The organism is Cupriavidus sp. UYPR2.512 (genome assembly GCF_000379565.1).
In the GTDB taxonomy this organism is placed as follows: Bacteria; Pseudomonadota; Gammaproteobacteria; order Burkholderiales; family Burkholderiaceae; genus Cupriavidus.
In genome coordinates, this window is sequence record NZ_KB902853.1 from 168,359 (window position 1) to 281,589 (window position 113,231).

At 66.8% G+C, this 113,231-nt stretch carries 97 protein-coding genes, 9 tRNA genes, 1 other RNA gene and 3 pseudogenes (2 of these 110 running past the window's edge); 33 read left to right on the forward strand and 77 right to left on the reverse strand.

Going from position 1 to position 113,231, the window contains the following annotated elements; all coding sequences use genetic code 11:
* Positions 1 to 20: the final stretch of an NADPH:quinone oxidoreductase family protein gene (locus tag A3A5_RS0103445; protein ID WP_010814246.1), read on the forward strand. The gene continues 955 nt to the left of window position 1, outside the view; the window shows 20 of its 975 coding nt (coding positions 956-975); its start codon lies off the left edge, out of view; the stop codon is at positions 18 to 20.
* A 157-nt stretch (positions 21 to 177) separates the two neighbouring features.
* A pseudogene (locus tag A3A5_RS0103450) lies at positions 178 to 464 on the forward strand (sensor histidine kinase); the annotation flags it as partial.
* Between the two features lie 77 nt (positions 465 to 541).
* On the opposite strand, the gene A3A5_RS0103455 reads toward A3A5_RS0103450, so the two are convergent.
* The 11 genes and pseudogenes from A3A5_RS0103455 to A3A5_RS0103505 all read right to left on the reverse strand — a co-directional run bounded on the left by A3A5_RS0103455 (position 542) and on the right by A3A5_RS0103505 (position 13,907).
* Positions 542 to 1,333 (reverse strand): ABC transporter permease, encoded by a 792-nt coding sequence (locus A3A5_RS0103455; protein WP_018309259.1) that lies wholly within the window; start codon positions 1,331 to 1,333, stop codon positions 542 to 544.
* A 30-nt stretch (positions 1,334 to 1,363) separates the two neighbouring features.
* Positions 1,364 to 2,176, reverse strand: a complete 813-nt coding sequence (locus A3A5_RS0103460; RefSeq protein ID WP_018309260.1) for an ABC transporter ATP-binding protein — start codon at positions 2,174 to 2,176, stop codon at positions 1,364 to 1,366.
* Between the two features lie 133 nt (positions 2,177 to 2,309).
* A pseudogene (locus A3A5_RS37575) lies at positions 2,310 to 3,352 on the reverse strand (ABC transporter substrate-binding protein).
* A 179-nt stretch (positions 3,353 to 3,531) separates the two neighbouring features.
* The gene (locus A3A5_RS0103470) at positions 3,532 to 4,557 is read right to left on the reverse strand and encodes a tripartite tricarboxylate transporter substrate binding protein (RefSeq protein ID WP_081623798.1); all 1,026 of its coding nucleotides are present in this window, start codon (positions 4,555 to 4,557) and stop codon (positions 3,532 to 3,534) included.
* Positions 4,558 to 4,606: 49 nt separating this feature from the next.
* A complete protein-coding gene (locus tag A3A5_RS0103475; protein ID WP_018309262.1) occupies positions 4,607 to 5,575 on the reverse strand; it encodes a hydroxymethylglutaryl-CoA lyase in 969 nt (322 codons plus the stop codon).
* Positions 5,572 to 6,768 (reverse strand): CaiB/BaiF CoA-transferase family protein, encoded by a 1,197-nt coding sequence (locus tag A3A5_RS0103480; protein WP_018309263.1) that lies wholly within the window; start codon positions 6,766 to 6,768, stop codon positions 5,572 to 5,574. Before A3A5_RS0103480 ends, A3A5_RS0103475 begins: the two co-directional genes overlap by 4 nt.
* 179 nt (positions 6,769 to 6,947) lie before the next feature.
* Positions 6,948 to 7,853: a LysR substrate-binding domain-containing protein gene (locus tag A3A5_RS0103485; protein WP_018309264.1), complete on the reverse strand. Its 906-nt coding sequence runs from the start codon at positions 7,851 to 7,853 to the stop codon at positions 6,948 to 6,950.
* Positions 7,854 to 7,929: 76 nt separating this feature from the next.
* Positions 7,930 to 8,544 carry a recombination mediator RecR gene (gene recR / locus A3A5_RS0103490; protein WP_010814257.1) on the reverse strand — a complete coding sequence of 205 codons (615 nt, stop codon included), beginning with the start codon at positions 8,542 to 8,544 and terminating at the stop codon, positions 7,930 to 7,932.
* A 7-nt stretch (positions 8,545 to 8,551) separates the two neighbouring features.
* Positions 8,552 to 8,884 (reverse strand): YbaB/EbfC family nucleoid-associated protein, encoded by a 333-nt coding sequence (locus A3A5_RS0103495; protein ID WP_013957243.1) that lies wholly within the window; start codon positions 8,882 to 8,884, stop codon positions 8,552 to 8,554.
* Between the two features lie 70 nt (positions 8,885 to 8,954).
* On the reverse strand, positions 8,955 to 11,303 hold the full coding sequence (locus A3A5_RS0103500; RefSeq protein WP_018309265.1) for a DNA polymerase III subunit gamma/tau: 2,349 nt from the start codon (positions 11,301 to 11,303) through the stop codon (positions 8,955 to 8,957).
* 120 nt (positions 11,304 to 11,423) lie between these two features.
* The gene (locus tag A3A5_RS0103505) at positions 11,424 to 13,907 is read right to left on the reverse strand and encodes an adenosylcobalamin-dependent ribonucleoside-diphosphate reductase (protein WP_026200414.1); all 2,484 of its coding nucleotides are present in this window, start codon (positions 13,905 to 13,907) and stop codon (positions 11,424 to 11,426) included.
* Positions 13,908 to 14,074: 167 nt separating this feature from the next.
* On the opposite strand from A3A5_RS0103505, the gene ffs reads away from it, so the two are divergent.
* An RNA gene (ffs, locus tag A3A5_RS40510) (signal recognition particle sRNA small type) lies at positions 14,075 to 14,173 on the forward strand.
* Between the two features lie 164 nt (positions 14,174 to 14,337).
* Here ffs and A3A5_RS0103510 read toward each other — a convergent pair.
* From A3A5_RS0103510 to A3A5_RS0103520, 3 genes are all read right to left on the reverse strand, one after another.
* Complete coding sequence (locus A3A5_RS0103510) at positions 14,338 to 17,976, reverse strand: exodeoxyribonuclease V subunit beta (protein WP_018309267.1); 3,639 nt, start codon at positions 17,974 to 17,976, stop codon at positions 14,338 to 14,340.
* Positions 17,973 to 20,840 carry a PD-(D/E)XK nuclease family protein gene (locus tag A3A5_RS0103515; RefSeq protein WP_018309268.1) on the reverse strand — a complete coding sequence of 956 codons (2,868 nt, stop codon included), beginning with the start codon at positions 20,838 to 20,840 and terminating at the stop codon, positions 17,973 to 17,975. The genes A3A5_RS0103510 and A3A5_RS0103515 overlap by 4 nt, the downstream gene beginning before the upstream one ends.
* Before the next feature lie 138 nt (positions 20,841 to 20,978).
* Positions 20,979 to 21,251 carry a hypothetical protein gene (locus tag A3A5_RS0103520; RefSeq protein WP_013957248.1) on the reverse strand — a complete coding sequence of 91 codons (273 nt, stop codon included), beginning with the start codon at positions 21,249 to 21,251 and terminating at the stop codon, positions 20,979 to 20,981.
* 442 nt (positions 21,252 to 21,693) lie between these two features.
* Here A3A5_RS0103520 and trxA point away from each other — a divergent pair, with 442 nt between their 5' ends.
* The 6 genes from trxA to A3A5_RS0103550 all read left to right on the forward strand — a co-directional run bounded on the left by trxA (position 21,694) and on the right by A3A5_RS0103550 (position 28,439).
* Positions 21,694 to 22,020 (forward strand): thioredoxin TrxA, encoded by a 327-nt coding sequence (trxA, locus tag A3A5_RS0103525; RefSeq protein ID WP_010814265.1) that lies wholly within the window; start codon positions 21,694 to 21,696, stop codon positions 22,018 to 22,020.
* 180 nt (positions 22,021 to 22,200) lie between these two features.
* On the forward strand, positions 22,201 to 23,463 hold the full coding sequence (gene rho / locus A3A5_RS0103530; protein WP_010814266.1) for a transcription termination factor Rho: 1,263 nt from the start codon (positions 22,201 to 22,203) through the stop codon (positions 23,461 to 23,463).
* A 164-nt stretch (positions 23,464 to 23,627) separates the two neighbouring features.
* Entirely contained in the window at positions 23,628 to 24,479 is an 852-nt protein-coding gene (locus A3A5_RS0103535) for a M90 family metallopeptidase (protein WP_018309269.1), read from the forward strand.
* Between the two features lie 201 nt (positions 24,480 to 24,680).
* Entirely contained in the window at positions 24,681 to 24,941 is a 261-nt protein-coding gene (locus A3A5_RS0103540) for a type B 50S ribosomal protein L31 (protein WP_010814268.1), read from the forward strand.
* A 245-nt stretch (positions 24,942 to 25,186) separates the two neighbouring features.
* Positions 25,187 to 26,974, forward strand: a complete 1,788-nt coding sequence (locus A3A5_RS0103545) for a glycosyltransferase family 39 protein (protein ID WP_026200415.1) — start codon at positions 25,187 to 25,189, stop codon at positions 26,972 to 26,974.
* A gap of 112 nt (positions 26,975 to 27,086) precedes the next feature.
* A complete protein-coding gene (locus tag A3A5_RS0103550) occupies positions 27,087 to 28,439 on the forward strand; it encodes an MATE family efflux transporter (RefSeq protein ID WP_018309271.1) in 1,353 nt (450 codons plus the stop codon).
* An 87-nt stretch (positions 28,440 to 28,526) separates the two neighbouring features.
* Here A3A5_RS0103550 and A3A5_RS0103555 read toward each other — a convergent pair.
* The 7 genes from A3A5_RS0103555 to gltX all read right to left on the reverse strand — a co-directional run bounded on the left by A3A5_RS0103555 (position 28,527) and on the right by gltX (position 31,166).
* Positions 28,527 to 28,603 (reverse strand) — tRNA-Asp (locus tag A3A5_RS0103555).
* A 68-nt stretch (positions 28,604 to 28,671) separates the two neighbouring features.
* Positions 28,672 to 28,747, reverse strand: a tRNA-Glu gene (locus A3A5_RS0103560).
* A gap of 105 nt (positions 28,748 to 28,852) precedes the next feature.
* Positions 28,853 to 28,928: transfer RNA gene (locus A3A5_RS0103565), tRNA-Ala, on the reverse strand.
* A 198-nt stretch (positions 28,929 to 29,126) separates the two neighbouring features.
* Positions 29,127 to 29,203, reverse strand: a tRNA-Asp gene (locus A3A5_RS0103570).
* Between the two features lie 69 nt (positions 29,204 to 29,272).
* Positions 29,273 to 29,348: transfer RNA gene (locus tag A3A5_RS0103575), tRNA-Glu, on the reverse strand.
* A 67-nt stretch (positions 29,349 to 29,415) separates the two neighbouring features.
* Positions 29,416 to 29,491, reverse strand: a tRNA-Ala gene (locus tag A3A5_RS0103580).
* Positions 29,492 to 29,765: 274 nt separating this feature from the next.
* Entirely contained in the window at positions 29,766 to 31,166 is a 1,401-nt protein-coding gene (gene gltX, locus A3A5_RS0103585) for a glutamate--tRNA ligase (RefSeq protein WP_026200416.1), read from the reverse strand.
* A gap of 246 nt (positions 31,167 to 31,412) precedes the next feature.
* Here gltX and A3A5_RS0103590 point away from each other — a divergent pair, with 246 nt between their 5' ends.
* On the forward strand, positions 31,413 to 32,333 hold the full coding sequence (locus A3A5_RS0103590) for a patatin-like phospholipase family protein (RefSeq protein ID WP_018309273.1): 921 nt from the start codon (positions 31,413 to 31,415) through the stop codon (positions 32,331 to 32,333).
* A gap of 74 nt (positions 32,334 to 32,407) precedes the next feature.
* Here the strand turns inward: A3A5_RS0103590 and A3A5_RS0103595 are convergent, their stop codons facing one another.
* The 5 genes from A3A5_RS0103595 to A3A5_RS0103615 form a co-directional block, all read right to left on the reverse strand.
* Positions 32,408 to 33,088 carry a C40 family peptidase gene (locus A3A5_RS0103595; RefSeq protein WP_026200417.1) on the reverse strand — a complete coding sequence of 227 codons (681 nt, stop codon included), beginning with the start codon at positions 33,086 to 33,088 and terminating at the stop codon, positions 32,408 to 32,410.
* Between the two features lie 388 nt (positions 33,089 to 33,476).
* Entirely contained in the window at positions 33,477 to 35,138 is a 1,662-nt protein-coding gene (locus A3A5_RS0103600) for an ABC transporter ATP-binding protein (protein ID WP_018309275.1), read from the reverse strand.
* Positions 35,135 to 36,271, reverse strand: a complete 1,137-nt coding sequence (locus A3A5_RS0103605) for an ABC transporter permease (RefSeq protein WP_018309276.1) — start codon at positions 36,269 to 36,271, stop codon at positions 35,135 to 35,137. Before A3A5_RS0103605 ends, A3A5_RS0103600 begins: the two co-directional genes overlap by 4 nt.
* Positions 36,268 to 37,317 (reverse strand): microcin C ABC transporter permease YejB, encoded by a 1,050-nt coding sequence (locus tag A3A5_RS0103610; RefSeq protein WP_018309277.1) that lies wholly within the window; start codon positions 37,315 to 37,317, stop codon positions 36,268 to 36,270. Before A3A5_RS0103610 ends, A3A5_RS0103605 begins: the two co-directional genes overlap by 4 nt.
* Before the next feature lie 40 nt (positions 37,318 to 37,357).
* Complete coding sequence (locus A3A5_RS0103615) at positions 37,358 to 39,259, reverse strand: extracellular solute-binding protein (protein ID WP_026200418.1); 1,902 nt, start codon at positions 39,257 to 39,259, stop codon at positions 37,358 to 37,360.
* A 212-nt stretch (positions 39,260 to 39,471) separates the two neighbouring features.
* Between A3A5_RS0103615 and fabI the strand changes: the two genes are divergently transcribed.
* Positions 39,472 to 40,260, forward strand: a complete 789-nt coding sequence (fabI, locus tag A3A5_RS0103620; protein ID WP_013957259.1) for an enoyl-ACP reductase FabI — start codon at positions 39,472 to 39,474, stop codon at positions 40,258 to 40,260.
* Positions 40,261 to 40,358: 98 nt separating this feature from the next.
* Here fabI and A3A5_RS44355 read toward each other — a convergent pair.
* Positions 40,359 to 40,622, reverse strand: a pseudogene (locus A3A5_RS44355) (MFS transporter); the annotation flags it as partial.
* 16 nt (positions 40,623 to 40,638) lie between these two features.
* Here A3A5_RS44355 and A3A5_RS45340 point away from each other — a divergent pair.
* The gene (locus A3A5_RS45340; protein WP_255343411.1) at positions 40,639 to 40,761 is read left to right on the forward strand and encodes a hypothetical protein; all 123 of its coding nucleotides are present in this window, start codon (positions 40,639 to 40,641) and stop codon (positions 40,759 to 40,761) included.
* A 229-nt stretch (positions 40,762 to 40,990) separates the two neighbouring features.
* On the opposite strand, the gene A3A5_RS43955 is transcribed toward A3A5_RS45340, so the two are convergent.
* On the reverse strand, positions 40,991 to 41,161 hold the full coding sequence (locus A3A5_RS43955; protein ID WP_018309281.1) for a hypothetical protein: 171 nt from the start codon (positions 41,159 to 41,161) through the stop codon (positions 40,991 to 40,993).
* Positions 41,158 to 41,292 carry a hypothetical protein gene (locus tag A3A5_RS45345; RefSeq protein WP_018309282.1) on the reverse strand — a complete coding sequence of 45 codons (135 nt, stop codon included), beginning with the start codon at positions 41,290 to 41,292 and terminating at the stop codon, positions 41,158 to 41,160. Before A3A5_RS45345 ends, A3A5_RS43955 begins: the two co-directional genes overlap by 4 nt.
* A gap of 226 nt (positions 41,293 to 41,518) precedes the next feature.
* Between A3A5_RS45345 and A3A5_RS0103645 the strand changes: the two genes are divergently transcribed.
* Entirely contained in the window at positions 41,519 to 41,770 is a 252-nt protein-coding gene (locus A3A5_RS0103645; RefSeq protein ID WP_018309283.1) for a DUF1488 domain-containing protein, read from the forward strand.
* Between the two features lie 93 nt (positions 41,771 to 41,863).
* Here A3A5_RS0103645 and A3A5_RS0103650 read toward each other — a convergent pair whose 3' ends face one another.
* From A3A5_RS0103650 to A3A5_RS0103675, 6 genes are all read right to left on the reverse strand, one after another.
* Positions 41,864 to 42,190, reverse strand: a complete 327-nt coding sequence (locus tag A3A5_RS0103650) for an EF-hand domain-containing protein (RefSeq protein ID WP_018309284.1) — start codon at positions 42,188 to 42,190, stop codon at positions 41,864 to 41,866.
* Positions 42,191 to 42,463: 273 nt separating this feature from the next.
* The gene (locus A3A5_RS0103655) at positions 42,464 to 42,913 is read right to left on the reverse strand and encodes a potassium channel family protein (RefSeq protein WP_018309285.1); all 450 of its coding nucleotides are present in this window, start codon (positions 42,911 to 42,913) and stop codon (positions 42,464 to 42,466) included.
* An 11-nt stretch (positions 42,914 to 42,924) separates the two neighbouring features.
* Positions 42,925 to 43,974: a DUF2955 domain-containing protein gene (locus A3A5_RS0103660; protein WP_026200419.1), complete on the reverse strand. Its 1,050-nt coding sequence runs from the start codon at positions 43,972 to 43,974 to the stop codon at positions 42,925 to 42,927.
* Entirely contained in the window at positions 43,964 to 45,100 is a 1,137-nt protein-coding gene (locus tag A3A5_RS0103665) for an HlyD family secretion protein (RefSeq protein ID WP_018309287.1), read from the reverse strand. The genes A3A5_RS0103660 and A3A5_RS0103665 overlap by 11 nt, the downstream gene beginning before the upstream one ends.
* A 20-nt stretch (positions 45,101 to 45,120) precedes the next feature.
* On the reverse strand, positions 45,121 to 46,665 hold the full coding sequence (locus tag A3A5_RS0103670) for an efflux transporter outer membrane subunit (RefSeq protein WP_018309288.1): 1,545 nt from the start codon (positions 46,663 to 46,665) through the stop codon (positions 45,121 to 45,123).
* Positions 46,666 to 46,682: 17 nt separating this feature from the next.
* Positions 46,683 to 47,786, reverse strand: a complete 1,104-nt coding sequence (locus tag A3A5_RS0103675; protein WP_026200420.1) for an AI-2E family transporter — start codon at positions 47,784 to 47,786, stop codon at positions 46,683 to 46,685.
* A gap of 245 nt (positions 47,787 to 48,031) precedes the next feature.
* Between A3A5_RS0103675 and A3A5_RS0103680 the strand changes: the two genes are divergently transcribed.
* Positions 48,032 to 49,498 (forward strand): patatin-like phospholipase family protein, encoded by a 1,467-nt coding sequence (locus tag A3A5_RS0103680; RefSeq protein WP_026200421.1) that lies wholly within the window; start codon positions 48,032 to 48,034, stop codon positions 49,496 to 49,498.
* Between the two features lie 29 nt (positions 49,499 to 49,527).
* On the opposite strand, the gene A3A5_RS0103685 is transcribed toward A3A5_RS0103680, so the two are convergent.
* A tRNA-Arg gene (locus A3A5_RS0103685) sits at positions 49,528 to 49,604 on the reverse strand.
* A gap of 51 nt (positions 49,605 to 49,655) precedes the next feature.
* A complete protein-coding gene (locus A3A5_RS0103690; RefSeq protein WP_026200422.1) occupies positions 49,656 to 50,915 on the reverse strand; it encodes a GGDEF domain-containing protein in 1,260 nt (419 codons plus the stop codon).
* A 408-nt stretch (positions 50,916 to 51,323) separates the two neighbouring features.
* Here A3A5_RS0103690 and A3A5_RS0103695 point away from each other — a divergent pair.
* Positions 51,324 to 51,400, forward strand: a tRNA-Pro gene (locus A3A5_RS0103695).
* 173 nt (positions 51,401 to 51,573) lie between these two features.
* On the opposite strand, the gene A3A5_RS0103700 is transcribed toward A3A5_RS0103695, so the two are convergent.
* Positions 51,574 to 51,840 carry a hypothetical protein gene (locus tag A3A5_RS0103700; RefSeq protein WP_018309292.1) on the reverse strand — a complete coding sequence of 89 codons (267 nt, stop codon included), beginning with the start codon at positions 51,838 to 51,840 and terminating at the stop codon, positions 51,574 to 51,576.
* Between the two features lie 123 nt (positions 51,841 to 51,963).
* Complete coding sequence (locus tag A3A5_RS0103705) at positions 51,964 to 52,482, reverse strand: hypothetical protein (protein WP_018309293.1); 519 nt, start codon at positions 52,480 to 52,482, stop codon at positions 51,964 to 51,966.
* A 613-nt stretch (positions 52,483 to 53,095) separates the two neighbouring features.
* Between A3A5_RS0103705 and infA the strand changes: the two genes are divergently transcribed.
* The 3 genes from infA to A3A5_RS0103725 all read left to right on the forward strand — a co-directional run bounded on the left by infA (position 53,096) and on the right by A3A5_RS0103725 (position 55,226).
* Positions 53,096 to 53,317 (forward strand): translation initiation factor IF-1, encoded by a 222-nt coding sequence (gene infA / locus A3A5_RS0103715; RefSeq protein ID WP_008641674.1) that lies wholly within the window; start codon positions 53,096 to 53,098, stop codon positions 53,315 to 53,317.
* 245 nt (positions 53,318 to 53,562) lie between these two features.
* Entirely contained in the window at positions 53,563 to 54,039 is a 477-nt protein-coding gene (locus A3A5_RS0103720; RefSeq protein ID WP_018309295.1) for a histidine phosphatase family protein, read from the forward strand.
* A 344-nt stretch (positions 54,040 to 54,383) separates the two neighbouring features.
* A complete protein-coding gene (locus tag A3A5_RS0103725) occupies positions 54,384 to 55,226 on the forward strand; it encodes a GNAT family N-acetyltransferase (RefSeq protein WP_026200423.1) in 843 nt (280 codons plus the stop codon).
* 57 nt (positions 55,227 to 55,283) lie between these two features.
* Here the strand turns inward: A3A5_RS0103725 and ppx are convergent, their stop codons facing one another.
* Complete coding sequence (gene ppx / locus A3A5_RS0103730; RefSeq protein WP_018309297.1) at positions 55,284 to 56,816, reverse strand: exopolyphosphatase; 1,533 nt, start codon at positions 56,814 to 56,816, stop codon at positions 55,284 to 55,286.
* Between the two features lie 154 nt (positions 56,817 to 56,970).
* Here ppx and ppk1 point away from each other — a divergent pair, with 154 nt between their 5' ends.
* Positions 56,971 to 59,097 carry a polyphosphate kinase 1 gene (gene ppk1, locus A3A5_RS0103735; protein WP_018309298.1) on the forward strand — a complete coding sequence of 709 codons (2,127 nt, stop codon included), beginning with the start codon at positions 56,971 to 56,973 and terminating at the stop codon, positions 59,095 to 59,097.
* Positions 59,098 to 59,151: 54 nt separating this feature from the next.
* Here ppk1 and phoR read toward each other — a convergent pair whose 3' ends face one another.
* From phoR to A3A5_RS0103790, 11 genes are all read right to left on the reverse strand, one after another.
* Positions 59,152 to 60,531: a phosphate regulon sensor histidine kinase PhoR gene (gene phoR / locus A3A5_RS0103740; RefSeq protein WP_018309299.1), complete on the reverse strand. Its 1,380-nt coding sequence runs from the start codon at positions 60,529 to 60,531 to the stop codon at positions 59,152 to 59,154.
* Positions 60,532 to 60,666: 135 nt separating this feature from the next.
* On the reverse strand, positions 60,667 to 61,374 hold the full coding sequence (gene phoB / locus A3A5_RS0103745; RefSeq protein ID WP_018309300.1) for a phosphate regulon transcriptional regulator PhoB: 708 nt from the start codon (positions 61,372 to 61,374) through the stop codon (positions 60,667 to 60,669).
* Between the two features lie 28 nt (positions 61,375 to 61,402).
* Positions 61,403 to 62,107 (reverse strand): phosphate signaling complex protein PhoU, encoded by a 705-nt coding sequence (gene phoU / locus A3A5_RS0103750; RefSeq protein ID WP_018309301.1) that lies wholly within the window; start codon positions 62,105 to 62,107, stop codon positions 61,403 to 61,405.
* Positions 62,108 to 62,162: 55 nt separating this feature from the next.
* The gene (gene pstB / locus A3A5_RS0103755; protein ID WP_013957282.1) at positions 62,163 to 62,951 is read right to left on the reverse strand and encodes a phosphate ABC transporter ATP-binding protein PstB; all 789 of its coding nucleotides are present in this window, start codon (positions 62,949 to 62,951) and stop codon (positions 62,163 to 62,165) included.
* A gap of 52 nt (positions 62,952 to 63,003) precedes the next feature.
* Entirely contained in the window at positions 63,004 to 63,903 is a 900-nt protein-coding gene (pstA, locus tag A3A5_RS0103760; RefSeq protein ID WP_018309302.1) for a phosphate ABC transporter permease PstA, read from the reverse strand.
* The gene (gene pstC, locus A3A5_RS0103765) at positions 63,900 to 64,868 is read right to left on the reverse strand and encodes a phosphate ABC transporter permease PstC (RefSeq protein WP_026200425.1); all 969 of its coding nucleotides are present in this window, start codon (positions 64,866 to 64,868) and stop codon (positions 63,900 to 63,902) included. The genes pstA and pstC overlap by 4 nt, the downstream gene beginning before the upstream one ends.
* 118 nt (positions 64,869 to 64,986) lie before the next feature.
* Positions 64,987 to 66,018, reverse strand: a complete 1,032-nt coding sequence (gene pstS, locus A3A5_RS0103770) for a phosphate ABC transporter substrate-binding protein PstS (RefSeq protein ID WP_018309304.1) — start codon at positions 66,016 to 66,018, stop codon at positions 64,987 to 64,989.
* A 232-nt stretch (positions 66,019 to 66,250) separates the two neighbouring features.
* Positions 66,251 to 67,594, reverse strand: coding sequence for a phosphoglucosamine mutase (gene glmM, locus A3A5_RS0103775; protein ID WP_018309305.1), 1,344 nt, complete (start codon positions 67,592 to 67,594; stop codon positions 66,251 to 66,253).
* A 58-nt stretch (positions 67,595 to 67,652) separates the two neighbouring features.
* Positions 67,653 to 68,519, reverse strand: a complete 867-nt coding sequence (folP, locus tag A3A5_RS0103780) for a dihydropteroate synthase (RefSeq protein WP_018309306.1) — start codon at positions 68,517 to 68,519, stop codon at positions 67,653 to 67,655.
* 131 nt (positions 68,520 to 68,650) lie between these two features.
* Entirely contained in the window at positions 68,651 to 70,534 is a 1,884-nt protein-coding gene (gene ftsH / locus A3A5_RS0103785; RefSeq protein ID WP_018309307.1) for an ATP-dependent zinc metalloprotease FtsH, read from the reverse strand.
* A gap of 153 nt (positions 70,535 to 70,687) precedes the next feature.
* The gene (locus A3A5_RS0103790; protein ID WP_010814316.1) at positions 70,688 to 71,353 is read right to left on the reverse strand and encodes an RlmE family RNA methyltransferase; all 666 of its coding nucleotides are present in this window, start codon (positions 71,351 to 71,353) and stop codon (positions 70,688 to 70,690) included.
* Positions 71,354 to 71,652: 299 nt separating this feature from the next.
* On the opposite strand from A3A5_RS0103790, the gene A3A5_RS0103795 reads away from it, so the two are divergent.
* A complete protein-coding gene (locus A3A5_RS0103795; protein WP_026200426.1) occupies positions 71,653 to 72,156 on the forward strand; it encodes a YhbY family RNA-binding protein in 504 nt (167 codons plus the stop codon).
* A gap of 85 nt (positions 72,157 to 72,241) precedes the next feature.
* Here A3A5_RS0103795 and A3A5_RS0103800 read toward each other — a convergent pair whose 3' ends face one another.
* The 15 genes from A3A5_RS0103800 to gloB form a co-directional block, all read right to left on the reverse strand.
* Complete coding sequence (locus A3A5_RS0103800; protein ID WP_018309309.1) at positions 72,242 to 72,745, reverse strand: DUF4149 domain-containing protein; 504 nt, start codon at positions 72,743 to 72,745, stop codon at positions 72,242 to 72,244.
* Between the two features lie 54 nt (positions 72,746 to 72,799).
* Complete coding sequence (greA, locus tag A3A5_RS0103805; RefSeq protein ID WP_018309310.1) at positions 72,800 to 73,276, reverse strand: transcription elongation factor GreA; 477 nt, start codon at positions 73,274 to 73,276, stop codon at positions 72,800 to 72,802.
* Between the two features lie 248 nt (positions 73,277 to 73,524).
* The gene (carB, locus tag A3A5_RS0103810; RefSeq protein WP_018309311.1) at positions 73,525 to 76,773 is read right to left on the reverse strand and encodes a carbamoyl-phosphate synthase large subunit; all 3,249 of its coding nucleotides are present in this window, start codon (positions 76,771 to 76,773) and stop codon (positions 73,525 to 73,527) included.
* Between the two features lie 89 nt (positions 76,774 to 76,862).
* A complete protein-coding gene (gene leuE / locus A3A5_RS0103815) occupies positions 76,863 to 77,537 on the reverse strand; it encodes a leucine efflux protein LeuE (RefSeq protein ID WP_018309312.1) in 675 nt (224 codons plus the stop codon).
* A 36-nt stretch (positions 77,538 to 77,573) separates the two neighbouring features.
* Positions 77,574 to 78,710 (reverse strand): glutamine-hydrolyzing carbamoyl-phosphate synthase small subunit, encoded by a 1,137-nt coding sequence (carA, locus tag A3A5_RS0103820; protein ID WP_026200427.1) that lies wholly within the window; start codon positions 78,708 to 78,710, stop codon positions 77,574 to 77,576.
* Between the two features lie 333 nt (positions 78,711 to 79,043).
* Positions 79,044 to 79,454 (reverse strand): RidA family protein, encoded by a 411-nt coding sequence (locus tag A3A5_RS0103825; protein WP_018309314.1) that lies wholly within the window; start codon positions 79,452 to 79,454, stop codon positions 79,044 to 79,046.
* A gap of 46 nt (positions 79,455 to 79,500) precedes the next feature.
* Entirely contained in the window at positions 79,501 to 79,926 is a 426-nt protein-coding gene (locus A3A5_RS0103830; RefSeq protein ID WP_018309315.1) for a thioesterase family protein, read from the reverse strand.
* Complete coding sequence (locus A3A5_RS0103835) at positions 79,923 to 81,611, reverse strand: AMP-binding protein (protein WP_018309316.1); 1,689 nt, start codon at positions 81,609 to 81,611, stop codon at positions 79,923 to 79,925. Before A3A5_RS0103835 ends, A3A5_RS0103830 begins: the two co-directional genes overlap by 4 nt.
* A gap of 59 nt (positions 81,612 to 81,670) precedes the next feature.
* Positions 81,671 to 82,840, reverse strand: coding sequence for an acyl-CoA dehydrogenase family protein (locus A3A5_RS0103840; RefSeq protein WP_018309317.1), 1,170 nt, complete (start codon positions 82,838 to 82,840; stop codon positions 81,671 to 81,673).
* Between the two features lie 6 nt (positions 82,841 to 82,846).
* A complete protein-coding gene (locus A3A5_RS0103845; RefSeq protein WP_018309318.1) occupies positions 82,847 to 83,698 on the reverse strand; it encodes an enoyl-CoA hydratase family protein in 852 nt (283 codons plus the stop codon).
* A 34-nt stretch (positions 83,699 to 83,732) separates the two neighbouring features.
* The gene (locus A3A5_RS0103850) at positions 83,733 to 84,536 is read right to left on the reverse strand and encodes an SDR family NAD(P)-dependent oxidoreductase (protein ID WP_018309319.1); all 804 of its coding nucleotides are present in this window, start codon (positions 84,534 to 84,536) and stop codon (positions 83,733 to 83,735) included.
* Positions 84,533 to 86,887, reverse strand: coding sequence for a bifunctional salicylyl-CoA 5-hydroxylase/oxidoreductase (locus A3A5_RS0103855; protein WP_018309320.1), 2,355 nt, complete (start codon positions 86,885 to 86,887; stop codon positions 84,533 to 84,535). Before A3A5_RS0103855 ends, A3A5_RS0103850 begins: the two co-directional genes overlap by 4 nt.
* Positions 86,888 to 87,059: 172 nt before the next feature.
* Positions 87,060 to 88,952 (reverse strand): propionate--CoA ligase, encoded by a 1,893-nt coding sequence (locus A3A5_RS0103860; RefSeq protein WP_018309321.1) that lies wholly within the window; start codon positions 88,950 to 88,952, stop codon positions 87,060 to 87,062.
* Positions 88,953 to 89,107: 155 nt separating this feature from the next.
* Positions 89,108 to 90,787 (reverse strand): transglycosylase SLT domain-containing protein, encoded by a 1,680-nt coding sequence (locus A3A5_RS0103865; protein WP_026200428.1) that lies wholly within the window; start codon positions 90,785 to 90,787, stop codon positions 89,108 to 89,110.
* Between the two features lie 142 nt (positions 90,788 to 90,929).
* On the reverse strand, positions 90,930 to 91,730 hold the full coding sequence (gloB, locus tag A3A5_RS0103870) for a hydroxyacylglutathione hydrolase (RefSeq protein WP_018309323.1): 801 nt from the start codon (positions 91,728 to 91,730) through the stop codon (positions 90,930 to 90,932).
* A gap of 12 nt (positions 91,731 to 91,742) precedes the next feature.
* On the opposite strand from gloB, the gene A3A5_RS0103875 reads away from it, so the two are divergent.
* From A3A5_RS0103875 to A3A5_RS0103905, 7 genes are all read left to right on the forward strand, one after another.
* Positions 91,743 to 92,543, forward strand: a complete 801-nt coding sequence (locus tag A3A5_RS0103875; RefSeq protein WP_018309324.1) for a methyltransferase domain-containing protein — start codon at positions 91,743 to 91,745, stop codon at positions 92,541 to 92,543.
* Between the two features lie 69 nt (positions 92,544 to 92,612).
* A complete protein-coding gene (gene rnhA / locus A3A5_RS0103880; protein ID WP_018309325.1) occupies positions 92,613 to 93,050 on the forward strand; it encodes a ribonuclease HI in 438 nt (145 codons plus the stop codon).
* Positions 93,051 to 93,099: 49 nt separating this feature from the next.
* Positions 93,100 to 93,840, forward strand: a complete 741-nt coding sequence (gene dnaQ / locus A3A5_RS0103885) for a DNA polymerase III subunit epsilon (RefSeq protein WP_018309326.1) — start codon at positions 93,100 to 93,102, stop codon at positions 93,838 to 93,840.
* An 88-nt stretch (positions 93,841 to 93,928) separates the two neighbouring features.
* Positions 93,929 to 94,003, forward strand: a tRNA-Val gene (locus tag A3A5_RS0103890).
* 275 nt (positions 94,004 to 94,278) lie between these two features.
* Complete coding sequence (locus A3A5_RS0103895; RefSeq protein ID WP_018309327.1) at positions 94,279 to 94,983, forward strand: hypothetical protein; 705 nt, start codon at positions 94,279 to 94,281, stop codon at positions 94,981 to 94,983.
* Between the two features lies 1 nt (position 94,984).
* Positions 94,985 to 95,629 carry a hypothetical protein gene (locus A3A5_RS0103900; RefSeq protein ID WP_026200430.1) on the forward strand — a complete coding sequence of 215 codons (645 nt, stop codon included), beginning with the start codon at positions 94,985 to 94,987 and terminating at the stop codon, positions 95,627 to 95,629.
* Positions 95,630 to 95,742: 113 nt separating this feature from the next.
* Positions 95,743 to 96,372, forward strand: a complete 630-nt coding sequence (locus tag A3A5_RS0103905) for a hypothetical protein (protein ID WP_018309329.1) — start codon at positions 95,743 to 95,745, stop codon at positions 96,370 to 96,372.
* Here the strand turns inward: A3A5_RS0103905 and A3A5_RS0103910 are convergent.
* The gene (locus A3A5_RS0103910; protein WP_018309330.1) at positions 96,369 to 96,974 is read right to left on the reverse strand and encodes a cysteine hydrolase family protein; all 606 of its coding nucleotides are present in this window, start codon (positions 96,972 to 96,974) and stop codon (positions 96,369 to 96,371) included. The genes A3A5_RS0103905 and A3A5_RS0103910 overlap by 4 nt on opposite strands.
* A gap of 319 nt (positions 96,975 to 97,293) precedes the next feature.
* Between A3A5_RS0103910 and A3A5_RS0103915 the strand changes: the two genes are divergently transcribed.
* Positions 97,294 to 99,306 carry a diguanylate cyclase domain-containing protein gene (locus A3A5_RS0103915; protein WP_232431256.1) on the forward strand — a complete coding sequence of 671 codons (2,013 nt, stop codon included), beginning with the start codon at positions 97,294 to 97,296 and terminating at the stop codon, positions 99,304 to 99,306.
* A gap of 196 nt (positions 99,307 to 99,502) precedes the next feature.
* Here A3A5_RS0103915 and A3A5_RS0103920 read toward each other — a convergent pair whose 3' ends face one another.
* From A3A5_RS0103920 to A3A5_RS0103945, 6 genes are all read right to left on the reverse strand, one after another.
* Positions 99,503 to 101,230 (reverse strand): ABC transporter substrate-binding protein, encoded by a 1,728-nt coding sequence (locus A3A5_RS0103920; protein WP_026200432.1) that lies wholly within the window; start codon positions 101,228 to 101,230, stop codon positions 99,503 to 99,505.
* A gap of 116 nt (positions 101,231 to 101,346) precedes the next feature.
* Positions 101,347 to 101,655 carry a DUF2160 domain-containing protein gene (locus tag A3A5_RS0103925; protein WP_018309333.1) on the reverse strand — a complete coding sequence of 103 codons (309 nt, stop codon included), beginning with the start codon at positions 101,653 to 101,655 and terminating at the stop codon, positions 101,347 to 101,349.
* Between the two features lie 32 nt (positions 101,656 to 101,687).
* Positions 101,688 to 102,530 (reverse strand): carbohydrate ABC transporter permease, encoded by an 843-nt coding sequence (locus tag A3A5_RS0103930; RefSeq protein WP_018309334.1) that lies wholly within the window; start codon positions 102,528 to 102,530, stop codon positions 101,688 to 101,690.
* Positions 102,523 to 103,407 carry a carbohydrate ABC transporter permease gene (locus tag A3A5_RS0103935; RefSeq protein WP_018309335.1) on the reverse strand — a complete coding sequence of 295 codons (885 nt, stop codon included), beginning with the start codon at positions 103,405 to 103,407 and terminating at the stop codon, positions 102,523 to 102,525. The genes A3A5_RS0103930 and A3A5_RS0103935 overlap by 8 nt, the downstream gene beginning before the upstream one ends.
* On the reverse strand, positions 103,404 to 104,510 hold the full coding sequence (locus A3A5_RS0103940) for an ABC transporter ATP-binding protein (RefSeq protein ID WP_018309336.1): 1,107 nt from the start codon (positions 104,508 to 104,510) through the stop codon (positions 103,404 to 103,406). Before A3A5_RS0103940 ends, A3A5_RS0103935 begins: the two co-directional genes overlap by 4 nt.
* A gap of 1 nt (position 104,511) precedes the next feature.
* Positions 104,512 to 105,642, reverse strand: coding sequence for an ABC transporter ATP-binding protein (locus A3A5_RS0103945; RefSeq protein WP_018309337.1), 1,131 nt, complete (start codon positions 105,640 to 105,642; stop codon positions 104,512 to 104,514).
* Positions 105,643 to 105,797: 155 nt separating this feature from the next.
* Here A3A5_RS0103945 and A3A5_RS0103950 point away from each other — a divergent pair, with 155 nt between their 5' ends.
* Complete coding sequence (locus A3A5_RS0103950) at positions 105,798 to 106,568, forward strand: DeoR/GlpR family DNA-binding transcription regulator (RefSeq protein WP_018309338.1); 771 nt, start codon at positions 105,798 to 105,800, stop codon at positions 106,566 to 106,568.
* Positions 106,569 to 106,659: 91 nt separating this feature from the next.
* Here A3A5_RS0103950 and purU read toward each other — a convergent pair whose 3' ends face one another.
* Positions 106,660 to 107,526 carry a formyltetrahydrofolate deformylase gene (gene purU / locus A3A5_RS0103955; protein WP_018309339.1) on the reverse strand — a complete coding sequence of 289 codons (867 nt, stop codon included), beginning with the start codon at positions 107,524 to 107,526 and terminating at the stop codon, positions 106,660 to 106,662.
* A 123-nt stretch (positions 107,527 to 107,649) separates the two neighbouring features.
* Positions 107,650 to 108,561, reverse strand: a complete 912-nt coding sequence (locus A3A5_RS0103960; protein WP_018309340.1) for an NUDIX hydrolase family protein — start codon at positions 108,559 to 108,561, stop codon at positions 107,650 to 107,652.
* Positions 108,562 to 108,617: 56 nt separating this feature from the next.
* Between A3A5_RS0103960 and glpK the strand changes: the two genes are divergently transcribed.
* The 4 genes from glpK (at position 108,618) to A3A5_RS0103980 (ending at position 112,657) form a co-directional block, all read left to right on the forward strand.
* Entirely contained in the window at positions 108,618 to 110,189 is a 1,572-nt protein-coding gene (gene glpK / locus A3A5_RS0103965) for a glycerol kinase GlpK (protein WP_018309341.1), read from the forward strand.
* A 38-nt stretch (positions 110,190 to 110,227) separates the two neighbouring features.
* Positions 110,228 to 111,832: a glycerol-3-phosphate dehydrogenase/oxidase gene (locus A3A5_RS0103970; protein WP_018309342.1), complete on the forward strand. Its 1,605-nt coding sequence runs from the start codon at positions 110,228 to 110,230 to the stop codon at positions 111,830 to 111,832.
* A gap of 179 nt (positions 111,833 to 112,011) precedes the next feature.
* The gene (locus A3A5_RS44360; protein WP_018309343.1) at positions 112,012 to 112,185 is read left to right on the forward strand and encodes an MliC family protein; all 174 of its coding nucleotides are present in this window, start codon (positions 112,012 to 112,014) and stop codon (positions 112,183 to 112,185) included.
* 91 nt (positions 112,186 to 112,276) lie between these two features.
* Positions 112,277 to 112,657 (forward strand): hypothetical protein, encoded by a 381-nt coding sequence (locus A3A5_RS0103980; protein WP_012353264.1) that lies wholly within the window; start codon positions 112,277 to 112,279, stop codon positions 112,655 to 112,657.
* 55 nt (positions 112,658 to 112,712) lie between these two features.
* Here the strand turns inward: A3A5_RS0103980 and A3A5_RS0103985 are convergent, their stop codons facing one another.
* Positions 112,713 to 113,051 (reverse strand): hypothetical protein, encoded by a 339-nt coding sequence (locus A3A5_RS0103985; RefSeq protein ID WP_018309344.1) that lies wholly within the window; start codon positions 113,049 to 113,051, stop codon positions 112,713 to 112,715.
* 23 nt (positions 113,052 to 113,074) lie between these two features.
* Positions 113,075 to 113,231, reverse strand: the 3' portion of a protein-coding gene (locus A3A5_RS0103990; RefSeq protein ID WP_018309345.1) for a hypothetical protein. It continues 68 nt past the right edge of the window; the window shows 157 of its 225 coding nt (coding positions 69-225); its start codon lies beyond the right edge, outside the window; the stop codon is at positions 113,075 to 113,077.

Below are 113,231 nucleotides of genomic sequence, written 5' to 3' on the forward strand. Positions count from 1 at the left end.
AGATCGTGATCGTGCCCTGAGCGGCACGCACGCCGGCGGCGCGCTCTGCCCGCCGGTAAAAGAAGCGCGCAAGGCGTGCGGCTACGCCCTGCGCCCGGCTGAGGCAACGCGCCTCAAGCTGCCAGCCGCCCTGGATGGTGCACACCCATGCGCCAGGCGGCGGGCAGTTCCCAACGACGCGTGGCCCTGGACGGCGGCGCGCCGCGGCTGCAGGTGATCGACAACGGCCCCGGCATAGCGCCGGCAGAGCGCGATGCGGTGTTCCGGCGCTGCTATCGCGGCGAGAGCGGACAGGCCGTGGAAGGCACCGGCCTGGGGCTGTCGTGCGCGAGATCGCGCGGCTGCATGGTGCCACCGTCGCGCTGTCCGATACCCCGGGCGGCGGGCTGACGGTGTCGGTGTGTTTTGGGACGTCGGAGGATAAGGACGCGCAGGCATCAGGCCAGCTGACGACGCCTTCATGACCGATTGCTTGCTCCCCTCTCCCGCTTGCGGGAGAGGGGAGCAAGCCAGCGAAACCTTGCCTTGAGGGACAAGGACGTCAAAGCTTCTCCGTCTCCCCGCTCTTCGGCTGCCACTTCATCAGCCGCTTCTCGCCCGTGCCGACCATCCAGTCCAGCAGCAGCGCAAACGCCGTCAGCACCACGATGCCGGCGAACACGGTGTTGATGTCGAAGGTGCCTTCGGCCTGCAGGATCAGGTAGCCCACGCCGCGCGCCGAGCCCAGGTACTCGCCCACCACCGCGCCCACGAAGGCCAGGCCCACCGAGGTATGCAGCGACGAGAACACCCAGCTGGTGGCGCTGGGCAGGTAGACATGGCGCAGCAGCTGCTTCTGGTTGGCACCCAGCATGCGCGCGTTGGCCAGCACCACCGGGCTCACTTCCTTGACGCCCTGGTAGACGTTGAAGAAGACGATGAAGAACACCAGCGTCACCGCCAGCGCCACCTTGGACCAGATGCCCAGGCCGAACCAGACCGCAAAAATCGGTGCCAGGATCACGCGCGGCATCGAGTTCATGGCCTTGACGTAGGGGTCGAGGATGGCCGAGGTCAGCGGACTCAGCGCCAGCCACAGGCCCACGCCCAGCCCCGCCACCGTGCCGATGCCGAAGGCCAGCACGGTTTCGACCAGCGTCACGCCCAGGTGCAGGTAGATATCGCGCTCGACGATAAACCAGCTCCAGATGCGCTGCGCCACCATCAGCGGCTCACCAAAGAAAAAGGCAACCTGCTGCGAGCGCGTGGCCATATGCCACACGCCGAGGATCACCACCAGGACGAGCAGTTGCCAGACGCGCAGCATGCCCTTGGAATCAGTACGAAATGCCATCGGGATTCAGGTCTCGTTAGGTTGGAGGGCTCAGGCCACCTTGCGCTGCTGGGCGTAGCCCTTGAGCACTTCCTCGCGCAGCACGTCCCAGATCGCGGCGTGCAGTTCGACAAAACGGGGATGGTTGCAGATCTCGGCCACGTCGCGCGGGCGCGGCAGGTCGATCTCGAACTCGCCGATCGGGTGCGTGCCGGGGCCGGCCGAGAGCACCACCACGCGGTCGCTCATGGCGATGGCCTCGTCCAGGTCGTGGGTGATGAAGAGCACGGCCTTGCGCTTGGCGGCCCACAGCTCCAGCACCTCGTTCTCCATCAGCTGGCGGGTCTGGATATCCAGCGCCGAGAATGGCTCGTCCATCAGGATGATGTCCGGGTCCAGCACCAGCGTCTGCGCCAGCGCGACACGCTTGCGCATGCCGCCCGAGAGCTGGTGCGGGTAGCGGTCGCCAAAGCCGCCCAGGCCCACGCGGCGCAGCCATTCTTCGCCCTGCCGCACGGCCTCGGCACGCGCCACGCCGCGGAACTCCAGGCCGGCAACGACGTTGTCCAGCGCGCTGCGCCAGGGCATCAGCGCCTCGGTCTGGAACATATAGCCGGCGCGGCGGTTGATGCCGCGCAGGGGCTCGCCAAACACGCGCACCTCGCCGCTGGAGGGTTCCAGCAGGCCGGCGCCGACGTTCAGCAGCGTGGACTTGCCGCAGCCGGTGGGGCCGACCACGGAGACGAATTCGCCGGGCTGGATCGACAGCGTGACGTCCTGGACCGCGGTATAGCGCTGGCTGCGGTCATCGCGCGAGACAAAGGTGCAGGTGACCTGGTCGAGGGAAAGTGCGGGAGTGCTCATGGTGAACCGTCTCGATCCCGCCGTGGCGCCGCCGGGGAGCATGGCGCGGGCGGGTGATGATGGATTGGCCGTCAAGGCTTCAAAGCAAAGGCCCGCTGTGGACAGCGGGCCGATGGCATCGACGGCAAGGGTCTTACTTGTACTTGGCGTTGGCCTTCTGCACGAAGGCGTTGGTGTAGGTCTCTTCCAGCTTGACCGGCTTGCCCTTGAGCTCGGCGTCGAACTGGCTCAGCGCGTTGAACGCGGTGCGCGGACCGTCGGCCGGCATGGTGCCGTCCGGCGAGATCGCTTCCTTGACCTTGTCCCACGCAGCCAGGTACAGCGCGCGGTCACCCAGCAGGTAGCTTTCCGGCACGGTCTTGACGATATCGGACGGCCCCGCCTTCTGCAGCCACTTGAGCGCGCGTACCATGGCATTGGTCAGCGCCTGCGTGGTGTTGGGGTTCTGCTGGATAAACGCCTGCGACGCATACAGGCAGCCCGACGGCATGTTGCCGCCGAACACCGCCTGCGTATCCTTGAGCGTGCGGGTGTCCGAGGCGATGCGCACTTCATTCTTCTGCGTCAGCATCGACACCACCGGGTCCAGGTTGGCCATGGCGTCGATCTGGCCCGAACGCATCGCCGCCACCGCGCCGGCGCTGGCGCCCACGCCGATGAACGACACGTCGGACGGCTTCAGGCCGGCCTTGGCCAGCACGAAGTTGGCCATCATGTTGGTCGACGAGCCCGGCGCGGTCACGCCGATCTTCTTGCCCTTCAGGTCGGCGATCGACTTGAAGTTGGGCATGGTCTTGTTCGACACCACCAGCACGATCTGCGGGGCGCGGCCCTGCAGCACGAATCCTGGTAGCGCTGGCCCTTGGCCTGCAGGTTGATGGTGTGCTCGTAGGCGCCCGAGACCACGTCGGCGCTGCCGCCCACCACGGCCTGCAGCGCCTTGGCGCCGCCGGCGAAGTCGACGATCTCGACGTCCAGCCCTTCTTCCTTGAAGTAGCCGAGGCGCTCGGCAATGGTCAGCGGCAGGTAATAGAACAGGTTCTTGCCGCCCACCGCGATGGTGACCTTGGTCTTCTCCGGCTTGCCCTGTGCCTGCGCCTGGCCGAAGGTGAACCAGCCGGCCAGGAACAGCGCCAGCGCGATCAGGAATTGCTTCCAGAATTTCTTGTTATACATCCGAGATCTCCTACCCGTGTGGACTGGCGCTGCGGCAACGTGCGCTCGAAGGGGGCGCGCCGCGGTGCGGCAAATTGCGATGCTACCGGACGGTGCGATGCACCGCATCGGTATCAACACCTAGCGAACCCGCGAGCTTAGCGCCCTTACCTTTCGATCACCTTGCCTCAGCCCTGCGGTCATTCCGCCTGGATGTTGGCGGACTTGATCACCTTGGCCCAGCGCGCCAGCTCCGCCTTCTGGTATTGCGCCAGCTGCTGCGGGCTCATGTACTTGGCCTCGGCGCCCAGTTCCTCGGCCTTCTTGCGGAAGGCTTCGGTGCGCATGATCTTCTCGATCTCGCCGGTGAGCTTGTCGATCACCGGCTTGGGGGTGCCTGCCGGCGCGTACATCGCGAACCACGACGACACGTCCAGGTCGGGGTAGCCGGCCTCGGGCGCCGACGGCACGTCCTTCAGGCTGGGCAGGCGGGTCTTGCTGGTCACCACCAGCGGGCGCAGCTTGCCGGCGGCGATATGGGCCATCAGCGGCGGCGGCGTGGTGATGGTCAGGTCCACCGAGCCGCCCAGCAGGTCGGTCATGGCCGGGCCCGTGCCCTTGTACGGCACGTGCGTGATATGCGTGCCGGCCATCTGGTTCAGCAGCTCGGTCGAGACATGTTGCAGCGAGCCGTTGCCCGACGAGGCGTAGTTCAGCTTGTCGGGATTGGCCTTGGCGTAGGCCACCAGCTCCTTCAGCGACTTGACCGGCAGGCTCGGGCGCACCACCAGCACCTGCGGCGCCGACAGGATGTTGGCCACCGGCGCAAAGTCCTTGACCGGGTCCCACGACAGGCTCTTCACCAGCAGCGGCGTGATCACGTGGAAGCCGGAGTACTGCAGCATCAGCGTGTAGCCGTCTGGCTTGGCCCGCGCCACCAGCTGCGCGGCGATGCTGCCGTTGCCGCCGGGACGGTTGTCCACCACCACCGGCTGGCCGAGCGCCTTGGACAGCGGTTCCGCAATCATGCGCGCCGCGATATCGGTGGTGCCACCGGCCGCGGCCGATACCACCAGCGTCACTGGACGGGTGGGATAGGTGCCGTCCTGCGCCAGTGCGGCGGGGGCGAACCACGCTGCGCCGAGTACCGCGAGCGCGGCGGCTACGGCCTTGCGCCGTGCGGGCATCGTGGACAAGACTGGCTTGGGTTGAAGGTCTCGCTTCATGAAGGTCTCCGTTATCTTGTGGAAGTGTTGTTCTTGTCTGGGTGCCGGGCTATGCCTGCCCGGCGAAATGCTCCGCCATCCAGGCCGGCGGCTGGTGCGTGCGCAGGCGCGGGCCGGCGCTCAGCAACTGGCTGTGGATGTCGCGGCCGACCAGCGCCGGCATGCCGGCCACCACGTCGAGCAGCGCGCCCAGGTCGACGCCGGTCTCGACGCCCATGCAGTCGAACATGTGGACCAGGTCTTCGGTGCTGACGTTGCCGCTGGCACCGGGGGCGTAGGGGCAGCCGCCCAGGCCGCCGGCGGCCGCGTCGAAGCGCGTCACGCCGGTCTGCCAGGCAGCCAGGGCATTGGCCAGGCCCATGCCGCGGGTGTTGTGCAGGTGGATGGTCAGGCCGGTAGCGGGCAGCGCCGCCTGGAAGGCTTCACACAGGGCCGCGACCTGGTTCGGGTAGGCCATGCCGGTGGTGTCGCACAGCGTGATGCCGGCCGCGCCGGCCTCGGCGAAGCGGGTGGCCAGTGCCATCACCGCGGCGCCATCGACCTCGCCCTCGAAGGGACAGCCGAACACGGTCGACAGCGAAATATTGACCGGCACCCCGGCGCCGCGCGCCGCCTCGATCATCGCCAGCAATTGCTCTTGCGACTGCTGGCGCGTCATGCGCAGGTTGGCGCGGTTGTGCGTCTCGCTGGCCGACATCACCAGGTTGACCTCATCCGGCTGGCACGACAGCGCGCGCTCCAGCCCCCGCAGGTTGGGCACCAGCGCGGTATAGCGCACGCCCGGGTGGCGCCGCATGCGGTGCATCAGTGCCTCGGCGTCGGCCAGCGCCGGGATGGCGCGGGCCGAGGTGAAAGAGGTGGCTTCGATGCGGGCGAAGCCGCAGGCCGACAGCGCGTCGAGGAAGGCGACCTTGGCGTCGGTCGGCACCACCGCCGGCTCGATCTGCAGGCCGTCGCGCGGCGCGACTTCGTTGATCTCGACGCGGGCTGGGCCGCGCAGGTTGGTGGCGGCGCTCATGCGATCACCTTGCGCGCGCGCAGGTCGGCAATGGCGGCGTCATCGAAGCCTGCCTGCCGGAGCACCGCATCGGTATGCTCGCCCAACGCCGGCGCGCGGTCATGGATGGCGCCGGGGCTCGCCGACAGCTTGGGCACCACGCCAGGCACTTCCACCGTCAGGCCGCCGGCCGAGGTCACCGACTCGATCACACCGCGCGCGCGGTAGTGCGGGTCTTCGGCGATGTCCTTGACGGTATAGATGCGGCCCGATGGCACCTGCGCGTCGCGCAGCACCGCCAGCACCGACTCCACGGTCTGCGTGCGGGTCCAGGCGGCGATGGCGGCATCGATCTCGTCGACCCGCTGCACGCGGCCGTCGTTCTGCGCCAGCGCCGGATCGTCAGCCAGGTCGGCGCGGCCGATGGCCAGCATCATGCGCTTGAAGATGGCATCGCCATTGGCCGCGACCAGCACGTACTCGCCACTGGCGCAGGGATAGGCGTTGGACGGCGCGATCCCCGGCAGCGCGCCGCCGGCGGGCTGGCGCACCGCGCCGAAGGCCGAGTATTCCGGCAGCAGGCTTTCGCTCAGGTTGAACAGCGACTCGTACAGCGCCACGTCGATGACCTGGCCTTCGCCGCCGCGCGCGTCGCGCTGGTACAGCGCCAGCAGCACGCCCATGGCGCCGTGCAGGCCGGCGATGGTGTCGCCCAGCGACAGCCCGGCGCGCACCGGCGCGCGGCCGGGCTCGCCGGTCAGGTGGCGCAGGCCCGCCATGGCCTCGGCCACCGCGGCAAAGCCCGGCTCGTCCTTCTTCGGGCCGGTCTGGCCGTAGCCCGACACGCGCAGCATGATCAGGCGCGGGTTGTCGGCATGCAGCACATCCCAGCCCAGGCCCCACTTCTCCATGGTGCCGGGGCGGAAGTTCTCGATCAGCACGTCGGCCTCGGCGGCCAGCTTGCGCACCAGTGCCTGGCCTTCCGGCTGGCGCAGGTCGATGCAGATCGATTCCTTGTTGCGCGACTGCGCTTCCCACCAGACCGAGGTGCCTTCATGCAGCATGCGCCATTTGCGCAGCGGGTCGCCCTGCCCCGGCGGCTCCACCTTGATGATGTGGGCGCCAAAGTCGGCCAGGGTCTTGGCGGCGAAGGGGCCGGCGATGAGTTGTCCGAGTTCGAGGACGCGAATGCCCTCGAGGATCTGTTGCGCCATGGGGTGTCTCCGTGCGATGCGGCTGTCTTGTTGCGGTGCGGCAAGACCAATGACTGGCGTGCCATACATTGCGTTCGGACGGAGTGTGCCCCAGCAGGGTGCCTGCCAGGAATCGGCAATCGGTGAAGCGGGCTTTCTCGGAACGCGAAAGGCCCTGGGAAACCCCTAGGAAGCGCGCGTCAGAACGGCGCCCGGTCCCCGCACAGGTGGGTGATCAGCAGACGGGCCGAGACCGTCAGCCCGGCCGGGTCGCGCAGCCCGATCAGCAGCGAGCGGCGCGCCCAGGCGTCCTGCAGCGACACCAGCGACAGCCCCATCGACTTGACGTGCGGCTCGGCCGCGATGCGCGGCAGCACGCCCACGCCCAGGCCGGCCATCACCATGCGGCACATGGCGTCGAAGCTGCGCACCTGGATGCGCAACCGGAACGGCCGGTCCAGCCGGCTGCTCTCCTCCAGCAGGCGCGCGGCCAGCGAGGTTTCCTGCGGCAGGCTGACAAAATCGAATTCCAGCGTATCGGCATAGCGCACCGGGCCGCGCGCGGCCAGCGGATGGTTGGGCGGCGTGATGATGACCAGCTCGTCCTGCCGGTACTCGATCGTCATCAGCCCGGCCGCGGGGGTGCGGTCGGCAAAGATGCCCACGTCGGCGCGGTTCTCGATCAGCGCGGCGACGATGTCGCGGCTGTTCTGCTCTTCCAGCTCGATGCGGATGGTGGGGTGGCGCTGCATGAACGACGCCAGGTCGTCGGGCAGGAACTGCGTGATCGCCGAGGTGTTGGCGCACACCCGCACCTGCCCGCGCACGCCCGAGGCGTAGTCCGACATCACGCCGGCCATGCGTTCAACGTCCTGCAGGATGGTCAGCGCGTGGTGGAAGCAGGCCTGGCCGGCCTCGGTCAGCTGCACGCCGGCGGCATGGCGGAAGAACAGCGGCGCGCCGACCGCGGTTTCCAGATCGGAGATGCGCTTGCTGGCGGCGGCCACGGCCAGGTGCGACTGGCGCGCGCCGGCCGAGATGCTGCCCTGCCGGGCCACGGCGACGAACAAGCCAAGCGTGACGAGATCGAAGCGGGCCAGGTTCATGGGGCAGGCAGGTAGGCGGGGGAATCCGGTGATCGGCGCGCGGGCACGTGGGCGTTCCAGCCCCGCGCGATCGGGCTCAGAGGTTGCGGCGGTCCATCACCGCGCGGGCGATGGTGCCGGCATCGACGTATTCCAGCTCGCCGCCCACCGGCACGCCGCGCGCCAGGCGCGACACCTTGAGGCCGCGCGCCTTGAGCATTTCGCCGATGTAGTGCGCGGTGGCCTCGCCTTCGCTGGTGAAGTTGGTGGCGACGATGACTTCGCCGACCGGGCCGCCCAGCTCAGGCTCGGTAGCGCGCGCGAGCAGCCGGTCAAGATGGATCTCGCGCGGGCCGATGCCGTCCAGCGGCGAGAGCCGGCCCATCAGCACGAAGTACTTGCCGCGGTAGGTCAGGGTCTGCTCGATCATGACCTGGTCGGCCGGGGTTTCCACCACGCACAGCACCGAGGCGTCGCGGCGGTCGTCCAGGCAGGTCTCGCAGATTTCCTGCTCGGTGAAGGTATTGCAACGCTGGCAGTGGCGGATATGGTCCGCCGCGCCGCGCAGCGCGTCGCCCAGCTTGCGCGCGCCCTCGCGATCGTGCTGCAGCAGGTGGTAGGCCATGCGCTGGGCGGACTTGGGCCCGACGCCGGGCAGCACCCGCAGCGCCTCGACCAGCGCCTGCAGCGAAGTCGGCGACGACGCTTTCACGATGGCCTTAGAACGGCAGCTTGAAGCCCGGGGGCAGCGGCAGGCCCGAGGTCATCGAGCCCATCTTTTCCTGCGAGGTGGCTTCGGCCTTGCGCACGGCGTCATTGAAGGCGGCGGCGACCAGGTCTTCCAGCAGGTCCTTGTCTTCGCCCTCGGCCAGCAGGCTGGGGTCGATGGTGACGCGCTTGACGTCGTTCTTGCAGGTCATGACCACCTTGACGAGACCGGCGCCGGACTGGCCCTCGACCTCGATCAGGGCCAGCTGCTCCTGCATCTTCTTCATGTTTTCCTGCATCTGCTGAGCTTGCTTCATCAGCCCGGCGAGTTGACCTTTCATCATGATGGAATGCTCCTGGATTCGGTAAGAAATTCGGTGAAGTAACTTCGGTAAAGCAAACGCAGGCCGCGGATCAGGCAGCGCGCGGCTGGATCGAACCCGGCACGATCTGGCCGCCAAAGTCGCGCAGCAGCCCCTGTACAAAGGGATCGGCCTCGATTACGGCCTCGGCCTGGCGCTGGCGCTCGGCGCGCGCCTCGGCATCGGCGGCCGCCGCGGTGACCGAAACCCCGCCCACTTCGCAGACCACGCGCACCGGCTCGCCGAAGTGGTCGCACAGCGCCTGCTGCAGCCGCTCGGACACGCCGTTCTCGCCCAGGGCCGCGACCGGGATGCGCAGGTGGAAGGTGCGCCCGACCACCTGGGTCAGTTCGCTCTGGTAGGCCAGCTGCTGTGCCAGGCCCTTCAAGGGCAGGCCGGCGGCCAGCACCGGCCATTCGCCGGTAAAGGCCGGCGGGGTGCCATCCTCGCCCGCTGCTGGCGCGCGCGGGGCGACGAATCTGGCGGACTCTGCCGGCGCCATGGCTGGCGGCACGGGAGCGGCCTCGCGAGCCGGCTCGGCCTCGCGCGCGGGCGCCCGGCCGGGCCGGGCCGGGCCGTTGCGCGGCCCGGCGGCACGCGCTGCCGGTTCGCTGAAACCGTTGTCGCCGTAGCCAGGATCGCTGTCATAGGGGCCGATGACCGGCAGGTCAGGCGGCAGCTCTTCCCATGGCGGCACGTCGCTGCCACCCGCCAACTCCCAGGGCGGCACGGATTCCGGCTCCGCCTGGCGCGCCGCGGGCTGCGCGGCGGGTCGTGCCGGCGCTGCCGGCGACTGGACTGGCGGCCGCATCGGCGGCTGCATGGGCGCCTTCGCAACCGGTGCCGGCGGGCGGCTCACGGCTGCCGCGCCGGGCGCGCGCAAGGGTTGGGCCGGCGGGCGCTGCGCGGCAGCCGGTGCTGGCGGCATGGCCGGCGGCGGCGCCTTGCGGCCGCCACCTCGGGCAGCGGAACCCTGGCGGGCAGCGGCCAGCGCTGCGGCAGCAGGTGACATGGCCCCGTTGCCGGCGCCAGCGGCCGGGCGTGCCGGCGGAGCGTCAGGGGATGCAGGGACTGCGGCAGGTGCCGCCGCGGGTTCGGCCACGAGCGCGGGCTGTACCGCCCGTGCGGGCATCGCGGCAGGGACCGGTGCCGCCGCAGTACTGGCCTTGGCCTGCCCGGCGGCATTGGCCACAGCCGTCGCAGGGCGGGTATCAACGGGTTGCGCGGCTTCAGGCGCGGCGGGACCGCGCTGGCGCGCAGGCGCGGCACCACCGCCCTGCCCTTGCGTCGCGGCCGGTTCAGACGACGGCCGGAACGCCAGCATGCGCAGCAGTGTCATGGTGAAGCCGGCGTACTCGTCCGGCGCGAGCGCCAGCTCGCTGCGGCCGAGGTTGGCGATCTGGTAGAACAGCTGCACTTCCTGCGCGTCGAACACGCCGGCCAGGCGCCGCACCTCACCGGCTTCGGGCCATTCGTCCTGCACCGAGGCCGGCACGGCCTGCGCCAGCGCCACCTTGTGCAGCAGCGAGCCCAGGTCCTGCAGCGCGCCGGCAAACGACAGGCTGCGGTCGCCCATGGCATCGGCAATCGCCAGCATGGCGGCGCCGTCCTCGGCGGCCAGCGCATCGAGCAGCTGCACCAGGTAGCCCTGGTCGATCGCGCCCAGCATGCCGCGCACCGCGTCTTCCGACACCTGGCCCGCGCTGTAGGCGATGGCCTGGTCGGTCAGCGACAGCGCGTCGCGCATCGAGCCGTGCGCAGCCTGGGCCAGCAGCCGCAGCGCATTGCCGTCATGGGCAATGCCTTCCTGCGCCAGGATATGGTCCAGGTGCGAGACGATATGTCCCGGCGGCATCTGCTTGAGGTTGAACTGCAGGCAGCGCGACAGCACCGTGACCGGGATCTTCTGCGGGTCGGTGGTGGCGAGGATGAACTTGACGTGCCCGGGCGGCTCTTCCAGCGTCTTCAGCATGGCGTTGAAGGCGTGGTTGGTCAGCATGTGCACTTCGTCGATCATGTAGACCTTGAAGCGCCCGGAGGTCGGGGCGTAGACCGCCTTGTCCAGCAGCTGCGCCATCTCGTCGACGCCGCGGTTGGAGGCGGCGTCCATCTCGATGTAGTCGACGAAGCGGCCGCTGTCGATCTCCTGGCAGGCCTTGCACTGCCCGCACGGCTGGGCGGTGATGCCGCCGTTGCCGTCAGGGCCGATGCAGTTCAGGGCCTTGGCCAGGATCCGCGACAGCGTGGTCTTGCCGACCCCGCGCGTGCCGGTGAACAGGTAGGCATGGTGCAGCCGCTGCTGTTCCAGCGCGTGCGTGAGCGCGCGGACCACGTGCTCCTGGCCGACCAGCGTGGTGAAATCCCTGGGGCGCCATTTGCGCGCTAGAACTTGATAACTCATGGCGGCGATTGTAGCAAAAGGCGGCCCGCCTCCGGCCGCCGCCGCCCCGGCCTTGCGGTCTTTATCTGCCCCGCGCGGTGCGGGCCGGCCCTGGCGGCCGCAACCCGCCCGCGGCGGGACTCAGCCGCATTCGCCTACGTAGCCGCAATTGGCGCATTTGGCGCAGCCGTCGACCTTGTGCAGGGCGTGCGCGCCACACTCCGGGCACGGCTTGCCGGTGCCGACACCGGGGGTGCCGGGGGCTCGGGCCTGGCTGGCAAGATCCGCCCCGGCGTCCAGCGCCTGCCCCCCGCCCTCGCGCTGGGCCAGCCTGGCGGCCAGCGCCGCTACCGGCACCTGGCCGCCCTCGGCATCCAGGAAGCCGCGCTTGATCAGGATGCACTGCAACGCGTAGCTGAGAGCAGCCACTTCGGAGTCATGGAAGCGCGGCACCTCGGTGCCGTCCTGGCGCACCAGCGTGCCGTAGCGCACCGTGCCCTTGTCCCACACCACGTTGCGCATGTCCGCCAGCGCCTTGGCGACCGAGCCGCCCGAGCGCGCCACCATCGACAACAGCCGCATGGTGGAGGTGATCCACTGCTGGCCCTCGCTGCGCTGCCCCGCGGGCATGAAGAACTCCACCGGACGCTCGATCTCAACCGGCTTGCCATCGGCCACACCAGCGACGCGCATGAAGTTGACGGTCAGGTAGACGGTCTTGTGGCCTTCGTAGGTCAGATATTCCACCTTGGACGTCACCCCCTCCAGGTCGCCCACCGGCCGGCTGCCGAAGGGGCGCACCAGCGGATTGTCGTCGGCCACGGCAGCGGGCGCCGCCGCCGGCGCCTCTACTGACAGCACGGCCCCCAGCACCGAATTGGGGCGATAGGTCGCCAACCCCTTCAGGCCGGCCTTCCACGCCTCCAGGTACAGGTTGCGGAAGGCTTCGTACGGATAATCCTCTGGCACGTTGACGGTCTTGCTGATACTGGTGTCGATATACGGCTGCACCGCTTCCAGCATTCGCATATGGTCCAGCGCCGACATCTGCAGCGCGGTGACGAAGGCATCCGGCAACTGGGCCATGTCGGCCCCCATGTGACGGTAAAGCCGCCAGGCGTGGTCCGCCACCTCGAAGCTGCGGTAGCCGTTGTCCGGCATCCGCTTCTTGCGGTTGTAGGTCCACGAGAAGGCCGGCTCGATGCCGTTGGAGGCATTGTCGGCAAAGGCCAGGGTGATGGTGCCGGTGGGTGCGATCGACAGCAGGTGCGAATTGCGCAGCCCATGGCGCGCAATCGCCTCGCGCAAGCGTTCGGGCAGCCGGCCGGCAAACCCGCTTTGCAGGTAGGCCTTGGCATCGAACAAGGGGAAGGCACCTTTCTCCACCGCCAGTTCGGTCGACGCCAGGTAGGCATCGTCGCGCATGCGTTCCGAGATCCGCGCCGCCAGTTGCCGCGCCGGCTCGGTGTCATAGCGCAGGCCCAGCATCACCAGCGCGCTGCCCAGCCCCAGGAAGCCCAGCCCGACGCGGCGCTTGGCGTGGGCCTCGGCCTGCTGTTCGGGCAACGGCCAGAAGGTCACGTCGAGCACGTTGTCGAGCATGCGCGTGGCCACGCGCACCACCTCGGCAAAGGCATCGAAATCGAACGCGGCCTGCGGCGAGAACGGCTGGCGCACGAAGCGCGTCAGGTTGACCGAGCCCAGGCAGCAGCAGCCATAGGGCGGCAGCGGCTGCTCGGCACAGGGGTTGGTGGCCTCGATGCGCTCGCAGTAATAAAGGTTGTTGTCGGCGTTGATCTGCGACAGGAACAGGATGCCCGGCTCGGCATGGTCGTAGGTGGCCTGCATGACCTGGTCCCACAGGTTGCGCGCCGGCACGCGCCGGTACACCCACTGGCCGTCGTCGCGGCGATAGGCGCCCGCGGCGATCATGTCGGCGCCCGGCTCGGCCTCATGCACCAGTTCGACCTCGCCGTCGGCCTGCACGGCCTGCATGAAGGCGTCGGTCACGCCGATGGAGATATTGAAGTTGCTGAGGTCGCCCTTGTCCTTGGCGTGGATAAAGCTCTCGATATCCGGATGGTCGCAGCGCAGCACGCCCATCTGCGCGCCGCGGCGCGCGCCGGCGGATTCCACCGTGGCGCACGACGCGTCGAACACCTTCATGAACGACACCGGCCCCGAGGCGCGCGAATGCGTGGCCCGCACCAGCGCGCCGGCGGGGCGGATCGCCGAGAAGTCATAGCCCACGCCGCCGCCGCGGCGCATGGTTTCGGCGGCCTGCGCCACCGCCGTGTAGATGCTGGGGCGGCCCTCGCGCGGCTCCGACACCGAATCGCCCACCGGCTGCGCGAAGCAGTTGATCAGCGTGGCCTGGATGCCGGTGCCCGCCGCCGAATTGATGCGCCCGGCCGGCACGAAGCCGTTCTCCTGCGCCCACAGGAAGCGCGCGCTCCAGGCCTCGCGCTGGTCCTCGGGTTCGGCCTGCGCCAGCGCACGCGCCACGCGTTGCCTGACATCGGCAATGCTGCGCTCTTCGCCCTTGGCGTATTTCTCGATCAGGACTTCGGTGGAGATTTCCTGCGGCGCCAGGGCGCCGCGAATGATCTGGTCGTTTGCGTTCATGTATTGGCTCACCACGGTCTGGGTCGGTGAATGGTCGGGCCGCCGCGGCCCGCGTTGCCTGCGCCAGATCAAGCCGACGCACTTGCCGCGGGCAATGACCCACCACTGCAAAGGGCATTCAACGCAATTTCTCCGCGGTATCGCGGTCTGGGGTACAATGCCGCTCGGACGGGCCTCCTCGCATGGTGGCGCGGTCAACCTGGTCAGGTCGGGAACGAAGCAGCCACAGCCGTTTTCCGCCAGTGCCGAGGGTCAGGCTCGTCCACCTCACACCCCCTCCTGCTGTACCCCTCCCGCCATATCCGCCCGCACGCACAAGTTGCTTGCAGCGCAGTCCCTGTCACTCTAGTACAGCCGGGCCGCGACCGCGCGCGCCGCACACCCCATTTTGCGCCGATTCTGGCACCCTGTCCGGGTGCCACGCCAGCCGTCAGAACAGCGAGCCCTGCTGTGGCATTGGCGGCATTGGCGGCACCGGCGGCGCCAGGCGCTCGGCGGGAATCCATTCGCCGTCGGCAGTGGCCACCCCGGCCTCGATACGCTTGCCCGGGAACATCGGTGCAATCGCGGCCGCATAGCGGCCCAGCTGCGCGCGGTAGGCGGCATGCTCCTGCGGCAAGAGCCGCAGCTTGTAGTCGACGATCACCACGCGCTCATCGAATTCCACCAGCCGGTCGATACGCAGCAGCCTGCCGCGCGCGTCATAGAGTTCGACTTCATTGCGCGCGCTGCGGGCATCACCTGCCCCCAGCAACGGCGCCAGCGCCGGCGCGCGCAGCATCGCAGCTACCGCCTCCAGCGCCTCTGCCACCTGTTGCCGCCACGCCTGCCGTGCCGGCTCGGTGTGCGCGCCCGTCAGCGGGAACCAGCGCAAGACAGCGTCGATCCCCGGCACGCCGGCAAAGGCTTCGGGATAGCGCGTCAGGCGTTCCAGCAAGGCATGCACCAGCTCGCCGTGGCGGGCGGCCGCGGCGTTGAAGACGATGCCGTCGGACGGGTCTTCAGCTTCCGCCTCTCCCTCATCTTCTTCAAACGCGATCCCCTGCCGCACATCCGCTGCATCGCGATAGCGCAGCCGGAAGTCGGTAAAGCGCACCGGCTCGCTCAGGCGCGCGAGCATCGGGGCCTGGCCCTGCGCATCGGCCGCATCGACCAGTGCGCCCGGATAGGCCGGCACCATCTCGCCGACGCCCGCGGCCTGCAGCCGCACATACCAGCTGCCGGCGATCTCGGCATTGCCCTCGCCCGAACCGCTGCGGCTGGCACGGCCCTTGACCCCGCTGACCAGCAGACCCTGCTGCGCGCGCGTCATGGCCACGTACAGCAGGTTCCAGTTCTCGCGCTCGCCCAGCGCCGCCTCCGCCTCGAACAACGGCGCACGCGCCAGCCCGCGTTCGCTGCGCTTGCCGTAGGCCGAGAAATGCCGGGGCACCGGCGACGACGGCGGCCAGTCGACCAGGATGCCGCCCCGGTCCGCGGCCGGCTCACTGTGGTTGGCATCGAGCAGCACCACGAACGGCGCCTCCAGGCCCTTGGCCGCATGCACGGTCAGGATATGGACCGCGTCGAGGCCGGCAAACGCCGGATCGTCCTCGGCCGGCTCCACGTCTTCGGCGCTCTCGCCCATGCCGCCTTCGTCGGGGCTTTCGCCTTCGTCCCCGCGGCGGATTTCCTGCAGCTCGTCGATAAACTTCGGCAGGCTCGGATAGCGCCCGCCGTCGAGGTCCAGCGACAGCTTCAGGAAAGCATCGAGGTTGGCCAGCACCTGTTCGCGGATATCCGGCGGCGCGGCTTCGGCATAGCGGCGCCGCACTTCGCCGCCGTGGAAGATCTGGTCGATCAGGTCATGCACCGGCTGATGCGGCGCGGCGCGCAGCCACTGGCGCAACCGTTGCACGCCTTCGCGCAGCGCATCGGATACGTGCCCGGGCAGGCCGGCTGACTCGATGCGTGCCCACCAGCTGCCCTCGCCTTCGATCCGGGCCAGCGCCAGCAGGTCGTCGTCAGTCGCCCCCACCAGCGGGCTCTTCAGCACGTGCGCGAGATCCAGGTCCGATTCCGGCGTCATCAGGAACGCCAGCAACGCCGACAGGTCGAGCGCCTCGAGCGTGGCCAGCAGGCCGCCGCGGCGCGGGCTCAGGCACGGGATGCCGGCCTCGCGCAGCGCGCGCTCATAGTCAGCCAGATGGGTCTTGCGGCGCACCAGCAGATGCATGTCGCTCCAGCGCGCGGGGCGCTGCTCGCCGCCTTCATGGACCGGCACGGTGTCGCGCACCAGGCGCAGCCACGCGGCCACGCGCCGGCCTTCTTCCAGGCGCAGCGAATCGCCGGCCTGCCGGCGCGGCTGCAGCAGCGTGTCGCGATGGGCGCAGGCGGCTTGCGCCGGTTGGTCCTCAGCGGCACCATCCACGGCTTCATCGGCCTTGTCCTCGGGTTCCACCAGCGGCAGCAGCCAGACCGGTCCGTTGCCTCCGGCCAGTGCCGTGGTCTGGGTCGCGTACAGCGGATAGCGGCCCTCGGCGCGCGCGCTGTCGAACACCGCGTTGACCCAGTCCAGCACTTCGGCACGGTTGCGCCGGGTGCGGTTGGTACGCAGCACGGTGGCGCCGAACGCCTCGCGCAGCATCTCGCCGGCCGCGCCGAACAGCCGTGCATCGGCGCGCCGGAAACGGTAGATCGACTGTTTGGGATCGCCCACCAGGAATACCGTCGGGCGCTCGCCCAGGCCCGCATAGCCGGCCAGCCAGCCCTGCAGGATGCGCCACTGCAGCGGGTTGGTGTCCTGGAACTCGTCAAGCAGTAGATGGCGGTAACGCGCGTCGAGCCGCACCTGCAGGTAGGTGGCGGTCTCTTCGTCCGACATCAGGCGCGCGGCCTGCCATTCCAGGTCGGCGAAGTCCATCGCGCGCTGCTCGTCCTTGTGCCGCTGGTAGCGCGTCAGCAAGGCATCGCCGATGCAGAACAGCGCGCGGTTGATCGCCAGCACCGCGGCTTCGCAACAACGCGCGCTGATGTCGTCAAGCATGGCGCAGATCGATGCATGCTCGCCCAGCAACGCATCGACCATGCCTTCGCCGCCGGCGGCCTTGACCAGCGCCGCGGTGCGCCGCAGCGAACGCGGGCCGCCGGTGGTGGTGAAGAACGCGGCGCGCAACTGCGCGAACACCCGTTCGGCGGGCTTGCCGGGCGCCGCGCCCGCTTCGCGCCACGCGGTGATCGCCATCAGCGCATCGGTGATGCGGGCGGCGTGGGTCTGCTCGGTCTTGCCGGCCGCGCCCAGGCGCAGCGCCAGCGACTCGCAGGCATCGCGCCAGCCTTCGTCGGCGAGCGCCTGCAGCAGCACGTCACCCTGGGCGTCTTCGCCCAGGCAGGCGGACAGGGCCTGCAGCGGGTCGCCGCCCTCCTGCATCGCCGACCATTCGCTGCGGGCATGGAACATCGCGTCGAGCAGCGCACGTGCCTGGAAGTCGCCCACGGTATCCACCAGCGTTTCCCACGCGGCACGCAGCTCGGTGTATGGCTCCGTGGCCAGTGCGCGCCAGACCGGAGCCCACGCTTCGCGCTTCATGCGCAGCGCGTCTTCGCGCAGCGCCGCGCCCGGCACGATGCCCGAGGCCAGCGGTGCGCCGCGCAGCAGCGTGCCGAACCAGCCGTGGAAGGTATCGATGGCCATGCGCCCGGGCGCGGCCAGCACCTGCGCATGCAGACGCCGCGCACGCGGCAGCGCCTCGCGCGCGGCGTCGGGCGTCAGGCCACGCTGCACCAGCGCGGCGATCACGTCGTCGTCACTGTCACGCGACAGCTGTGCCAGCACCTCCAGCAGGCGGTCGCGCATTTCTTCGGCGGCCTTGCGCGTGAAGGTGATGGCCAGGATCTCGTGCGGCGCGGCGCCGGCCAGCAGCAGGCGCACCAGCCGCGCCACCAGCAGCCAGGTCTTGCCACTCCCGGCGCAGGCTTCCACCACGACCGAGCGTGCCGGATCGCAGGCGGCGCGCGTGAACTCGGCCTCGGAAACGGGCTGGCCGTCGCGCTGATAAGGCTGGACGTGGTGCAAATCGTGGGGCGTCATGATGTCAGCGCCGGCACGGCGGTGGATTCCCAGAAGCCCTTGCGGCACAGGCCGCGGGCGGTGCAATACAGGCAGGCGGAGGCATCGCCGAAGGCCGGCAGCCGGGCACCGTGGCGCAGGCGCATGACGTCGTCACGCATCTGCCGTTCCAGCCAGATGACGGCGGCTTCAAAATCGGGCAGGCCGACTTCGCGCTGCGCCGCAGGCGCGCCCTCGCGCGCGCCTTCTAGCGATACCCAACTGCCGGCTGCCGCATCGGCGCGCAGCAGGCCGTAGAACGGCAACTGGCAGTCTTCCTCGACCTCGGCCAGCTTGAGCTTGAGGCGGGTGGCGCTCTGCGTCTTGTAGTCGAGCACGGCATGCGCCCCGCCCGGGCCCTGGTCAAGCCGGTCGATGCGCCCGGTCAGGCGCAGCGGCTGGCCGTCGGGCATCGGCAGGTCGATACCCGCGTCGAGCTCGCCGCCGCGCCAGAACCAGCCCTCGGCCTCGCGCGCGGATTGCCAGGCGACGTACGACGGCATCACCTCGCGCCAGCGCCGGTAGTAGGCAATGGCATTACCGTCCTCGGCCATCAGCGCGCCGAACACGTCGTCGGAAATCTCGGCCAGGCGGGCCAGGCGCTGGTCTTCCGCCAGCGCCTGGCCGCGCTCGCGCCGCGCCTGCAGGTCCTTGTGGTAGCGCAGCAGCACGTGGTGCAGGTGTTCGCCGATCTCGCGTTTTTCCAGTTCGTCGCTGACTGTCTCCAGCCCGGCCAGGCCCAGCATGCGGCCGGCGAAGAACTGGTAGGGGCAGCGGCGCAGCATGTTGTAGGCCTGCGCGCTCCAGCGCACCGGCACCAGCGCGGGCTCTGCCGCCGGCGCCGGCATGCCCTGCGGATCGGCAAAGGTCTCGTGCGCCTGCGGTGCGGCGGCGGCTTCGATGCTGACGCCCGCGCGCGCGCAGCACGCCGCCAGCCGCTCGATCCAGCCCGACACATGATGCGGCTCGCCGCGGCTGCCGTAGCGTTGCCAGGTCAGCACCACGTCGTCGTTGTTCAGCAGCACTTCGGCCAGGTCGCGCGCCTGTTGCGCAAAGCGGGCCTCCCGGTCTTCCAGGTCCAGCTCGCGCCGCATCTGGTTGGAGAAGAACATCAGCTCGGCGGCGCTGGACGGCAGTTGCGCGTCATCGCAGCCGACAATCACCACGCCCTCGAAGCGGCGCATGCGCGCGCCGTTCAGCGGCAGGATGGTGATGCGCGCCGGGCCGCTGGCCGAGGGCTCCTTGTAGGCGACCGATTCCAGCAGCGCCGACAGCATCGCGCGGAACTCGCCCTGCGACAGCGTGGCATGGCCGCCGGTCTCGTCCAGCGGCAACTCCTGCAGCCGCGCCAGCGCATCAAGCAGCTGGCTGCCGGCATCGTCCGCGGCCAGCGCCACGCGCATGCCGATGCCGTCGAGCATGCCGTCGAGCCGTTCCAGCCAGGTCGCCAGCGGATGCTGCGCCAGGCCGCGCGGCCAGCGCGCGGCTTCGTCGGCGAGCACGGCGATGAGCGCGTGCGCGGCACGGCGCGGTGCTTCGGCGGCATCCTCACCTTCCGCGGCAGCTTGCTGCGCGGCGCCCGGTGCGCTACCGAACAGCTGGCGCAGGCGCGCCCAGCCGCCGGTGATGCCCTCGCGCCGCACCTGGCGCTCCAGCAACGCGATGGCCGCGCCGCGCCCGGCAACCTCCGGCAGGCAGAACGGGCTCTTGAGCAGGTCCAGCAGCGCGGCGGTGTCGCCGTCGCGCACCAGCAGGTCGAACCAGCGCATCAGCGCGGCGGCGGCGCGCGTGGTGGACAGCTTCCAGCCGGTCTCGTCGCGCACTGGTGCGCCGGCCCGCGCCAGCAAGGCGCGGGCGCGCCGCGCCACCACGCGGTCGTGCGCGACCAGCGCCACCTGGCGGCGGCCTTCATTGAGCCACTGCACCAGCTGCGCGGCTGCCGCGGCGGCTTCATCCTCAAAGCGCGCGCTGCCGATCACGCGGATCACCGGACGCTGCGGCGGCAGCGCAGGCATGGCCAGTGGGGGGGCGACGGCTTCGGCATCGTCGGCGATCCTTGCTTCCGGCCACAGTGCCAGCAGGGTCTGGTACCAGCCTGCATCGGTCTCGCCCTGCCCGGTCCAGTCATAGCCGACCTGCAGCACCGGCACCAGCTCGGCGGCATCGCGCAGGAATGCGGCTTCAAGCGGCGTTGGCGGGGTCGGGGCAATCCAGATCACCGGGCCGCGCAGCTGCTGCGACAGCTCGCGCAAGGCGCGGCGCCGCGCCGGCTGCGGATCGTCCGGCCCGGACAGCGCTTGCCAGAAAGCCAGCACGATGCGCGCCTCTTCGCCGAGGAAGCGCTCAGACAGATGCGAATAGGTCCGCTCCAGCGCGCCCTGCAGCAGGCCCGCGCGATCGTCGCCGTCGATCTCGTCGTCGTCGCGGATGGCCGCGTCTTCGAGCCAGCGCGCGTTGAGCTCGTCGCAGATCGACAGCAGCGTCTGCGACAGGCCCCATGCGGCGGTCTCGTTCTGGGCGCCGAACGCACGGCGCAGCCAGTCCTGCCCGCGCACCGCCTGCTGCACGGCCAGCAGGCGCGCGGCCGGGCTGCGCACCGGGGCGCCCTCGGGCGGCAGGTCTAGCAGCCAGTGTCCCAGCGTCAGCACGCGCGGCAGCAGCCGCGGGCGGCCCGCCGCGCGGGCGGCGGCGTCCAGTGCCTGGCGCACGCCCGGGATCTGCGCGGCGGTGGGAACGACCACGTGCGCGCCCGCCTCCGGCGCGCCGCAGCGGTCGAGGAAATACCAGGCAGCGGTGGCCGCCTGGTCGAGGAAATCAGGGCCAGGGCGGAAACGGAGCGACGTCATGGGCGCGTGGGGCGCAGCCCGGAATGGCTGCGCGAACTGCGTCGGTTGGCGAAAGCGTCAGGGTGCAACGGAAGCAATGCGGGCGCCACCGGCCTGAGCGGCTGGTGGCAAGTTTGATGCGGGACAGTCGGCGCCGGCTCAGTCCGAACCGCTTTCCAGCCGGGCGCGGATCTCGCGCGCGGTCTCGAGCAGGCCCTCATAGCCGGAGCGCGCATGCTCGGGCAGGTCCGGGTCGCCCACCAGGGTACCGAGGGTCTCGATGATGCTGTAGACCAGGCCGCGTGCGGCGCCGCTGGCAATGCTGTTGGTCTCCACGGCGCTGCTGATATGGTCCAGCGCATCGCTCAGGTGGTCCACGTCCGGCGCCTGGCCGGGCTCGGGCTGCGAAGGCTTGCGGGGATCGGTGTTCATGTCGATGACCTAGTCAGTGGCGCAGGATGCAAGATTGGCCCGCTGGCGCCGCCCGCGAACCACTTTCTATTCTACGCGCACGCCACGCGCAACCGGCACCGCGCGACGTGCACAAGTGCATTCTATGACACACCCTCCCGCACGCCGCAAGCGATTGCCCGAATCTCTCGGCGCCATAGAAAATAAGCATTTCAATGAATCCCCCGATTGCAGCAGAATCATTTGCGTGCCGGCGCTCTTTCGAGTGTTTGCCAGGCCGGTCTTGAAAATCGGCAAACTGGTAACATATCGGCAGCACCGGGCGCGGCAGCGGCCCCACAGCCTGTTTGCGAGCTGCGGAGGCCGCCCGACGGGTCCGCGCAATCTCGTGTAAGGTAACGGTTCGGCCCTCCGAAGTCTCCAGCCTTCAACATAAACAGAGCGAAACCAGAGGTTTTCCGCCATGAGCGAACAAATCAAGTATGTGAGCGACGCCTCCTTCGACGCTGACGTCCTCCAGTCCGACAAACCCGTCCTGCTCGATTTCTGGGCGGAATGGTGCGGCCCCTGCAAGATGATCGCGCCGATCCTGGACGAAGTCGCCAAGGACTACGGCGACAAGCTGCAGATCGCCAAGATCAATGTCGATGAGAACCAGCAGGTGCCGGCCAAGTTCGGCATCCGCGGCATCCCGACGCTGATCCTGTTCAAGAACGGCGCAGTCGCGGCCCAGAAGGTCGGCGCGCTGTCCAAGTCGCAACTGACCGCCTTCCTCGACGGCAACCTGTAAGCTGCGCGCCGGGACCTGACCCACGGTCCCGGTTTTGTCACGATCCGACGTGCGCGCGCCACATCCTGGCGCGCCGGTCGGATTGTGCTAAGATGCCACCAACAACTCCCCGAGCGTTCGCTCATTTCCTCCCCCTTCCCTTTAGGTCTCGCCCGTCCGGGCCATCTGTACCCCTCGTCTATGCACCTGACAGAACTCAAATCGCTTCACGTGTCTGCGCTTCTCGAAATGGCGGCTACGCTCGAGATCGACAACGCACAACGGATGCGCAAACAAGAACTGATGTTTGCGATCCTGAAGAAGCGCGCCAAGATGGGCGAAACCATCTTTGGAGACGGCACGCTGGAGGTGCTGCCCGACGGCTTCGGCTTCCTGCGCTCGCCCGAAACCTCGTATCTGGCCAGCACGGATGACATCTACATCAGCCCGTCCCAGATCCGCCGCTTCAACCTGCACACCGGCGATTCGATCGAGGGTGAAGTGCGTACGCCCAAGGACGGCGAACGCTACTTTGCACTGGTCAAGGTGGACAAGGTCAACGGGCAGCCGCCCGAAGCGGTCAAGAACCGCATCATGTTCGAGAACCTGACGCCGCTGCACCCGAACCGGCCGCTCACGCTCGAACGCGATATCAAGGCTGAAGAAAACATCACCGGCCGCATCATCGACATGATCGCGCCGATCGGCCGCGGCCAGCGTGCGCTGCTGGTGGCATCGCCCAAGTCCGGCAAGACCGTGATGCTGCAGCACATCGCCCACGCGATTGCCAACAACCATCCGGAAGCGGACCTGTTCGTGCTGCTGATCGACGAGCGCCCGGAAGAAGTGACCGAGATGATGCGCTCGGTGCGCGGCGAAGTGGTTGCGTCGACCTTCGACGAACCGGCCATCCGTCACGTCCAGGTTGCCGAAATGGTGATCGAGAAAGCCAAGCGCCTGGTCGAACTGAAGCGCGACGTGGTGATCCTGCTGGACTCCATCACCCGCCTGGCGCGTGCCTACAACACCGTGGTGCCGGCCTCGGGCAAGGTGCTGACCGGTGGTGTGGACGCCAACGCGCTGCAGCGCCCGAAGCGCTTCTTCGGTGCCGCGCGCAACCTGGAAGAAGGCGGTTCGCTGACCATCATCGCCACCGCGCTGATCGAAACCGGCAGCCGCATGGACGACGTGATCTATGAAGAGTTCAAGGGCACCGGCAATATGGAAGTGCACCTGGAACGCCGCCTGGCCGAGAAGCGCGTCTACCCGTCGATCAACCTGAACAAGTCGGGCACGCGCCGCGAAGAGCTGCTGATCAAGCCGGAAATCCTGCAGAAGATCTGGATCCTGCGCAAGTTCATCTCCGACATGGATGAAGTGCAGGCGATGGAATTCATTATGGACAAGATGAAGGCCACGAAGAACAACGCCGAGTTTTTCGATATGATGCGCAGAGGTGGCTGAGCCTGGTGACCTCCCCTAAATGGCTTGGCGACAAGCTGTTTGCGGGGCAGGCCACTTACTGCAGCATCGCCGCAAGGCGGACAGGAAGGCGTGCCATGGCACGCCTTTTTTTGTTGCCCGACCTTTTGTTGCCGGACCATTTCACAGCGCACGGCGCTACGCCCATGCTCGGCAAACTGACCTCATTCCTTCGCACCCGCTCGCGGGCCCGCAAGCTGGAGCACTACGCCATCCCCGACGCGCTGTGGACGCGCACGGTCGCCACGCTGCCGTTCGTGCAGCGCTACGGCAGCGAAGACCTGGCGGCGCTGCGCGAGCTGGCCACCCTGTTCATCGCCGAGAAGGAATACTCCACCGCGCACGACCTGCCGCTGGCCGACGACATGGTGGCGAGCGTTGCCGTGCAGGCCTGCGTGCCGATCCTGAAGCTGGGGCTGCCGTGGTACCGGGGCTGGCATGGCATCGTGCTCTACCCGGGCGAGTTCATCATCCGCCGGACCGTGCAGGACGAGATCGGCCTGGTGCACGGCGTGGTCGAGGAAGCCAGCGGCGAGGCCTGGGAGCACGGGCCGGTGATCCTGTCCTGGCCCGACGTGCACACCCCCGGGGCCGGCATCGACAGCGGCCACGAACTGCCGGCCGATACCTACAACGTGGTCATCCACGAGTTTGCCCACAAGCTGGACATGCTCGACGGCGAGCCCGACGGCGTGCCGCCCTTCTCGCGCGTGCTGCACCCGGACATCGACGCGGAAGCCTGGGCCGAGACCTTCCTGACCGAGTACGACCGCTTTGCCGAGGCCTGGGAGGCGCGCGACGAGGCCGACTGGGAGCACCCGGAGCGGCTGCCTCCGGCGCTACGCATCATCGACCCATACGGGACCGAGGCGCCGAGCGAGTTCTTTGCCGTGACGTCAGAGGCATTTTTTGTCGAACCGACCGGGCTTGCGCGGCATTGGCCGGTTGTATACCAGTCGCTGGCCGCCTTCTATCGCCAGGACCCGGCCTCAATGTGATGTTTTTGCCGCATTTTTACCCAACACTTTCTGTGCCGCGCGTGGCGCAGTCTCTTCCCCAAGTCTTTGTTTTTCTGCCATAATCCCGGTTTGCCCGTTACCGGCAAGTGGTTCGTTCGTCGCCGCGCTATGCACGCTCTCGCCCTTGGCAGAGAACAGCGGATTGCAACGGACTGGCTACCCAACCAGAAAGGACTCATCATGAAAGAAGGCATTCACCCGAATTACCGCGAAGTCGTGTTCCAGGACATGTCCAGCGACTTCAGCTTCATCACCCGCTCGACCATCCAGACCAAGGACAAGATCGTGAAGGACGGCAAGGAATACCCGCTGGCCAAGATCGAAGTCTCGTCGGAATCGCACCCGTTCTACACCGGCACCCAGAAGATCATGGACACGGCCGGCCGCGTGGAAAAATTCCGCCAGAAGTTCGGCAACAAGCTGGGCAAGGCTGCGAAGTAATCGCTTTCAGCGAACCCCGCTTCGCAAGGCCTGCGGACAGATGCTCCGGGGCCTGTGCGAAACAGCAAAGAGGCAGCATCGGCTGCCTCTTTGCTTTTGTGCCGGACCATGACCGGCACCGCTGCATTCATTGGATTTACCCCACACCCCGTGAGGCTTGCACGCCATGCCGCGGCCCGCGTGGCCGCCGCATGCGCGATACTGTGGCCTTCGCGCCATTGCGCCACGGCCCGACCTGAGCATCGATGCGTCAAGCCAATACATCACCCGTCCAGTTGACCGCTGCCGCGACCGGCGCCCTGCCGCGCGCGCTGTTGCTGGCGATCTGCATCATCTATGGCCTGGTCGGCCTGTTCGGCCGCGACCCGTGGAAGAACGAGGACGCAGCCGGCTTTGGCGTGATGTGGCAGCTGGCCACCGGCAACCTGCACGACTGGCTGATGCCGAATATCGTCGGCCGCCCGTACAACGAGGACGGCCCGCTGGTGTTCTGGATCGGCGCGCTGATGATTCGCGGCTTTGGCAGCTGGCTGGGCGCGGCCGACGCCGCGCGGCTGGCCACGGCGCTGTTCTTCTTCGCGACCTGCGCCTGCATCTGGTACACCACCTACCTGCTGGGCCGGCGCGACGAGGTCCAGCCATTTGCCTATGCCTTCGGCGGCCAGCCCAACGCGCGCGATTACGGCCGCACGCTGGCCGACGGCGCGCTGCTGATCTTCCTGGCCTGCGTGGGCCTGGCCATGCGCGGGCACGAGACCACGCCGCAGGTCGGCCAGGTCGCCTTTATCGCACTGGCCCTGTACGGCATGGTGCGCAGCCTCGACAAGCCGATCCAGGGCAGCCTGGTCTATGGGGCCGCGCTGGGCGGACTGGCGCTGGCCAGCGGGCCCATGCTGCCGCTGGCGCTGCTGGGCGGCAGCGCGGTCTGCGCGCTGGCGTGCAAGCCGCTGCCGTGGCGGCGCCTGGCCGCCATCGGCATTCCGCTGGCGCTGCTGATGGTGTCCGCGTGGCTGGCGGCCGCCTACTTCGGCGCAGCCGACCGCGACGAGGCGGTGGCCTTCATCCGCGAATGGTCGCGCTATGACCGCCGCAGCTACGGCTCGCCCAATATGGCGACCTTCGGCTTCAACATGCGCAACCTGTTCCTGTACACGTGGCCGGTCTGGCCGATCGCGGGCTGGGCCTGGATCGCCTGGGCCGGCATGCGCCGCGCCCCGCATGTGGCGGCGCCGCTGGCACTGCTGCTGCCGGTGCTGGTGCTGCTGTTCCTGCAACGCAGCGCCGGCGACGTACAGTTCATCCTGCTGCTGCCGCCGATGGCCGTGCTGGCCGCATTTGCGCTGCCCACGCTGGCGCGCGGCGTGATCAATGCGATCGACTGGTTCGCGCTGCTGTTCTTCACCATCTTCGGCGGCACGATCTGGTTCATGTGGGTCGCCAAGACCACCGGCTGGCCGCCGCGCATCGCACGCAATGTCTTCCGCCAGCTGCCCGGCTACCAGCATGAGTTCACCATCGCCGCGGTGGTGCTCGCGCTGGCGGCCACGGTCGCGTGGGTGCTGATCGTGCGCTGGCGGCTGTCGCGCGCGCCCAAGCAGATCTGGCGCCCGGTGGTGATTTCCGCCGCCGGCACCACCCTGATGTGGGTCATGGCAATGACGCTGTGGCTGCCCTCGATCAACTACGGCAAGACCTACCGCGACGTGGCCCAGGCCGCGGCGATGGCGCTGCCGCCTGCCTACCAGTGCGTTCAGCCGATCCGCATGGGCGATGCGCAGCTGGCGTCGTTTGCCTATTTCGGCCATATCCGCTTTGGCGGCCCCAACGACGGCTGCGACGTGCTGCTGCGCCATGACTCGGTCGACTATGGCGAGCCGGGCAATATCTCGCATTTCGCGTGGCGGCTGATCTGGGAAGGCCGCCGCCCCGCGGACCGCGACGAGCGCTTCCGCATGTATCGGCTGGTCGATACCGCACGCGCCGTCCATCCGCGCCCGGACCTGCCGCGGCGCCGCCTGCCGCGCCAGCCCTGAGCCCTTTCCGGCGTCACCACCACCGCAGCGCCTGTCGCGCCATCGAACCATTCCGGCCGCAGGCGGCTGCGGGGCTGGCCATCCAGCCCTGATCAAGCCCGCCAGGCCCCGAATGACCCTGTTCCAAGACCTTCGCCGTATCGCCAGCCTGGCCGGCCCAGTGCTGGCCGGCCAGCTTGCCGTTATCGCCTTTGGCGTCATCGATACCGTGATGGCCGGGCGCGCCTCGGCTACCGACCTGGCCGCCGTGGGCCTGGGCGGCTCGATCTACGTCACCATCTATATCAGTCTGATGGGCGTATTGCAGGCGCTGTCGCCCATCGCCGGGCAGCTCTATGGCGCCGGCCGCATCGAGGCGATCGGCGCCGAGGTCCGGCAGGCCGCATGGCTGGGCGCCGCGCTGGCGATTCCGGGCGTGCTGCTGCTGGCCTTCCCGGCCCCGCTGCTCGCTTTCGCGAAGGCGCCGCCCGAACTGGTCGAGAAAGCCACCGCCTACCTGCATTTCGGCGCCTTCGGGCTGCCAGCGGCGCTGGGTTTTCGCATCTACTCGGCGCTGAACAATGCGCTGTCGCGCCCGATCATGGTGACGGTGCTGCAGATCGGTGGGCTGGCGCTGAAGGTGCCGCTCAATGCCTGGTTCATCCATGGCGGCCTGGGCGTGCCGGCAATGGGCGGACCCGGCTGCGGCCTGGCCTCCACGCTGATCAGCTGGGCCTGGTGCATCGCCGGGCTGCTGATCCTGCGCTACGGCACCGCCTATCACCCGCTGCGGATCTTCAGTACGTGGAGCTGGCCGGCTGCCGCCCCGCTGCGCGCGCTGCTGCGGCTGGGCGTGCCGATGGGCCTGACCTACCTGATCGAGATCACCTCATTCACGCTGATGTCGATCTTCATCACGCGCCTGGGCACGGTGACGCTGGCCGGGCACCAGATCATCGCCAACCTGGGCGCGGTGGCCTACATGCTGCCGCTGTCGCTGGGGATTGCCACTTCGACGCTGGTGGCACAGCATCTCGGCGCGCGCGACCTGGCCGGCGCCAGCCGCCTTGCCTGGCGCGGGATCCGCATGGCGGTAACGCTGGCGGTGCTGACCGGCGCCCTGCTGTGGCTGCTGCGCAAGCCGGTGCTGCATGCCTACGCGAGCGATCCCGCGGTGGTCGCGGCAGCGCTGCCGCTGGTGCTGTTCGTGGCGTTCTACCAGGCCTTCGACGCGGTGCAGGTGATGACGGCGTTTATCCTGCGCGCGTACAAGATCGCACTGATTCCGACGCTGATCTACGCCGGCTCGCTGTGGGGCATCGGACTTGGCGGGGGTTATGTGCTGGGCTTCGGGCTGATTGAGGGCATGCCCGCCTTCACGCGCGGCGCCAGCGGCTTCTGGCTGGCCAACAGCATCAGCCTGGCGATTGCAGGCGTGCTGCTGGTGCGGTATTTCGGCCGGGTCAGCAAGGATCCGGAAAACTGAATCTGGCACTGGCCGCCCGCAAGGGCGGCGGCCCGCAACTTCAGTAGCCGGAAAAGAAAAACGCCCGCTTGCGCGGGCGTTTTAATTTGGCGGAGTGGACGGGACTCGAACCCGCGACCCCCGGCGTGACAGGCCGGTATTCTAACCGACTGAACTACCACTCCATAGTCGGCGCCGACTGGAGCCTTGGCTCCGGACGACTGGCTGGGCGTTTGATTACGCCCTGCTGTTTTGGCGTCCCCTAGGGGATTCGAACCCCTGTACTCACCGTGAAAGGGTGATGTCCTAGGCCTCTAGACGAAGGGGACAGAAACTTGTTTTACAACGCATTTTCTGTCTTGCGCTGGAAAGTCCGCCATCATAGCAGGCTTTTTCGCGCCTGGGAAGCTTCTTTTCAGACGCTTCCCAAATTCTGGTGGAGCTAAGCGGGATCGAACCGCTGACCTCTTGCATGCCATGCAAGCGCTCTCCCAGCTGAGCTATAGCCCCGTATCCGGTACGGCTGGACGGTTACTGCTGGAACCACCTTCGCTGCCTGCCGCTTACCGCAGCATTTGCAGCGAAGACAGGATTATATAGCGAATTTCGCAACGAATGCAACATTTTTTATTGCGTTTGCAGCGATTAACGACATAATCCCTCACCCAAAGAAAAACCCGCATGGCGCAAACCATGCGGGTTTAGTTTTGGCGGAGTGGACGGGACTCGAACCCGCGACCCCCGGCGTGACAGGCCGGTATTCTAACCGACTGAACTACCACTCCTTAGTCGGCTGCCGCTTCAAGCTGATGCTTGAGACGACATGCTGGACGTCTGATTACGCCCTGCTGTTATGGCGTCCCCTAGGGGATTCGAACCCCTGTACTCACCGTGAAAGGGTGATGTCCTAGGCCTCTAGACGAAGGGGACAGAAACTTGTCTTTCAACACGTTCCGTCTGGCGGCACCCGAAAACAACCTGGATGACACCTAAATCTTGGTGGAGCTAAGCGGGATCGAACCGCTGACCTCTTGCATGCCATGCAAGCGCTCTCCCAGCTGAGCTATAGCCCCATGGTACTGCCATTTACTGCAACTTGCTGCGTTTTCGCCTGATTTAACTGCCGTTTCAAGCGAAGCCAAGATTATATATCAACTACCAATCTTTGCAAGCTCCCGTTTCAGCTTTTTTCGCTTTCCCGTCACTTCAATATTCAGCTCGGAGATCGCGAAAATCCTTGCGGATCCGCCAGCCCGCTTGGTCAGGGACCGCGCTGCAGGGAGAAAAAGATTATGCGCAAATCCGGCCCGGAGCGCAAGCCCCCGGCGCGGACTTTTTCACGACTTTTTATGCAGCTGCCGCCAGGCGCCGCAGCACCGTGTCGCGGCCGAACAGTTCCAGCACCGCATCGATACCCGGCGTCTGCAGCTGGCCGGCCACCAGCAGGCGAACCGGCATGGCCAGCCGGGGCATCTTCAGGCCGAACTCGGCCAGCACCGCCTTGAAGGTGACGCTGATGGCTTCGCGCTTCCATTCCGGCAGCGCGGCCAGCTGGGTGGCCAGCGCTGCCAGCGCGGGCTGGATCTCCGGGGTCAGATGCTCGGCCTTGAGCGCGGCATCCGCCTGCGGCTCGCCGCGATAGAACAGCAGTGCCGCCTGCGCAACTTCCTTCAGCGTATTGGCGCGGTCCTTCACCAGCGCCACCACGCCAGCCAGGTCCGCCCCTTCCACCTTGCCGCCGAGCGCCTCGATGAACGGCTGCGTCAGCGTGGCCAGGCGCTGGTTGTCCCCGGCCTTGATGTAGTGGTTGTTCAGCCAGGCCAGCTTCTCGGGGTTGTACTGGGCCGGCGACTTGCCCAGGTGCTCCAGGTCGAACCATTCAACGAACTGCTCGCGCGAGAAGATCTCGGCATCGCCGTGGGCCCAGCCCAGGCGCGCCAGGTAGTTCAGCACGGCTTCGGGCAGGTAGCCTTCGTCGCGGTAGCCGGTCACGGCCATGGCACCATGGCGCTTGCTCATCTTCTCGCCCTGCTCGTTGAGCACGGTCGGCAGGTGGGCATAGACCGGCGGCGTGCCGCCCAGCGCGCGGATGATGTTGATCTGGCGCGGGGTGTTGTTGACATGGTCGTCGCCGCGGATCACGTGCGTGATCTTCATATCGAGGTCGTCCACCACCACGCAGAAGTTATAGGTGGGAGTGCCGTCCGGGCGCGCGATCACCAGGTCGTCGAGCTCGTCGTTGGAGATCTCGATGCGGCCCTTGACCGCGTCATCCCACACTACACTGCCGCCGATCGGGTTCTTGAAGCGGATCACCGGATCGACGCCCGCCGGCGGCTCGGGCAGGACCTTGCCCGGCTCGGGACGCCAGAAGCCGTTGTAGCGCGGCTTCTCGCCGCGCTCGCGCTGGGCTTCGCGCAGGGCGTCCAGCTCTTCGGTGCTCATGTAGCAGCGGTAGGCCAGGCCGGACTCGACCATCTGCGCGACCACCTCGCGGTAGCGGTCCATGCGCTGCATCTGGTAGAACGGGCCTTCGTCGATATCCATCTCGAGCCAAGCCATGCTTTCCAGGATCACGTCGACCGCTTCCTGCGACGAACGCTCGACGTCAGTGTCTTCGATGCGCAGGATGAAATCGCCCTGCATACGGCGGGCGAAGGCCCAGGGATAGAGCGCGGAGCGGATATTGCCGAGGTGAATGAAACCGGTCGGGCTCGGCGCAAAGCGGGTGCGGACGCGTTGGGTCATGGTCAGGGGCAGAAACAAGAAAGCCCGCGCGCAGCGGCGCGCAGGCTGGTGTATGTGCAGGCCTTGCATTATACCAACGCGCATCCCTCGCCCCGCCCGGCGTGCCGGCGCCGCGCGGAATCATTTATGCTTGCGCCGGTCTGAGGTGATGCCGGTGATTCAGGCAGTGCGACGCCAGCCCCATGGAGGAGCGCCCGCATCACATCCCTGTATCCGCCGGTCCCACCTGGTTACTGATCCCGCTTCATGCAACGACGTCATTTCCTCGGCATCTCCGCGGCCGCCCTGCTGGCGGGCTGCTCGCTCGGCCCGCGTCCCGCGCCGCCGGTCGCCACCACCCCGCCCGCGCCGCGGCCCGTCAAGATCGGCCTGGCGCTGGGCGGCGGCGCGGCGCGCGGCTTTGCCCATATCGGCGTGATCAAGGCGCTCGAAGCGCAAGGCATCCATGCCGACCTGGTCACCGGCACCAGCGCCGGTGCAGTCGTGGCGGCGCTTTACGCCAGCGGACTGAATGGCTTCCAGCTGAACAAGCTGGCGCTGACCATGGACGAGGCCGCCATCGCCGACTGGGCCCTGCCCTTTGGCACCCGCTTTGGCGGCTGGCTCAAGGGCGAGGCGCTGCAGAACTACATCAACCGGCTGGTGCAGAACCGGACGATCGAGGCCATGAAGCTGCCGCTGGGCATCGTCGCCACGGACCTCAAGAGCGGCGAGAAAGTCCTGTTCCGCCGCGGCAACACGGGCCAGGCCGTGCGCGCGTCGAGCAGCGTGCCCGGCGTGTTCCAGCCGGTGTCGATCCAGGGGCATGACTATGTCGACGGCGGCCTGGTCGAGCCGGTGCCGGTGGATTCCGCGCGCAGCATGGGCGCGGACTTCGTCATCGCGGTCAATATCTCGGCAGAACCGTCGGCGCAGAAGAACGCCGGCCAGAGCGGCGTGCTGCTGCAGACCACCGCGATCATGGGCCAGTCGATCAACAAGATGGCACTCGCGCGCGCCGACGTGGTGATCCGCCCCGAGCTGCCCGATATGGGCGGCAGCGACTTCAACGCCCGCAACCGGGCCATACTGGCCGGCGAACAGGCCACCATGGCGGTGATGGCAACGCTGCGGCAGCGACTGGAGCAGGCCCGCCTGGCACCGGCCGGAACGGTCGCAGCGCAATAGCCCTGGAGAGCACGCCTCGCCAACGCAAAAAGGACTGCCGCAGCAGTCCTTTTTGCTTGAAGCGTGCCGGAACCTCAGCCGCCGTACATCGATGCGCGGGCGACCTTGGGGTCGTAGCGCTTGAGCGTCTCGACCATGTCGCCGAGACCATCGGCACCGCCCTCCTTGCCATCCTCGATACGGCGGGCGCCGTTGTAGCGGGTCACCCAGTAAGCCGCACGCATGTCGTCGACACGGATCTTGCTGCCCGTGGACGGGGCATGCACGAACTTGTTGTCGCCGATATAGATGCCGACGTGCGAGAAGGTCTGGCGCATGGTGTTGAAGAACACCAGGTCGCCCGGACGCAGGTCGCTGGCCGCCACGGTGGCGCCGACGCGGCTGATTTCGACTGAGCGGCGCGGCAGCATGAAGCCGAAGGTGTCATTGAACACGTAGCGGACGAAGCCGCTGCAGTCCAGGCCGGATTCGGGGCTGTTGCCGCCAAAGCGGTAACGCACGCCAATCAGGCCCAGCGCATTCATGACCAGGTCGCCAGCCTTGCTGGCAACGTTGCTGGTGGAATTCACCACCGACGACAGCAAGCCGCGCTTGCCTTCCGCATGCGAGTCCGCGGCCTGGGCCGTGGCATCGATACGGGCGTCGGCATCCTTGAATACCGTATCCGCCAGCACTCCATTCGACACAGTCGCACCGCAGGCAATGGCAATTCCGACAGCGGCGCGCGCCAGGGAATGAAGTACCGATCGCTGCATTGGTTCTCCCGTTGATCGTTCCAAAGCAAGCCCCGGCACAAGTCCGGGGCGGGCTGGGTATCTGTGAAATTCGCGTGAACTTCGCGAGAAATTCTTGTGAACTGCGGGGAGAACCCTATGCAACATCCGCACCAGGCTTACAGGCCTGTCTTGCACCGCAAACGTGCCGTGCACGATCCAATGCGTCGGACGGACCACCCCCAAAACTAGTTCTCGCGGGATGGTAAAGGGTTGTCATTCACATGTCAAAGTTCGTTACAAATTCGCCGGATTTGACTGGCGAATCAACGATATAGGCGGGATTTCGCATCTTGTTTATCGGATTACTCCGATCAACCGGATGCTAGTCAGGCGGGGCCGCGGCGTTGCTGCGCCGCACACTTCCGGCTCAGGCCGCGCCGACCTGTGCCGCCGCCATCAGCTTGCGCGTATAGGGGTGCTGGGGTGCGCCCAGCACTGCTTCGGTATCGCCGGCCTCGACCACCTCCCCCGCCTTCATCACGAGGACCCGATGCGCCATGGCACGGATCACCGCCAGGTCATGGCTGATGAACAGGTAGGTGAGGTTGTACTTGTGCTGCAGCTGGGACAGCAGCGCCAGCACCTGCTGCTGGATCGACACGTCCAGCGCCGAAGTGGGCTCGTCCAGCACCAGGATCTGCGGCTTGAGGATCAGCACCCGGGCAATGGCGATGCGCTGCCGCTGCCCGCCCGAGAATTCATGTGGATAGCGGCCCAGCGCGGTGCGGTCCAGGCCGACCTCGCGCAGGGCTTCGATCACGCGCTGGCGCGTGCCCTCGCGCGACAGCCCGGGCTGGTGCAGCGCCAGGCCTTCGCCGACGATCTGCTCGATGGTCATGCGCGGCGCCAGCGAGCCGAACGGGTCCTGGAACACCACCTGCATGCGCGCGCGCAACTGGCGGCGATCGTCGCGCGTGGCGGTGTCGAAGCTGCGGCCCAGGAAATGGATGGTGCCGCCGCTTTTGCGCTGCAGCGCCAGCACGGTATGCGCCAGCGTGGTCTTGCCCGAACCGGACTCGCCGACGATGCCGACGGTCTCGCCCTCGCGCAGCTGGAAGTCCACGTCCTTGACCGCCGCGAACTGGTCCTTGCCGAACCAGCCGGCCAGCCCGCGGCGCTTGCGCGCGTAGTTGACGCTCAGCTTGCGCGCTTCCAGCAGCACCGGCGCCAGCGGCACCAGCGGCAGCACCTCGCGCCTGGGGCGGCTGTCGATCAGCTTGCGGGTGTAGGGGTGCTGGGGGGCGGCAAACACCTGCGCGGTCTCGCCGGTCTCGACCAGCACGCCCTTCTCCATCACGCCCACGCGCTGGGCAAAGGCGCGCACCAGGTTCAGGTCGTGGGTGATCAGCATCACCGCCATGCCGAACTCGGCCTGCAGGTCGCGCAGCAGGTCCAGGATCTGGGCGCGGATGGTCACGTCCAGCGCCGTGGTCGGCTCGTCGGCCAGCAGCAGCTTGGGGCGGCAAGCCAGCGCCATGGCGATCATGGCGCGCTGGCGCTGGCCGCCCGAGAGCTGGTGCGGAAAGCTGTCGAAGCGGTGCGCGGCGTCGCTGATGCCAGTGCGCTCCAGCAGCGCGATGGCGCGCTCGCGCGCGGCGCGGCGGTCCAGGCCCTCGTGCAGCGCCAGTGTCTCGACGATCTGGTTGCCGATGGTGTACAGCGGGTTGAGCGCCGTCATCGGCTCCTGGAAGATCATCGCGATCTCCGCGCCGCGGATGCCGCGCATCTCGCGGTCCGACACCTCCAGCAGGTTCTTGCCCTCGAAGCGGATCGCGCCGTCGTAGTAGGCGTCTTCCACCAGCCGCAGCATCGCCAGCGCGGTCACGGTCTTGCCCGAGCCCGATTCGCCCACCAGCGCGTAGCGCTCGCCCGCGCGCAGGTCGAAGCTGACTTCGCGCACGGCACGGGTGGCATGCTCGCCGTGGCCAAAAGTGACGGAAAGCTTGTCGACGCACATCAGCGTGGAACCGGGCGCCGGCGCCGCGGCCGGCGCCACGGCCGGCTGGATCACGGGAGACACCGCGGTCATGGCGTGGCCTCCGGTGCTGCCCCGGCCGGCGCGCCGGCCGGGATCTTGGGCTCGACCCGGCCGCGCAGCGCCGCCAGGCCCAGGCGGGTATCGAAGGCATCGCGCAGCGCGTCGCCCATGAAGGTCAGCAGCAGCAGCGTGACCACCAGCACCGCGAAGGTCGACAGCGAAATCCACCACGCATCCAGGTTGGCCTTGCCCTGCGCCAGCAGTTCGCCCAGGCTGGGCGTGGTGGGCGGCACCCCCATGCCGAGGAAGTCCAGGCTGGTCAGCGCCAGGATGGCGGCGCTCATGCGGAACGGCAGGAAGGTGATCACCGGGGTCAGGCTGTTGGGCAGGATATGGCGCCACATGATCTGCACGTTGGACAGGCCCAGCGCGCGCGCGGCCTTGACGTAGTCGAGCGAGCGGTTGCGGTAGAACTCGGCGCGCACGTAGTCGGACAGGCCCATCCAGCCGAACAGCGACAGCAGGATGATAAGCAGCGCCAGGCTGGGCTCGAAGATCGAGGCAAAGATGATCAGCAGGTACAGCTCCGGCATCGAGCTCCAGATCTCGATGGCGCGCTGCGAGAACAGGTCGAAGCGCCCGCCGAAGAAGCCCATCAGCGCCCCCGTCAGCGTTCCCACCAGCACCCCGATCACGGTCAGCGCCATGCCGAACAGCACCGACACCCGGAAGCCGTACAGCAGCCGGGCCAGGATGTCGCGGCCGCGGTCGTCGGTGCCCAGCCAGTTCTCTGCCGACGGCGGCGCCGGGTTCGGCTCCTTGGCAAAGTAGTTGAGCGAGTCGTACGAATAATGGTTCAGCGGGAACACCGCGAAGTTGCCGTTGGTGGTGATGCGGTCGCGGATATACGGATCGAGGTAGTCCGCGGGCGTGGCGAAATCGCCGTCGAAGGTGGTTTCCGGGTAGACCTTGACGATGGGGAAATACCATTCGCCCTTGTAGTGCACCACCAGGGGCCGGTTGCTGGACAGCAGCTCGGCGCCCAGGCTCAGCATGAAGATGACCACGAAGATCACCAGGCTCCAGTAGCCGCGCCGGTTGCGGCGAAAGCGCTGCCAGGCGCGCTGGCGCGGCGAGGGCGAATGCGGCAGGCCGTTGGGGGCCGCGTGCGTGAACAGTTTCATCGGTGCAAGCCCTCGAAATGGATGCGCGGGTCCACCAGCACGTAGCAGACATCGGAGATCAGGCGCGTGACCAGCCCGATCAGCGTGAACAGGTAGAGCGTGCCCAGCACCACCGGATAGTCGCGCCGCAGCACCGCTTCATAGGACAGCAGGCCCAGCCCGTCCAGCGAGAACAACGTTTCGATCAGCAGCGAGCCGGTGAAGAAGGCGCCGATGAACGCGGCCGGGAAGCCCGTCACCAGCGGGATCAGCGCGTTGCGGAACACATGCTTCCACAGCACGCGGCGCTCCCCTAGGCCCTTGGCGCGCGCGGTCAGCACGTATTGCTTGCGGATTTCCTCGAGGAAGGCATTCTTGGTCAGCATGGTGACCACCGCGAAGCTGCCCACCACCGATGCCGTGATCGGCAGCACCAGGTGCCACAGGTAGTCCATCACCTTGCCCATCAGCGAAAGCTGATCCCAGTTGTCGGAGGTCAGCCCGCGCAGCGGGAACCACTGCACGAAAGTGCCGCCGCCGAACAGCACCAGCAGCAGCACGCCCAGCACGAAGCCAGGGATGGCATAGCCCACCAGCACGATGATGCTGGTCACCACGTCAAAGCGGCTGCCCGCGCGGATGGCCTTGGAGATGCCCAGCGGCACCGATATCAGGTAAGTCAGGAAGAAGGTCCACAATCCCAGGCTGACCGACACCGGCAGCTTGGACTTGACCAGCTCCCACACGCTGCGGTGCTGGAAATAGCTCTGGCCCAGGTCGAACTGCGCAAAGCGCTTGAGCATCAGGAAGTAGCGCTCCAGCGGCGGCTTGTCGAAGCCGTACAGGGCCTGGATCTCCTTGATCTTCTCGGGGTCGACGCCGCGCCGCCCACGGTATTCGGCGCCGCCGCCGCTGGCTTCGCCAGCGCCGCCCCGCCCTTTCAGTTCCATCATCATCTGTTCGACCGGACCGCCCGGCACGAACTGGATCACCACGAAGGTCAGCGTGATGACCCCGATCAGCGTCGGGATCATCAGCAGGATGCGCTTGAGCAGGTAGGCAAGCATCGGCCGGTCCTCTTCCTTGTCTTGGTCGCGGCGGGGCGCGTCAGCGCGCCTGCGGCTGCAGGTCCGTGCGCCACCAGTGGCTCAGGACCCAGCCTTCGGCCGTGTAGTAATACGGAAGGCGCTCCGGGTAGGCCAGCGTCTTGCGGTATGACACCCGGTGCGAGGCGCTGTACCAGTTCGGCACGATGTAGTAGCCATGCATCAGCACCCGGTCCAGCGCCCGCCCGGCGGTGACCAGCTCCTGCCGGGTATGGGCGTGCAGCACGTTGTCCACCAGCTTGTCGACCACGGGCGACTTCAGCCCGAACAGGTTGTCCGAGCCCGGCGTGCCGGCCGCCTCGCTGGAAAAGCGGTCGCGCAGCTCGTTGCCGGGGCTTTGCGAGTCGGGGAAGCGGATCGACACCATGTCGAAGTCGAAATCCTCCAGCCGCTTCTGGTACAACGCAAAGTCCGTGGTGCGCTGGTTCACCTGGATGCCGAGCTTCTCCAGGTTGCGCACATAGGTGGTGATGACGCGGCTCATGGCGCCGCCGTCGTCGAGGAACTCGAACACCAGCGTCTCGCCCTTGGCGTTGCGCAGCGCGCCATCCGTATAGGTCCAGCCGGCCTGGGCCAGCAGGCGCCGTGCCTCGCGCAGGTTGTCGCGCAGCGAACGCGGCGCCGCAGTGCTGGGCTGGACCACGTCCGGGCCGAACACCTCTGGCGGCAATTCCGCGCGCAGCGGCTCAAGCAGCGCCAGCTCGCCCGTGCCGGGCCTGCCGTCGAAGGTGGCGCTGGCGGCCAGCTCGCTGTTGGAAAACCAGCTGTCCAGCCGCTTGTAGGCACCGTAGAACAACTGCCGGTTCAGCCACTCGAAGTCAAGCGCAAGGATCAGGGCCTGGCGCACGCGCACGTCCTGGAACATCGGCTTGCGCATATTCATCACGAAGCCCTGCATGCCGGCACCGTTGCGGTGCGGGAACTCGGTCTTCAGCAGCTCGCCGTTGCGAAAGCGGGTGCCCTGGTAGCTCTTGGCCCAGTTCTTGGCCTTGTATTCGACGATGGCGTCGAACTCCCCTGCCTTGAAAGCCTCGAGCTTGGCGGTCTCGTCCTTGTACAGGCGGTAGGCCACGCGCGCGAAATTGAAGGTGCCGCGGCGCACCGCGAGATCCTTGCCCCAGTACTTCGGGTCGCGCTGGAAGATGATGCCGCGGCCGGCGTCATAGCGCTCGATCAGGTAGGGGCCGCTGGTGACCGGCGGCTCGAAGGTCAGCTTCTCGAACGGGACCTTGGCCGTCCATTTCTTCGAGAACACCGGCAGCGAGCCGACGATCAGCGGCAGCTCGCGGTTGCGCTGCTTGAATTCGAAGCGCACCGTGCGCTCGCCGGCAACGATCACCGCCTTCACATCGGCACACATGCTGCGGTAGCCCGGGCTCGAGGCCTTGCTCATCAGCATGTCATAAGAATATTTGACATCCGATGCCAGCACCGGGTCGCCATTGGTGAAGCGCGCCTGTGGCCGGATCGTGAACGTGACCGACAGCTCGTCCGGCGCCACCGTGACGTCCTCGGCGAGCAAGCCATAGGCGCTTGCGCTCTCATCGGCGCTGCTGATCAGCAGCGACTCGAACATCAGCGCGTTCAGGCCGGGCGCCGACGTGCCCTTCAGCGTGAACGGATTGAACTTGTCGAAACTGGTGCGTCGGTCCGGATTGGCGAGTGTCAGCGTGCCGCCGGTGGGTGCATTGGCATTGGCATAGTCGAATTGCCTGAAATCTGCCTGGTACTTCAGGTCCCCGTGCAGCGCGAAGCCATGCGCCGCCAGCGCCGGATCGGAAAAGAGAGAGACCCCCGCCGCCAGCGCCATTGCCAGCCCGCTTGCGACCCAACCGCGCAGTACCGCATCCCGCCGGAAGCACTGCCATGCCGCCTGAAGCGGCCAACGTGCTTGAATAGGCATCCCGTTGGATTCCTCCACTATGACCTGTGGGGGCCCGGCATTCTGCGGCCGGGCCAAGTATGAGACAATTTTACATGCGTCCGGGGTGGCGCCAGCCATCCGGACATTCCCTCTGCGCGGCGCAATAAAAACCGCCGCAGGACAGCAAAAGCACGCGCACGGCCGCACGGCGGACGCACGAAGCGTGCCTGATACACCACCTTGGAGAACTTATGGGATTTCTGGCAGGTAAGCGGATCCTGATCACCGGCTTGCTCTCTAACCGGTCGATCGCCTATGGCATCGCATCGGCGTGCAAACGCGAAGGCGCCGAACTGGCCTTCACCTATGTCGGCGAACGGTTCAAGGACCGGATCAGCGACTTTGCCAAGGAATTCGGCACCGACCTGGTGTTCGAGTGCGATGTCGGCAGCGACGAGCAGATCGCCGCGACCTTCGCCGCGCTGGGCCAGCGCTGGGAAAAATTCGACGGCCTGGTGCACTCGATCGGCTTCGCGCCGCGCGACGCCATCGCCGGCGATTTCCTGGAAGGCCTGTCGCGCGAAGGTTTCCGCATCGCCCATGACATTTCCGCCTACAGCTTCCCGGCACTGGCCAAGGCCGCGCTGCCACTGCTGTCGGACAAGGCCTCGCTGCTGACGCTGACCTACCTGGGCGCCGAGCGCGTGGTCCCCAACTACAACACCATGGGCCTGGCCAAGGCCTCGCTGGAAGCCAGCGTGCGCTACCTGGCCTCGTCGGTCGGCCCGCGCGGCATCCGCGCCAACGGCATCTCCGCCGGCCCGATCAAGACCCTGGCCGCCTCGGGCATCAAGGGCTTCGGCAAGCTGCTCGGCCACTTCGAAGACGTTGCGCCGCTGCGCCGCAACGTCACCATCGAAGAAGTCGGCAACGTGGCCGCCTTCCTGCTGTCCGACCTGGCCAGCGGCGTGACCGGTGAGATCACCTATGTCGACGGCGGCTTCAACGTGGTCGGCGCAAGCGTCGCGGACGCAGAGTAAGCCCGGCCCGCCAGCGGGCCGCGGATGAAAAAGGGGTGCCCGATGAGGCACCCCTTTTTTTTTCCTTGCGGACCTGTGACGCACCAGGTCCGCCTGCATCACGCCTGCGCCGCAGCGGGCGCGCCCTGCCGGCGCATGCTCAGCATCGACCACGCATAGACCACCAGGCCGCCCAGCGCCAGCAGCAGGCCCACCCAGCCGGTGGACTCCCAACCGTAGCCGGCGGCAATGGTCACCCCGCCCAGCCACGCACCGAGCGCATTGGCCATGTTGAAGGCCGAGTGGTTGAGGGCCGCGGCCAGCGTCTGCGCGTCGCCGGCGACATCCATCAGCCGGATCTGCAAGGCCGGGCCCAGTGCCACCGTTCAGGTGGCCGGCTTGCGGGATGGAGATGGCGAGGTCGCCGGCGGCATCGGGCAGCAAACCCATGATGACGAATTCGCCGGCGCCGATGCCGAAGCTGCCGACACCGAGCGCCAGCAGCGGCAGGCGGCCGGATGAATTGTGATTGCGGGAAGAAAGGGAACCGTCAGCGCCGCGGACGGGCTCCGCGGCGGAATGTGCATGTGGGGCGGCCATGTACAGGATTGCAGGATGTTCAACAAAATGCCGCCCGCTGACGGGCGAGGTCAGTGCCCTCGCCTCTGACCGATCCAGCGTGCTCCTGTGCGGCTGCGGCAAAACCGCAAAGCTTGCCCGCGCCGGCCTGGCTGGCCGGCGTTGCGTTTGCCTACCTGGTCACATGGACCAGCCGGTGCCACCAGTACCGAAGCGAGTGCTTCGCTTTGCTGAACACCGGCTTGTGGTGGATGCCCACCCGGATGATGTAGCCGTAGAGCCCGACCAACACTGCCAGGAACACAAGGGACCAGATGATCCCTGCGCTGTGGGCCTCAGTCATTTCTTCTTCTTGGCGACCTCTTCATGCCCGCGCAACTGGACCGTGCTGAAGGGTGAGGCCGGCACGGATGGTTTCTTCGGTTGCTTGGGTTTCTTGGCTTCGCGGCTGCTGCGTAGTTGACTCTTGGCCATGATGGGCTCCTGAATGGCTTGCCTGGAGAAAATGGCAACCCCAGCATACGCGCTAATTCGCCGGCAAAAGAAATATCTTTCGCGAAGAACGCGGCCATGCGCTGCAGCAGGCCGCGGAGACAGATGTCCGGCTAGCGGGAAACGGGTGCATACTAGGGCCGGCAGCACCGCCTGGCGCCAGCAAGCCCGACATGCACGGCGTACCGTGACCGGACAGGAGTCTGCAATGGCACTGAACTTTCCCAATCCCAGCCGCAGCTACGATGCGGCGCGGCACTGCGTTTGCTTCTGGGGCTACGACAACGCGCGCGAAGTGGCATTCCAGGTCACTGACGACATTCTTCTGCGCCTGAGCCACCAGGGCGCCGCGGAAGAATCCGCCCTTCTCGCCACCTTCGACCATCATCGGGACCAGATCCTGCAACTGGCCAGGGACCTCTACAACCCCGGGGAACGTACCACCTACACGATTTCCTGAGCGGAGCCGGAAACGCAGCTTGGCGGTGGGGCCAGGCACAATACTCGCCCCACCGCCGCGCTGCCTGGTTCTGCCCGCTATGCTTGCGCCCGGTCAGTTCAACCCGCCCGGATTCTGCGCCGCGCTGCGTTGCTTCGCCTTGGCCGCCCAGAACGCGCCAATCTGCCTCTCAGTCACCTCGCCCTTCTTCTTGGCGTCGATCTGGTCAAACTGTTTGTAGACTTCCGGCATACCCGCCTGCGCTTCCTCACGGGTCAGCTTGCCATCGTGATTGGCGTCCGCCGTCTTGAACTTCTCCGAGAACTTCGCCTTGGCTTCCTTGGCATTCATCGGCGGTTGCTGTTGCTGCGCACCAATGGCTCCGGAGGCGAGGCATGCCGCCAGCGCCAGGCTGGCAATCGAAAGTTGTCGCGCAATCATCTGAGTCTCCCTGGATAGTTGGATGGCGAGTGCAGCCGGCCTGATGGTCGTCCGCGACGGGCCAGTTCTCGCAGAGGTCGGGATACATCCATTGCCCGGACCCTGCCCGAGATCATCGTCGGCTTTCAGGGAATAGGGAATTTAGTATTTTCGGCATCCGATATTAGAACCCTCCCAGGAGCGTGGCCGGTGCCGCGGCCGGGACATCTCACGGGGGCGTGGTGGACCTCAGCGACGCCGGGGCCGGCCTTTGAGCAAGGCGCCCCTCCATTCCTATCGCCCTTCGTCCTGCCGCAGCCTTGCCAGGTTGTGCTTGATCACGTCCAGCACCGCCGCGGTCATCACCGAGGTGGAGACACCAAACATCAGGATGCCGTTGGCCGCCTCGAGCGGCCCCAGCAGGCGCCGGGTTTCGGACATGACGATGTCGCCGTAGCCCAGCGTGGCGAAGTTCACGCCCGAGTGATAGAGCGCGGTAGCAAAATCGCCGAACTCGCCCAGCAGCATGAATAAGGCGGCCCAGATCGCCATCTGCACGAAATTGCCGAGCAACATCAGCACCATCACGACCGACAACAGCAGGATGTCCTGCCCCAGCGATTCGCGGCCTTGCCGGGCATGCTTGAAGCGCACGTAGTAGCGCAGGCAGATGGCCACTAAGACCGCCTGCAGCAGCATGCAGAGCAACATCACGGGAAGGCCGGTCAGCAGATTGCGCAGCATGGTCGCCCTGTTCAGCCAGTGAGCCGGCGTGTGCGGCGGGGCTGGCCGAGCAGCTCGATCATCAGCCAGGCATATAGCGTGACGCCGATAAACAGGCCCATGCGCACGGCGAAGGCGGTATAGACATCCTTCCCGGCCGCGCTGTCCTGCACGGACTGGCCCAGCAGGATGATCAGCGTCACGAGGGTGTTCACCCAGAAGCCTGGCGGGTATCGCGACGGGCTGAGGCCATACAGCTTGCGCGCCGCCAGCAGGCCAAACAGCAGCATCCACAGGAAGTACATCCACAAATGCACGAACAGGCTGAGCGCGCACCAGAACAGGATGGCCAGCATGCCGCCCAGCATGGTGGAGCCAAGCAGTTCGCGCCCGGCGCCGCGTGCAGTGGTGGTGCAGCTTTGCCGGCCGAGGCTGACCGCTTTCATGATGATCGGGATGTATGCGGCCGGGTCGTTCAGCGCCAGCAGGAAGGCCGGCATCACCACCAGCGCAGCGCGCAGCGCAATCCAGGCAGCCTGGTCATCCGGCAGGGCCTTGGCCGCAGCCGGCGCCTGCGCGCCGGCCGGCTCGGGAAACAGCCAGTGGCCAAGTGCCAGCACCACGACCGCGACAAGCAGTCCCTTGACCAGGGCACCGATGACCATGACCGCCAGCCCGAAATCGAAGGTGCCCGCCGCCGAGATCATGGTCAGACCGATCACCAGAAAGGTGGAGACCAGGTTGTTGCCGCCGCGCAGTCCGTAGCGAAAGGCCAGGAACAGGCACAGGCCGATCATCAGCAGGCCGCTGACGCGGTAGTAGCGCAGCAAGGGGATCAGCAGCAGGCCGGTGCCGGTGGTCAGCATCATGACCAGCACCAGGCCCAGCCCGGCCTTGGGCGTCATCGGCCGGTTGACGCTGGCCAGCAGGAACACGCCGAGCACCGGAGCGAGCATGGGGATCGGCAGGCCCAGGCCGAAGCTGGCCGCCAGGCACAGCGCGGTGCCGCTCGCCACGCGCAGCGAACGCTGCGCGCGTGGATCGCGCGCGGGCAACGGCGGCGCCGGGCTGTCAGTAGACATAGGAAAGCCAGCTCATCAGGTACAGGAATACGCGGCCGAGCGGGTTGAGCGGATTGCCCTGGGTGGGAAACGCCATGACCTCGGCCTGCCCGCCCACGCGAATGCCGCGCATCGAGGCGAGCTCGCCCTGGGCAAACTCGACCACCACCGGGAAGCGTTGCGCCGGCCGCAGCCAGTCTCGGCTGTTCTGCACCGTCGGCAAGCTGCCCGGCGGCGTGCTCGGGCCGACGTTGACGCCATAGCCGACGCTGCGCACACGGCCTTCAAAGATCCTGCCCGGCAGCGCATCCAGCACGATGGCAACCGGCGTGCCGGGCTCGACACGGCCCAGGTTGTTCTCGGTCATTTCCGCGCTGATCCACAGATCGTGGATCGCGATCAGCGTCATGACCGGGTTGCCGGCAGCGGCAAACTGGCCGGCATCGGTGCGCAGGTCGGTGACCAGCCCCGCGGCGCGCGCGCGCACCTGCGTATTGGCAAGATCCAGTTCGGCCTTTTCCAGGGCCGTGGCGGCGCTGCGCAGCTTGGCGTTCTCTTCCTCGCTGCCCCCCTGCTGTTCGCGCGCGCGCTGGACCTCGGCCCTGGCGGCTGCGACCTGGCTGACAGCCTGCTCGAGGGTGGCCCGCGCTACCTCCAGACGGCGCAGGGAAATGGTGCCGGGGTCATCGCTGTACAGGCGCTCCAGGCGGTCGCTGTCCTGGCGCGCCTTGAGCTCGTTGGCGCGTGCTGCGCGCAGCGATGCCTGCGCCGATTCAATGCCCGCGGTGCTGGCGCCGATCTGCCGGCGTGTCGACTCCAGATCGGCGCGGGCGCGGTCCACGGCGATCTTGTAGTGCTGGGGATCCACCTCGAACAGGACAGTGCCGGCCGCGACGTCCTGGTTGTTGCGCACATGCACCTTGGTCACGCGCCCGGACACTTCCGCAGCGACCGGCACCACGAAGGCCTGTACCCGCGCCTGCTGCGTGTATGGGGTCAACCGGTCGGCAAACAGGTACCAGGCCAGGCTGATGACAATCAGCAAGAGTACCCAGCGCACGCCCTTCTTTGCCGGGTCGGCGGCGGGCGGCGGCGCGCCGGGCGCTGGCGCTGCCGGAGCTGCGGGGGGTTGCGGGGCGTCGCTCATCGGCACTCGCTCACGGATATCTACCTCTGCGTCACAGGGAGGCTGGCACCGGCGGACGGCGGGCCTGGCTCATCCAGCAGGTTCCCCCAGTCGGTGCGCTGCTGCATCTGCTGACGGGTGGCCGGGTCCACCAGTGGCTGCTCGCTGTGCCAGCCGCCGCCGAGCGCCTTGTACAAGGCGATCAGGTTGCTGACGGCATTGCTGCGGTTGACCAGGTAGGAGTCCTGCTGCGTGGCCAGCGCACGCTGGGAATCCAGTACGCGCTGGAAGTCCGAGTAGCCTTCGCGGTAGAGCGCGTTGGCCAGCGTCAGCGAACGCCTGGCGGCCAGCGCGCTGTCGCGCAGGATCTGCTCGCGCTCCAGCGCCTTGATCAGCGCACTGGCGGCATCGTCGGCCTCGCGCGCCGCCTGCCGCACGGCATCCTGGTAAGCGACGATCAGTTGCTGCAGGCGGGCGTCCTGCACGCGCACGGTGTTCTTGATGCGGCCGTAGTCGAACACATTCCAGCGCAGGCTGGGGCCGCCGATCAGTGCCAGGCTGTTTGGCGTGCCCGCCAGCGTGCTGGCGGACCAGACTATGCTGCCCAGCAGCGTCAGCGACGGATAGAGATCGGCTTCGGCCACGCCGATCAGCGCCGATTGCGCGGCGATCTGCAGCTCGGCGGCGCGGATATCCGGACGGCGCAACAGCAGGCTGGCGGGCACATCCTGCAGTACCGCGCGGTCGATCAGTGGAATCACCCCTTCCTTGCCTGCCAGTTCGGGCAGCTCCGGCAACGGGCCTGGCGGGCGGCCCATCAGCACCGCCAGGGCATTGCGGGTGCGCATGATCTGGCTTTCAAATTCAGGGATGCTGCTCAGGGTACCCAGGTACTGCGTCTTCGCTTGCTGCAGGTCGAGCTCGTCGGTCTCGCCGCTCTTGAACAGCCGCTCGGTGATTTCAAGGCTGCGCCTTTGCAGCGCTGCATTGTCGCGGGCGATGCGCAGCCGTGCCTCGGCCGTGCGCAGCGCAAAGTAGGTCTCAGCCACCTGGGCGCGCAGCAGCACCAGCACATCGTCACGGTTGGCGCGGGCGGAAAAATAGACAGCATCGGCAGATTCGATGGCGCGGCTGAAGCGGCCCCAGAAGTCAAGCTCCCAGCCGATGTCGAAGCCCGCGCTGTATTGCCAGAAGCGGCTATTCTGCGGGTTCAGGCCGCCGGCCTGCCGGCGATCCGTGTACAGGGCCTCGGCACTGGCCTGCTGCAGTTGCGGGAAGCGCCCGCTCTGGGCAATGCCCAGTTGGGCGCGCGCTTCCATCACGCGCAGGCCGGCAATCCGCAGGCTGGCATTGTGTGCGTCGGCTTCGGCGATCAGGCGTTCGAGCGTCGGGTCGGCAAAGACCTGCCACCACTCACGGATGTCGGGCTGTGCCCGCTGCCCGGTCGCCTGCTCAAGCGCGGGGCTGTTCCATTGCTGCGTCCAGGGCTCATGCTGCGCCTGGAAATCTGGCCCCAGGCGCGCGCAGCCGCCAAGGCAGCAGGCGCCGGCCAGCAATGCGCGCAATGGATGATGCCAGCGCGACATGGGCGGCCCGGACCACTTCAGGTCTGTTGCTGGTTGCCGGGCTCCGCCTGCGGCGGCGGGTCTTCCACCCATTGCCAGAACAGCTGATACCCGACCGCAAGCACCACCGGACCGATAAACAGGCCGATCACGCCGCCGGTCACCATGCCACCCAGGGCACCGATCAATACCACCGGCATCGGCACATCGACGCCACGCCCGAGCAGCAATGGCTTGAGCACGTTGTCGGCCAGTCCCGCCACGAAGACATAGATGGCGAAGACGATGGTGGCAACGCTGGCACCTTCCGTAGCAAAGACAAAGATGATCACTGGCACGGTGATCAGCGTGGCCGGCAACTGCGCGATGCCCAGCAGCAGCACGGCCATGGCCAGCACGCCCGCGGCGGGAACCCCCTTGATCACAAAGCCTATGCCGATCAGCAGCATCTGGATGAAGGCGATGCCGACCACGCCCTGCGCCACCGCGCGGATGGTCGCCGTGCATAGCGTGGCGATGCGCTGGCCCCGCTCCAGGCCGAAAACGCGCGAGGCAATCTGCACGGCGCTACGGTTGCCGGCCTCGCCGTAGGCCATGAAGATGCCCCCGATAATCAACGCGAAGACGAAGATCAGCAGCCCCTTGCCGATGCCGGCGGCTGCGGCCAGCACAGTCAGGCTGATTTCCTTGATCTGAGGCGCCAGCGTCTGCACCAAGCCGGCCAGGTCCGAGGCGGCATGCAGCCAGACGTCATACAAGCGCTGGCCAACCAGCGGCCAGCTGGCGACCGACTCATGCGGTGGCGGGATATGAATGCCTTCGTTCTTGACGATCGTGATCGCATTCTCCATCGAATCGACCATCGCGGCGCCCAACAGGTAGGCTGGCAGCGCAATGATGGCGATGGCGGCCAGCACGATCAGCGTGGCGGCGCGGCCGTCCTTGTTGCCCAGCCTGCGCCTGAGCCTGACCTGCAGCGGGTAGATGGTCACCGCCAGGATCACGGACCAGACAATGAGATCGAGGAAAGGGCGGAATATCTGGAAGCAGAAGATTGCCAGCACCGCGATCAGCCCGGCACGGATCAGCACGTCGAGTAGTCCGCGGGACAGCGCTCTCTCTGAAGTGGGCGTGGACAACATCGCTGGTCTCCTGCAGATCACCGCAGAAATATCGGATCGACACCTCACCGCCGCGCATTCGCCCAGCCAGGTTACGTACCGGTCTCTTGCACAGGTGAAATCCAGTCTAGACGAGTGGCCGGACCGGGACAACCTCAAAACGTACGCCTATCGCTACATTGGCCGTCTAGTATTGGGGGAGTTGCAGGACGCCACCTGCCCGGTCCGCCCGGACTGGTTCATCCTGCATTCGCCGTGGAGGACCTATGGCCAGATTGCCGACCTCAGCCTTGGCCGTCATTTCGATGCTGCTTCTGCTTGCCGCCTGCGCCTCCCGGCCAGTCAATCCGCCGATCGCGCACGCGGACCAGAGTACCGGCTATCGATTCCTCACGCGCCCCCAGTATGCGGCGGACAACGAGAACCTGGTCATCCTTGCCTTCTCAGGGGGCGGTACTCGCGCGGCGGCATTCTCGTATGGCGTGCTTGAGTTCCTGCGCAATACCGAAGTCGTCGGACCCAAGGGCAACCGGTCACGCCTGCTCGACCATGTCGGCGTCATCACCGGCGTGTCAGGTGGCAGCTTTACTGCCCTCGCCTACGGCCTGTATGGCGACAAACTGTTTGATCACTACGAACAGAGCTTCCTCAAGCGCGACGTGCAGGGCGAGATCACGTTCCGGACGCTGAATCCGGCATATTGGCCCTCGTTGTGGTCGAGCGGATGGGGCCGCTCTGAACTGGCCGCCGACCTGTATGACGAAATCCTTTTCCATGGGGCAACCTTTGGCGACCTCCATCGGGGCAAGGGGCCGTTCATCATTGCCTCGGCCACGGACATCTCGACGGGCGCACGCCTGCCGTTCACGCAGACTACCTTCGACGTACTCTGCTCCGACCTCAATGCGCTGCGCCTTTCCCGTGCCGCCGCGGCATCGTCGGCAGTTCCCGTAGTCCTGACGCCCATCACGCTCAACAACTACGGCGGCAATTGCGGCTACGTGCCCCCCGACTGGATCAAGCCGTTTATCGGTGCCAGCGACCCGCCCCGGCCGGCCGCGCGCGCAACCCGGCACCTGAAGGAAGAAGCGGAATACGGGGACAGCATCAACCGGCCCTATATCCATGTCGTGGACGGCGGCGTCTCCGACAATCTGGGCATGCGCAGCGTGCTGGATTCCCTCGAGGTCCTGGAGGCCCTGCACCTGAACGGCCAGCCCTCGCCCCTGGACCATACCCGCAGGATCATTGTCTTTGTCGTCAATTCGCTGTCCACGCCCCGGACGGCATGGGACAAGTCGGAGTCTGCGCCGGGTACGCTGGAGATTCTGGTGAAAGCCACCGGCGTGCCAATCGACCACTATTCCTATGAGGCGACCGAACTGTTGAAAGACAGCCAGTCCCGGTGGCAAGCCATGCGCCGGCTGCGAGAGTCCCGCGCCTTTGCCGCGAACAAGGATGCTGCCGTCACTGCGGCGTTGCGCACACCGGACGCGACCATCTATGCCATCGATGTGTCGTTTGCCCGACTGACGGACAAGGCGGAACTGGATTACCTGAACGAGCTGGCAACGTCGTTCTCGCTGCCGGCCGAAGCCGTCGACCGACTGCGCGCCGCCGCGGGAAAGATCATCCTGGAGTCGCCCGATTTCCAGCGCTTGCTGAAGGACGTCGGTGCCAGGATCGTGACAGACCAGGTGCCCGGGAATCGCCCGGCGAGGACGAATCAGTAACCTGAATCCATGGGATGGCCCCAAGAGACTGGCGCGTCCTAGAGGATTCGAACCTCTGACCGCTCGCTTAGAAGGCGAGTGCTCTATCCAACTGAGCTAAGGACGCGAAGGCGTGCATTCTACCGCAGCGCCGCAGCGCAGTGACAAGCGGCGCGGGTCAGGACGCGGCACGCGGCTGTCCGCGGGTGATGTAGTGGCCATCGGCAGCGCCGCCATCGGCACCCTCCTCGCTGCCTGCCGGATGCAGGGACACGCAGTTGCGCCCTTTCAGCTTGGCGTCGTACAGCGCACGGTCGGCGCGGCGCATCAGCGCATCGGCGCCTTCGCCCGGCTGCCGCGCTGCCAGGCCGATGCTGACGGTATAGGCAATCGGGTCAGGCTCGGACGGGCATGGCGTGGCGCGCACCGCCGTGGCCAGCCGCAGGCAGGCCAGCCGGCCCTGCTCCAGCGCCGTATCCGGCATCAGGATGGCAAATTCCTCGCCGCCCAGGCGCCCCGCCACATCGAACTGGCCGAAACTCTTGCGCAGCAGTCCGGCGAAATGCCGGAGCACGCTGTCGCCCGCCAGGTTGCCGTAGACATCGTTGATCGCCTTGAAGTGATCGAGGTCGACAAACGCCACCGTCAGGGGCTTGCGCTGCCGCTCGGCATGCAGGCAAGCTGCCTCCAGCTCCTCCCAGAACGCGCCGCGCAGCAGCACATCGGTCAGGTCGTCATGGCGCGCGCGCCGCTCCAGCATGCGGCGCAGCCGGTCGTGCGCCATCAGCGCAAAACTGACCGACACGCCCACCAGTGCAAAGACGTTGAGCATGGCGAGCTCGCCGTCCCACGGCATCGGCCGCGGCCAGGCGCCGCCCTGCATGACTGCCGCCAGCGGCAGCGCCACGGTCCATGCGTTGATGGCCGCCGCGGCGATGACGATCAGTACCAGCGACAACGCCGCCAGCCGGCCGGTGCCGCGCGTGGCCGGCACCGACGGCAAGGCGCTGCGGGCCAGGTCCAGCAGCAGTGCGATATGGCACATTGTCAGCAGCGGTGCCATCCCCGGCACCAGCGCCGGCACGGCCAGATACTGCGGCGCCAGGTCGTGCCAGGCCACTGCCGCTGCGGCCGCCAGGTTCAGCGCCAGCAACGGCGCGGCGCGGCCGGGCCGGCCCGCGAAATGCCGCGCGCCCACAGTCATCACCGAGAGCGCCGCCAGCAACGCCAGGTCACTCGATTCCAGCACCAGCCACAGCGGGCGCAGTTCCTGCACCGCCGCCAGGGCCGCGGCCATTGCGGCCAGCACACTCCCCAGCGCCCACGACGTCAGGCCGCTGCGATCCATGCCCGCCGAGCGGCGCAACATCACGCAAACCACAGCCATCTGCACGGCAAACAACCCTGCGATGAGCACAACTATGTGCGACTGAAACATCTTCATTCCCGTCCAAGGCGACAAGCGGTCGCTCCGCATGGCGCCGCTGTTACCTGCTCTTTGCCGGTCCTGTGTCGGACCGTTGTTATCAATGCCGCAACCCGTTTCCGTATGCCTGGCGCCGCCAGCCGGCAGACGCAAGCACGCCGAGGCGCCCGCCGCAGGCGGGAGCGCCGTTCTTGTTGTGGTGATCAGGTCAGCCCGGAAGGAAATAGGCAAACCGGGCGTTCCCAAAAGCACGCCGGTCGGACTGGTGCGGTGTGCGGATTATCCCAGCGCGCAAACCCAAGTCAAGCCAAAGCGCCCCCGCCAGAAGGGGGAGCAGGACAGCAAGGTTGAGTGCGCCAGAGCGGGCATCATCACATTAGATTGACCGCAGGCACGGAGCCCGGCTACAATCGCGGGCTTCGGAGCGTAGCGCAGCCTGGTAGCGCATCTGATTTGGGATCAGAGGGTCGTAGGTTCGAATCCTATCGCTCCGACCAGAAATACTCAATGGAAACAACGGCTTGGATCGAAAGATCCAAGCCGTTTTTCTTTTGTGCCAACCGGCTTCCAATAGCCGGACAGATCGCCGCCAAGCGGTGCGCTGCGCTATGCGGCGCCGGGCGCCCATACAATAGTCCCGCCAGCGCTGCTGGCCTGGCAAGATCCGTTCTCACCACCGCAGCAAGTCCGGCCAGATCAGCGCGCCCGCGAACAGCATCAGCATCACCGCGACAATGACCCATGGGCGTGGCCTGGTCGGCTGCACCCAAGTGCCGTCAACGATGGCGCGGATGGTATCGACGTCAAAGTGCCGCCCGCGCAGCATCTCCGCCAACCCGTGCGTGCCGGTGGCAGCTTCGCTGATCGGCACGGTGGGCTCCTGCGGACCGTAATAGTCAGTGATCTCCCGCAACAGCGTGCCAGCCCGCGGCGCCACTTTTCGTTCTCCTCTAGGTTAGTGCGAGCGCGTTAAAAGTCATATCAACCGGATGGGCTAACTGAATGCGCCAGCCGGGAGGATGCCGGCTGCCAACGGTCCTCCCTCATCCCGCCTCCTGGTTCAGGCAGGCTGCTGTTCCGTATCGCTACGCCGCCGCTCGAGATTGCAGTAGACGTCCGCCGCCACCAGCCCGAAGAGCGCATGGGCAAACAGGCTTTCCCAGCCGCGGGCCTCGTCGAACCAGTTGAAATAGGTTCCCAGCAGATAGAAATTGACCAGGTAGACCACCACGCCAAACACGATCCCGACCACGGAGGCCAGCCACAGGCTGGAATCGAAGCGGAATGACGACAGGATCATCGCCAGCACCGCCGCCAGGACGATCGACAGCGCGAAGTGCACCGTCCCCGCCGAAAGCACGACGGTCCAGTTGAAGGCATCAGCAGACAGGGCTTCCCGCCCGAGGATGATGGCCGCGACCATCTTCACGGTGCCCCAGGCGCCCTGGTATAGCAGGAAGCGCGCCGTCAGCAGTTCCAGCACCATGTAGACCGCGCCGGCAATCAGCCCCGCTACCACGGCGGCCCGCCAGTCCGGCCGGCAGCGAACGTAGCGGTGCGATTCCAGATGGAGTTCCATGGCAGTCTCCTTGCGAGATCCGGCCTGGCAAGGCCGTACGAGTTAGTTCTAGCTCATATGGGGCAAATACCAAGCCGGCCAGACCACGATTTGCGCCTCTTAAAGCACTTAAATTGCCGACTTGCCTGGCGCGGTGCTACCGTCGCGGCCGGCCATCCGACGCAACGTGCCGGCCATGTTGCAACTGCGTACGTGATACAATGTCAAAGTAGCCCCCGGGGTGTCCGTGCATCCCTGTAACCGGGCGTTCTCACCAGCACGCTCTCGCGAGCGAACAGCAGCCGCCGGCGCGGGCCTTCCGCGACGACACCAAACTGGCGAACCACCGGGTACAACCTGCCCGCCTGCTCCGCAAAGCACACGGCCTCCCCGGCCGTCAGCGGCCAGGCCGTCGCCCAAGCCATCCGCGCCCGTTGGGCAGCGATACCGCTGACAGGACCGAGCATCAGGCGCCGCGCGCCGCAGTCCGCGTGAGCTTGCCCCGAACAACCCAAGGCACGTTTCACCGCAATCGGCGAAACGTGCCGCGGTTCCGCGCCGTGCCGGGCGAACCGAACAGGATTTTTGAATCGCAACCATGCAGCCTTCACGGGCTGCCGGAAAGGAAGACAGATTGGCTAAGGAAGAACTCATTGAATTTGGCGGCGTGGTGTCGGAAGCCCTGCCTGACAACCGCTATCGTGTCACGCTGGAAAACGGCGTCGAAATCTGGGCATACGCTTCGGGCAAGATGCAGAAGCACCGCATCCGCATCCTGGCCGGCGACCGTGTCACCCTGGAAATGTCGCCCTATGACCTGACCAAGGGACGCATCAACTTCCGCCACAAGTCCTGAGTTTCTGCACGGCCCCGGCGATACCGCATTCGCGACTGTCGCCCGCGCCGCGGCCGTTGTGCGCCGACGCGCTGTCACGCCGCTGACACCGCGCCCGGACACACTTGCGGGCTGCCCGACAGGCAGCCCGCTTCCGTTTACGCGTCGCGTGCAGCCTGGCCTGCGCCACCGGCGCGGGCCAGTTGGCGCTTGCGCCGCCCGGGCCGCTTCACCATACTCGAAGCACGCTCATTGCCCCGCCCGACATGAACCTGATCCTGTGGCGCCACGCCGAAGCCGAAGACCTCCCCGACGCGCTCAGCCTGAGCCGCAATGCCGACCTGCAGCGCCCGCTGACACGCCGCGGCCGCAAGCAGGCGGAGGTATCCGCCAAATGGCTGCGCGCGCATCTGCCGGCCGACACCCGCGTGCTGTGCAGCCCCGCGCTGCGCACCCGCGAAACGGCGGCCGCGCTGACTGCCGAGGCGAAGATCGTTGACGCCCTTGCGCCCGGCGCCGACGTCAGCGCGGTGCTTGCCGCCGTCGAGTGGCCGGAACGCCCCGAGCACGTGGTGGTGGTCGGGCACCAGCCCTGGATCGGCCGCGTCGCCAGCCTGCTGCTGGCCGGCTCGGAGATGAACTGGAGCGTGCGCAAGAGCGGCATCTGGTGGCTGACCGGCCGCACCCGCGAAAGCGAGGCGCAGACCGTGCTGCGCGCCGTCATCAACCCCGAATTCCTCTGAGCCCTGCCTCCGGCATGCCAGGTGCCGCCTGACGGCACCTGGCCCATCCTGCCCCGTCAAAATCAGACATAGCTGATGGCGGGCGGAATCTCCCGTTACTAGAGTGGCCTTGGCGCCTCTTTCGGTGCCGACAACAGGTGTCACGGAGATTCCCCATGAATGGTCCGTCCGATCGTCATATTGCTGACGAGGATCGCAACTCAGACCCTGACCCGCCGCCCGAAACCGCCCGACCGTCCGACTTAGCACGGGACGTCACGGAACCGTCATCCACGGGTCACGGCGCTGTCACCCGCCCTCACTACATTGCATCGCAACAGTTTCGTCACCAAAAGGACATACTGATGCGAGATCTGCCGACGCCCACCCAACCGCTTTTCGACGCTCTGCCCAATGGCCTTGGCGGCCAGACGGCGCGGAGGCGTCTTCATCGCCAATCAGATACACCGGCACATGAGTCGCCTGTTCTCAGCGTGGCGTGGGCGCGCCACCAGGACGAAGTAGTCGAAGCCCAGCGCCTGCGCTACAAGGTCTTTGCCGAGGAAATGGGCGCGCGCCTGACCTCTTCGGTGCCGGAGCTGGACATCGACATGTTCGATGCCTACTGCGACCACCTGATCGTGCGCGACATGGCCACGCTGCGCGTGGTGGGCACCTACCGCGTGCTGCCGCCGCACCAGGCCAAGCGCCTGGGCTGCCTGTACGCGGAATCGGAATTCGACCTGGTGCGGCTGGCCCACCTGCGCCCCAAGATGCTGGAACTGGGCCGCTCCTGCGTGCACCGCGACTATCGTTCGGGCAGCGTCATCATGGCGCTGTGGGGCGGCCTGGGCGAGTACCTGCAGCGCTGGGGCATCGAATCGATGCTGGGCTGCGCCAGCGTGCCGATGAGCGACGGCGGCCACTACGCGGCCAGCCTGCACCGGCTGTTCAGCGAGCGCTCGCTGGCGCCGATCGAATACCACGCCTTCCCGCGCGTGCCGCTGCCGGTCGAGGACCTGAACCAGCAGCTGGACGTCGAGCCGCCCGCGCTGATCAAGGGCTACCTGCGCCTGGGCGCAAAAATCTGTGGCCAGCCGGCCTGGGATCCGGACTTCAACGTGGCGGACTTCCTGACGCTGCTGCGCGTGAACGACATGAACCCGCGCTACGCCCGCCACTTCCTGGGCCTGAACAACGCCGCCTGAGCGGCGCCGGGCGCCGGTCAGCGGCCGCCGCCCTGGCGGCCGCCCTCCTCTCTGCGCTCAGTCGTAGATGACCTTGTAGCGCTTGCCAATCCGCTGCCATTCGTCAGCCTCCTGCGCCAGGCTGTATTCGATCAGCGGATTGGCCTCGATCCACGCCTGCGGCAGGCGCACGGTGAAGCCTTCGTCCAGTGCTTCGGCCAGCTGGCTCACGCGGATATCGGGCAAGGCCACGTCCGAGCGGCGCCGGCACAGCACAAAGGCCAGGCGCAGGCTGAACAGCATGCGCCAGTCGACGAACCTGCCGCTGCCCGACAGCTTGCCGAGCTTGCCCGCATGGCCCAGCAACAGCGTCGCCAGCCGCGCCTGGTCGGTCTTGGAAAAGCCCGGCATGTCGGCATGGGTGGCAATATAGGCCGAATGCTTGTGGTAGCCGCTGTGCGAGATCGACATGCCGATCTCATGCAGGCTGGCGGCCCAGCCCAGCAGCGCCAGGTTGTCCTCGCGCCGTTCATTGGCCGGCTCCGGGAACTGTGACAACAGCGTCTGCGCGGCGCGGCGCACGCGGCTGGACTGGGCCCGGTCCACGCCGTAGCGGCGCATGAACTGGTCCACCGTGACGGTGCGCATGTCCTCATGGTGGCTGCGTCCGAGCAGGTCGTACAGCACGCCCAGGCGCAGCGCGCCGTCGGTGACATCCATGCGTTCGATATCGAGTTCGGCAAACACGCCCAGCATGATCGACAAGCCGCCCGGCAGCACCGGGATGCGGTCCGCCTTGAGGCCGGTCAGCTTGACGCGGTTGGTGTTCTCGGCCTTGATCAGCGCGCGCTTGAGGCGCTCCAGCCCTTCGCGCGTGATACCGTGCTCGGCGGTGCTGTCGTTCATGCCATTGAGTTCGATCAGCTCGGCCAGCGCGCGCGCCGTGCCCGACGAGCCGACCGCCTGCTCCCAGCCCGCGGCACGGTACTGGCGCACCAGCACCTGGATCTCGCGGCGCGCGGCCAGCTCGGCCTGCTTCATCGCGTATTCATCGACGTTGCCGCTGGGGAAGAACTGGCGGCTGTGCGATACGCAGCCGATATACAGGCTTTCCATCAGCTTGGACTGGTAGCCATTGCCGATGATGAACTCGGTCGAGCCGCCGCCGATATCGACCACCAGGCGATTGCCCTGGCAGGCCGGGGCGTCGTGCGAGGCCCCGAGGTAGATCAGCCGCGCTTCCTCGCGCCCGGCGATCACTTCGATCGGGAAACCCAGCGCGCTTTCGGCCTCGATCAGGAACTCGGACGCGTTCTTGGCCACGCGCAATGTATTGGTAGCGACGGCGCGCACCTGATTGGGCGCGAACTCGCGCAGCCGGTCCCCGAAGCGCCGCAGCGCATCGATGCCGCGGCGCCGCGCGGGCTGGTCCAGGTATTTGTCGGGCGTCAGGCCGGCGGCCAGCCGGACCGGCTCGCGCAGCGCGTCGACCTGGAAGATCTGGCTGGCCGGGCCATTGGCCGTGGGGGTCTCATCCACCCGCCCGATCATCAGGCGGAAGCTGTTCGAACCCATGTCGACGGCAGCCAGCAGGCGTGGGGTGTTGTTCATCGTGTGCTAGAAGGGCTGGTTCGCGTTGGCGTTGCGTGGCGCGGCAGGTGCATTCTGGTGCCTTGGCCTGCCGGCGTTCGCGCCCGGGAAAAATATGTCCTTGTCATGTCTGCATCATGACAAAATCAAACTGTCATAAAAATGACACGCTTTTATGGAAAAGTCGCCACATTACCAAAAGAAGGTCATGCTCATGTCGACGACTCCGTCCAGTACGCTGCTCAACCGCGAACTGGGCATCCTGGAATTCAATGCCCGCGTGCTGGCGCAAGCGGCGGACCCGAAAGTCCCGCTGCTGGAGCGGCTGAAATTCATCTGCATCGTGTCCAGCAACCTGGACGAGTTCTTTGAAATCCGCATGGCGGGCCTGAAGGAACAGATGCGCGACAACGCTTCGGGCCTGACGCCGGACGGCCTGTCATTCCAGCAGACCTACCAGCTTGTCACCGAGCGCACGCAACGGCTTGTGGCTTCGCAGTATGACATGCTGCAGAACACCATTTTTCCACTACTTGAAAAAGAGGGGGTCTTTTTCCACCTGACCACCACCTGGACCGACGCCCAGCGCGAATGGGCGCGCGAATTCTTCCAGCGCGAGCTGGGGCCGGTGCTGACGCCGATCGCACTGGATCCCGCCCACCCCTTTCCCCGCGTGCTCAACAAGAGCCTGAACTTCGTGGTGGAATTATCCGGCAAGGACGCCTTCGGCCGCGAGGCCGACCTGGCCATCGTGCAGGCGCCGCGCGCGCTGCCGCGCGTGGTGAAAATGCCGGAGAAGCTGTCGGGCTACCCGTACGGCTTCGTGATGCTGTCGTCCTTCATGCAGGGCTTCGTGCATGAGCTGTTCCCGGCCATTGCCGTGCACGGCTGCTACCAGTTCCGCGTCACGCGCAACTCCGACCTGTTCGTCTCGGAAGACGAGATCACCGACCTGCGCGAGGCGCTGCAGGGTGAGTTGCCCACGCGCCATTTCGGCGACACGGTGCGCCTGGAAGTCTCGTCGGATACGCCGGCACCGCTGGCGCGCCGGCTGCTGCTGGAATCGGGCCTTGCCGAGCAGGACCTGTACCGCGTTTCCGGCCCGGTGAACCTGGTGCGGCTGATGCAGATCCCCGACATGGTGGACCGGCCCGCGCTAAAGTTTCCGCCATATGTGCCCGCCCCGGTCAAGGCCTTCTCCGCCGGCACGTCGATGTTCGACGTGATGCGCCAGCAGGACGTGCTGCTGCACCACCCGTACGAGAGCTTCAGTTCCGTGCTCGACCTGCTGCAACTGGCCGCGGCCGACCCCAACGTGGTCGCGATCAAGCAGACAGTCTATCGCACCGGCAATGAGTCGCTGGTCATGGAAGCGCTGATGACCGCCGCGCGCAACGGCAAGGAAGTGACGGTGGTGGTGGAGCTGCTGGCGCGCTTTGACGAGGAAACCAACATCAACTGGGCCGAGCGCCTGGAATCCGCGGGCGCACACGTGATCTACGGCGTGGTCGGCCACAAGTGCCACGCCAAGATGCTGCTGATCGTGCGGCGCGAGCCCACCGGCCCCAAGGCCAAGCAGGTCAAGCTGCGGCGCTACGCCCACCTCGGCACCGGCAACTACCATCCGCGCACCGCCCGCCTCTACACCGACTTCGGCCTGCTCACGGCCAACGAGGAGATCTGCGAAGACGTGCACCACGTGTTCCAGCTGCTGACCGGCACCGCCGGCACCATCCGGCTGAACCACCTGTGGCAGTCGCCCTTCACCATGCAGAGCAACCTGGTCGACCATATCCGCGCCGAAGCCCGCAACGCGCGCGCCGGCAAGCCCGCGCGCATCATCGCCAAGATGAACGCGCTGCTGGAGCCATCGATCATCGACGAGCTGTACAAGGCTTCGCGCGCGGGGGTGAAGATCGACCTGATCGTGCGCGGCGTGTGCGCGCTGATGCCGGGCGTGCCGGGCATGTCCGAGAACATCTCGGTGCGCTCGATCATCGGCCGCTTCCTGGAACACCACCGGGTCTACTACTTCCACGCCGGCGGCGAAGAGGTGCTGTACCTGTCCAGCGCCGACTGGATGGACCGCAACCTGTTCCGCCGCGTGGAAGTCGCCTTCCCGGTGCTGGACAAGGCGCTGAAGGCCCGCGTCATCAAGGAGAGCCTGCAGGTGCACCTGCGCGACAACGGCTCGGCGTGGATCATGCAGCCGGACGGGAACTATGTGCGCAGGCAGACACGTTCCAAGCATCCGCATGTGAGCCAGAACGATATGCTGGTGATGTTCGGCGGCACGCCCTGAGCGTGCCACGCAGGCAAGCAAAAACCCCGCCGCAGCGGGGTTTTTGCTTGTGGGTCAGGCTGCGCGCCGCGACGTGTGGGGCGCCTGCGGCGGCTCGGTCGGGCTGCCTGGCGCTGGCGTATTTGCGCCTTCCCCGGCCGAGCGCAGGCTGCGCTCGAGCGGGAAAACCACGCGGAACGTGCTCCCCCGGCCCTCTTCGCTGGTCACGCGCAGCTCCGCATGGTGGCGCGACAGGACGTGCTTGACGATGGCCAACCCCAGCCCGGTGCCGCCGGTGTCGCGAGAGCGGCTGCGGTCGACACGGTAGAAGCGCTCGGTCAGCCGGGGAATATGCTCGGGCGCGATGCCCAGGCCGGTATCGGCCACCGAGAACACCGCGTGGCCGTCTTCCCAGGCCAGCCGCATGGTGATGCGGCCGCCGTCCGGGGTGTAGCGCACGGCGTTCGACACCAGGTTGCCCAGGGCCGACAGCAGCTCGGTCTCGGCGCCGCGCATGCCCACGGTCGGGTCGATCTCGGCGGCTACCTGGTGCCGGCCCTGCGACAGCGCCTCGGCGTCGTGCGTCAGGTGCGCCACCATTGCGCGGATCGGCACGACGTCATTGCCGGGGGGCTGCGCATCGCTTTCCAGCTTGGCCAGCGCCAGCAGGTCTTCGACGATGCTCTGCATGCGCACCGACTGCGCCAGCATCATGTCGATGTAGCGGCGCCGGTCGTCCTCCGATACCGGCAGGTCGCGCACGGTCTCCAGGAAGCCGGTCAGCACCGTCAGCGGCGTCTTCAGTTCGTGCGACACGTTGGCAACGAAGTCGCGCCGCATCGCCTCGGTGTTTTCGAGCTTGGTGATGTCCTGCGTAATCACCAGCTTGCGGTGGTCGCCATAGGGCAGGATCTGCACCGCGATCACGCTGTGCTTGTGTTCGCCCATGTCGCGCATTACCAGCGGATCGTCGAATCGCTGCCGAGTCAGATAGTGGACGAACTCGGGGCGGCGGATCAGGTGGGTGATGCGCTGGCGCACATCGCGGCGCGCGTTCAGGCCGAAATGCTGCTCAGCCACGTCGTTGCACCATTCGATCTGGTCGGCGTCGTCCAGCATCAGCACGCCGTTGGGCGAAGCCTGGATGGCCTGGATAAAGCGCGTATGCTGCTGCTCGACCTGCAGCACCTGGGTGCGCCAGCGCTTGACCAGCCGGTGCAGCCGGTAATACACCTCGCCCCAAAGTCCGAGTGCACTGGGAATCTCGCCGTAGACCGGCGCATCCAGCACCTTCCACAGGCGATTGATCTGGTACAGGTAGTAGAACAGCAGCCCGAGCAGCGATACGCATGCCAGCGCCAGCGCCGGCACCGGGCCCACGGCCAGGTAAACACCGGCGGACAGCACCAGCAGGCTGATCAGGATGGCCACGGAACGGGCCCAGATGACATTCATGCGCAGGGTTCAGGCTCGCAGCCACGGAAGGCTGCAGGGTTGCGACGGAGTGTGCCACGAATTCGCCGTGCCCTGCCAGCAGCGTGGGCGATGCCGGCAGGGCGGTACGTCAGCCGCCCTGCCGTGCCCGGCGCGTCAGGCGCCGGGCGTGCGCGCCAGGCGGTAACCGCTGCCGCGCACGGTTTCGATCATATTGCTGTACCCGCCGGGGGTGAGCGCCGCGCGCAGGCGCTTGATATGAACGTCGACGGTGCGCTCCTCGACAAAGACATGGTCGCCCCAGACCTGGTCGAGCAGTTGCGAGCGGCTGTGCACGCGTTCCGGATGCGTCATCAGGAAGTGCAACAGCCGAAACTCGGTCGGACCCAGGTCCAGCTTGATCGCGCCGCTGTCGTCCTGGCCGGTGACGCGGTGCGTGGCCGGGTCCAGGCGCAGGCCGTTGATGGCCACGACGTCATCGGTCAGCTGCGGCGCGCGGCGGCGCAGCACGGCCTTGATCCGCGCCAGCAGCTCCTTGGGTGAGAACGGCTTGGTGACGTAGTCGTCGGCGCCGGCCTCAAGCCCCATCACCTTGTCCTGCTCCTCGCCGCGGGCGGTCAGCATGATGATCGGGATCTGGCGGGTGCGGTCGTTGGCCCGCAACTCCTTGGCGAAGTTCGCGCCCGACTTGCCCGGGAGCATCCAGTCAAGCAGCACCAGGTCGGGCAGCACGTCGCTCATCAGCGACAGCGCCTGCTCGGCGTTGTAGGCCCGGATCGGATAGTGCCCCGCGTGCTGCAGGTTCACGGCGATCAGTTCGGCGATCGCCGGTTCGTCTTCGACAACGAGAATACTGCTTGGCATGTGTTTTGTTCTCCGTGGGCGGCTGAGTTCAGCTCAGCGCTTCGCGCTCCATGTCCTCGCGCGAGACATGGCGGACGTCCGTCCCCTTGACAATGTAAATGATAAACTCCGCGATGTTCTTGGCGTGATCGCCGATGCGCTCCACCGCCTTGGCGATGAACAGGAAATCCAGCGCGACCGAGATCGTACGCGGGTCTTCCATCATGTACGTGATCAGCTTGCGCACGAAGCCGCGGAATTCCTCGTCGATGGCCTTGTCGTCCTTGACGATGCGCGCCGCCGCCACGGTGTCCAGGCGCGCAAAGGCGTCCAGCGCCTGGCGCAGCAGCGAGATCGCCATCTCGCCCGAGAGCTTGACCTCGGCGTAGTTGATGCTGTGCGCCGACGCGTCTTCCATGATGTGCTTGGTGCGCTTGGCGATCTTCTCGGCTTCGTCGCCGGCGCGCTCCAGGTTGGTAATGGTCTTGGAGATGGCCATCACCAGGCGCAGGTCGCGCGCGGTCGGCTGGCGCCGGGCAATGATGTTGCCGCAGTCGGCATCGATCTCGACTTCCAGCGCGTTGAGCTGGATCTCCCGGGCGATGACCTGGTCGGCGGTCTCGCCGTCGAAGTCGGCCAGCGCGCGCATGGCGAGCTCGATCTGCGACTCGACCAGGCCGCCCATCTGCAGCAGCTTGGTGTTGATCGCGTTGAGGTCTGCGTCGAACTGGGTCGACAGGTGCTTGTCTGGCATGGGATTCTCCTGGCCGCTCTTTGTATGCTACGCCTTGCGGTGACAATCGGCCGAATCAACCGAAGCGGCCGGTAATGTAGTCTTCCGTTTCCTTGCGGTGCGGCTTGATGAAGATCTTCTCGGTTTCGCCGAACTCGATCAGTTCGCCCAGGTACATGTAGGCGGTGTAGTCCGAGCAGCGCGCCGCCTGCTGCATGTTGTGGGTGACGATCACGACCGTGTACTCGTCCTTCAGTTCCGCGATCAGCTCTTCGATGCGGCCGGTGGAGATCGGGTCCAGCGCCGAGCACGGCTCGTCCAGCAGCAGCACTTCCGGGCGGATGGCAATGCCGCGTGCGATGCACAGGCGCTGCTGCTGGCCGCCGGACAGGCCGTAGCCGGACTGGTGCAGCTTGTCCTTAGCTTCGTTCCACAGCGCCGCCTTGGTCAGCGCCCATTCCACGCGGTCGTCCATCTCCGAGCGCGACAGCTTCTCGAACAGGCGCACGCCGAACGCGATGTTGTCGTAGATCGACATCGGGAACGGCGTCGGCTTCTGGAACACCATGCCGACCTTGGCGCGCAGGAGCGCGATGTCCTGGCGGGCGGTCAGCAGGTTTTCGCCGTCCATGTTGATCTCACCCTCGGCGCGCTGTTCGGGATACAGCGCATACATCTTGTTGAAGGTGCGCAGCAGCGTCGACTTGCCACAGCCCGACGGTCCGATGAAGGCCGTGACCTTGCGGTCTGGGATCGACATGTTGATGTCTTTCAGCGCATGAAACTGGCTGTAGTAGAAGTTCAGGTTGCGCACGTCGATCTTGGCGCGTACCGAATCGGGAATGTCGATGACGGTGGAGGTCATTGCGTTTCTCGCTTGCAGTCTTTGGGGCGGGACGGACTACCGGCCGCGCCGCTTATTTCTTGAACAGGATGCGCGCCAGGATATTCAGGGCCAGCACGCCGAGCGTAATCAGGAACACACCCGCCCAGGCCAACTGCTGCCATTCAGTGAACGGGCTCATGGCAAAGCGGAATATCGTCACCGGCAGGTTGGCCATCGGCTTGTTCAGGTCGCTGGTCCAGAACTGGTTGGACAGCGCGGTGAACAGCAGCGGCGCGGTTTCGCCGGCGATACGGGCGACGGCCAGCAACACCCCGGTCACAATCCCGGCGTAGGATGACTTCACCGTGATCGACAGCACCATCTTCCACTTGGGCGTGCCGAGTGCGAAGGCAGCCTCGCGCAGCGCGTTGGGCACCAGGTTCAGCATATTCTCGGTGGTGCGCACCACGATCGGCACCTGCAGCAGCGCCAGCGCGCAGATCCCGGCCCAGCCCGAGAAGTGGCCCATGCGGGTCACCACCAGCGCGTAGACAAAGAGGCCGATCACGATCGACGGCGCCGACAGCAGGATGTCGTTGATAAAGCGGATAAAGCTGGCCAGCGGCGAGCTCTTGCCGTACTCGGCCAGGTAGATGCCGGCCAGGATGCCCAGCGGCGTGCCGAACAGCGTGGCCATGCCGACCATCACGAAGCTGCCGAAGATGGCGTTGGCCAGGCCGCCGCCGGCGGTATTCGGCGCCGGTGTCATCTGCGTGAACAAGTCCAGCGACAGGCCGCCCACGCCCAGCGTGACGGTGGTCCACAGGATCCACGCCAGCCAGAACAGGCCGAAGCCCATCGCCGCCAGCGAGGCGGTCAGTGCGTACAGGTTGGTGCGGCGGCGGCGCGCCTGCAGCCGGGTGCGGATGGCATCCGCGTCGGGGCGGACCGCCGGGATCGATACGGTAGACACGGCTTGACTCGCGCTCATTTGGTTCCCTCATTCTTTGCCAGTCGCAGCAGCAGCAGCTTGGACAGCGCCAGCACCACAAAGGTAATGAAGAACAGGATCAGGCCCAGTTCCATCAGCGCGGCGGTGTGCAGGCCGGCGCCGGCTTCGGCAAACTCGTTGGCGAGCGCCGAGGTGATGCTGTTGCCCGGCGAGAACAGCGAGGCGCTGTCCAGCAGGTTGGTGTTGCCGATCACGAAGGTCACGGCCATGGTCTCGCCCAGTGCGCGGCCTAGGCCCAGCATCACGCCGCCGATGACACCAGCGCGGGTGTAGGGCAGCACCACGTTCCACATCACTTCCCAGGTGGTGCAGCCCACGCCGTAGGCGGATTCCTTGAGCAGCACCGGGGTGACTTCAAACACGTCGCGCATCACCGATGCAATGTAGGGGATGATCATGATCGCCAGGATCACGCCCGCGCACAGCAGGCCGATGCCCAGCGGCGCGCCCTGGAACAGCTTGCCGATCACCGGCAGCTGGCCCACCGTGGCGGCCAGGGGCTTCTGGAAATACTCGCCGAAGATCGGCGCGAACACGAGCAGGCCCCACATGCCGTAGACAATCGACGGCACTGCGGCCAGCAGTTCGATGGCGGTGCCCAGCGGGCGGCGCAGCCAGGCCGGCGACAGCTCGGTCAGGAACAGCGCGATGCCGAAGCTCACCGGCACGGCGATGATCAGCGCGATCAGCGAGGTCACGATGGTGCCGTAGATGGGCACCAGCGCGCCATAGACATCGGCGGGAGGATCCCACTCCGCGGTCCACAGGAAGCGCGCGCCGAAAGTCTGGATCGACGGCCAGGCACTGATTGCGAGCGAGACGATAATGCCGCCCAGCAGCAGCAGCGTCACGATCGCGGCGCCCCGCGTCAGGCCGCCGAACAGGATGTCGCCCATGCGGCTCGGGGGCTGGACGTTGCGGATCTCGGAGGGGGTAGTCGCCATGTCGGGAATTCAGGGTGGATCGCCGCTCCCGCCTGGGCGGGAGCCCGGTGTCCGGGCCAGTTTCGGGCAGCCCGGCCACCGGCCCCGCACTCACGCAGGGCCGGCGATGCCGTCAGGATCAGTACAGCGCCTTGCCCGAGGCGTCCTTGACGCTGGTCTTCCAGGTCGAACGGATCTGGTTCACAACGTTTTCCGGCAGCGGCACGTAGTCGAGGTCGGCGGCCATGTTGGCACCGCTCTTGTAGGCCCAGTCGAAGAACTTCAGCACTTCGGCACCCTGCGCGGCCTTTTCCTGGTTCTTGTGGACCAGGATGAAGGTGGCGCCGGCGATCGGCCAGGCTTCCTTGCCCGCCTGGTTGGTCAGGATCTGGTAGTAGCTCTTGCTCCAGTCGGCACCGGCGGCGGCGGCCTTGAAGGCGTCGTCACCCGGCTTGACCACGGCACCCGAGGCGTTCTTCATGTTCAGGTGGGTCATCTTGTTCTGCTTGGCGTAGGCGTATTCGACATAGCCGATCGCGCCATTCAGGCGCTGCACGAAGGCGGCCACGCCCTCGTTGCCCTTGCCGCCGGTGCCGCCGCCCGGCCAGTTGACCGTGGTGCCTTCGCCCACCGCGCTCTTCCAGTCCGGGCTGACCTTGGACAGGTAGTTGGTGAAGATGAAGGTCGTGCCCGAACCGTCGGCGCGGCGCACCGGCAGGATGTCCTGGCTCGGCAGCTTGGCTTGCGGGTTCAGCGCCTTGATCGCGGGGTCATCCCACTTCTTGATCTTGCCCAGGTAGATGTTGGCCAGCACTTCGCCCGTGATGGTCAGTTCGCCCGGCTTCACGCCCTGCAGGTTGATCACCGGCACCACGCCGCCGATCACGGTCGGGAACTGGACCAGGCCCTGCTTGTTCAGGTCCTCGTCCTTCAGCGGCGCGTCCGAGGCACCGAAATCGACCGTCTTGGCGCCGATCTGCTTGATCCCGCCCGACGAGCCGATGGATTGATAGTTGACCTTGTTACCCGTTGCTTTTTGGTATGCGTCGGCCCACTTGGAATACACGGGCGCCGGGAAAGAAGCGCCTGCACCGGTAATTTCCGCCGCGAACGCAGTACCCGCCACCACCATCGAAACGATGCCTGCCACGGCAGTCTTGACCAGCTTCATATGTCCTCCAGAGAACATTGGTTGGGAATGACAAATTTTTGACAAGACGAACTCTATGCTCCCTCTATGACAATTCTGTGACATCTTTAAATCTTCTTGAAACCGGCCTCCAGCAAGGGATCACCGTTGCCATCAGGCTGTCATGCCGGCACAAGATGACGGCGGTTAATTGCTTTATGGGACAAAAAAAACGCCGGGGCGGGCCCGGCGTTCCTGGTCAGGGTGCGGCGTATCAGGCGCCCAAGGCATCCGCCAGCCGCCGAGCCGTGCGCTCGGCCATTTCGGCCTGCTCTGCCTCCACCATCACGCGCACCACCGGTTCGGTGCCGGAGGCACGAATCAGCACCCGGCCGCGGCCCTCCAGTTCAGGCTCGACCGCCGCGCGCGCGGCCTGCAGGCCGGCATGCGACTGCCAGTCGAAGCCCTTCTGCACGCGCACATTGATCAGCGTCTGCGGGAACAGCCTTACGCCCTCGAGCAACTGCGCCAGGGTCTTGCCGCTGCGGCGTAGCGCGGCCAGCACCTGCAACGCCGACACAATGCCGTCGCCGGTGCTGTGGCGGTCCAGGCACAGCAGGTGGCCGGAGCCCTCGCCGCCCAGCATCCAGCTGCGCTTGTTCAACTCCTCCAGCACATAGCGGTCGCCCACCTTGGCGCGCACGAATTCCACGCCCTGGCGCTTGAGCGCCAGCTCCACCGCCATATTGGTCATCAACGTGCCCACGGCACCCGGCACCGCCTGGCCGGCGGCCTGGCGGTCGCGCACGATCAGATACAGCAGTTCGTCGCCGTTGTAGAGACGGCCGTCGGCATCCACCACCTGCAAGCGGTCGGCGTCGCCGTCAAAGGCGAGGCCCAGGTCGGCGCCATGGGCCTTGACTGCCTCAATCAGCTTGCCCGGCGCGGTGGCGCCGTAGCCGTCGTTGATATTGCGGCCGTCCGGCTGGTTGCCGATCGAAATCACGTCGGCGCCCAGCTCATGGAACACGTGCGGCGCGATGTGGTAGGCCGCGCCATGGGCGCAGTCGACCACCAGCTTCAGGCCGTACAGGTCCTGCTCGTGCGGGAAGGTGCTCTTGCAGAACTCAATATAGCGGCCGGGGGCATCGTTGATGCGGCGCGCGCGGCCCAGGTCATCGGATGGCGCGCACACCATCGGCTCTTCGATGGCAGCCTCGATCTCCGCCTCGACCTCATCGGGCAGCTTGTCGCCGTCGGCCGAAAAGAACTTGATGCCGTTGTCGTAGTAGGGATTGTGGCTGGCCGAGATCACCACGCCGGCAGACAGCCGCAGCGCCCGCGTCAGGTAGGCAATGCCCGGCGTCGGCAGCGGGCCGGTCAGCAGCACGTGCACGCCGGCCGAGGTAAAGCCGGCTTCCAGCGCCGCTTCCAGCATATAGCCGGAAATGCGCGTGTCCTTGCCGATCAGCACGGTCGGCTTGCCTTGCCCGGTCTTGGCGCCGTGGGCCAGCACCTTGCCGGCCGCATGGCCCAGGCGCATCACGAAGTCCGGCGTGATCGGCGCCTCGCCGACCCTGCCCCGCACGCCATCTGTCCCGAAATACTTGCGTGTCATTCGCTGATTTCCTTTCTGTACTCTGATCGTTGTTCTGCCTGCAGTGGCCGCGGCTGGTTCAGCTCGCGCCAACGGACTCGTTGCGCACCGCCCACCAGGTCTTCACGGCATCCACCGTCTGCTCCACATCATGCACGCGCACGATAAATGCTCCGCGCTCCAGCGCACACACCGCCGCGGCAATGCTGGCCGCAACACGCTGCTGCGGCGGCCGGCCACCGAGAACCGCGCCCAGCGTGGACTTGCGCGAGATGCCCGCCAGTAGCGGCAGGCCCTCAAGTGCCAGCCGCGGCAGTTGGCCGAGCAGGCGCAGATTATGATCGGGTGTCTTGCCGAAGCCAAACCCCGGATCGAGGGATATGCGCGCATCATCGATACCGGCAGCGCGCAGCACGGCAATGCGCTCGGCAAGGAACCCGGCCACCTCGGCGACCACGTCATCGTAGTGCGGGTCTTCCTGCATGGTCTGCGGATCGCGCTGCATATGCATCACGCACAGGCCCGCCTGCCCCGCAGCCACGGCCTCGACCGCGCCCGGCATGCGGAAACCCCAGATATCGTTGATGAGATCGGCTCCGGCCGCAAGTGCGGCGCGCATGACCTCGGGCTTATAGGTATCGATCGACAGGGGCTTGCCGCAGTCGCGCAGCGCTTCCACCACCGGGATCACGCGCGCCAGCTCGTCCTCCAGCGGCAGCGCCGCCGAACCGGGCCGGCTCGATTCCCCGCCGATGTCGATGATGTCCACGCCCTCGGCGATCATCTGCCCGGCATGGCGCAGCGCCGCGTCCCGGCTGGCATGCTGGCCGCCATCGGAGAAGGAGTCGGGCGTGACGTTGAGAATGCCCATCACCAGCGGGCGCTGGTCCAGGGCAAAGCGAAAACGGCCGCACTGGAAATGCCGGGTCTGAGAAGTCTGCTGCAAGGTAGGAATGCTTGATTCAATCCGGACGCGGCGGATGCCGCGCCAAAGGAAAAGCCGGTGCACCAGGCACCGGCTTCAGGGACGGGCACTACACCGCCATCACTACGGCGTCCTCAGTGGACGAGGCAGGATCAGGCCGTGGCGGGCGCGTTGGTCGGCGCCACCGGCGAGCCGCCCGGAGGCGTGCTGCCGCCGCCGTTCTGGCCCGACGCACCGCGCGGCGGACGCGGCGGCTTGCCGGCCATGATGTCGTTGACCTGGTCGGCATCGATGGTTTCCCACTCCATCAGCGCGTTGGTCATGGCTTCGACCTTGTCGCGGTTCTCTTCGAGCAGGCGCTTGGCCAGCGCATATTGCTCGTCGATGATGCGGCGGATCTCGGCGTCGACCTTCTGCTGCGTGGCTTCCGACACGGTCTTCGACGACAGCTTGCCGAACATGCCGTCCTGCTCGGTGTCCACGTAGACCATGGCGCCCAGCGAGTCGCTCATGCCAAAGCGGGTCACCATGTCGCGGGCGAGCTTGGTGGCACGCTCGAAGTCGTTGGAAGCGCCGGTGCTCATGGCGTTGAGGAAGACCTCTTCCGCCGCGCGGCCGCCGAAGAGGATCGCGACCTCTTCCAGCATGCTGTCCTTGTACTTCGAATACTTGTCATGCTCCGGCAACTGCCAGGTCACGCCCAGCGCCCAGCCACGCGGCATGATGGTGACCTTGTGCACCGGGTCGGCCTTGGGCAGCAGCTTGGCCACCACCGCATGGCCCGACTCGTGGTAAGCCGTGGCCCGGCGCTCTTCTTCGCGCATGACCGTCGACTTGCGCTCCGGACCCATGTAGATCTTGTCCTTGGCATCCTCGAAGTCCTGCATGTCGACCACGCGCTTGCTCCGGCGGGCGGCAAACAGTGCAGCTTCATTGACCAGGTTGGCCAGATCCGCACCCGAGAAGCCCGGGGTACCGCGCGCGATGATCGAGGCGTCGACATCGTTGCCGATCGGCACCTTGCGCATATGGACCTTCAGGATCTGCTCGCGGCCGCGGATATCCGGCAGGCCCACGTAGACCTGGCGGTCGAAACGGCCCGGACGCAGCAGCGCCTTGTCCAGCACATCGGCACGGTTGGTCGCGGCGATCACGATCACGCCCGAGTTCGCCTCGAAGCCGTCCATCTCGACCAGCATCTGGTTCAGCGTCTGCTCGCGCTCGTCGTTGCCGCCGCCCATGCCGGCGCCACGATGGCGGCCGACCGCGTCGATTTCATCGATGAACACGATGCAAGGGGCCTGCTTCTTGGCGTTCTCGAACATGTCGCGCACACGGGCCGCGCCCACGCCAACGAACATTTCCACGAAGTCAGAACCCGAGATGCTGAAGAACGGCACCTTGGCCTCGCCGGCAATGGCACGTGCCAGCAGCGTCTTGCCGGTACCCGGAGGGCCAACCAGCAGCACGCCGCGCGGAATGCGCCCGCCCAGCTTCTGGAATTTCTGCGGGTCCTTCAGGAAGTCGACCAGCTCAACCACTTCTTCCTTGGACTCGTCGCAGCCGGCCACGTCCTGAAACGTGACGGCGTTTTGGTTCTCGTCGATCAGGCGCGCACGCGACTTGCCGAATGAGAAAGCGCCGCCTTTGCCGCCACCCTGCATCTGACGCATCATGTAGAACCAGAACACGATGATCAGCAGGGTCGGCCCGAGGTAATACAGGGCCTGGACCAGCACGTTGGGTTCGTCGTCCGCCTTGCCGGTCACCTGGACGCCGTACTTCATCAGGTCGCCGACCATCCAGATGTCGCCCGGCGAGATGATGGTGTACTTGGCGCCTTCCTTAGGCGAGACCACCAGGTTGCGGCCCTGCACGTCGACACGCGACACCTTGCCGTTCTTGGCGTCATCCATGAACTGCGAATAGGTGACGCTGTCCTGCGCACGGGGCTTGTCGAACTGCTTGAAGACGGTAAACAACACCAGCGCGATCACGAGCCAGATTGCCGCCTTTTGAAACAGGTTGTTATTCAAGGCCGAACTCCTTTGCAATTGCCTTGCCAACGGATAGCTGCATTGTAATGCAGCGCCCGCCCTCGGGGGGAAACAGAGAAACTATGATGCCGATAGCACCGGGTGGGGCACTTTCCACGCTTCTTTTTTCGCCCTGGCTTGTATCGAGACCGGTCAATCCACTGCCTTGAGGTAGCGCCCAAGGATAAAGGTTTCGGAAGACTTGTCGCGAGACGCCTTGGGCTTGCGTTTCGCAACCACCTTGAAATGCCGCTTGAACTTTTCCACGATCTGGCTGTAGCCGCTCCCGTGGAAGCACTTTACCAGCAATGCCCCCTCCGGCTTGAGGTGGGCCTGCGCAAATTCCAGCGCCAGGTCGCACAGGTACTCGATCCGTGCTGCATCGGCGAAGGCTACACCAGACAAATTGGGGGCCATGTCGGACAAAACAAGGTCAATCTTGTTACCGCCGGAGGCGTCCAGCACCACGCTTTCCAGTTCGCGGAAGACCGATTCCTCGCGGAAGTCACCCTGGATGAAAGTGACGTCAGCGACAGGCTCCATCGGCAGCAGGTCGATCGCCACCACGGCGCCATCGATCCTGCCGTCCTTGGCCCGGGGCGAGTCCGCCAGCTTGTTGCGGGCGTACTGGCTCCAGCTGCCGGGCGCCGCGCCCAGGTCGACGATCACCTGGCCGGGGCGGATCAGCTTGTCCTGCTCGTCGATCTCCTTGAGCTTGTAGGCCGCGCGAGCGCGATAGCCCTCGCGCTGTGCCATTTTCACGTACGGATCGTTGATGTGGTCGTGCAGCCACGAGTGATTGAACTTGTTTTTTGCCATGCCAGTTACCAGCCTGTTCCCTGCCCCCGCCCGCCGGTCAATGCCGCCCGCGAAGGTTTTCCTACTGTTTTGATGATTTTGCTGCCCGACAGTGCCGGATTGACGGATAATACGCGCCAATCCGCATCCCGACCCGCCGGCTCGCCTTATCAGCTGCCGGCTTGCCGCCCCCGGGGCGGCCGTCGGCAGCCTGTCCTTGCCCGACCCGCCGTGTCACGACCGGCGCGGGCTGCAGCGCCCGATTTCCAGCGCCTAGCGCTCTATCACTATTTCAAGCGCCTAATAATCAGCGCCAACCTATGCCCGCTCTACAACTAGTTCCCGCCCAGCGCTCTGACCTGCGCTCCCGTGCCCATGCCCTGAACCCGGTCGTGATGGTCGGCGCTGAAGGCCTGACCCGTGCCGTACTGGCCGAGATCGACCGCAGCCTGGCCGCCCACGACCTGATCAAGATCCGCGTGTTCGGCGACGATCGCGATGCGCGCATCGCCATCTACGAGGAAATCTGCGACCAGCTCAGCGCCGCGCCGATCCAGCATATCGGCAAGCTGCTGGTGGTCTGGCGTCCGGGCGAAGCGCGCCTGAAGGAAAACCAGGCCGAAGACCTGGGCCGCCACACCCCCGCCCGCCGTGGCGGCGCGGCCCCGCGCACGGTGACGGTCAAGAAGCCCAGCGCTGCGCCGAACCGCCGTCCGACCCGCAAGGAGGTTACGGTGCTTGGCAACGAGCGCGTCACCGCCGGCGGCAATGTGAAGCGTTCGCGCGCACGCCCGAGCAGCCAGAAGAAGAAGGCGCTGGGCTGAACACTGCCAGCTGAAGCATGACGGGGCGCCGCCAGGCGCCCCCTATGCCGGCACGCCACGCCTGTGGCCGTGCCGGCGGCCGGTTTCACTCCCCGGCCGAACGCGGCGCCGAAGCGCGCCACACCAGCACCAGCGCCAGCAGGCTTTGCAGCAGGTAGAAGGCGCTCGACACGCCGTGCAGCATGCCGAACTGCGCCTTGTAAGGCGATTCCGAAACGCCGACACCCAGCGCCAGCGCCTTTTCCTTCAGGCCGGCCATGAACGGCTGGGTGCCGAAGTAGCCCGCCAGCACGCAGCACAGCATGCCCAGCACCAGCCAGCGCAGGCCGCGATAGCGGTGGGCGCCGCGCCGGATCATCACGTTGCACAGCACCAGCTGCAACACGCCGATGGTGACCCCGACGATGGCCTCAGTATGGAACAGCTGCCCGGCGATCATGCCCGCCATCTCGCGGCTGGGAAGCACCGAAAACAGCGTCGGCGCCACCATATAGCCGACGGTCCAGAGACTGCCCGCCCACGCCACCGTCAGCAGCAGGAAGATGCGGTGCGGCAGCGGCGGCAGATTGTTATAGGAATTGGAGAACACGTGCCGGTCTTTCCGGGGGCCGCGCCAGGTGCAAGCCTGCCGGCCGGGCCGGCGTCAGATATAGCGTACGGTAATGACTTCGTACTCGCGCTCGCCGCCAGGGGCCAGCACGATTGCGACGTCGCCTTCGAACTTGCCGATCAGCGCACGCGCGATCGGCGAGCTGACCGAGATCTTGCCAGTATCGATGTCGGCCTCGTCATCGCCCACGATCTGGTAGCTGACCGGGCTGCCGGACTCCAGGTCTTCCAGGTCCACGGTGGCGCCAAAAACGATGCGGCCGTCGGTGTCGAGCTGGGTCGGGTCGATGATCTGCGCGGCCGACAGCTTGGCCTCCACTTCCAGGATGCGGCCTTCGATAAAGCCCTGCTTTTCCTTGGCGGCGTCGTATTCGGCGTTTTCAGACAGGTCGCCCTGTGCGCGGGCCTCCGAGATCGCATTGATCACCGCCGGACGCTCGACAGCCTTCAGGCGCTGCAGCTCCTCCTTCAGGAGCTCTGCGCCACGCTTGGTAATCGGAATGGTGCTCATGTCTACGTTCAACAAAAAAATGAGCCGCAGCGGAGCTGGAGCCATCCCTGGCAAATGCTGCCAGGGCACTTCCGCTCAACCGCGGCTTTCAGACAGGACCGAATGCAGGCACGCCGCATCGATCGACGAATTTGACGTAGTTTAGGCCAGGAAGCCCGCCGGCAGCAACTCCGGCGGGCTTCCTGGCCTTAACCGGGCGCAACGCGCCCGGCCAGCGGCGATGTGCCGCTTGCCTTACGTACGGGGCTTCAGGCCAGCGAGGCGTGCAGGCTCTGCAGGTCGTAGACCTCCAGGCTCTGCATGTGCTTCAGGCCCTCCACCGCGGCGCGGGCGCCGGCGATGGTGGTGTAGTAAGGAATGCGGTGGGCCAGCGCCGAGGTACGGATCGAGCGCGAATCGGCAATCGCGGTGCGGGTTTCGTCCACGGTGGTGAACACCAGCGCCAGTTCGCCGTTCTTGATCATGTCGACGATATGCGGACGGCCGTCCTTGACCTTGTTGACCACCTTCACCGGGATGCCGGCGGCTTCGATGGCCGAGGCGGTGCCGCGGGTGGCAACGATCGGGTAGCCCATGTCGTGCAGCATGCGGGCCACGCCAACGGCGCGCGGCTTGTCGCTGTCCTTCACGGTGATCAGCACGGTGCCCTTTTCCGGCAGGCGCGAGCCCGCGGCCAGCTGGCTCTTGAACAGCGCCTCGCCGAAGGCCTTGCCCACGCCCATCACTTCGCCGGTCGAGCGCATTTCAGGTCCGAGGACCGGATCGACGCCGGGGAACTTGTTGAACGGGAACACCGCTTCCTTGACACTGTAGTACGGCGGGACGACTTCTTCGCCAATCTCCTGCTCGTCCAGCGACTGGCCGGCCATGCAGCGCGCGGCGATCTTGGCCAGCTGCAAGCCGGTGGCCTTGGACACATACGGCACGGTACGCGAGGCGCGCGGGTTCACTTCCAGCACGTACACGGTATCAACGCCGTCGTTCTGCTGGATCGCGAACTGCACGTTCATCAGGCCGACCACGTTCAGGGCGCGGGCCATGGCGGCGGTCTGGCGCTTCAGTTCGGCCACGGTCTCGGCCGACAGCGAGTACGGCGGCAGCGAGCAGGCGGAGTCGCCCGAGTGCACGCCAGCCTGCTCGATGTGCTCCATCACGCCGCCGATGAACACGCGCTTGCCGTCGCACAGGGCGTCGACGTCGCACTCGATGGCGTCGTTCAGGAAGCGGTCCAGCAGCACCGGGGAGTCGTTCGAGACCTTGACGGCCTCGCGCATGTAGCGCTCGAGGTCGCGCGGCTCATGCACGATTTCCATGGCGCGGCCGCCCAGCACGTACGACGGGCGCACCACCAGCGGATAGCCGATCTCTTCGGCCAGGCGCAGCGCTTCGTCCTCGGCACGCGCGGTGCGGTTGGGCGGCTGGCGCAGGCCCAGCTCCTGCAGCAGCTTCTGGAAGCGCTCGCGGTCTTCGGCCGCGTCGATCATGTCGGGGCTGGTGCCGATGATGGGCACGCCGTTGGCTTCCAGGTCCAGCGCCAGCTTCAGCGGAGTCTGGCCGCCGTACTGCACGATCACGCCCACCGGCTTCTCGATGGCGACGATCTCCAGCACGTCTTCCAGCGTGACCGGCTCGAAGTACAGGCGGTCCGAGGTGTCATAGTCGGTCGACACGGTTTCCGGGTTGCAGTTGACCATGATGGTCTCGTACCCGTCTTCGCGCAGCGCCAGCGCGGCGTGCACGCAGCAGTAGTCGAACTCGATGCCCTGGCCGATCCGGTTCGGGCCACCACCCAGCACCATGATCTTCTTCTTGTCCGTCGGCTGCGCCTCGCACTCGCCATGCTCGGCCTCGTAGGTCGAGTACATGTAGGCGGTGTTGGTGGCGAACTCGGCGGCGCAGGTGTCCACGCGCTTGTAGACCGGACGCACGTTCTGGGCGATGCGCGCCTCGCGCACGGCCTTGGCATCGGTCTTCAGCAGCCTGGCCAGGCGGCGGTCCGAGAAGCCCTTCTGCTTCAGGAAACGCAGCTCGGCGGTCGACAGGCTTTCCAGCGTGCGTGACTTGACCAGGCCTTCGGTCTTGATGATGTCTTCGATCTGGGCCAGGAACCACGGGTCGATGTCGGTCTCGGCATAGACCTCTTCCAGCGACATGCCCAGGCGGAAGGCATCGCCCACGTACCAGATGCGGTCGGGGCCGGCTTCGCCGATTTCCTCGACGACTTCGTCGCGGTCCGACGACTTTTCGTCCAGGCCGTCGACGCCAACTTCCAGGCCGCGCAGGGCTTTCTGGAACGACTCCTGGAAGGTGCGGCCCATGGCCATCACCTCGCCCACCGACTTCATCTGGGTGGTCAGGTGGCTGTCGGCCTGCGGGAATTTCTCAAACGCGAAACGCGGCACCTTGGTGACCACGTAGTCGATCGACGGCTCGAACGAAGCCGGGGTCGCGCCGCCGGTAATTTCGTTCTTCAGCTCGTCCAGCGTGTAGCCCACGGCCAGCTTGGCCGCGACCTTGGCGATCGGGAAGCCGGTGGCCTTGGACGCCAGCGCCGACGAACGCGACACGCGCGGGTTCATCTCGATGACGATCATGCGACCGTCCTTCGGGTTGATCGAGAACTGCACGTTGGAGCCGCCGGTGTCGACGCCGATCTCGCGCAGCACGGCGAGCGAGGCGTTGCGCAGGATCTGGTATTCCTTGTCGGTCAGGGTCTGGGCCGGGGCCACGGTGATCGAGTCGCCGGTGTGGATGCCCATCGGGTCCAGGTTCTCGATCGAGCAGATGATGATGCAGTTGTCCTTCTTGTCGCGGACCACTTCCATCTCATACTCTTTCCAGCCCAGCAGCGATTCCTCGATCAGCAGCTCGCGCGTCGGCGACAGGTCCAGGCCGCGCTTGCAGATCTCTTCGAATTCTTCGCGGTTGTAGGCGATGCCGCCGCCGCTGCCGCCCAGCGTGAACGACGGGCGGATCACGATCGGGTAGCCGCCGGTGCCGGTTTCCTGGGCAATGCGCGACTGCACGGCCATGGCTTCGTCCATCGAGTGGGCGATGCCCGACTTGGCCGAACCCAGACCGATCTTGGTCATGGCGTCCTTGAACTTCTGGCGGTCCTCGGCCTTGTCGATGGCTTCCGGCGACGCGCCGATCAGCTCGACCTTGTACTTGTCCAGCACGCCGTGACGATGCAGGTCCAGCGCGCAGTTCAGCGCGGTCTGGCCGCCCATGGTCGGCAGGATCGCATCCGGGCGTTCCTTCTCGATGATGCGCTCGACCACTTCCCAGGTGATCGGCTCGATGTAGGTCACATCGGCCGTGGCGGGATCGGTCATGATGGTCGCCGGGTTCGAATTGACCAGGATGACCTTGAAGCCTTCCTCGCGCAGCGCCTTGCAGGCCTGGGCGCCGGAATAATCGAACTCGCACGCCTGGCCGATGATGATGGGGCCCGCGCCGATGATCAGGATGCTCTTGATGTCTGTGCGTTTTGGCATTGCACGCTCTCTTTATGGGCCGGCCCGCCTTGCCTGCGGACCGCGCCGGTAATCAGGGAATCCGTCAGGATTCAAAAATATCGTCTTGCTCAGTTCATCGTGGCCGACGCCAGCTTGGCGCCGAAGCCGATGAACATCGCGCCTACCCCGCTGGCCATGCCGGCCGACAGCCTGCGGCGGCGCCGGAACGCTTCGGCCAGCTTCGCGCCCACGAAGATGATCGTGGTCAGGTAGGCAAAGCTGAAGAACTGGCAGACCACACCCAGCGCGGCGAACGACAGCACCGGGTAAGCGAAGGCCGGGTCGACAAACTGGATGAAGAACGAGATGAAGAACAGGATCGCCTTCGGGTTCAGCAGGCTTATCAGCAGCGCCTTGCGGAACGGGTCGGACTGGTCCGGCGCGGCTGCCGGCACCGTCGCCGCCGCGGCCTCGCCGCGTGCCGCCCAACTGCGCAGCGCGCCGCGCAGCATGTTCAAGCCGATCCACGCCAGGTAGGCCGCGCCGATGTACTTCACCACGTAGAACAGCGCCGGGCTGGCCTTGAGCAGCGAGGCCACGCCCGCCGCCGACAGCACCATCAGCATGAAGTCGCCCAGGAACACCCCGCACGCGCCCTTATAGCCGGCGCGCACGCCGCGCTGCGCCGCCACCGACAGCACGTACATCGAGTTCGGCCCCGGCAGCAGCACGATAAAGATCGTGCCCAGCACATAGGTCCAGAAATCGGTGATGCCGAAAGCGGTATGCATGAAGGCGTTCATGGGATGTCCCTGTGTCTGCGCTGTTCCCGGCTGCGCTTACTTGCGCGCGTCGGTCATCAGCTGGATAAAGCGGTCGAACAGGTAAGCCACGTCGTTCGGGCCGGGCGAGGCTTCCGGGTGACCCTGGAAGCAGAAGGCCGGCTTGTCGGTCAGCGTGAAACCCTGCAGCGAGCCGTCGAACAGCGACTTGTGCGTGACGCGCACGTTCGACGGCAGCGTGTCGGCGTCCACCGCGAAACCGTGGTTCTGCGACGTGATCACCACGCGGCCATCGTCCAGGTCCTTGACCGGATGGTTGGCGCCGTGGTGGCCAAACTTCATCTTCAGGGTCTTGGCGCCGACGGCCAGGGCCATGATCTGGTGGCCCAGGCAGATGCCGAAGGTCGGGATTCCGCGCTCGATGAACTCGCGCGTGGCGGCGATGGCGTAGTCGCACGGCTCGGGGTCGCCGGGGCCGTTGGACAGGAACACGCCGTCCGGATTCAGCGCCAGCGCGTCGGCGGCGCTCGCCTGGGCGGGCAGCACCGTCACCTTGCAGCCGCGTTCGGCCAGCATGCGCAGGATGTTGTACTTGACGCCGTAGTCATAGGCGACCACGTGGAACTGCGGCTGGTCCTGCTTGCCATAGCCTTCGCCCAGCTTCCACTCGGACTGGGTCCACTGGTACGGCTCCTTGACCGAAACCACCTTGGCCAGGTCCATGCCGGCCAGGCCGGGGAACGAGCGGGCCAGGTCAATGGCCTTCTGGACATTGTCTTCGCCGGCCAGGATGCAGCCATTCTGGGCACCCTTTTCGCGCAGGATACGCGTCAGCTTGCGCGTATCGATGCCGGCGATGGCCACCACCTTTTCCTGCTTCAGGTAGTGGGCAAGGGTGTGCTCCTTGCGGAAATTCGAGGCCAGGATCGGCAGATCCTTGATGATCAGGCCGGCGGCATGGACTTTCGTGGCTTCGACATCCTCAGGATTGACCCCGTAGTTACCGATATGCGGATACGTCAGCGTGACGATCTGCCGCGAGTAACTCGGGTCGGTGAGGATTTCCTGGTAACCGGTGATGGCGGTGTTGAACACCACTTCACCGATGGTATGGCCGGAAGCGCCAATGGAATAGCCACGAAAGACCGTGCCGTCTGCTAGCGCGAGAATGGCGGACGGAAAAGACGGTAACACGGGTAGGCTCCTGCTGGACTCACCCCGTGACCGACCAATCGACGCCTCGTGCCTCCCAGGCTGGATCCGTGACGGCGGCAGCGGCGTTGCGCCGATGCGGTCGGATCCGGTCGCGACCTGCTCCTTGCGTCACATTGAATGCGGACAGCAAAGGCGGCGCGGATGGGGGCGGCGGAAGGTGGAAAGCGGTTGGCGCTAGGGTGAAGGGTTCTGAAAGCGAAACTTTCGAATTATATCCCGCGCCACCCAATTTCTCAAGTTTTCAAGGACTTGCATGCGGCAGGCGGCGGCGCCACCATGCCGCCGGCCACCGTCCTGCCCGTGCCTGCTACGTTACGCCTGTGGCGGCACGACCGCCGTGACCTCGATTTCCACCTTGGCGCGCGGCTCCACCAGGTCCGCGACCTCGACCGCCGTCATCGCCGGGAAGTGGCGGCCGATGATGGCCCGGTAATGCTGGCCGATCGCGCCATAGGCGCCGACATATTCCGCCTTGTCCTTCACATACCAGGTCATGCGCACGATATGCTCGGGCAGCGCGTCGCCTGCCGCGAGCACGGCAACCACGTTGCGCAGCGCCTGCGCCACCTGCAGGCCGAAGTCGTCGGTCTCGAATTCACATTTGCCGGTCCAGCCGATCTGGCCGCTGACAAAGAGCAGGCGGCTTCCGACCTGCATTTCGGTCATGGTGCCGTTGGCGTAGCCACGCGGGGGCGCCCAGTCGGGCGGCTGCAGGATCTTCATGGTGCTTTCCGGTTGATATCTGTATGAGTGGATGAAATTCCTGGATTCAGGCCGTGGCGACCAGGTAGGCCGACATGGCCTCGCGCACGGCTTCGGGAAGCGGCTGCGGGGCAATCGAGCCGGTATCGACGCAAACCAGCCGCTGCGTCACTTCCATGCGGGTATCGTCATGCGGGCCGGCGAAGCGGATCGCGAGCGTAAAGCTCGACTGACCCAGCTTCAGCACGCGCAGTTCGCGCGTCAGCACCTCGCCCAGCCGGCTGGGCGCCAGGAAGCGGCACTCCAGCTCGGCGGTGGGCACGCCGGCGCGGCCCTCGCCGTGCATGACATCGAAGGGCCAGCCCAACGCCTCGCCGAACCAGTCTTCGATGAAGTCGTTGAGCATCTCGAAATAGCGCGGGTAGAACACGATGCCCGCGGCGTCGCAGTGCTTGAAGCGCACCAGCACGGTGCTGCGGAACACGGGGCTCATGGCTTCCCCGCGCCGTTGTTGTTACGACCGTTGCCACCGCTGCCCTGCTCCGCCATCTGGCGCAGCCGGAAGCGCTGCAGCTTGCCGGTCTCGGTGCGCGGCAGCGCCGGCACGAACACAATGCGGCGCGGATACTTGTAGGGCGCGATCTGGCGCTTCACGTAGTCCTGCAGCGCGGCGCGCGTGGCGTCGTCCGGTGCCGTGCCCTCGCGCAGCACCACATAGGCAGTGACCACCTGCCCGCGCTCATCGTCGGGCGCCCCGACCACGCCGCATTCGGCAACCGCCTCGTGCTGCATCAGCGCACTTTCCACCTCCGGCCCGGCGATGTTGTAGCCAGCCGAGATGATCATGTCGTCCGAACGCGCCTGGTAGAAGTAGTAGCCGTCCTCGTCGACGAAAAAGGTGTCGCCCGGCAAGTTCCAGCCCGCCTTCACATAGTTGGACTGGCGCGGATCGTCCAGGTAGCGGCAGCCGGTCGGCCCCTGCACCGCCAGCTTGCCGACCTGCCCCGGCGGCAAGGGCTGCATGTTCTCGTCGACGATCTGCGCGACATAGCCCGGCACCACCCGCCCGATCGCGCCCGGCCTGACCTCGGCGCCGGCGCTGGAGATAAAGATATGCATCATCTCCGTGCCGCCGATGCCGTCGGTCATCTCGATGCCGGTGGCCGCCTTCCAGCTCTGGCGCGTGGCGTCCGGCAGGGCTTCGCCGGCCGACACGCTCTTCTTCAGGCTGGACAGGTCATAGCGCGGCGCCAGCGTTGCCATCTGCCGGTAGAAGGTGGGCGCGGTAAAGACGATGGTGGCGCGGAAATCCTGGATCAGCCCGAGCAGCGTCTCTGGCGTCAGCTTCTCGGCCAGCACGGCGCTGGCGCCGATGCGCAGCGGGAAACACAGCATGCCGCCCAGCCCGAAGGTGAACGCGATCGGCGGCGTGCCGCAGAACACGTCGTCGGGCTGCGGACGCAGCACGTGGCGCGGGAACAGGTCGCACATCGCCAGCACGTCGCGATGGAAGTGCATGGTGCCCTTGGGCTGGCCGGTGGTGCCGCTGGTAAAGGCGATCAGGCAGACATCGTCGCTGGCGGTGTCGCAGGCATCGAAGGCGTCCGGTTTGCCCGCTATCGCCGCCTCCAGCGAACCCTCGCCTTCACCGTTGAAGTACAGCGTGCGCGCCAGGCTCGGGCAATGGAATTCGCCGCCGGCCTGCTGGTTGGCATCGAGCTCCTCGCGCAGCCGCGCATCGCACAGCGCGGCACCGACCTGCGCCTTGTCGATGATCTGCTTCAGCTCCTTGGCGCGCAGCAGCGGCATGGTCGGCACCGCAACCAGGCCCGCCTTGAGCGTGGCCAGCCAGCTGGCCGCCATCATCAGGTTGTTGGGCCCGCGCAGCAGCACCCGGCTGCCGGGCACCAGTTGCATGTCCTCGACCAGCACACGGGCGATGCGGTTGACCAGCGCCGCCAGCTGCGCATAGGTCACCGTCTCGATCTGTCCGTCGCGGCGGTGACGAATGGCGATGCGCTCGCCGCGGCCTTCGCGCACGTGGCGGTCTACCAGCTCCACCGCGGCGTTCATCCGCTCCGGGTAGTCGGTATCGGCATTGAAGCGGAACACCGGCCACATATCGGGCGGCGGCAGGCGGTCGCGCGCGAAGGTATCGAGGTGGGCTGTGGTCGCCATGGCTTGTCTCCTGTCTGCTCTGTATCGGTACGGCAGTTCGTGGGCAGCTCGCGGGCGCGTCAGGCTTTGCGCCCGGCCAGCGTCTCGCGCGCAATGATCAGCTTCTGCACTTCGGTGGCGCCTTCATAGATGCGCAGCGAGCGGATCTCGCGGTACAGGCTTTCCACGCGCGTGCCGACCTTGACGCCCAGGCCGCCGAACATCTGCACCGCGCGGTCGATCACCTGCTGGGCGTTCTCGGTCGCCACCATCTTGGCCATGGCCGCCTCGCGCGTGGTGCGCTGGCCCTTGACATCGCGCAGCCAGGCCGCGCGGTAGGTCAGCAGCGCCGCGGCGTCGATCGCGGTGGCCATGTCGCCGATGGCGGCCTGCGTCAGCTGCAGGTCGGCCAGCACGCCACCGAACATCGGGCGCGCGCAGGCGCGCGCCAGTGCATCGTCCAGCGCGGCGCGGCCAAAGCCCAGCGCCGCCGCCGCGACCGAGGCACGGAAGATGTCGAGCGTCATCATCGCCACCTTGAAGCCCTGCCCCGCTTCGCCCAGCCGGTTGCCCACGGGCACGCGGCAGTTGTCGAAACGCAGCGTGGCGAGCGGGTGCGGCGCCATCACGTCGATGCGCTCGGCGATGGTCAGGCCTGGCGTATCCGCATCTACCACGAAGGCGGAGATGCCGCGTGCGCCCGGCGCCTCGCCGGTGCGCACGAACACGCAGTAGAAGTCGGCAATGCCGCCGTTGGAAATCCAGGTCTTGGCGCCGTCGATCACATAGTGGCTGCTGTCGTCCGACAGCCGTGCGCTGCATTGCATGGCGGCCACATCGGAACCGGCCTCCGGCTCGGACAGCGCAAACGCGGCAATCGCCTCGCCGCGGGCCACGCGCGGCAGGTAATGTGCGCGCAGCGCATCGCTGCCGGCCAGCGAGATCGCGCCCGAGCCCAGCCCCTGCATGGCAAAGGCAAAATCGGCCAGGCCGTCATGGCGCGCCAGGGTCTCGCGCAGCAGGCACAGCGAGCGCGAATCCAGCGCCGGCAACGCGCCGCCGTGCGCGGCTGGCACGCAATAGCGCAGCCAGCCGGCCTCGCCCAGCTGGCGCACCAGCGCGCGGCAGGCGGCGTCGGTATCGCTGTGGTCGACTTGGAGGTGTTGCCCGCACCAGGCGTCGAGTTCGCGCTCCAGTGCGCGGTGCGCGTCGTCGAACAGCGGCAGGTCGAGATAGGTCTTGTCGGACATGGCGCTTCAGTCCCCTTCGAACACCGGCTTCGTCTTGGCGACGAAGGCCTCGTAGGCGCGGCGGAAGTCGCGCGTCTGCATGCAGATGGCCTGGGCTTCGGCCTCGGCCTCGATGGCCTCGTCCAGCCCCATGTTCCATTCCTGGTGCAGCAACTTCTTGGTCACGCCGTGGGCAAAGGTCGGGCCGGCGGCCAGTTGCGCGGCCAGCGCCTGCGCCTGCGCCAGCACCGCTTCGGACGGATGCAGCGCATTGAAGAAGCCCCACTGCAGCCCCTCTTCCGCGCTCATCGAGCGGCCGGTGTAGAGCAGCTCACTGGCGCGCCCCTGCCCGATCACGCGCGGCAGCAGCGTGCACGCGCCCATGTCGGCGCCGGCCAGGCCGACGCGCGTGAACAGGAACGCGGCCTTGGCCTGCGCCGTGCCCAGGCGCATGTCGGAGGCCAGCGCCATCATCGCGCCGGCACCGGCGCAGATGCCGTCGACCGCGCTGACCACCGGCTGCGGGCAGGCGCGCATGGCCTTGACCAGGTCGCCGGTCATGCGCGTGAAGTCGAGCAGCTCAGGCATGGTCATGCGCGTGAGAGGCCCGATGATCTCGTGCACGTCGCCGCCCGAGCAATAGTTGCCGCCGGCGCCCGTCACCACCACCGCCTTGATGTCGCCGGCATAGCACAGGCCGCGGAACAGGTCGCGCAGCTCGGCATAGGAATCGAACGTCAGCGGGTTCTTGCGCTCCGGCCGGTTCAGCGTCACGGTGCCGACCTTGCCGTCGCCGGACACCGACCACAGGAAATGCTCCGGCTGGTAGCCGGCAAAGCTGCGCTTGTGGTGGCGCATGTCGAGTGCGATCTCTGTCATGGTTTCTCTCGTTGTCTGTTGCAGTCGGCGAGGTTCAGCCCGCCATCACTTCGCCGCCGGCCACGGGGATCGCCTGGCCGGTGATCGCGGCCGCGGATGGCTGGCACAGCCAGGCCACCGCGTCGGCCACTTCCTCGGGCTGCACCAGCCGCCGTTGCGGATTGCGTGCGGCCAGCTCGGCGCGCGCCTGTTCCTCGGTGCGGCCGGTCTTGCCGACGATATTGGCCACCGCGTCGCGCACGATGTCGGTTTCGGTATAGCCCGGGCAGACCGCATTGACGGTCACGCCCTTGGCCGCGGTCTCCAGCGCCAGCGCGCGCGTCAGGCCGATCACCCCATGCTTGGCCGCGCAATAGGCACTGACATAGCCATAGCCTGCCAGCCCCGCCGTGCTCGCCACATTGACGATGCGGCCCCAGCCGGCCGCGAGCATCGCAGGCAGCGCTGCCTGCGTGCACAGGAAGGTCCCAGTCAGGTTTACATCCAGCATGCGCTGCCACAGCGCGGCGTCGGTCTTCAGGAACGGTGCGCTGTGTGCCTGGCCGGCGTTGTTGACCAGCATCGACACCGGCCCGGCCTGCTCAGCGGCGGCGGCAAAGGCACGTGCCACACTGTCGGCATCGGCAATATCGGCCGCGACAAAGGAGACTACGGCGCCCGCGGGAGCAACCTCACGCAGCGCTTGCACGGTCGCCTGCAACGCACCGGCATCGCGGCCCAGTAGCGTCACGCTGGCGCCGTCGGCCAGCAGCCGCCGCGCGATTGCCGCGCCGATGCCGCGCCCGCCGCCGGTGACCAGCGCGTGGCGCCCTGACAGTGAACCCGTGCTGCGCGTCATCCCTGCTTCTCCTGCGCCGCGGCGCGTTCCAGGTTGGTTTCCAGTTGCCGCTTGCCGGCCTGGTACTGCTTGGGCCAGGCGATATCGCGATAGCCGATGCGCGCCGCTTCCTGCAGCGTCCAGGCCGGGTTGGCCAGGTGCGGCCGCGCGATCGCGCACAGGTCGGCACGGCCCGCGGCGATGATCGAGTCGACGTGGTCGGCCTCGAAGATCGCGCCCACGGCAATGGTGGCGATGCCGGCTTCGTTGCGGATGCGGTCGGCAAACGGGGTCTGGTACATGCGGCCGTAGACCGGAGCCTGATCCGGGCTGACCTGGCCCGACGAGCAGTCGATCATGTCGGCGCCGGCGGCCTTGAAGGCGCGTGCGATCGCCACCGCGTCATCCGGGGTGATGCCGCCTTCAACCCAGTCGTGGGCCGAGATACGCACCGACATCGGCTTGTGTTCCGGCCACACCGCGCGCACCGCGGCAAAGACCTCCAGCGGGTAGCGCAGCCGCGCGGCCAGCGAACCGCCATAGTCGTCTTCCCGGGTATTGGTCAGCGGCGAGATAAAGCTCGACAGCAGGTAGCCGTGCGCGCAGTGCAGCTCCAGCCAGTCGAAGCCGGCCTCTGCGGCGCGGCGCGCGCTGGCGACGAAGTCATCGCGCACGCGCTCCATGTCCGCGCGCGTCATCTCGCGCGGCGTCTGCGATTCGCCCGGCAGGTAGGGCAGTGGCGAGGCCGAGATCACTGGCCAGTTGCCTTCCGGCAGCGGATGGTCCATCGCCTCCCAGCCTAGCTGCGTCGAGCCCTTGCGGCCCGAATGGCCGATCTGCATGGCGATGCGCGCATCGCTGTTGGCATGCACGAAGTCGACGATGCGGCGCCAGGCGTCGCGCTGCGCGTCGTTCCACAAACCCGGGCATCCCGGCGTGATGCGCGCATCGGGCGACACGCAGGTCATCTCGGCCACCACCATGCCGGCGCCGCCCAGCGCGCGCGAGCCCAGGTGGACCAGGTGGAAGTCGCCGGGCACCCCGTCGGTGCACGAGTACATCGCCATCGGCGACACCACCACGCGGTTCTTCAGCGTGACGCCGCGCATGCGGAACGGCGTGAACATCGGCGGCAGCGGCTCGCGCTCGCGCAGCTGCAGGCTTTCCGGTTGCACGCCGGCCTGCCGCGCCAGCCAGTGTTCGAACTGCGCCACATAGTCCGCATCGCGCACGCGCAGGTTCTCATGCGAGATGCGCTGCGAGCGGGTCAGCAGGGAATAGGCGAACTGCTCCGGCGGCAGGCTGCCCGCGTAGCGCTCGACGTTCTCGAACCATTCGGTCGAGTTGCGCGCCGCGTTCTGGATCTTCAGCACTTCCACGCCGCGCGTGGCTTCATAGCGCGACAATGCGTCGGGCAGGCCGTCATGACCCCTTCCACGGATTTCTTCGGCGAGGTCAATGGCATCTTCCAACGCCAGCTTGGTGCCCGAACCGATCGAGAAGTGCGCGGTGTGCGCGGCATCGCCCATCAGCACCACCGGCACGCGGCGGCCGTCGGGCAAGGTGTTCCAATGCACCCACTGGCGGCAGATCACGCGGGGGAAGCGGATCCAGATCGCCGAGCCGCGCAGGTGCGCCGCATTGGTGATCAGCTTGTTGCCGTCGAGGTAGCGCGCGAACAGGCGCTCGCAGTAGGCCACGCCCTCTTCCTGGCTCATCTGCTCGATGCCCGCGGCGCGCCAGACGGACTCCGGGGCCTCGACGATAAAGGTCGAGGTGGTGTCGTCAAAGCGGTAGGCGTGCGCCTGGAACCAGCCGTGCTCGGTCTTCTCGAAGGCAAAGGTAAAGGCGTCGAACAGCTTGTGCGTGCCCATCCAGACAAAGCGGCACTGACGCGTGTCGATGTCAGGCTGGAACGTGTCGGCGTAGCGGGTGCGGATGCGGCTGTTCAGGCCGTCCGAGGCGATCACCAGGTCGGCCTGGTATTGCATCGCCAGCGCCTGGTCGTCGGAAACGTCGGTCTCGAACACCAGCTTCACGCCCAGCGCCTCGCAGCGCGCCTGCAGGATATTGAGCAGGCGCTTGCGCCCGATGCCGATAAAACCATGGCCGCCGGAGCGGATGGTGCGCCCGCCGATATGGATGTCGATATCGTCCCAGTGGTTGAAGGCCGCGTTGATCTCGGCGGCGCTGACCGGGTCGGCCTCCTTCAGGTTGTCCATGGTGGCGTCAGAGAACACCACGCCCCAGCCGAAGGTGTCGTAGGGCCGGTTGCGTTCGACCACGATGACCTCGTTGGCCGGATCCTGCAGCTTCATCAGCAGTCCGAAGTACAGGCCTGCCGGGCCACCACCAATACAAAGCACTCGCATTTGTCGCCTCCTGCCGGCTGCGCCGGGCACTTTGCCCAGGGCCCACACCGCCATCTAGATGATGTCTAAATATTTTATGCTTGAAATATTAGACTGCATCACAGCCGATAGCAAGGGTGAAATGCGGAGTGCCTCGCAAGGCACCCACACCGCCACGCTCTCAGCCTGCCATCTAGCCCTTCAGCGCCGCCTGCAACTGTTCCAGCGCACCCGGGTCCTCGATCGTGGTCAGGTCGCCGGGGTCGCGCCCTTCAGCCACCGCCTGCATGGCGCGCCGCAGCAACTTGCCGGAGCGGGTCTTGGGCAGCGCATTGACAAAGAATACGCGGGCCGGCCGCGCCACGGCACCCAGTTGCTGCTCCACCGTCTTCATCAGTTCGCCTTCCAATGCCAGCCTCGCTTCGGCCGTGGCCGTGCGCGCCGGATCGCGGGCGATGCAGAAAGCCATCGCCACCTGCCCCTTGAGCGCGTCCTGCACGCCCACCACCGCCACCTCGGCCACGGCGGCGTTGGACGACAGGCTTTCTTCGATCTCGCGGGTGCCCAGTCGGTGGCCGGCTACGTTGATCACGTCGTCGGTGCGGCCCAGGATAAAGACGTAGCCGTCGGCGTCGCGCACGCCCCAGTCGAAGGTGGAATAGCACATCCGGTTCGGCACCGCCTGCCAGTAGGTGCGCACGAAACGGCCATCGTCGCCCCAGACCGTGCTCATGCATCCCGGCGGCAGCGGGCCGTCGATGGCGACCACGCCCTTCTGCCCCGGCGGGCATTCCGCGCCGGTGTTCTCGTCGACGATCTTCAGGTCGTAGCCGTAGGCCGGCACGCCGGGCGAGCCCAGCTTGGGCGGCAGCGCCTCGATGCCGCGCTGGATCGCGAGGATCGGCCAGCCGGATTCGGTCTGCCAGTAGTTGTCGACCACCGGCTTGCCCAGGCCATCCTGGATCCAGCGCGCGGTGGGCTCGTCCAGCGGCTCGCCGGCCAGGAACAGCAGGCGCAGGCTGGACAGGTCGTAGCGGGTCAGCCAGGCCGGATCCTGCTTCTTCAGCACGCGGATCGCGGTCGGCGCGCTGAACATCAGGTTGACCTTGTAATCCTGAACCAGCCGCCACAGGATGCCGCCGTCGGGGCGGATCGGCGTGCCTTCATACATCAGCGTGGTCATGCCGGCCAGCAGCGGGCCATAGACGATATAGCTGTGCCCCACCACCCAGCCGATGTCCGACGCGGTGAACATGGTGTCGCCGGGCTTGCCGCAGAAGATGTATTCCATCGAGGTGGCCAACGCCACCGCATAGCCGCCGGTATCGCGCTGCACGCCCTTGGGCTTGCCGGTGGTGCCGGAGGTGTAGAGCACGTACGACGGCTCGCTCGATTCCAGCCACACGCACGGCACCTGTACGCCGGCCACGCGCTCGCGCCAGGCGGCATAGTCCTCATCGCGGCCCTCGGTACGGGGCATTTGCGCCAGTTGCCGGTCCACCAGCAGCACCTTCTCGGGCTGGTGCGACGAGAGCCGGATGGCCTCGTCCAGCAGCGGCTTGTACGGCACCACCTTGCCGGCGCGCGAGCCGGCGTCGGCGCTGACCACCACGCGCGGCCGGGCATCCTCGATGCGCGCGGCCAGGCTGACCGAGGCAAAGCCGCCGAACACCACCGAATGGATCGCGCCGATGCGCGCGCACGCCAGCATGGCAAAGGCGGCTTCCGGGATCATCGGCATGTAGATCAGCACGCGGTCGCCCTTCTGCACGCCCAGGCCCTGCAGGACCGCGGCCATGCGGCTGACTTGGTCGTGCAGTTCGGCGTAGGTAAAGGTGCGGGCCTGGTCGGTCTCGGTCGAGACCCAGTGCAGCGCCGGCTGGCTGGCGCGGGCCGCCAGGTGGCGGTCGACCGCGTTGTGGCACAGGTTGGTGCGCCCGCCGACGAACCAGCGCGCAAAGGGCGCGCGGCTGTTGTCGAGCACCTGGCCGAACGGGGTTTCCCAGTCGATGCGCGCCGCCTGTTCGGCCCAGAACCCCTCGGGGTCGGCGAGCGAACGGGCATGCACGGCATGGCTTGCCGTCATGTCTGTCTCCTCCGCATCTGCGGTCATTGGGATGATGACCGTAGTTTGCCACCGGCGCGGGTGCGCGTGGACAGTGTTTCGACAGGTGCGCCGCGCAACATGAAAAAAGGGGCGTGCCGACGGCATCGCCCCTTCCTGCGCGGTGCCAGCTGCCGTCAGCGGGCCTTGGCCCCCTTGGCGCCGGCCTTGGCCGACGCCTTGACGGTCGGCCCAGTCTTGGCCTCGCGGGTCACGCGCGCCGGCGCCGCCTTGTCCGTGCGCCGCGACGGGGCCTCGACCGTGACGCGCTTGCGCGGTTCCGCCTTGCCTTTGGCCGACACCCGCACGATGCCGCCCTTGCTGCCCCTTTCCGCGCGATCAGCATGATCAGCGCGCTCGGCACGATCGGCTTGCTCGGCCCGCGCCGCCCGCACCGCGCCGGCGCCGCGCACCGGCACCATCAGCACCAGGCTTTGCCCCGCGACCAGCTTGGTGCCCGCCAGCTTGTTCCACGACTGCACCTGCCCCGCCGAGACACCATAGCGCCGCGCCACCGAGGTCACCGTATCGCGCCGGCCGGCGCGCACCACCACCCGGCGCGCATCCGGCAGGTCGGGCTCCATCGCCAGCATGGCGCTGTCGGCCAGGCTGGCGCTGATATCCTGGTCGTGGCGGCCCGAGCGCGGGATCATCACGGTGGAGCCCGCCTTTAGCCGCATGCCCTTCGGGATGCTGTTGATCTCGCGCAGCGTATCGGCGTCGACATTCAGGCGCGCCGCCAGCGACTCGACACGCTCGCGGCCGTCCACTGTCACCGCCGCCCAGCTTGACAGCCCGCCACGATAAGTATTCAGGTTGTACTGGAAGCGCTCGGCGTTATCGAACGGCAGCAGGATCTGCGGGTTGGACGCGCCCAGGATCACCGGCCGGTTGAACGACGGGTTGAGCGCCTTGAACTCCTCCACCGACATGTCCGCCAGCTTGGCCGCCAGGTTCACGTCGATATCGCGCGAGGTGGTCACCGTGACAAAGTACGGGTGGTCCGGGATCTCGGGCAGCTTGACGCCGTACGCGGCGGGGTTGGCGATGATGTTCTTGACCGCCTGCAGCTTCGGCACGTAGTTGCGCGTCTCGTTGGGCATGGGCAGGCTGGCGTAGTCGGTCGGCAGCCCGCGCGCCTGGTTGCGCGCAATCGCGCGCGACACCGCGCCCTCGCCCCAGTTGTATGCCGCCAGCGCCAGGTGCCAGTCGCCGAACATGTCATAGAGCCGCGCCAGGTAGTCCAGGGCGGCGTCGGTCGAGGCCAGCACGTCACGGCGCTCGTCGCGGAACATGTTCTGCTTCAGGTTGTACGACTTGCCCGTGCTCGGGATGAACTGCCACATGCCTGCCGCCTTGGCGCTGGACTGCGCCTGCGGGTTGAACGCGCTCTCGACGAACGGCAGCAGCGCCAGCTCGGTCGGCATCTTGCGCCGTTCCAGCTCTTCTACGATGTGGTACAGGTAGCGGCTTGAGCGCCCGACCATCCGTTCCATGTATTCCGGCCGCTGCGCATACCACTGGGTGCGGTCATCGACCAGCGTGCCCTCCAGGTCCTGCATGGCAAAGCCGCGCCGGATGCGGTCCCAGATGTCGTTGGACGGGCCGCCCAGCCAGTTCAGGCCGCCCTGGTCGACATTGATTGTGGAAGCGGAAGACAGCGCCGATTTGTCGCTGAGCGAGTTGAGCGGATCCTGGCGCTTGGCGGTCTGGGCGGTCGCGGCGCCATTGGCGCCATCAGGCGGCGTGGGGGTGCTGGCGCACGCTGCAAGCAGCGCGGCGCACGCGACCACCGCCAGTAATCGACCAATTTTCATTAAGTTCTCGAATCGTGACGCCAAAAAGATGCGTGATGCTAAAAAAAACCGCGTATCGCGTCAATCAGATTTTCCATATAGCCAATATCCCGCGGGCAGCCGGAAAGCCTTGCGGCGCAAGGCCCGGCAGGCCAAGCGGGGCTTAGCGGAAATTGTCCTTCCAGCCGCGCAGCGCACCGAACGCCTGCGCATCGCCCGTGGCGGCCCCGCCCTGCGCCGCCACCGCCGCCCGTACCGCCGGCTCGCGCGAGCGCAGGAAGGGATTGACTTCGCGTTCATGGGCGATGGTGGTCGGCAGCGTCGGCTGGTCCGCCGCGCGCAGCGCGTCAACCCGCTGCTCCCACGCCACCAGCGCGGCATTGGCCGGTTCCACCGCCCGCGCAAAGCGCACGTTGCTGCGCGTATATTCGTGCGCGCAATAGACGCGGGTATCGCCCGGCAGCGCCGCCAGCTTGTCGAGCGAGTCCAGCATCTGCGCCGGCGTGCCTTCGAACAGACGCCCACAGCCGCTGGCGAACAGGGTATCGCCGCAGAAGACCGCCGGGCCGGCTTCGCCCAGGTCGCCCACATAGGCGATATGGCCGGCGGTGTGCCCGGGCACGTCCAGCACGCGCAGCGTCAGCGCCGGCGTCTCCAGCGTCACGACATCGCCTTCGCGCAGGGCCTGGGTGCGCCCGCCAATGCGTTCGCCAGCCGGCCCCAGCACCGGCATCGGCGCGCCCGACGGCGTGCGCGGGTGCGCCGCCAGCAGCTCGGCCACCCCGCCCTGGTGATCGCCGTGGTGATGGGTGATTACAATAGCGCCCAGAGCCAGACCGCTTTGCGCCAGGAAGCGCTCCACCGGCGCGGCCTCGCCGGGATCGACCACGGCGGCGCTACGCCCGTCGTGGATGGCCCAGATATAGTTATCCTGGAACGCCGGGATCGGCTCAACCTTCAACATGCGCATGCTCCTATGTCCAATCGTCCCAATCATTCGATTGTAAGCTGGGAAGACTGGCTGGCCTCGCCGCCCGGCGAATACATGCTGCGCTGGGAGGCGCAGCAGTACGACCGGACCGTGACCGACATCTTCGGCTACCACGCCGTCCAGATGGGCCTGCCCTTTATCGACACCCTGCGCGAGAACCGGATGCCGTTCTCGGCGCTGGCGCTGGATCCGTCCAGCGGACCGCACGGGCCGCGGGCCGCACATCCCGACGCGCGCCAGCTGCTGTGCCGCTTCGACGAGCTGCCGTTCGACACCCAGAGCATCGACCTGGTCACCCTGCCCCACATCCTGGAATTCGCCGAAGATCCGCATGAAGTGCTGCGCGAGGTCTCGCGGGTGCTGATGCCCGAGGGGCGCGTGGTGGTCACCTGCTTCAACCCGATGAGCCTGTGGGGCGCGCGCCAGGGCATGAACCGGCTCGGCGCCACGCCCTTCCTGCCGACGGACGCGCAGCAGATCGGCTTTGTGCGCATCAAGGACTGGCTCAAGCTGCTGGGCTTCGATATCATCCGCGGGCGCTTTGGCTGCTACTGCCCGCCCTACCGCACCGACCGCTGGCTGCAGCGCGCCGCCTTCATGGAAAAGGCCGGCGACCGCTGGTGGCCGATCTTTGGCGCGGTCTATATGATCTCGGCGATCAAGCGCGTGCGCAATATCCGCCTGGTCGGCCCGGCCTGGAAGAGCAAGCCGGCGCTGGCCCCGGTATCGTCGCCCGTGGCCACGCCCACCGGCACGCACGGCAAGACCCCCGGCGAAGAGCGCTGACGCGGTCCAGCGCCTTCCGCTGACACCTCAATGCGCCACCCGCCCGGCGGGTGGCCACCATGGAATCACATGCAAGAAGTCACCATCTACTCCGACGGCGCCTGCAAGGGCAATCCCGGCCGCGGCGGCTGGGGCGCGGTGCTCGTCGCCGGCACCAGCGAGAAAGAACTGTTCGGCGGCGAGCCCAACACCACCAACAACCGCATGGAAATGACCGCCGTGATCGAAGCGCTTCGCGCGCTCAAGCGGCCCTGCGTCGTGCGGGTCTATACCGACTCGCAGTATGTCCAGAAGGGCATCAGCGAATGGCTGCCCGGCTGGAAGGCCCGCGGCTGGAAGACCGCCGACAAGAAGCCCGTCAAGAACGCCGACCTGTGGCAGGAGCTGGACACCCTGGCGCAGCCGCACCAGATCTCCTGGCACTGGGTGCGCGGCCACAACGGCCACCCAGGCAATGAGCGCGCCGACGCGCTGGCCAACCGCGGCGTCGAATCGATCGGCCGCTGAATCCTTTTCGCGACAACAAACCGCGGAGCGCCCGCGCCGCTCCGCTAGAATGCCCGCCATGCGACAAATCGTTCTCGACACCGAAACCACCGGCCTGAGTGCCGCCACCGGCGACCGCCTGATCGAAATCGGCTGCGTCGAGCTGATGAACCGCCGCCTGACGGGGCGCCACCTGCACTTCTACGTCAACCCGGAACGCGATATCGACGAGGGCGCGATCGCCGTGCACGGCATCACGGTTGAGTTCCTGGCCGACAAGCCCCGCTTTTCCGAAGTCGTCAACGACATCCGCGAGTTCGTCCAGGATGCCGAGCTGATCATCCACAACGCGCCGTTCGACCTGGGCTTCCTCGACATGGAATTCCAGCTGCTGGGCCTGCCGCCGTTCCGCCAGCATGCCGGCAATGTGATCGATACCCTGCGCGAAGCCCGCCAGATGTTCCCAGGCAAGCGCAACTCGCTCGATGCCCTGTGCGATCGCCTGGGCATCAGCAACGCTCACCGCACGCTGCATGGCGCCCTGCTGGATGCCGAGTTGCTGGCCGAGGTCTACCTGGCCATGACGCGCGGCCAGGATTCGCTGGTGATTGACATGCACGACAGCACGGCGGGCGCAGGCAGCGCCGTCGCCAGCGCCGACCTGTCGCGCCTGGCCCTGCCGGTGCTGCGCGCCACCGATGACGAACAACAGGCCCACCTCGCCCTGCTCAAGGGCCTGGACAAGGCCAGCGGCGGCAAGACGGTGTGGCAGGAAGCCCCCGCGGCAGAGTCCGGAAGCCTCGCAGCCTGATAAAAATCAAAAAAGAGCTTTACAAGATACAAGAAGCTCTGCATAATCTCATTTCTCTGCTGCACGACGGCAACGACGACGCAGACAGGGGTGGTTAGCTCAGCGGTAGAGCACTGCCTTCACACGGCAGGGGTCACAGGTTCAATCCCTGTACCACCCACCAGACAAAAATGGCCAGCAACTGCCTAAGTTGCCAGGAAACCCAGACAGGGCAAGCTTTCTGGGTTTTTTGTTGCCCGGCGCTTGCCCAGGTTTTCTACGCTCCCTGGAAAACCGTGGCTCACGGCGCAAATCAAGAAAAGCTCGCCTGGCATATTTGCGCCTGACACACATACTTGTCCAAGGACGACGTGCCAGGCAGGCACAGTCGTCCTCGCTCCCACCGGGCCAGCCCCCAATCGCCCATCCGATCATCGACGCAGCATTCGGGAGTCCGCCATGCCCGATTCACCCAGGACGACGATCCATGCCGGCGCGACCGTGCCGCCGGAGGATGCGCAGACACGGGAGCCGGTGCTGGACGTGGTGGACCGCGTCTCCGAGATGTGCTTCGGCCTGTTCATGGCGCTCACTTTTGTCGGCGCGGTGTCGAGCGGCACGGGCGGCCCGGATGCCAGCCGCACCATGATGCATGCCGCGTTGGGCTGCAACCTGGCCTGGGGCATGGTGGACGCGGTCATGTTCCTGATCCGTACGCTGGCGAGCCGCGGCCAGCGGATCTCCCTGGCACTTGCCGTCAGGAATGCAGGCGACCAGGCCACTGCGATCGGCCTGATTCGCGATGCGCTGCCTCGCGCAACGAAATCGCTGGTCACCGACAAGGAACTGGAAGCCATGCGGGCCCGGCTCGCCGCCGCCCCGGCACTGCCTCCCCGTCCCCGCCTGAACCTGGCCGACCTGCTGGGTGCCGTGCGCATCTTCCTTATCGTTGTGCTGACCACGTTTCCGGTCGCACTGCCGTTCGTACTGCTGGACGACGTCAAACTGGCACTACTGATCTCGCGCGGGCTAACCCTGGCCATGCTGTTCGTCGCCGGGTGGGCACTGGGTCACTTTGCCGGCTTTGGCGGCTGGGTCACTGGCGCAGCCATGACGGCGCTGGGCGTCGTCATGACCATCGCCATCATTGCGCTGGGCGGCTGAAATGCGAGGCGCGAACCTGCTGCTTGCCGCCGCCCTTGGCGCGGGAGCGGTCCAGGCACAGGAGCCGCCCCAGCCCGCGCCGGATGCCGCCGGGCAGGCGGGCGGCTCGCCCTGGACCTTCTCGGCAACGGGCTACTGGAACATGCCGCGCGAGAGCGGCGACTACCTCTCCGGCATCTTCATCGCGGAAAGGAAGCAGCTTCACCTCGAGGCGAGAAGCAACTACGAGGCGGTCCACGCGCAGTCAGCCTTCATCGGCTGGACCTTCTCGGGCGGGGAAACCATCCAGTTCAAGGCGACACCCATCGTTGGCTTCGTGGGAGGCTCCACCCACGGCTTGATCGGCGGGATCGAAGCCAGCGTGGCAGTGAGCAAGTTCGACTACTACATCGAAGCCGAATACCTGGACGCGCGCGGCGAGGAACCGGGCTATCTCTATGCCTGGAGCGAACTTGGCTTCCGCCCGGTCGAATGGCTGAGGCTGGGCCTGGTCGCGCAACGTACCCGGATCTACGGGGGAGACCGCGAATTCCAGCGAGGCGGCTTTTTCCAGGTCACGGTGCGCAAGTTCACGGCGGGCTTCTACTGGTTCAACCCAGGCTCGACAGACCAGGTCGCGATCCTTTCGCTGGGCGTGAGCTTCTAGGCCGCAGCCACGTCGCGACGCAACCTTTCCGTTGCGGGCGACAAGGCTTGTCTCATTTCCGGCCACTCACCTGCCGGCTACCTTGACTGCTCCGACCTGCACCGGAGCACGACTTGCCATCCGCCTGCCTCCCCACCGCGACCGAAACAGAACCCGCCCTGCCCTGGACCGGCCGCAGCCCGGTCTGTGCCGGCTGGTTCGAGATGCGCTCGGCGCGCGTGCCGCGCGATGCGCGGCCGGTCTATGACGAAGACATGGATTGCATCATCGGCTACCACCGCAGTTTTGCGTCGGTGGCGGCCACCTATGACCTGGCGGGCAAAGTCGTCGCGCTCGATGCATGCGTGGATGAAGATGGCGCGGAGCGCGCACCGCTGCTGGTTGCCGGCACGCTGTGGCAGCCGCACGTGCGCGGCATGACGCGCAGCGGCGCCGAGGGGGAAGGACTGGCAGCGTCCGCCACAACGCTGACGCGGCTGCGCGGGCGCTTCATCGCACTGGCCCGGCAGCCGCTGCATTTCACGCTGGCCGCGCTGGCGGACATGCAACAGCCGGAGCGGTTCGTGCCGCTGCATATCCTGCGACTGGCGATGCGCTGCGGCACGCGGCTTGCTGCGGCAACGGACATGGCACGCTTTGTCGCGCCGATCACTCGGCGAGGCGTGCCGACCGCGCTGGAACTGACGCTGCGCCCGCGCGACCATACCGTGCTGCGCGTGCGCACCTGGCCCGTCGCTGGTTAGCCGTGCCAGGCCCCTGCGTCCGTAACGACCGTGGCGAAGCGGTCATTCAACGCGGCCAGCGTGCTGCGGTGGAGATCGGCCGCAGGTACGGCCGGGCCGCCCAGCGGGTCAGGCAGGTCGCGCGTGGCGCAGGCCGCGGCCACCACCGTGCTGCGATAGCCGTGGTCGAGCGCCGAGCGCACCGTGGCGCTGACGCACATATGCGTCTGGAAGCCGGCCACGATCAGCTCCTTGCGGCCGAGCCTGGCCAGTTCGTCGCCCAGGGTGGTGCCGGCGAAGCTGTTGGGCAAGCCCTTGGTGACGGTAATCTCACCGGCCTGCGGCCCCACCCCTTCGATGAAGGCGGCATACGGCCCGGTCGGATCGAACGCCATGCTGCCCGGCCGGCCGTGGTGCGCGACATGGATCACCGGCGTGCCGTGGCTGCGCGCCAGCGCCAGCAGCTGCGCGCAGGCAGCCACGGCCGCGGGCATGCCGACCAGCGGCAGGCGGCCGTCGACGTATTCGCGTTGATGGTCGATCAGGATCAGGACGGCGGCATCCCAGGCGGAAGGGGTACGGCTGGCGCCGGCCAGGTCGAGCAGCGTAGTCGGTGTAGTCATTGGCGTTTGGGCTGGAAGGAATCAGGAACGGCAATCAAAAATCGCATGACGGGCCCGCCACATCACGGGCCATCCCACATGCTAATGCCAAGCCGGAATCCGTGCACAAGCGCGCGTGGCGATCTCGCCACCGGCCCTGCCCTTCGCTGTAGCGCGGCAGGCACATTGCACGCGCAACCGGGATCGCGGTTGCAAACAGTTGCGAATTTCATCTTGACATCTGCTAATCTTGATTTCATGCCCCGGACAAGATCTCGGGTCGGCAACCGATGCGCCGGGGCGGGAATACGGGTCAGTGCGCACAAGAAATAAGTCAATCATGCAGCACTCTTTGAAGTACCGGATGGCGTTCGCCACGGCGGGTGTGGTGACGCTGATCATCGTGCTGCGCGCGGTCTACGCGCAGTATTACGCCTACGACGGCCTGAAGTACCTGCGGCAGACGCAGCAGGACACGCTGGTCAAGATGGTGGCCGAGCAACTCGATGAAAAACTGCAGGGCCGGGCCGCCGTCCTGCGCCGCGTGGCACGCCAGCTCTCCCCCATGCTTTCGGCAAAGCCGGCCGAGCTGCGCCGGGCCGTGGAGGGCCTGGTGGAAATACCCGAGGCCTTCAACGCCGTCTTCCTGGCCGCGCCTGACGGGCACCTGGTGTTCAGCACCGCCGTGCCGGATGACGTGCGCCTGCGCGTGGACGACCGCGACTATTTCCGCGATATCCAGCAGGGCCAGGCGTTTGCCGTGTCGGACCTGATCCAGGGCAAGCAGACCAATGCCCCCGGCGTGGTGCTGGCAGTGCCGCTGCACGGGCCGGGTGGCGAGTTGCGCGGCGTGGTCGGGGGCGTCCTGAACCTCACGGACAGCAACTTCCTGCGCGAACTTGCGCACAGCCGCGTGGGCACTACCGGCAGCTTCTGCCTGGTTTCCTCCGGCACCAATCCCCGCTATGCGATGCATCCGGACGTTGCCCGCGTGCTGAGTCCCGCACGCGCGGTCGGCGAAGCCTGCGGCGCCGACCACGCCCCCGCCCTTCTGGAAGTCCTGACGCCGACGCAGCCGATCGTGGCGCGCTACCTGCTGGCATCCAACGGCTGGGAGGTGGTGGCGGTCCTGCCGGCTGCCGAAGCCTACGCGCCGATGGTCGCGGTGCGTCAACGGACCCTGGTGATCGGCGCCATCACCATGCTGATTGCCGCAGCGATGATGTGGCTGGTCATGCGCCGGCTGCTTGAACCGCTGCAGCGGCTGCACCGCGCCGTGCGTCAGATCGGCACCAACCCGGCCGCGGTGGCGGACCTGCCCGCCGGCCGTGCCGACGAGATCGGCGAACTGGCCGTGACTTTCGCCGAGGTGGTGGCGCAGTTGTCGGAGCGCGAAGCCGCGCTGAAAGCGGCCAAGGACCGCGCCGCCGAGAGCGAGAAGCGCATCGAAGCGATCGCCAACCATGTGCCGGACTTTGTCTCGTTCATCGACATGCAGCAGCGCTATGTCTTCGTCAACCAGGCGTATGCGCAGCGGTACGGCGTGCCGGCGCAGCAGATCGTGGGGCTGTCGCTGCGCGAGCTGTGGGGCACGCAGGAATACCTGGCCTGCCAGCCATACCTGGAACAAGCCCGGGCCGGGCGCTCGGTGACCTTTACGCGGGAAAGCGCCGACGGCACCGAATGCACGGAGATCACCTACCAGCCGGCCTGGAACGATGCCCAGGACACCGTCATTGGCCTGCACATGTTCGGGCGCAACGTCACCCATGAGCGCGAAAAACTGCGCAGCCTGGAAGCGCAGACCATCTCCGACTACCTCACCGGCCTGCTCAACCGCAAGGGGTTCGACCGGCGCCTGGCCGAATGCATGGCCCGCGCCAGCGCCGACGGGCACTCGCTGGCGCTGCTGCTGGTGGACCTGGACGACTTCAAGGGCGTCAACGACGGTTTTGGCCATCCGGTGGGCGACCAGTTGCTGGTCGCCTTTGCGCAGCGGCTGCGCGCCTGCGTGCGCAAGGGCGACGCGGTCGCGCGCATCGGCGGCGATGAGTTCGCGGTGATCCTGGACGGCGTTGCCGACCGCCAGGCCATGGCGTCCATCGCCAACACCATCGTGCAGGCCGCGCGCATGCCCTTCTTGATCGACGGCCACACGCTGGCGGCCCCGGCCAGCGTCGGCTCGGCCATCCATGACGCGCGCCACACCATGACCGCGAGCGAGTTGTTCATGCACGCCGACATGGCACTGTACGAGGCCAAGCGGCACGGCAAGGCGCGTTATGCGGTGCAGGCGGCGGATACGACAGAGCCGTATCCCGAACCGTCCGAACTGGCATCGCAAGAAGGCTAGTTCCGAAGTCCGGGCTCAGACGGCCGCTTGGGGTGCTCCCTCTCCCGCTTGCGGGAGAGCGTTGGGGTGAGGGCGGGAGTATCAACAAGTTAAGGCGTGTCGGTATGCCACCGCCTGCCCTCACCCGCTGCCCCTCTCCCGCAAGCGGGAGAGGGGAGCAAACCAGCGGCATTCATTGCCGGCAGCCTCAAACGCCTCAGCGCACCTTCCCTTCCTTCCACGCCTGCAGCAGCTTGTCGTAAGGAATGGTCTCGCCCTTCGGCTTTTCGTTGGCCAGCTTCTTCCATGGCGCATGGTCGTTCGACAGCCACTTGCCCGGATCTCCCTTCGGGTTGAGCTTGGGCGCGCAGTTGCTCATGCCGGCGCGCTGCAGCCGCGCCATGACCTGGTCCATTTCTTCGGCCAGCGTGTCCATGGCGGCTTGCGGCGTTTTCTCGCCGGTCACCGCGGTGGCCACGTTCTTCCACCACAGCTGGGCCAGCTTCGGATAGTCGGGCACGTTGGTGCCGGTCGGCGTCCAGGCCACGCGCGCGGGGCTGCGGTAGAACTCGATCAGCCCGCCGTACTTGGCCGCGTTCTTGGTCAGGTACTCGTGGTGGATGTCGCTGTCGCGGATAAAGGTCAGCCCGGTCAGCGACTTCTTCAGCGAGACCGTCTTGGATGTCACGAACTGCGCGTACAGCCAGGCGGCCGCCAGCTTGTTGGGATCGGTGTTCTTGAAGAAGGTCCACGAGCCCACGTCCTGGTAGCCGTTCTGCATGCCCTGCTTCCAGTACGGGCCATAAGGCGACGGCGCCATGCGCCACTTGGGCGAGCCGTCGGCGTTGACCACCGGCAGGCCCTTCTTGGTCATGTCCGCGGTGAACGCGGTGTACCAGAAGATCTGCTGCGCCACCTGGCCTTGCGCGGGGACCGGGCCGGCCTCGGAGAAGGTCATGCCCATCGCCTGCGGCGGCGCGTACTTCTTCATCCAGTCGATGTACTTGGTCAGCGCATAGACTGCCGCCGGGCTGTTGGTGGCACCGCCGCGCGACACCGAGGCGCCGACCGGCGTGCACTTGTCGTCGGCCACGCGGATGCCCCATTCATCCACCGGCATGCCGTTGGGCAAGCCCTTGTCGGCGGTGCCGGCCATCGACAGCCAGGCGTCGGTGAAGCGCCAGCCCAGCGACGGATCCTTCTTGCCGTAGTCCATGTGCCCATAGACCTTCTTGCCGTCGAGCTCCTTCACGTCGTTGGTGAAGAAGCTGGCGATGTCCTCATAGGCTGACCAGTTGGTCGGCACGCCCAGGTCGTAGCCGTACTTGGCCTTGAACTTGTCCTGCAGATCCTTGCGCGCGAACCAGTCGGCGCGGAACCAGTAGAGGTTGGCAAACTGCTGGTCCGGCAGCTGATAGAGCTTGCCGTCCGGCGCGGTGGTGAACTTGGTGCCGATAAAGTCCTTCACATCCAGCCCCGGGTTGGTCCACTCCTTGCCGGCGCCGTTCATGTAGTCGGTCAGCGGCAGGATAGAGCCATAGCGGTAGTGCGTGCCGATCAGGTCCGAGTCAGAGATCCAGCCATCGTAGATCGACTTGCCGGACTGCATCGAGGTCTGCAGCTTCTCCACCACGTCGCCTTCCTGGATCAGGTCATGGTTGACCTTGATGCCGGTGATCTCCTCGAAGGCCTTGGCCAGCGTCTTGGATTCGTACTCATGCGTGGTGATGGTCTCCGAGACGACGCTGATCTGCGTGACGCCCTTGGCCTTGAGCCTGGCCGCGGCATCGATGAACCACTTCATTTCCGCCGCCTGCTTGTCCTTGGGCAGCGACGAGGGCTGGAACTCATTGTCGATCCACTTCTTCGCTTCGGTCTCGCCCGCCCAGGCGGACGCGCAAGCCAGCGCAGCCGCGCAGGCAAGGGCGGACATCCCCAACTTCACGTGCTCATTCATCGGTGTCTCCTCAGGAATTCCCCTCCCCCGGCTTGTGGTCTGGTTGGCGGCCCCGGGGCAGGGATAAGCCGCGTGTTCCATTCAGGCTTGTTTTTCCGGTACCGCTAACCCTTGCGCATGACCAGCGCCAGCACCAGCATTGACATCACGAAGCTGATCCACACCGACGGCTCTTCGGCCAGCGACAGCCAGGCCGTTACCTTCTCGCCCAGCCCCACCCACGCCAGGTTGACCCAGGCCGCGCACATCAGACCGATGAACAGGCGGTCGCCGCGCGTCGTGGCGATCGGCAGGAAGCCTTTGCGCAGCACCGAAGGCGCGCGGATTTCCCAGATCGTCATACCGATCAGCATGACCACGATGCAGCCAAAGAACGCCGCCACCGGCGTTGTCCACACCATCCAGTTCAGCATTGCGCCGTCTCCTTGGTCCTTTTCCCCGCGGCTTACACGCGGCCCATCGCGAAGCCCTTCGCGATGTAGTGCCGCACGAACCAGATCACGATGCCGCCGGGCACGATGGTCAGCACGCCGGCCGCGGCCAGCACGCCCCAGTCCATGCCCGATGCCGAGACCGTGCGCGTCATGGTGGCGACGATGGGCTTGGCGTTGACCGAGGTCAGCGTGCGCGCCAGCAGCAGTTCGACCCAGCTGAACATGAAGCAGAAGAACGCCGCCACGCCCACGCCGGCCTTGATCAGCGGCAGGAAGATGGTCAGGAAGAAACGCGGAAACGAGTAGCCATCGACATACGCGGTCTCATCGATCTCGCGCGGCACGCCCGACATGAAGCCTTCCAGGATCCATACCGCCAGCGGCACGTTGAAGACCAGGTGCGCCAGCGCCACGCCCAGGTGGGTATCCATCAGCCCGATGGTGCTGTAGAGCTGGAAGAACGGCAGCAGGAACACCGCGGGCGGCGTCATGCGGTTGGTCAGCAGCCAGAAGAACACATGCTTGTCGCCGATGAACTGGTAGCGCGAAAAGGCATAGGCGGCCGGCAGCGCCACGCTGATCGAGATCACCGTGTTCATCGCCACGTAGATCATCGAGTTGACGTAGCCCGAATACCACGACGGGTCGGTGAAGATGGTTTTGTAGTGCTCCAGCGTGAAGTCGGCCGGCCACAGCGACAGCGTGGAGACGATCTCCTCGTTGGTCTTGAACGACATGTTCACCATCCAGTAGATTGGCACGATGGCAAACAGCAGGTAGACCAGCAGGAAGCCCGCGCGCCACCAGGTGGCGCGGTTGGCCCGTGCGGGGATCACGGAAGGGATCTCAGCCATGGGGCATGTCCTCGCTGCCGGCGGTGCCCGCGCGCTGCATCCAGTTGTAGAGGATGAAACACATGAGCAGGATGATCAGGAAATAGACGATGGAAAATGCCGCCGCCGGGCCCAGGTCGAACTGACCCACGGCCTTTTGCGTCAGGTACTGCGACAGGAAGGTGGTGGCGTTGCCGGGACCGCCGCCGGTCAGCACGAAGGGCTCCGTATAGATCATGAAGCTGTCCATGAAGCGCAGCAGCACCGCGATCATCAGCACGCCACGCATCTTGGGCAGCTGGATATAGCGGAACACCGCCAGGCGCGAGGCGCCGTCGATCTGCGCGGCCTGGTAGTAGGCGTCGGGGATGGCGCGCAGGCCGGCGTAGCACAGCAGCGCCACCAGCGGCGTCCAGTGCCAGACGTCCATCACCAGCACCGTGACCCAGGCATCGAAGGCGCTGCCGGTGTAGTTGTAGTCGAAGCCCATCGCTGCCAGCGCTGCGCCCAGCAGGCCGATATCGGTGCGCCCGAAGATCTGCCAGATAGTGCCGACCACGTTCCACGGAATCAGCAGCGACAACGCGATGATCACCAGCACCGCCGATGCCTTCCAGCCCCTGGCCGGCATCGACAGCGCCAGCAGGATGCCCAGCGGGATCTCCACCAGCAGGACCGCCAGCGAGAAGCCCAGCTGGCGCAGCAGTGCGTCGTGCAGCTCGCCGTCACGCAGCACGGTGCGGAACCATTCGGTGCCGACAAACACGCGCCGCTCGGGCGAGATGATGTCCTGCACCGAGTAGTTGACGATGGTCATCAGCGGCAGGATGGCGGAGAACGCCACGCACGCCACCACCGGCAACACCAGCAGCCAGGCCTTCTGGTTGACGGGCTTCATGGCACCAGTTCCTCGTTGACGTAGTAGCAGGTATGACGGTTGAACACTGACAACCAGGCCGTGTCGCCCGGACGCAGACCGGCTGCCTCGATACCCAGCCGCGCGCGCAGCGTGCCGGCCAGTGCGCCCGCCTCCTGCACGCCGCCAGTCAGCAGCCAGTAAGTGCCGATGTCCTGCGCGCGCTCCACCCGCACCGGCACAGCCTGCGCGTCGCTCTCCGGCGCCAGGCGCAGGTACTCGGGCCGCACGCCGATGCGGAAGCTGCCGGCCTCGCGCAACGCCGCTTCGACTGACGGCGACAACTCCGGCATGTAGCGGCGCCCGGCCAGCTCAAGCGCGCCGTCGCGCCACTGCCCGGGCAGGAAATTCATGCCCGGCGAGCCGATGAAATGCCCGACAAAAGTATGCGCGGGCCGCTCGAACAGCGCATCGGCCGGCCCCACCTGCACCGCCTTGCCGCGCGACATCACCACCACCTGGTCGGCAAAGGTCAGCGCCTCGGTCTGGTCATGCGTCACGTAGATCAGCGTCAGGCGGAACTCGTGGTGGATTTCCTTGAGCTTGCGCCGCAGCTGCCATTTGAGCTGCGGATCGATCACCGTCAGCGGCTCGTCGAAGAGAATGGCCGACACGTCCTGGCGCACCAGCCCGCGCCCCAGCGAGATCTTCTGCTTGGCGTCTGCAGCCAGGCCGCTGGCGCGGCGATCGAGCGTGCCCGACAGGTCCAGCATCTCGGCCACGCGCCCTACCCGCTCGCGCACCTGGGCTTGCGGCACGCCGCGGTTGCGCAGCGGGAAGGCCAGGTTCTCGCCGACGGTCATGGTGTCGTAGATCACCGGGAACTGGAACACCTGGGCGATATTGCGCGCCTGCGGCGTGGCAGCGGTCACGTCGCGGCCATCGAAGGCGATGGTGCCGTGCGAAGGCCGCAGCAACCCCGAAATGCAGTTCAGCAGCGTGGTCTTGCCGCAGCCGGACGGGCCCAGCAGCGCGTAGGCGCCGCCGTCTTCGAAAGTGAATTGCAGCGGCAGCAGCGCGTAGTCCTCGTCGGTACGCGGATTTGACACATAGGAGTGCGCCAGGTCCAGGTCGATGCGCGCCATCTCAGGCCCCTGCCCCGGCAGCCGCGGCCGCGCCGCCGGGCACGTCAGCCGCCAGCCCGCCCGGCCGGCGCGGCGCGTGGATGCGACGCCCGTCGGCGTCGAACAGGTAGATCTGCTCGGGCAGCAGGTGCAGTGACACCGGCTCGCCCAGCGCCAGGTCGAGCACGCCGGCAAACTGCGCCACCAGGTTGCCCACCGGGGTATCGGCGTGGACAAAGGTGTCTGAGCCTGACAGCTCGGCCAGCGCCACGCGCCCGGGCACGGCCACAGCGCCCGCCTCACCGGCCAGGCGCAATGCCGATGCGCGCACCCCCATCGTGACCGGGCCGTCGCGCCCGCCCGCGCCGGGCACCGGCACGGAGATATTGCCGGCCAGCGTGACCCAGCCGCCCTGCAGCCTGCCCTCGACCAGGTTCATCGGCGGATCGTTGAACGCACGCGCCACGCGCAGCGAATCAGGATAGTGGAAGACCTGGGGCGTCGGGCCGTACTGCAGCAATTCGCCGGCGTCCAGCACCGCGGTATGCCCGCCCAGCAGCAGCGCTTCGCCGGGCTCGGTGGTGGCATAGATCACGGTGGCGTCGCCATGCGCGAATAGCTGCGCCAGCTCCTCGCGCAGTTCTTCGCGCAGCTTGTAGTCAAGATTGACCAGCGGCTCGTCCAGCAGCATCAGCGGCGCCTCCTTGGCCAGCGCGCGCGCCAGTGCCACGCGCTGCTGCTGCCCGCCGGAGAGCTCGGAAGGAAAGCGGTCCAGCAGGTGGTCGATATGCAGCCGCCCGGCCAGCTCGCGCACGCGCGCGGCAATCTCTGCGGCCGGCGCTTTGCGCCGCAGCCGCAGCGGCGAGGCGATGTTGTCGAAGACCTTGAGCGACGGATAGTTGATGAACTGCTGGTAGACCATCGACACATTGCGCTCGCGCACCGGCATGCCGGTCACGTCGCGGCCGTCGACCAGCACGCGGCCGGCGCTGGGCCGGTCCAGCCCGGCCATCACCCGCATCAGCGACGTCTTGCCCGCCTGCGTGGCGCCCAGCAGGATGGTCACCGCACCCGGAACCGGCGCGAGCGTCATCGGATAGAGATACGCCTGCGAACCTGCCTGTTGTGCGACGCCTTCCAAACGTAGCTGCATCCGTCCTCCATGTTCGAAATGCTTCCCGCATCACAGCTTTGCCGGATGCAGGCGCACAAGTCTTGGCTTTACGCTCGTTTTAGCAACAAAACGAACGTAAAACAATAGTGCACTGCATCATTTGTTTTCGTTTCTGTTTGGACTAGAATCCCGGCATGACCCTGAATCCCCGCCAGACGGCCCTGCTCGAAGAAGTCCGCACCCAGGGCTTTGCCTCCATCGACGAACTTGCGCGCAAGTTCGGCGTCACGCTCCAGACGGTACGCCGCGACGTCAACCTGCTGGCCGAGAACGGCAAGCTGGCGCGCTTCCATGGCGGGGTGCGGGTAGACGGCTCCACCACCGAGAACATCGCTTACCGGCAGCGGCAGGTGCTCAATGCCGAGGGCAAGGCGCGCATCGCGCGCGCGGTGGCCGCCGCGGTGCCCGAGGGCTGCTCGCTGATCCTGAACATCGGCACCACGGTGGAAGAGATAGCGCGCGAGCTGATGCACCACCGCGGGCTGCGCGTGATCACCAACAACCTGAACGTGGCCAATATCCTTGCCGACAACGCCGATTGCGAGGTCATCGTCGCCGGTGGCGTGCTGCGCTCACGCGACCGCGGCATCGTGGGCGAGGCCACGGTGGAGTTCATCCGCCAGTTCAAGGTGGATATCGGGCTGATCGGCATCTCGGGCATCGAGACCGACGGCACACTGCGCGACTACGACTTCCGCGAGGTCAAGGTGGCGCGGACCATCATCGAGCATTCACGCGAGGTGTGGCTGGCGGCGGACGCCAGCAAGTTCAACCGCCAGGCAATGGTGGAGCTGGCGCATGTGTCGCAGGTCGACCGGCTCTTTACCGATGAGCCGCTGGCAGCGCCGTTCGACCAGATCGTGGCCGACAGTGGGGTGAAGTGTGTGGTGGCGCAGCGGGACTGACCCGCTGGCCCGGCATCCCCGCGCCGGCGGGGATGCGGCAACCGGGAAGCGGCAGGGTTCCCGCGGGCGCGGGAACCGGGAGACGACGAGCCTACTTGAACACCACGGTCTTGTGGCCGTTCAGCAGGATACGGTGTTCGGCATGCCACTTGACCGCGCGCGCCAGTGCCACGCATTCCACGTCGCGGCCGACGGCGGTAAGTTGCTCCGGGTCCATGCTGTGGTCCACGCGCTCGATCTCCTGCTCGATGATCGGGCCTTCGTCCAGGTCCGCGGTGACGTAGTGCGCGGTCGCGCCGATCAGCTTCACGCCGCGGTCATGCGCCTGGTAGTACGGTTTGGCGCCCTTGAAGCTGGGCAGGAACGAGTGGTGGATATTGATCGCGCGGCCGGCCAGCTTGCGGCACAGGTCGTCGGACAGCACCTGCATGTAGCGCGCCAGCACCACCAGGTCGATCTTCTGCTCCTGCACCACGTCGAACACGCGCGCTTCCTGCGCGGCCTTCTGCTCGGCCGAGGCGTTCATCAGCGGCAGGTGGAAGAACGGCACGTCGTACGACGCCGCCAGCTGATAGAAGTCGCGGTGGTTCGAGACGATGGCCGCGATCTCCACGGGCAGGCCGCCCACCTTGGCGCGGAACAGCAGGTCATTCAGGCAGTGGCCGATCTTGGACACCATGATCATCACGCGCGGCTTGACCGCGGCGTCGTTCAGCTCCCACTGCATGCCGAACTGGTCGCCCACCGGCGCGAACGCGGCCTTCAGCGTGTCCAGGTCCGGGCCGCCGGCGGCCGGCGTGAAATGCACGCGCATGAAAAAGCGGCCGGCGTACTCGTCACCGTACTGGTCGGAGTCGACGATATTGCAGCCGTGCTGGAACAGCAGGCCCGAGACGGCATGGACGATGCCCGGCTGGTCGGGGCACGAGAGGGTCAGAATGAATCCGGTGTTGCTCATGGTGTGTTGTTCTGTCGGAGTGGCGCGGCGCAAGGCCGGAAAAACCAGGTCAGCGAGGTCAGCGAGGTCAGCGAGGTCAGCGAGGTCGGCAAGATCGGCACAGGCGGAACCCGCGGCGACGGCTCAGGCGCGATGGTCAGGACCGAGCCAGCCGCGCCGCCCAAGGGCATCCAGCGTCACCAGTGTCGCATCGACCGTCATGGCGCCGGCCGACATGATAGCAAGCAATGCGGCCACATCGACGCGCCGGTGCTCGCTGACCTCGCCATCTTGGTTGCGCGGCGTGAAGCCAGGCGGCAGCAGCAGGTCGTAGACGTAGACCTGCTCCCACTGTACGCCTTCGGGCAGGTCGCGCAGCACCTCGATCATGCCGTGGGCCTGCGCGCCCTGCGCCAGCGCGGGCGGGATGCCGGATTCTTCCTCGCATTCGCGCACCAGCGTCGCCAGCGGATCGCTGCCATGCGGCATGCCGCCGGCAACCAGGTTGTCCCACATGCCGGGGTCGACCGACTTGGCGGGGCTGCGCCGCGAGATCCACAGGGCGGGACCGCCATCGGGATCGTCACACGCGGCGCCATCGACAATGCCGTTCATGTGCGAGGCAAAGGTCAGCAGCCCGAGAAAGCGCGCCGCCGCGCGTTCCACCACGGCGAGTGCGGGCGCGTCCAGCGCGGGGGTGACCGCGAACCGTTCATCGCGCCAGCCGCGCACGTGGCCGGTGTCGGCCAGTTGGCGGGCCAGCGCCTGCAGCGCGGCGCTGCGCGCGTCGAAGTCATTGTGCCCCGGCAGCAGTTCCGCCGCCGTGGTGCCATCGGCCAGGCGGTCGTCCGGGCCGAGGATGGCGCCCATGCCACGCAGGATTGCCGCATGGGCTCGCGGCAGCCAGCCAACCTGCTGGCCGGCCGCCATCAGGCGCAGCTTGGCGGCCGCATCGAAGCCGCTGCGCGCCGCCAGCGAGGCGGCGATCTGCGCGGCGGGACCGGCCGTGAGGTTGCCCGCGGGGTCCGCGGGCGGCAAGGAAGACATTTCAGCCATCAAGAATCCATGCGCCGGCCGGGCCGGCGTGCTTTGCCATTGTCAGGATCGAACGCATGAACCAGCCAGCCGCGCAGGCCCAGCGCCCTGCATCGTCCCAGCTTCCCACCGAGCCGCAATATGTGCTGGCGCTCGACCAGGGCACCAGCAGCTCGCGGGCCATCCTGTTCGACCATGCCGGCAATGTGGTGCGGCTCGCGCAGCGCGAGTTCCGCCAATATTACCCACATCCCGGCCATGTCGAGCACGACCCTTACGAGATCTGGCAATCGCAGCTGGCGGTGGCGCACGCGGTGCTGGCCGATGCCGGCATCTCGGCCTCGCAGGTGCGCGCCATCGGCATCACCAACCAGCGCGAGACCACCGTGCTGTGGGACCGCAAGACCGGCGAGCCGGTCGGGCGCGCGCTGGTCTGGCAGGACCGCCGCACCGCGCCCATGTGCGAGGCGCTGCAGGCCGCCGGCCACGGCGAGCTGTTCCGCGAGAAGACCGGCCTGATCATCGATGCCTATTTCTCCGGCACCAAGCTGCGCTGGATGCTCGACAACATCGAAGGCGCGCGCGAACGCGCCCAGCGCGGCGAGCTTGCCTTCGGCACCGTCGACAGCTGGCTGATCTGGCAGCTGACCGACGGCGCGCGCCATATCACCGATGTGTCAAATGCCTCGCGCACGATGCTGTTCAATATCCACCGCTTCGAGTGGGACGACGCGCTGCTGGCGCTGCTCGACATCCCGCACGCGCTGCTGCCCGAGGTGGTGGCGTCCAGCGGCGAGGTGGCGCGCACCTCGGCGCGGCTCTTCGGCATGCAGATCCCCATTGCCGGTATCGCCGGCGACCAGCAGGCCGCCACCTTCGGCCAGGCCTGCTTGTCGCCGGGGATGGCCAAGAACACCTACGGCACCGGCTGCTTCCTGCTGATGAATACCGGCGCGCAACCGGTCACGTCGCACAACCGGCTGCTAACCACGATCGGCTGGCAGTTCGGCGGCCAGACGCAATATTGCCTGGAAGGCGGCGTGTTCATGGGCGGCGCCACCATCCAGTGGCTGCGCGACGGCCTGAAGATCATCAACAGCGCGCCCGAGGTCGAACCGCTGGCGCGCCAGTGCGACGACACCGGCGGTGTGGTGCTGGTGCCCGCCTTTGCCGGCCTGGGCGCGCCGCACTGGGACGCCTTTGCGCGCGGCACGCTGGTCGGCATGACGCGCGGCACGGGCCGGCCGCAGATCGCGCGCGCGGCGCTGGAATCGATCGCGCTGCAGAGCGTCGACGTGCTGGAAGCCATGCAGAAGGACGCCGGCATCTCGCTGGCCGAGCTGCGCGTGGACGGCGGCGCCTCGCGCAGCGACCTGCTGATGCAGATGCAGGCCGACCTGCTCGGCACCGCGGTGGTCCGCCCGCGCGTGACCGAAACCACCGCGCTGGGCGCCGCCTACCTGGCGGGCCTGGCCACCGGCTACTGGAGCGATCCGGCAGAGATCGCGCAGCAATGGCAGGCGGAGCGGCGCTTTGAGCCGAACCTGTCGGCTGACGCGCGCAGCCACCGGCTGGCGCGCTGGCATCGCGCAGTCGACCGCGCGCGCGACTGGGCGCGCGAGGACGAAGCCAACGGCAGCCACGCCTGAGCGCCAGCCGACCCCGAACACACCCCGAAGAAAGCGTCATGCAGAGAGTCTCTACCCCGATCCAGCCCCCCCACCGCGCCGCCCTGCTCGCCATCCTGGAGCGCGAGCCGCGCTGGGACGTGATCGTCATCGGCGGCGGCGCCACCGGCCTGGGCACCGCAGTCGACGCCGCCTCGCGCGGCTACCGCACGCTGCTGGTCGAAGCCGCGGATTTTGCCAAGGGCACCTCCAGCAAGGCCACCAAGCTGGTGCATGGCGGCGTGCGCTACCTGGCCCAGGGCAATATCAGCCTGGTGCGCGAAGCCCTGCATGAGCGCGGCCTGCTGGCGCGCAACGCGCCGCATCTGGTGTGGCCGCTGGGCTTCGTGGTGCCGGCCTACCAGCTGTTCGACCAGCCCTTCTACGGCATCGGCCTCAAGCTCTACGACATGCTGGCCGGCGACCTCAACCTGGCCGGCAGCCGCTGGCTGAATCACCGCGAGGTGCTGGCCGCGGCGCCCAACCTGGCCGAGCACGTCGGCGGGCGTCCGCTGCGCGGCGGCAACCTGTATTTCGACGGCCAGTTCGACGATGCGCGGCTGGCGGTGGCGCTGATGCGCACGCTGTTCGACGTGGGCGGCACCGCGCTCAACTACATGCGCGTGACGGGCCTGAGCCAGCAAGGCGGCGTGATCAGCGGCGTGACCGTGCAGGATGTGCTGGGCGATGCCACCTTCCACCTGCGCGCCGACTGCGTGATCAACGCCACCGGCGTGTGGGTCGATGCGATCCGGCAGATGGAGGACGGCCACGCACGCGCCATGGTCGCGCCCAGCCAGGGCGTGCACCTGACGCTGCCGCGCAGCTTCCTGCCGGGCGAGCGCGCCATCCTGATTCCCAAGACCGACGACGGCCGGGTGCTGTTCGTGGTGCCATGGAACGGCCACACCATCGTCGGCACCACCGACACGCCGCGCCGCGACCTGCCGCTGGAGCCGGACGCCGGCGCCGACGACGTCGATTTCATCCTGGAAACCGCGTCGCGCTACCTGGCCAGGGACCCGACCCGTGCCGACGTCACCAGCGTCTGGGCCGGCCTGCGGCCGCTGGTGCGGGCAACCGGCGAGGCCTCTACCGCGTCGCTGTCGCGCGAGCATACGATCCTGGTGTCCAAGGCCGGGCTGATCACCGTCACCGGCGGCAAGTGGACCACTTACCGCAAGATGGCCGAAGACGTGATCGAGACCGCGATCCAGCGCCAGATGGTGCGCGCGGCCCCGTGCGTGACCGCCGAGTTGCCCCTGCACGGCGCGGCGGGGCTGCCGGCCGGGCTGCCGCCGCCGGATTCAGGCTCGCCGGACCGCTACTATGGCAATGAGCTGGACATGCTGCGCGCGCTGCCCGGATATGACCGGATGCTGGCACCGGCGTCGGGCCTGACCGAGGCGCACGTGCGCTTTGCGGCGCGGCACGAACTGGGCCGCAGGGTCGAGGACGTGCTGGCCCGCCGCAACCGCGCGCTGTTCCTGGACGCGCGCGCCGCCGTGGACGCCGCGCCGGCCGTGGCCGCGATCCTGGCCGAGGAGTTCGGCGAGAACGAGGCCTGGCAGGCGCGCGAAATCGAGAGCTTCCGTACGCTCGCCGCCGGCTACATGCTCGGCTGACCTGGACGCCGGCGCGACCGCCGCCGGCGCCGCCCCTCTCAACTGGCTGGCACACCACCGATCGACCAAGGCAAACCCATGACCGCTCGCCCGATCCTGTCCCGCGCCCGCGCCGTGGCCCTGCTCGCAACCCTCTGCGCCTGCGCCTCGGCAACAGCCCGGACAACCAGGCGGCGGTCTTGCGCATCGAAGGCGAGCCGGTGCTTGCGGTCAGCACCGTGTCGGCCTCTGGCGCGCGCTATGTCGGCGGCCGCCACGAATGGTGGACCAAGGGCGCGCAAGGCACGTTGCGCGACCTGATGCAGGCCGAAAACGCCGCCCCGGCGCTGGCCAACTGCCAGGCAAAGCCTTGAGCGGGACGCAAACGGCGCGGCTGCGCCACATCACCGTTTGAGGTGGCGGCGTTCCGGGCGATAATGCGGGGATTGAATCAGGGAGAACACCATGGACGAGATTGAAGATCTGTCCGATCTGCCGATGCCCCGCTTTATCTGGGGCTTCGCCGTTATCGCAGGCAAAGGCGGCGAGGTCATGCACGACGAGTTCGAGTATCTGACCCACACCCGCAGCCCGCGCTTCACCTGCCGCGTGGTCGAGCTCGAGGACATGCCGGCTGAAAGCGAGGAAGACGCCATCGATGGCCGCATCGTCCATGATGACGATCCGAGCCGGATGTTCTATATCACCGATGCCGGCATGGCGCTGGTCAATTTCCAGCTGTTCGACAAGATGCCGGACAAGCAGAAATTCAAGCGCATCTGCGACGAAGCCATCGCCAACTGGATGCTGCGCCGCGAATTCCTTGACGATGAAGAGGAGGACTGACCCGCTCGTAACCTGATGGGGTCAGGCAGGTGGCCGCAGGCGCGGCCACCATATTTCAGCTCTTGTCCTGCTCCGGCGGCAACGCGCCCGCCAGCAGTTCATTGAGCAGCCCGGTCATGCCACCCGGGTGATCCACGGCAAGCGCCTGCAGGCGCTTGACCAGCGTGCTGTCCAGCTTGCACGCAAACGGCACCAGACCTTGCTCCTGGTCCAGCCGGCGCTGTTCGCGCCGGTCCGGGCGCGCAGCGCCGCCGGGAATACCGCCCCGCCCCGCCGTAGCCTGCTTCAGGCTGTTGGCGAGCTTCAGGCCCTTGTTTTTTTCCAGGTCCGTTTTCTTCACGGCATTATCCGAAAGTCTGTAGAGGCCGGTATTGTACGCACCTTCGGCACCCATCGGCCGCAAGGCGACCGGCGCGGCTATTCGTTGCCGACTTCGATCAGTTCGGCAGCCACCCGCTGGATTTCCGCATAGACCGGAATGGCCTCCATCGGCCCGGTGCAGCCCACGGCCGTGGCCTGGCCGGCATCGGCGCCAGGCGGCAGGAACACAAAGGCCATGCCGGGCTGCCAGCCG

Excerpts from the sequence above, each read along its gene's own strand:
- A3A5_RS0103455 (WP_018309259.1), bottom strand. The coding sequence starts at position 1,333 with ATGGCATTTCGTACTGATTCCAAGGGCATGCTGCGCGTCTGGCAACTG.
- A3A5_RS0103460 (WP_018309260.1), bottom strand. The coding sequence starts at position 2,176 with ATGAGCACTCCCGCACTTTCCCTCGACCAGGTCACCTGCACCTTTGTC.
- A3A5_RS0103470 (WP_081623798.1), bottom strand. The coding sequence starts at position 4,557 with ATGAAGCGAGACCTTCAACCCAAGCCAGTCTTGTCCACGATGCCCGCA.
- A3A5_RS0103475 (WP_018309262.1), bottom strand. The coding sequence starts at position 5,575 with ATGAGCGCCGCCACCAACCTGCGCGGCCCAGCCCGCGTCGAGATCAAC.
- A3A5_RS0103480 (WP_018309263.1), bottom strand. The coding sequence starts at position 6,768 with ATGGCGCAACAGATCCTCGAGGGCATTCGCGTCCTCGAACTCGGACAA.
- A3A5_RS0103485 (WP_018309264.1), bottom strand. The coding sequence starts at position 7,853 with ATGAACCTGGCCCGCTTCGATCTCGTCACGCTTGGCTTGTTCGTCGCC.
- A3A5_RS0103495 (WP_013957243.1), bottom strand. The coding sequence starts at position 8,884 with ATGATGAAAGGTCAACTCGCCGGGCTGATGAAGCAAGCTCAGCAGATG.
- A3A5_RS0103500 (WP_018309265.1), bottom strand. The coding sequence starts at position 11,303 with ATGAGTTATCAAGTTCTAGCGCGCAAATGGCGCCCCAGGGATTTCACC.
- A3A5_RS0103505 (WP_026200414.1), bottom strand. The coding sequence starts at position 13,907 with ATGAACGCAAACGACCAGATCATTCGCGGCGCCCTGGCGCCGCAGGAA.
- A3A5_RS0103510 (WP_018309267.1), bottom strand. The coding sequence starts at position 17,976 with ATGACGCCCCACGATTTGCACCACGTCCAGCCTTATCAGCGCGACGGC.
- A3A5_RS0103515 (WP_018309268.1), bottom strand. The coding sequence starts at position 20,840 with ATGACGTCGCTCCGTTTCCGCCCTGGCCCTGATTTCCTCGACCAGGCG.
- A3A5_RS0103520 (WP_013957248.1), bottom strand. The coding sequence starts at position 21,251 with ATGAACACCGATCCCCGCAAGCCTTCGCAGCCCGAGCCCGGCCAGGCG.
- trxA (WP_010814265.1), top strand. The coding sequence starts at position 21,694 with ATGAGCGAACAAATCAAGTATGTGAGCGACGCCTCCTTCGACGCTGAC.
- rho (WP_010814266.1), top strand. The coding sequence starts at position 22,201 with ATGCACCTGACAGAACTCAAATCGCTTCACGTGTCTGCGCTTCTCGAA.
- A3A5_RS0103535 (WP_018309269.1), top strand. The coding sequence starts at position 23,628 with ATGCTCGGCAAACTGACCTCATTCCTTCGCACCCGCTCGCGGGCCCGC.
- A3A5_RS0103540 (WP_010814268.1), top strand. The coding sequence starts at position 24,681 with ATGAAAGAAGGCATTCACCCGAATTACCGCGAAGTCGTGTTCCAGGAC.
- A3A5_RS0103545 (WP_026200415.1), top strand. The coding sequence starts at position 25,187 with ATGCGTCAAGCCAATACATCACCCGTCCAGTTGACCGCTGCCGCGACC.
- A3A5_RS0103550 (WP_018309271.1), top strand. The coding sequence starts at position 27,087 with ATGACCCTGTTCCAAGACCTTCGCCGTATCGCCAGCCTGGCCGGCCCA.
- gltX (WP_026200416.1), bottom strand. The coding sequence starts at position 31,166 with ATGACCCAACGCGTCCGCACCCGCTTTGCGCCGAGCCCGACCGGTTTC.
- A3A5_RS0103590 (WP_018309273.1), top strand. The coding sequence starts at position 31,413 with ATGCAACGACGTCATTTCCTCGGCATCTCCGCGGCCGCCCTGCTGGCG.
- A3A5_RS0103595 (WP_026200417.1), bottom strand. The coding sequence starts at position 33,088 with ATGCAGCGATCGGTACTTCATTCCCTGGCGCGCGCCGCTGTCGGAATT.
- A3A5_RS0103600 (WP_018309275.1), bottom strand. The coding sequence starts at position 35,138 with ATGACCGCGGTGTCTCCCGTGATCCAGCCGGCCGTGGCGCCGGCCGCG.
- A3A5_RS0103605 (WP_018309276.1), bottom strand. The coding sequence starts at position 36,271 with ATGAAACTGTTCACGCACGCGGCCCCCAACGGCCTGCCGCATTCGCCC.
- A3A5_RS0103610 (WP_018309277.1), bottom strand. The coding sequence starts at position 37,317 with ATGCTTGCCTACCTGCTCAAGCGCATCCTGCTGATGATCCCGACGCTG.
- A3A5_RS0103615 (WP_026200418.1), bottom strand. The coding sequence starts at position 39,259 with ATGCCTATTCAAGCACGTTGGCCGCTTCAGGCGGCATGGCAGTGCTTC.
- fabI (WP_013957259.1), top strand. The coding sequence starts at position 39,472 with ATGGGATTTCTGGCAGGTAAGCGGATCCTGATCACCGGCTTGCTCTCT.
- A3A5_RS43955 (WP_018309281.1), bottom strand. The coding sequence starts at position 41,161 with ATGACTGAGGCCCACAGCGCAGGGATCATCTGGTCCCTTGTGTTCCTG.
- A3A5_RS45345 (WP_018309282.1), bottom strand. The coding sequence starts at position 41,292 with ATGGCCAAGAGTCAACTACGCAGCAGCCGCGAAGCCAAGAAACCCAAG.
- A3A5_RS0103645 (WP_018309283.1), top strand. The coding sequence starts at position 41,519 with ATGGCACTGAACTTTCCCAATCCCAGCCGCAGCTACGATGCGGCGCGG.
- A3A5_RS0103650 (WP_018309284.1), bottom strand. The coding sequence starts at position 42,190 with ATGATTGCGCGACAACTTTCGATTGCCAGCCTGGCGCTGGCGGCATGC.
- A3A5_RS0103655 (WP_018309285.1), bottom strand. The coding sequence starts at position 42,913 with ATGCTGCGCAATCTGCTGACCGGCCTTCCCGTGATGTTGCTCTGCATG.
- A3A5_RS0103660 (WP_026200419.1), bottom strand. The coding sequence starts at position 43,974 with ATGTCTACTGACAGCCCGGCGCCGCCGTTGCCCGCGCGCGATCCACGC.
- A3A5_RS0103665 (WP_018309287.1), bottom strand. The coding sequence starts at position 45,100 with ATGAGCGACGCCCCGCAACCCCCCGCAGCTCCGGCAGCGCCAGCGCCC.
- A3A5_RS0103670 (WP_018309288.1), bottom strand. The coding sequence starts at position 46,665 with ATGTCGCGCTGGCATCATCCATTGCGCGCATTGCTGGCCGGCGCCTGC.
- A3A5_RS0103675 (WP_026200420.1), bottom strand. The coding sequence starts at position 47,786 with ATGTTGTCCACGCCCACTTCAGAGAGAGCGCTGTCCCGCGGACTACTC.
- A3A5_RS0103680 (WP_026200421.1), top strand. The coding sequence starts at position 48,032 with ATGGCCAGATTGCCGACCTCAGCCTTGGCCGTCATTTCGATGCTGCTT.
- A3A5_RS0103690 (WP_026200422.1), bottom strand. The coding sequence starts at position 50,915 with ATGTTTCAGTCGCACATAGTTGTGCTCATCGCAGGGTTGTTTGCCGTG.
- A3A5_RS0103705 (WP_018309293.1), bottom strand. The coding sequence starts at position 52,482 with ATGGAACTCCATCTGGAATCGCACCGCTACGTTCGCTGCCGGCCGGAC.
- A3A5_RS0103720 (WP_018309295.1), top strand. The coding sequence starts at position 53,563 with ATGAACCTGATCCTGTGGCGCCACGCCGAAGCCGAAGACCTCCCCGAC.
- A3A5_RS0103725 (WP_026200423.1), top strand. The coding sequence starts at position 54,384 with ATGCGAGATCTGCCGACGCCCACCCAACCGCTTTTCGACGCTCTGCCC.
- ppx (WP_018309297.1), bottom strand. The coding sequence starts at position 56,816 with ATGAACAACACCCCACGCCTGCTGGCTGCCGTCGACATGGGTTCGAAC.
- ppk1 (WP_018309298.1), top strand. The coding sequence starts at position 56,971 with ATGGAAAAGTCGCCACATTACCAAAAGAAGGTCATGCTCATGTCGACG.
- phoR (WP_018309299.1), bottom strand. The coding sequence starts at position 60,531 with ATGAATGTCATCTGGGCCCGTTCCGTGGCCATCCTGATCAGCCTGCTG.
- phoB (WP_018309300.1), bottom strand. The coding sequence starts at position 61,374 with ATGCCAAGCAGTATTCTCGTTGTCGAAGACGAACCGGCGATCGCCGAA.
- phoU (WP_018309301.1), bottom strand. The coding sequence starts at position 62,107 with ATGCCAGACAAGCACCTGTCGACCCAGTTCGACGCAGACCTCAACGCG.
- pstB (WP_013957282.1), bottom strand. The coding sequence starts at position 62,951 with ATGACCTCCACCGTCATCGACATTCCCGATTCGGTACGCGCCAAGATC.
- pstA (WP_018309302.1), bottom strand. The coding sequence starts at position 63,903 with ATGAGCGCGAGTCAAGCCGTGTCTACCGTATCGATCCCGGCGGTCCGC.
- pstC (WP_026200425.1), bottom strand. The coding sequence starts at position 64,868 with ATGGCGACTACCCCCTCCGAGATCCGCAACGTCCAGCCCCCGAGCCGC.
- pstS (WP_018309304.1), bottom strand. The coding sequence starts at position 66,018 with ATGAAGCTGGTCAAGACTGCCGTGGCAGGCATCGTTTCGATGGTGGTG.
- glmM (WP_018309305.1), bottom strand. The coding sequence starts at position 67,594 with ATGACACGCAAGTATTTCGGGACAGATGGCGTGCGGGGCAGGGTCGGC.
- A3A5_RS0103790 (WP_010814316.1), bottom strand. The coding sequence starts at position 71,353 with ATGGCAAAAAACAAGTTCAATCACTCGTGGCTGCACGACCACATCAAC.
- A3A5_RS0103795 (WP_026200426.1), top strand. The coding sequence starts at position 71,653 with ATGCCCGCTCTACAACTAGTTCCCGCCCAGCGCTCTGACCTGCGCTCC.
- greA (WP_018309310.1), bottom strand. The coding sequence starts at position 73,276 with ATGAGCACCATTCCGATTACCAAGCGTGGCGCAGAGCTCCTGAAGGAG.
- carB (WP_018309311.1), bottom strand. The coding sequence starts at position 76,773 with ATGCCAAAACGCACAGACATCAAGAGCATCCTGATCATCGGCGCGGGC.
- leuE (WP_018309312.1), bottom strand. The coding sequence starts at position 77,537 with ATGAACGCCTTCATGCATACCGCTTTCGGCATCACCGATTTCTGGACC.
- A3A5_RS0103825 (WP_018309314.1), bottom strand. The coding sequence starts at position 79,454 with ATGAAGATCCTGCAGCCGCCCGACTGGGCGCCCCCGCGTGGCTACGCC.
- A3A5_RS0103830 (WP_018309315.1), bottom strand. The coding sequence starts at position 79,926 with ATGAGCCCCGTGTTCCGCAGCACCGTGCTGGTGCGCTTCAAGCACTGC.
- A3A5_RS0103835 (WP_018309316.1), bottom strand. The coding sequence starts at position 81,611 with ATGGCGACCACAGCCCACCTCGATACCTTCGCGCGCGACCGCCTGCCG.
- A3A5_RS0103840 (WP_018309317.1), bottom strand. The coding sequence starts at position 82,840 with ATGTCCGACAAGACCTATCTCGACCTGCCGCTGTTCGACGACGCGCAC.
- A3A5_RS0103845 (WP_018309318.1), bottom strand. The coding sequence starts at position 83,698 with ATGACAGAGATCGCACTCGACATGCGCCACCACAAGCGCAGCTTTGCC.
- A3A5_RS0103850 (WP_018309319.1), bottom strand. The coding sequence starts at position 84,536 with ATGACGCGCAGCACGGGTTCACTGTCAGGGCGCCACGCGCTGGTCACC.
- A3A5_RS0103855 (WP_018309320.1), bottom strand. The coding sequence starts at position 86,887 with ATGCGAGTGCTTTGTATTGGTGGTGGCCCGGCAGGCCTGTACTTCGGA.
- A3A5_RS0103860 (WP_018309321.1), bottom strand. The coding sequence starts at position 88,952 with ATGACGGCAAGCCATGCCGTGCATGCCCGTTCGCTCGCCGACCCCGAG.
- A3A5_RS0103865 (WP_026200428.1), bottom strand. The coding sequence starts at position 90,787 with ATGAAAATTGGTCGATTACTGGCGGTGGTCGCGTGCGCCGCGCTGCTT.
- gloB (WP_018309323.1), bottom strand. The coding sequence starts at position 91,730 with ATGTTGAAGGTTGAGCCGATCCCGGCGTTCCAGGATAACTATATCTGG.
- A3A5_RS0103875 (WP_018309324.1), top strand. The coding sequence starts at position 91,743 with ATGTCCAATCGTCCCAATCATTCGATTGTAAGCTGGGAAGACTGGCTG.
- rnhA (WP_018309325.1), top strand. The coding sequence starts at position 92,613 with ATGCAAGAAGTCACCATCTACTCCGACGGCGCCTGCAAGGGCAATCCC.
- dnaQ (WP_018309326.1), top strand. The coding sequence starts at position 93,100 with ATGCCCGCCATGCGACAAATCGTTCTCGACACCGAAACCACCGGCCTG.
- A3A5_RS0103895 (WP_018309327.1), top strand. The coding sequence starts at position 94,279 with ATGCCCGATTCACCCAGGACGACGATCCATGCCGGCGCGACCGTGCCG.
- A3A5_RS0103900 (WP_026200430.1), top strand. The coding sequence starts at position 94,985 with ATGCGAGGCGCGAACCTGCTGCTTGCCGCCGCCCTTGGCGCGGGAGCG.
- A3A5_RS0103910 (WP_018309330.1), bottom strand. The coding sequence starts at position 96,974 with ATGACTACACCGACTACGCTGCTCGACCTGGCCGGCGCCAGCCGTACC.
- A3A5_RS0103915 (WP_232431256.1), top strand. The coding sequence starts at position 97,294 with ATGCAGCACTCTTTGAAGTACCGGATGGCGTTCGCCACGGCGGGTGTG.
- A3A5_RS0103925 (WP_018309333.1), bottom strand. The coding sequence starts at position 101,655 with ATGCTGAACTGGATGGTGTGGACAACGCCGGTGGCGGCGTTCTTTGGC.
- A3A5_RS0103930 (WP_018309334.1), bottom strand. The coding sequence starts at position 102,530 with ATGGCTGAGATCCCTTCCGTGATCCCCGCACGGGCCAACCGCGCCACC.
- A3A5_RS0103935 (WP_018309335.1), bottom strand. The coding sequence starts at position 103,407 with ATGAAGCCCGTCAACCAGAAGGCCTGGCTGCTGGTGTTGCCGGTGGTG.
- A3A5_RS0103940 (WP_018309336.1), bottom strand. The coding sequence starts at position 104,510 with ATGGCGCGCATCGACCTGGACCTGGCGCACTCCTATGTGTCAAATCCG.
- A3A5_RS0103945 (WP_018309337.1), bottom strand. The coding sequence starts at position 105,642 with ATGCAGCTACGTTTGGAAGGCGTCGCACAACAGGCAGGTTCGCAGGCG.
- A3A5_RS0103950 (WP_018309338.1), top strand. The coding sequence starts at position 105,798 with ATGACCCTGAATCCCCGCCAGACGGCCCTGCTCGAAGAAGTCCGCACC.
- purU (WP_018309339.1), bottom strand. The coding sequence starts at position 107,526 with ATGAGCAACACCGGATTCATTCTGACCCTCTCGTGCCCCGACCAGCCG.
- A3A5_RS0103960 (WP_018309340.1), bottom strand. The coding sequence starts at position 108,561 with ATGGCTGAAATGTCTTCCTTGCCGCCCGCGGACCCCGCGGGCAACCTC.
- glpK (WP_018309341.1), top strand. The coding sequence starts at position 108,618 with ATGAACCAGCCAGCCGCGCAGGCCCAGCGCCCTGCATCGTCCCAGCTT.
- A3A5_RS0103970 (WP_018309342.1), top strand. The coding sequence starts at position 110,228 with ATGCAGAGAGTCTCTACCCCGATCCAGCCCCCCCACCGCGCCGCCCTG.
- A3A5_RS0103980 (WP_012353264.1), top strand. The coding sequence starts at position 112,277 with ATGGACGAGATTGAAGATCTGTCCGATCTGCCGATGCCCCGCTTTATC.
- A3A5_RS0103985 (WP_018309344.1), bottom strand. The coding sequence starts at position 113,051 with ATGGGTGCCGAAGGTGCGTACAATACCGGCCTCTACAGACTTTCGGAT.